Consider the following 115343-nt stretch of genomic DNA (forward strand, 5'->3'; position numbering starts at 1 on the left):
AGGCGATGAGCAAAGCCCATCTCGCGCAACAGATCGCCCCCCATAGGGCCCGGAAAGGTGAGGAACTCAATGCGTTCAGCAAGCGGCCGCAGACACTCCAGCGCGATCCGCGTACGTAGCGCCGCCCGGGGCTCGGAACCACGCGCCAGGGCCTCAGCAGCAACCCCATCGCTACCCTTGAGTGCCGCTGGGCCACCTAGACCGGCCAGTGGATTGATGATCAGGCCCAGATGAAAGCGCGACATGCCTACCTCGTTGAACTCGTTCTACAGCGGGGAATGGTTATTTATAAGATCGAAAATCGGCTGCTGGCACAGGGGCTGCTAGGCTACTTGAGCGCTTAGCTTTATTTGACGGTTTACCGTTGCTGTAACACCTGCCAAAAGCTGTCACTGAGCGTTCATTTATGCCACTTAGACTAGGCGCACCACCTGATGAGGAGACAAGCCATGAGCTTGCAAAACAGCACTTCTGACCGCCGCGTAGTCCCGCTGAAACCGCAGCAACCAGTCGGCGGGGCGATCATCGACGCCCAAGGGCGAGAAATCCCAATCACCGAACATATGATTCAACGCGCATGCAGCGAACTGGATAAAGCATGGGTGTCAGCCCCTAAGCGGGCCTGAGCACTACCGCTAGTTTGAACCCGAGCGCTCGCTCGGGTTTTTCATTTTGACCACCGCAACAGCTTGCCGGGATTATGCCAGCGTAGCCCCGAGCGCCCTTACCAGCTGCACCAACTCTGGTGCCTCACCACTCAAACGGACCCGCAAGCCATCGACTTCCCTGCGCGCTGGATAGTGCTTGCGCAAGGCATCGAAGCTGGCACGGCGAGCCGCTGCAGAACCCACCAAGCTGCGGCGAAAATCGGCATCGTCACGACGCGGGTCATACACCGCGCGGCACAACAGGGCCAACGCCCAGTGTGGATCAGTCGCGGCATCCAGCCCCAACTCAGTCAACCAGGGCTGCGGCAGCAACTCGTCCAACTCTACGCTGGGCGCCAGGCCCAAGTGTGCGCAAAAAGCCTGGTAGATCTGTGCGGTACCCCGCAGCTTGCCATCCAGGCTATAGCCGGCGATGTGTGGGGTGGCGATCAGGCACAGTTCCGCCAGATCCGCATCCACTTCCGGCTCACCTTCCCAGACGTCCAGCACCGCTTCCAGATCCATTCGCTCGGCGAGCAACTGACGCAGCGCCGCGTTATCCACCACCGCACCACGGCTGGCATTGATCAGCCAGGCACCGGGTTTGAGTCGTGCCAGGCGTTCGGCATTGAGTAGGTGGTGCGTCGGCTGTGCAGATGTACGGGTGAGCGGCGTGTGCAGACTCAGCACATCGCACTCGGCGAGGATTTCATCGAGGCTGACGTAGCCGCCGCCTTCCGCGGCCTGGCGCGGCGGGTCGCAAACCAATACGCGCCAACCCAAAGCACGCAGCACGTCGACCAAGCGCCCGCCAACCTGCCCGGCACCCACCACACCGTAAGTCCGTGTGGCCAACTCGACGCCCCGCACTTCGGCCAGGCTCAGCAGACTGCCGAGTACGTAATCGACCACCCCGCGGGCATTACAGCCGGGTGCGCTGGCCCAGCCAATGCCGGCTTCAGCGAAGTAATTGAGGTCGAGATGGTCGGTGCCGATGGTACAGGTGCCGACAAAGCGCGCCCGACTGCCATGCAGCAGCGTGCGATTGACCTCGGTCACCGAACGCACCAGCAATACATCGGCATCCGCCACTGCCGCACTATTAAAGGCGCGACCTGGCAAACGCTGGATCTCGCCGAATCCGGCAAAGAACTCATCGAGCAAGGGAATATTTTCGTCGGCAAGAATTCGCATGGCAGGCTCCGCAAATCAGGCTGCCATTCTAGGACAGCCCGGTACAGCTCGTCGCCCTTGGCATGTAGCGCTCTCGCAGGAATTGCACCGCACTTTCCTGACCGATGCGTCAAGGCGTAGACTCTGCAGTCCCCTGCAAGTCCTGCTCTATGGCGCGTCTAGCGCTTGCCTCAACACACAGAACTTGTTCAAGGTCGTCGCGAGCGCAGGTCAGGCAAGGCGATAACAGGCGAGGACGCGGAGTTTACGAATTGTAAATGAACAGTCCGAGCCTGTTTTCAACACCGCATGACCAAGCGCAGCAGACATTGAACAATGTTCTCAGGCAGGACGAGTGCCCGGCCACCACTGCCGATACAGTGCGCACTTGATATATGAATGGAATGCCCCGTGACTGTTAGCGAATCACGCTTCACCCGCACTCGCCGCGAACTGCGCGCCCTGCTCACCCTCGCTCTACCGATCATGATTGCCCAGCTGTCCCACTCCGCCATGGGTTTTGTCGATGCAGTGATGGCTGGCCGCGTCAGCCCGCGTGACCTGGCTGCAGTGGCGTTAGGTAACTCGATCTGGGTGCCAGTGTTCCTGCTGATGACCGGCATTCTCTTGGCGACCACGCCCAAGGTTGCGCAACGCTTTGGCGCCGGCCAGGAAACCGAGATTGGACCGTTGGTACGCCAAGCCTTGTGGCTGGCGCTGGCCGTGGGCTTGAGCGCGGCCGTCATACTCTGGTGCGCCGAGCCGGTGTTGCACGTGATGGGCGTGGATCCGGAACTGATCGGCCCGAGCATGACTTACCTGTATGGCATCGGCAGCGGCATCCCGGCTGTCGCGCTCTACCATGTGCTGCGCTGCTTCAGTGACGGCCTCGGTCGCACCCGCCCGAGCATGGTGCTCGGCATCTGCGGGTTGCTACTGAATATTCCGCTGAACTACGTGTTCATCTACGGCCACCTGGGCGTGCCGGCGATGGGCGGCCCCGGGTGTGGCTGGGCCACCGCGCTGGTGATGTGGTTCATGTTTTTCGGCATGCTCGGCTGGGTGCATTGGGCGCCGGCGTACAAAGCCAGCCAGCTGTTCAGCCGTTTCGAGTGGCCGCGCTGGCAGGTGATCCAACGCTTGCTCAGCATCGGCGTACCCATCGGCATCGCCGTGTTTGCCGAGTCGAGCATTTTCGCGGTGATCGCTCTGCTGATCGGTGGCCTGGGTTCCCACGTCGTCGCCGGCCATCAAATTGCCCTGAACTTCAGCTCACTGGTGTTCATGATTCCCTATGCGCTGGGTATGGCGGTCACCGTGCGCGTCGGCCAAGCCCTCGGCCGTGGCGAGCCGCGCGAGGCGCGCTTTGTCGCGGGAGTGGGAATCGGCACCGCGCTGGCCTATGCGTGCTTCTCGGCCAGCCTGATGCTGTGGCTGCGCGCCAGCATCGCGCAGATCTATACCCCGGATGCAACGGTAATCGGCGTGGCCTCGACGCTGATCATCTTCTCCGCGCTGTTCCAGTTCTCCGACGCCATTCAGGTGACCGCCGCCGGCGCCCTGCGCGGCTATCAAGACACCCGCGCGACCATGATCATGACCCTGTTCGCCTATTGGGGCATCGGCCTGCCGGTAGGTTATGCACTGGGGCTGTCGCATTGGTTCGGCGAGCCTAGCGGGCCGCGCGGTCTGTGGCAGGGATTGATTGTCGGCCTGACGTGCGCCGCGGCGATGCTGACGATTCGCCTGGCCCGCAGTTCGCGCCGGCGTATCCGCATCAATACCGCGGTTTACTCATCGACATGAGCCGGCACCGCGGCTAGCGCGTCCCAATAGCCAGGGGAAAGGAACTCGCGCCCAGCCAGCAGGTGCTGCAGATAAGCGCGAGTTGGCCACAGGCCTTCTTCGCGCAGCGCCGGGTTGGCGATATAGACCCAGGCAGGCTGCACGCCTTGCGCCGTGATGATCGGCATCCGCTCACGACTGTAGAAGATCGGCGTGCCCTCGAACGGGTCCATCTTGTAGATCTCGTTTTCGTCGGCCAGGCGATAGAGCACGCCTTCCACCACACCATCTCGTTGATGACGGATATTCGCGTAGGCGCGGCCTGGACGGTCATGGGCGCGCTTGTTGAAGCACAAGGCATAACCTGGCAAACGCCCGGCCAACACTTCGGTGAAGTTGAGCCCGCGGGTCTGCATACGCGCAGGGTTCATGTTCGAGCCGTAGGCGAAGTAGAAAGGCATTTACGAACTCTTTTTGCGAATCCAATACAGATAAGTCCCCGCCTCTTCCTGCTGCCCGAGCAACTCATGGCCAAGGAACATGCAGAACTTGGGGATATCGCGACGCGTCGAGGGATCGGTCGCAATCACCTTGAGCAATCCACCGGCTGGCAGGTCACGCACCTTGTTGTGCAGCAGCATTACCGGCTCAGGGCAGTACAGTCCCGTGGCGTCCAGAATGGCGTCAGCCAGCGTGGTATCGAGTTCAGACATTGAGGCACTCCAAAAACTGGTGACCATTGTCGCGCAAAGCTGACCCCAAGGTCACCTTCACCCGTCAGATTCAGGCCGTGTGAAAACGTAGCGAACGAAGGTTCGACAAGGCGCAACGCAGCGAAGCGGAGTAACAGCCGCAGGTTGGCCCGAAGGGCGAGCGCCAGCGAGTCAAAACTGGCGAGCAAGCGCACGACTGCAGGGATGCAGGAGGTAGAGCGAAGCAGGATGCCCGAGCCGAGTTTACGTGTTGTAAATGAGCATTTTTAGCCTGTTTTTAACGCCGTATAACCGAGCGCGGTAGTCTTCGCACGGCCTGGATTGGCCGAATCCGGCTGACACAACCTTGGATGGGCAGCTACTAACCCCGCGTTGCTGCAAGCTGCAGCCCTATTTGCCATAAGAATAAGACCATGCGCCTGTGTTCGCTCCTGCTTACCACCCTGCTACTGAGTGGCTGCGCCGCTCGCGATCAATTGCCGGATTTCGCCGCCACGGCCGATCAGGATTTACCGGCCACGCACTTTGAAGCGGTGATCCTCGGTCGCGACGGCACCAAGCTCTCTGCCACGGTCTTCCAGCCCGCCCTGAAAGCCGGCGCCAGCGCGCCCGTGATCGTGCATACCCACGGCTGGGGCGGCTGGCGCGTGACCGGGCCGGAGAGTTTCTACGGCACGCAGATGATGTCCGGGCGCGCGGCACTGAAAGCCTGGCAAGCCGGCTTCTGGGTGATCAGCTACGACCAGCGTGGTTGGGGTGGCAGCGACGGCAATATCGAGATGATGGACCCGCGCTACGAGGTGCAGGACGCCCTCGCCGTTATCGACTGGGCGGCGCAACACCTGCCGCGCCTGCGCATGGACGGGCCGAACGATCCGCGGGTCGGCATGCTGGGCGAAAGCTACGGCGGCGCCGTGCAGTTGCTGGCTTCAGCCGAGGACCCGCGCATCGACGCCCTGGTGCCCATCGCCACCTGGTACGACCTCGCCGAGGCTCTGGCACCGGGCGGTCACATGAAGGTCGGCTGGACCGGCGTACTGCTCGGCCTCGGCGTAACCACCGGTTATGACCTCGGTAAGTTCGCCCAGACGCCCTACCTGAAAAGCGCAGGCGGCGAGATGACCGCGTCAGTGCAAGACGAACTCAAAGCCCATAGCCTGACCAGCTACTGCGCCCGCGGCCAGCGCCCCCACGCCGATACGCTGTTGATCCAGGGCATGCGCGACACCTTGTTCCCGCTCAACCAGGGACTGGCGATTCGCGACTGTCTGCAACAAGGCGATGGCGACATACGCCTGCTCGGCATGCAGGGCGGGCACATCTTGCCGCCGCCCATGCAGAGCTGGAGCGGCCTGCCGCCCTTCAACAACGAGCCGGTGCTGCACTGCGGTGACCGCGCGATCAACCTGTATCGAGCGATTGTCGCCTGGTATCAAGACAAACTAGACGGCCGCACAGGTGTGGCCGCCAGCGTGCCGCAACTCTGCCTGAGCCTGAACCTCGATCAGGGCCTGGCCCTGCAACAGATGCCGAGCGTTCATCCACGACTGAAATTGCCGGCAACCCAGATTCGCCCGTTGAGCAGCGGCTGGCTGGAGCCGGCCAGGTTTATCCCTCTGCAAACGGCACAAGAGGTCGGCGCCCTGGTCGGCGTACCGCGTATTTATCTGGATAAGGGTGCGCAAGCAGCAACCCTGTTCGCCTCGGTAGTGGTGCAGCGCGCCGATGGCAGCAGCGAAGTACTGAATGAACAAGTCACCCCGCTGACCGGGCGGGCCGAAACTGATTTGGCGGCCGTCAGCAGCGTGCTGCAGCCCGGGGACGTGCTGGGTCTGAGGGTTAGCGGTTTCAGTGACCAATACCTGTTCAACAGTTCCTGGCAGCCATCATCGGTAACCCTGCGAGGGGAAATCGAGCTACCCACGCTACAGCCCTTGCAGCCGCGCGTGGCTAACAGCCTATTGCCGTAATCGCCACCCCGCTCCTACATGAGAGATTGGGGTTGCACTACTTGCCCAAGCGCCGCAGATGACAGGTCACTTCTTCACGGTCGTGATAGAGCTGCTTGCAGCCAATAGCGACCTTGATGCCGCGCTCGACGAAGCCGTCCTCGATGCGTTCGAGCAGTCGTCGCACTTCGGCGTAACGCTGCTTCATCGGTAGCTTGAGGTTGACCACCGCCTCGCGGCACAGCCCTTCACCGATCCAGGTTTCCAGCAGCGCGGCATTGCGTGCAGGCTTCTCGACGATGTCACAGACCATCCAGTCCACCGGCTTGCGCGGTTTGAACAGGAAACCATCGGCCTTGAGGTGCTCGACCAAGCCGGAATCCATCAGGCTTTGCGCCATCGGTCCGTTGTCCACTGCGGTCACCTTCATGTGCCGGTTGACCAACTGCCAGGTCCAACCACCAGGCGCCGCACCCAGGTCGACCGAGGTCATGGCCGGGGCCAGGCGCTCGTCCCACTCATCCCGCGGGATGAACTGGTGCCAAGCCTCTTCCAGCTTGAGGGTCGAACGGCTCGGCGCTTCACGCGGGAACTTCAAACGCGGGATGCCCATCGGCCAAAGGGCGGAGTTGTTCGCCTCGGCCAGGCCGAAAAACACTTCACGGCCGCTTTTGAAGGTCAGCAGCAGGCGCGGTTTATTCACATCCTCGACCAGCTTGCCGGCCTTGCTCAGCGCCTTACGCAGCGGTGCCTCGAACTTCTTGCAGAAATTCGACAGCTCTTTGCCGTCGTTGGTATCCAACACTTCCAGCCACAGGCTACCGCAAGTCGGAAAACCCTCCAGATGCTTGAGCAGCACGCTGATCCGGTCGGTTTCCGGCAGGTCGATAAACACCCCACGCGCCCACTGCCGTGGAAAGATCAGCTGGGCAAAACGCTGCCCACGCATCAGCCGCTCGGCGCCATCGGCCTCGGTGCAGATGAATTCGGCGCAGGCGCTGTTCGGTTTGGCCTTGGCATAACCCGCCACTTCCAGGCGCGCGGCGTGTTCGGCGATCTCGGCACACACCTCATTTTCAAAACCGGGGCGGCAGTGCAACAACAAAGTGTTCATTAGGGATTCTCCTCAAGCGGCGCATGATAGCGGAGTTGGGAACCCAGGCGCCGCCCGGCAGTCCAGTTAGCAGGCCGTTGAAAAAGTAGCGAGCGACGGCTAGGCAAGGCGACATCAGCCGAGAAAGCGCAGTTTACGAGCGGTAAATGAGCATTTTATTCGCTTCGCTCACCCCTTCGGGGCCGCGCTGAAGCGCGTTCAACGCTTCGCTTTTGTGAGGCTGATTTCAACGCATAGCCTAGCGCAGTAGTTTTTCAACGGCCTGTTAGATGGCGAGACCGCCCAAGCGGAGCTAGTTTGAACACTCTGCCTCGTTCAGCCAGGCCCGTCCGTGTGGGCCGCAAGGAGATGCGCAATGCCGTCCCTGAATAGCTTGAATTGCCTCCGCAGCCTCGAAGTCGGCGGCCTCACCTACCACTACTACAGCCTGCCGGAAGCCGCGAAGGCGCTCGGCAATATCGACAAACTGCCGATGTCGCTGAAAGTCCTGCTGGAAAACCTGCTGCGTTGGGAGGACAACAAAACCGTCACCGGCGAGGACTTCAAGGCCCTGGCAGCCTGGCTGAATACTCGCAGCTCGGAGCGCGAAATCCAGTACCGGCCTGCCCGCGTCTTGATGCAGGACTTCACCGGTGTGCCGGCCGTCGTCGACCTGGCCGCCATGCGTACCGCCATGGCCAAGGCGGGTGGCGATCCGCAGAAGATCAACCCACTCTCCCCCGTCGACCTGGTCATCGACCACTCGGTGATGGTCGACAAATTCGCCAGCGCCTCGGCCTTCGAGCAGAACGTCGAGATCGAGATGCAGCGCAACGGCGAGCGCTACGCCTTCCTGCGCTGGGGCCAGCATGCCTTCGACAACTTCAGTGTGGTGCCGCCGGGCACCGGCATTTGCCACCAGGTCAACCTGGAATACCTCGGCCGCACGGTCTGGACCAAGGAAGAGGACGGCAAAACCTATGCGTTCCCCGACACCCTGGTCGGCACCGACTCGCACACCACCATGATCAACGGCCTCGGTATTCTCGGCTGGGGCGTTGGCGGTATCGAAGCGGAAGCCGCGATGCTCGGCCAGCCGGTGTCGATGCTGATTCCCGAGGTGATCGGCTTCAAGCTCACCGGCAAGCTCAAGGAAGGCATCACCGCCACCGACCTGGTGCTCACCGTCACCCAGATGCTGCGCAAGAAGGGGGTGGTCGGCAAATTCGTCGAATTCTATGGCGACGGCCTGGCCGACTTGCCACTGGCCGACCGCGCCACCATCGCCAACATGGCGCCGGAGTACGGCGCCACCTGCGGCTTCTTCCCGGTGGACGAGATCACCCTCGACTATCTGCGCCTGTCCGGCCGCCCGGAAAGCACCGTGGCCCTGGTCGAGGCCTATAGCAAGGCCCAGGGCCTGTGGCGCGAAAAGGGTCACGAGCCGCTATTCACCGATACCCTGGAGCTGGACCTGGGCAGCGTCGAGGCCAGCCTGGCCGGGCCGAAACGCCCGCAGGATCGCGTCTCGCTGCCAAATGTCAGCAAAGCCTTCGATGAGTTCATCGGCCTGCACTTCCAACCCAACAGCAAGGAAGAAGACCGCCTGGAAAGCGAGGGCGGCGGTGGTGCTGCGGTAGGCAGCGCGGCCATGGTCGGCGAGGTCGACTACCACCACGAAGGCCAGACCCACCGACTGAAGAATGGCGCGGTGGTGATTGCCGCCATCACCTCCTGCACCAACACCTCCAACCCCAGCGTGATGATGGCCGCCGGCCTGCTGGCGAAAAAAGCCATAGAGAAAGGCCTGCAACGCAAACCTTGGGTGAAAAGTTCACTGGCGCCGGGCTCCAAGGTGGTCACCGATTACTACAACGCCGCCGGGTTGACCCAGTACCTGGATGCCCTTGGCTTCGATCTGGTCGGCTATGGCTGCACCACCTGCATCGGCAACTCCGGGCCGCTGCTCGAGCCGATCGAAAAAGCCATCCAGCAATCCGACCTGACCGTCGCCTCAGTGCTGTCCGGCAACCGTAACTTCGAAGGCCGCGTGCACCCACTGGTGAAAACCAACTGGCTGGCCTCGCCGCCGCTGGTGGTGGCCTATGCCCTCGCCGGTACGGTGCGGATCAACCTCAGCGAGGATTCGCTCGGTCAAGGCAAGGACGGCAAACCGGTGTATCTACGCGATATCTGGCCCAGTCAGCAGGAAATCGCCGAAGCCATCCTGAACGTCGACACGCGTATGTTCCACAAGGAATACGCCGAGGTCTTCGCTGGTGACGAGAAGTGGCAGGCGATCCAGGTCTCAGCAGCGGATACCTACGCCTGGCAGGACGACTCCACTTATATCCAGCACCCACCGTTCTTCGAGGATATCGCCGACGCGCCACCGCACATCGGCGACATCCACCAGGCGCGTATTCTCGCCCTGCTCGGCGACTCGGTGACCACCGACCACATATCGCCGGCCGGCAATATCAAGGCGGACAGCCCAGCCGGTCACTACCTCCGTGAGCACGGCGTAGAGCCGCGGGACTTCAACTCCTATGGTTCACGGCGCGGCAACCATGAAGTGATGATGCGCGGCACCTTTGCCAATATCCGTATCCGCAATGAAATGCTCGGCGGCGAGGAAGGTGGCAATACCCTGCACATACCGAGCGGCGAGAAGCTGGCGATCTACGACGCCTCCATGCTTTACCAGGAGCAAGGCACCCCGCTGGTGGTGGTCGCCGGCAAGGAGTACGGCACCGGTTCATCCCGCGACTGGGCAGCCAAGGGCACCAATCTACTCGGGGTGAAGGCGGTGATCGCCGAAAGCTTCGAGCGTATCCATCGCTCCAACCTGGTGGGCATGGGCGTGTTGCCGTTGCAGTTCAAGGCGGGGCAGGATCGCAAAACCCTGCAACTGACCGGCAGGGAAAAACTCGGCATCTACGGTCTGGATGGCGTAGAGCTGCACCCGCTGATGAACCTCATGGTGGAAGTTAGCCGTGAGGATGGCACGCGCGAAAGCTTCGAAGTGCTGTGCCGCATAGACACCCTCAACGAGGTCGAGTACTTCAAGGCCGGCGGCATTCTGCATTACGTGCTGCGCCAGTTGCTGGCCAGCTGAGGCTGCGAGGTTTGTTTATTGGGTTCCGCCTGCGCGGGGATGACGCAAGGTGCCTATCGGCAAGCTGGTTCCGCGGGCGCGGGGATGACGGGGAGTGCCATATATCAGCCTCCTCGTCATTCCCGCACACGCGGGAATCCAATCAACCCGACTACCCTTTCACCTTGTCCGTCCTTCCGTAGACATCCTCGAGCCGCTCGATGTCGTCTTCGCCGAGGTAGCTGCCGGACTGCACCTCGATGATCTCCAGCGGGATCTTTCCGGGATTTGCCAGCCGGTGCACCGAGGCGATGGGGATGTAGGTGGACTGGTTCTCCGTGAGCAGGAAGCTCTTGTCGTCGCAGGTCACCCTGGCTGTACCGGAGACCACGATCCAGTGCTCGGCACGGTGGTGGTGCATCTGCAGGGACAGCTGCGCACCCGGCTTCACGGTGATGTGCTTAACCTGGTGCCGGGTGCCCGCGTCCACCGAGTCGTAGCCACCCCAGGGGCGGTACACCACGCAATGGCTCCGGGTTTCCTGACGGCCTTCGGCGTCCAGGGCGTTCACCAGTTTCTTCACATCCTGCACGCTGTCCTTGTGGGCGATCATCACCGCGTCCTTGGTTTCCACCACGACCACATCCTCCATGCCGAGCAGGGCCACCAGCTTGGAGTTGCCGTGGACGTAGCAGCTGTGGCTGTTCTCCACCACCACATCGCCCTTGAGCACATTGCCGTTGCCATCCTTCGCGTGGACTTCCCAGAGCGACGACCAACTGCCGACGTCGCTCCAGCCGGCCGCGAGCGGCACCACGCAGGCTCGCGAGGTCTTCTCCATCACCGCGTAGTCAATGGAGTTATCCGGGCAGCACTCGAAGGTGCCGGCATCGATTTGCACTACCTCGCGCTCGACCTTGCTGCGTTCCAGGGCCAGCACGCAAGTATCATAAATATCCGACTCGTAGCTGCGCAGCTCATCGAGATAGCGACTGGCGCGGAACAGAAACATGCCGCTGTTCCAGTAGTAGCCGCCGGAGCGGACGAACTCACTGGCGCGGACGATGTCCGGCTTCTCGACGAACTGCTCGACCCGATAGGCTCCTGGAATCAGCGCGCTATCGCTATCACTGCCCGCCGTCTTGATATAGCCGAAGCCGGTTTCCGGGCGTTCGGCGGGAATGCCGAACAGCACCATTTCGCCCTCTTCCGCTGCCGCCCGAGCAATCTCCAGCGCCTGGCGCAGGGCCGCTTCATCGGTGATGACATGGTCCGCCGGCAGCACCAGCAGCAGTTCGTCGCGGCCTTCGGCCAGCACCTTCAGCGCAGCGATCGCCACCGCCGGTGCCGTATTGCGGCCAAATGGCTCCATCAGTATGCACTGTGCGCTCACACCAATGACGCCGAGCTGTTCGTTGACGATGAAACGGTGTTCCTGATTGCAGACGATGAGCGGACGCTCAACCCCCTCGAACCCCAGACGCTGCACAGTCTGTTGAAACAGCGTGCGCACCCCGGCCAAGGCCAGGAACTGCTTGGGATAGAGCTTGCGGGACAACGGCCAGAGCCGGGACCCGCTACCACCAGAAAGAATTACCGGGATCATGAGAGGCGTCTCCATTTAAGTTTCAATTCAAATTGACACTCCTCCCCGCTAGGACTGCAGTCCTGACAACTGGAGAGCATGCAAACATCAAGGCAGTTGAGCGTTGAACAGCTGAGTGACATCGCCACCCAGCCGGTACGTACTCAGGGGCTCCAAGGATTGGCGCCAGGCATTGGTCTGAGTCGAACAGCGGTACAGCACGCAGTAAGGTTCCAACCAGGAGAAGCGGCTGTTTTCCTGCAAGTCCTCCAACTCTTGCGGGTAGCCGGTCTTGTCTTTGAACAGATGCGGGTCGTGCAGGCCTTGCTCGACCCGTTCCGCAAGTCGCTGCAAAGCACCGTTGTTGTCAGTACGCAGATCCAGGCCATTGGCCTGGGCGAATACCGCGATCATCATCAGCGGCCCCATGCTGTAGTTGTGATAGGCCAGCGCACGGGTTTGCCGGGACAGTTCCAGGGGTAGGTAACCCTCGGCATCGACCTGCGCCATGCCGTGGCGGTACTGCTCGACGGACCAGTCGAACAGGTCGCGCCGATCCAGCACCACCGCGCTCGCCATCACCGCCCAGGCAGCCCAGTACTGGTGGTTGTTACGTCGCTCCATGGGCTGCGCGTTCCAGTCGCGCACCACCTGGTCGGCCAGCTTGCCGAACCATTTCTCGATGTTCCGGCTCTGCTCGCCATGACCGGCGAGCGGCTCAGAACGGGAGAATTTCAGGCGCAGGTACGCTGACGAGATACTGCCCAGGGCCCACTTACGTACAGACTTGCCGGTGTGGTTGTACTTCTTGCTGAGCAGCGCATCGTCGTCAGCCCACTCCTCCAGCCACTCAAGAGCACACTCGGCATACTCTGGATCACCGTCCTCCAGGTACTTGCCAACCCACTTGTTGACACCGTTCTCCAGATTCCGCACATCCTCCGTCAGCTTGCGGTACTTGGCCGCAGCGGTCTTGTTGAGTTTGTCCCGCGCAGAATCGGAACCTTCATATTTGCTGGGAAAAAACAGCTCGCCGGTATAAGGCTCAGGTGTGCTTGGGCAGTCGCGCGCAGCCCCTTTGGCAACCGGCGCGGCCAGGTAGAATCCCCCTGGCGGCACCAAATCATGACTGGCGACCCGCCCTTGCTCATGATCATTCGAGCAGCCCTGCCCCAGCAGCATTGCCAAGGCCAGAGCGCTTGCGTAAAGAGCCTGCAAAATTCCGCCCAAGCATTTCATCGGAGTTCCTCAATTAGCCGCTACAGGCCGTTTGACCCAGACAGGAGACAGCTTGTCGGCAGTACCGGTGACATACAGACAGACTATCTCCCCGCGTTCGAGTACCAGGGGGTCGAGGTCGCTGATCTTGCGATCACCAGCAAACAGCGCCAGACGCACCTTGACCGGGTTGATCTCACGCTCGCCACGGGAATTGGCAGACACCGGCTTGATCACCTCGGTCTTGCCATCTGCGGTTTTCAGGGTCAGCGAGCTGTCGGAAAGGTTCTGCAGACGCAACATGGCTTTTTGCCGGTTCCTGAACACTGGCTCGTCCACCAGGCTCAGCGCGCCGCCCGGCAGCTGCACCATGGTGTAGTACTTATTGACTTTGAGCTGCACCGGCAGGCTTTGCCCGCCTGACTTTGCCGTATAGCTGCCAGCCGGCAGAAACTTGAAATCACTGCTGGCCCGGGGGGCGATAGCTCTGAGCTGAACGCTGCCCAGACTGAGATCGAAAGTAGCGCTGCCGGCGTTATAGCCGCGAATGAAGGTCGAACCGTCCGGCGCCACCGGGCCGTAGAGAGCCGCCTCGTCGGCCTGCGCCTGAGTCAACCCCAGACCGCCCAGCAGGGCAGCCGCAGTAAGCAGGCGAGCGGCCTTGGAAATTAAAGACATAGGTATTCTCCTTAACAGTGATGGGGGCCGGCGAACTAGTCGCGGACCACCGGGGTAAAGGGCTGCCTGACTGCCAGGTGTTCGCTGTCGGTGACTGCGGACGTCAGGCGCTGCAACCAGACTGGGTCGAAGCCCGAAAGATCGTTTGGCTGCATCAGATAGCGCTCGGGAAACTCCCAGATGAGCAGTTTCAGCGTTGCGGTTTCCGCCTCGCCGCGCTGCAGCAGCTTAAGCATTGGCAACAGCGGGCCATGGCCGCCCTCGGCGTAGTTGACGAGTTCACTGCGCAGGGCCTGTTTAAGCGCGCCGGCGAAGTTCCACTTCGGGTTGGCGCTGTAGCTGGTACCCACCAGCGCCACCTCGGGCAGAGCCTCGCCGAACAGCGCAGCATCACCTTCGAGCGCCTCGCCGACCGGCCGGGTGCTGCGCTGGACGAGGGTTTCTGCCGGCGGCTGCAAGCTCAAGAAGTACGGGTCCATGGGCAGGAAGCTGAGCAGATCGCCCTTGTACAACTCACGGCCCTGCTCCTCGGTGACGAATGCCGCGACACCCGGCTGCCACTGCCCAGTGGCCTCAAGGTAATGTGCCAGGCTATTGGCCACGGTTTCGGCACCGAAAGGAGTCCAGTGGGTATCGGTACGCAGGAAAACGCTGCCATGCGCCTTGGCCCGCAACAACGCGCCGAACAGGTTCGGGCCAAGCACCTTGCGCGCCTGCATGCGAGCGAAGGCCTTGCCGTACAACTGCTGCTGGGCGGCCACCGGCTGCACATCGCCGACATGCTCCTGATACAGCCGTGCCTTGGCCGGTAGTAGCGCCAGCACCAGCGTCACGCCCCGACGGTTGAGCTCGGCGTGCACCGCCTCGATCAGTTGCCAGTTCTTCTGCAGCACATCGCCCTGTGGTGCCGGCTTGAATTCTTCATCGGTGAAAAGCCAGTCCTGCCGGCCGACCACTACTCCCGGCCGGCCCTCGCCGAACAGCAGGAAATCCATGGTTGCCCAGATATTGGTGCCGAGCTTCTTCAGCACGAACTGATCGTCGTAGTGTTTCTCGAAGGCATGCGCCAACTTGCCGTTGAGAATCGGCGTGTCGGCCGCGGTGGAGAAGCTGAGGATGTCGCGGATCGACCATAGACTGAGTCCCAGCAGCAGACCGAGAAACACACAGATGTAGGTGAGTTTGAGAGAGCGCTTCATGGCCCATACCCTCAGAACTGGAAATAGAGGAAGGGAGAGAAACTCTGCGCGGAGAGTTTCAGGATCGAGGCGGCAAACAGCAGCAACACCCCGGCATGCCAGGCCAGCCACTGCAGCTGCAGGCGCAGGGATGACACCGCAACCGCCGCCTGGGCAGCGCCGGGCTGCAGATTGGCCGGGTCGACTGCAACCTCGGCTCTGGCCTTGGGTGCACCGGTCAGCGGCTGGGCATAAAACTGGCGGATGCCGAACCAGGCCATGACCAGATAGGCCAGCACCAGCGTGGCGATCTGCAGGCTGGTCAGCTGCGCACTGTTCAGCGCGGACAGGTGCCAGTCAGAGAAGCTGAACATGGCGGCGTACATGCTCCAGGCGACGTCGAGGCTCTCGGCGCGGAAGATCACCCAGCCCAGCACCACCAGGAGGAAGGTGCAGGCCCAGCGCAGCGGCCGGATGCGCTTCGGCGCGGCGTCCACGTCCAGGGCACGCTCGATGGCCAGCCAGATGCCGTGCCAGGCGCCCCAGATCAGGTAGGTGAAATTGGCGCCATGCCACAGCCCGCCGAGCAGCATGGTCAAGAACAGGTTGCGATAGGTGGCGAAGGTGCCGCCGCGATTGCCGCCGAGGCTGATGTACAGGTAGTCGCGTAGCCAGGTCGAGAGGCTGATGTGCCAGCGGCGCCAGAACTCGGTGATCGACTGACTGATATAGGGCTGCTTGAAGTTCTCCATGAAGCGGAAGCCCATCATCAGGCCGAGGCCGATGGCCATGTCGCTGTAGCCGGAGAAGTCGAAGTACAGCTGCGCGGTGTAGGCCAGGGTGCCGAGCCAGGCATCGCCGGTGGTCGGGTCGGACAGCGCGAAACAGTGATCGGCGATCGGTGCCAGCGAGTCGGCGATGAACACTTTCTTGATGAAGCCCTGCATGAAGCGCGTGCAGCCCTCGACGAACTTGTCCAGCGTGTGGGTTCGGTGGTTGAACTGGCCCACCAGGTCGCGAAAGCGCAGCACCGGGCCGGCGATCAGGTGCGGAAAGATCGCCACGAAGGCGGCGAAGTCGATCAGGTTGTGGGTCGCCGGGGTATCGCCCCGGTACACATCGATGATGTAGCTGATCGACTCGAAGATGTAGAACGAGATACCGATCGGCAACAGGATATGGGTGAGCACGAACGGCTGCATGCCGAACGAGGTGATGATGGCGTTGAGGCTTTCCACGCCGAAGTTGGCGTACTTGAAATACCCCAGCACAGCAAGATCCACGCCTACGCCGAAAATCAGCCAGCGCTGCGCGGGCTTGTTTCTCACCCCGGCAGCGCCGATGCGCAGGCCGATCCAATAGTTGAACAGGGAGGCCGCGACGAACAAGACAAGAAAGTCGATCCGCCACCAGGCGAAGAAGACATAGCTGGCAACCAGCAGCAGCAGGTTGCGATAGCGATTTCCGCTCAGGTAGTACAAGCCGAGAAACACCGGCAGGAACAGGAACAAAAATACATTCGACGAAAAAACCATGTTCTCAAGCTCCTCTGAATAACGAACCTGACAAAGATGTCTTTGCTCGTCGGCTAATCGGCTTGCGCCTGCAACTCAGCCTTGGCCCCATGCGCTCGAGGGCAAATCTTCGCTTCGACTTCCAGACCTGCCGGCATGTCAGCTGGCATTTCGATTTCCAGTGAAAGCAGGGTCCGCCCTGACCATTCCGCGTCTTCACGCAAGTTAAAGACAAAGCGGCCATCCGACTCGACTTCCGGTGCGCGGGTAATATTCAAGTCGTCCACCGAACCACTCATGTACCAGAACAAGCTGTGCAGATTCTTGATCGTGGGGTCGCTGAACTGGATATCCACGAGATAATCTTCGCCGCGTATTGGCTTGTCGCCGGTGTTCACCAGAACCTCATTCATGCCTGGGCGCAAAGCGACCTTCTGGCTCAGCGATGCGGGTGATGCCCGACAACCATCAGCCAACATCGGCATGATTTGACGGTAGAAGAGCGGCATAGCCATGTCGTAATAGCTGGAGACTTCCCAGATCAGGATCTTCGGCGGATTTTTCTGGAAGTCCTGGCTGCCGAGGTACTGCAGCATGGCGCTGTGGAAACCGCCGCCATCGACCGAGCGGTTGTCGACATCGACCTTGGCGTGCTGCTTGAGAAAGCCGGCGAAGTTGTACTCCGGCGAGCTGAAGCTGGTACCGGCCAGTACCACCTCCGGCGCCTCGGCATCGCTGAAGAGGTCGGCGCTCTCAGCCTTCGGCTCGGTTACAAATCGACTGAAATATTCATTCGCATAGCTATTGCCACAGACCTTGCCGAACGCCTGATTGAGCGAACCGTTTTTGAGGTCCGATTTATCTTTCTTACTGATGAACTCCTTGCTCGGTATGGTTTTGAATACATCTGACTTGCGTAACTCCTCAGCCAGCACCTGGGCAGCCAACTCAGCGCCGTAGGATGTCCAGTGGGGATCGCGCTTGAAATATAGCGCCTGCTTGGCATCGGCCTTCTGACTAAGCAGAAGCGACATATCTGGCGCTCGAATACCGAGGCTTCGCAGGCGCTGAATAGTCTGCAGATAGTTCTTTTTCGACAGCTCGGTATCGAATGCCTGTTGGCTCTCCCTGCTAAGCATTTCGGCATTCATCAAGCCACGGGGCGGGAGGTAGGCCATGACCAATTCGACCCCTTTCTTCTTCAGGGCATCGCGCAGTTTTTCCAGACGCGAATAGCCCTCGGCCGTAGTGCCCATTTGCGTCATCAAATCGTTCTTGGTGCGGAACAACCAGTCTCCCCGCCCCTGCACCAGCTTGCTGAACTCGCGCAGATCGCCGCTGTAGGTACTATCGAGCATGGTTTGCGGACAAACCTCGCAACACCGCTCGATCTGGTACTGAGGCCCCTCGGCGGCTCCGCACAACGGGCTGGCAAGCAGTCCCAGTGCGGTGTAAAGAGCCAGCCAGGCAGGACAGGGTTTGACCACTAAACTCCGTTGCATAGCTTGTTCCTCACTCCTGAAGTTGCGCCAACTTGTCGAGCGGAAGAACCAGCACGGCCTTCTTCTGTCGCACCAGCAGGTCGATGATCTGGTTCTTGCCATCCGCCAGGGCGCCGAACATGCCGATACCGGTCGGCTTGGTCGGCATCAGCATCTCTAGCCGGTAAAGCTTCACGCTTTGCGGCGTGACCACCGAGATTGCCCCGGACCCGTTGCCAATCAGCCGCCCGCCGACCACGGTCAGGGACAGATTCATGTCGAAGGGGTCGAGCTGCAGATCGCGGTCTGTACCGTTGAGATCCTTGACGTGGCCATAGATGCCCAGCAGGCCATTGGCCGCAGCGAGGTTTTCGTACAGCCCGACATTGGAGCTGTTGCGCACGCGAATGCCATGGCGGCCGTTGTTGAATGCTTTGTTAGCCCACAGCAGGTTGTTGCCGCTCTCGTAGATGGTGATGCCATCGGACTTGTTGCGGTAAACCTCGTTGTTGGCGAGCACGTTATTCACGCTGCTGCGGTCGACCACAATCCCTGAGAGGTGGTTCTCGTAGGAGCGGTTGTTGAAGATCCAGCTGTCGTTGACCTCACGGGAAACGATGATCCCGTGCTTCTGCACCGTGCCGTAGGCGGTGTTCTCGGCAATGATCAGACGTCGCGAGCGGTCGTGCGGGTCGATTCCGTAGACCAGGTTGTTGCGGTAGGTGTTGCCCCTGAGCACCACATCGTAGGCTTCGTAGCAGTAGAAGCCGTACCACATGTCGTCGAACATCGTGTTGAGCAGCCAGCCGCTGGGAGGACTGCGCTGCATGATCGGGTGCATCGCCGGACTGTACTGCGAGATGGACACGCCGTAGGACTTGCTGGCGGTGTAGCCGAGGCTGGATACCACACTGTTGACGATATAGGTCTCGGTACCGCCCCAAGAGTTGAGGAAGGGCCGGAACCTGCCCTTCTTCTTGAACCAGTCCTGCTGGTTTTCCGCCTCCCGCCAGGCGGTGAGACGGGTGTCGGTGATGAACAGCTTGCCATCGTTGATCAGGAAGACACCGCGCTCGCTGGAGAGGCGAAAGTCCTTGGTCTCCTTGCCAATATGCAGGGTCGCCCCTTGACTGACCACAATCGGCAAACGCGCCAGATACACACCGGGCTCGGTCTCGCGGAAATACTTCTCCGGCAGGCTGCGCGTCAGGTCCGCCGGGGTGACGTAACCGCCCTCGATGAAAACCACCTGCGGCATTTCCCCCTGACGTTTCAGCCACTCGCGCAGACGCTCATCCCCACCGGTGAACTCGATCAACGGGTTCTGTTGCAGCATGCGTTTGACCACCACGCTGCCAACCGGCTTGCGCACGAGCTTGGCGTAGACCGCCTCCGGAGTGTAAGGCGAAAGATCCGGCAGTTTCGGGGCAGGCAGCAGTAGCGAATCTGCCGGGATACTGCTCACCTGGTAGGCCTGTCGCTTGGCTTCTGCAAACTCAGACGGAGCAGCAGTCTCACCCGCCTGCCCTGCCGTGGCCCAGAACAGCCCGGCTACCAGCGCCAGGCTAGTGCCACTCCTTTGCCAGAACGCTCTGTGTAAATCCATTCCGTCTACCTCGATGGTCGGATCGGTACGCTGTTCACACCAACTCAGTAGCGCCAGACAAAATCAATAATGGCGCGATGCATGTGCGAATCGGTGCCGCTGGCGAAGGCGTCGCCGGGCAAGAACAGCCCGCCACGCAAGCGCACCAGCGCCGAAGAAGCATTCAGCCAACCGAGCTCAGCCGGCATCTGCCCTTCATTGAAATAACGGGTCAGCACCAGGTCGAACTCCTGCCCCAGATCCTTGTCGCCCGGCTCAAGCGCGGCCTGCAGGCCACTGGCACTGTCCTGTTGGTCATCCACCCGCCAGAAGCGGTGGTAGATCAGGCTGGCGTCGTAGTCCTTGTTTAGCCTCCAACCGGCAAACAGGCTGACCGCCTGCAGGTTGTTCAGCTCGCCGCGGTAAGCCTCACCGAAGCGGTTGATGCCCGAGTTGGTGCCGGTGAAATTGGAACGGTTGCTCTGCAGATCCGTTTGGACGAACTGCTCGGAGTCGTCCTCGTCCGCGCCACCGCTGGTACGCGCATAGGTGGTACCGATCCGCCAGCTCTCATCGATGTTCCAGCGCAGGCCGAGGTCGAGCGCCCAGGCATCGACATCCTGGCTCCGCTCGCCATCTGCCCGGCGCTCCCCGGCCACAGTGCGGGTGCGCAGGGTATCGGTATCGCCAGTCAGCCAGGTGGCGCTGGCCCAGTAGCTCAGTGGCAGCGTGCTGCGGTAGTTGTAGAAATCACCATTCAGCTCCACGCCAACCCACGTCAGCTTGCCGGTAAAGGTCTTGCTCAACTGGTCAACCTCGCTGCCGACCTCCGGCAGATCGCCTCGATCATCGCTGTGATGCAGCTTCAGGCCAGCCCAGTGTCCGGGCCGCCATTGGCTGGAGATGTCAGCCAGCAGGTGCAGGCGATCCTCATCCTGGGGCGCCAGCTCGTCGAGATCGGTGCGGTAGTCGCTGAAGCGTTCGGCGATACCAATGTGGGCATTCAGCAAGGTGGTATCGAAGTTCCAGCGCAGGGCTTCGATATTGCTGTCCCACCACAAGCCGTCGACGCTGCGGATCTTCTGCCGGCCGAGCCGGAGGGACTCGCCCGGATAGGCAGTCAGACCGCCGTAATCGACCCAGAACTCGCGCAGGGCGAGGAAGTGATCATCCCGCTCGCGGGCATCATTCGGGTCGAAGGTGTCAGACTCGCTGGTGTCAGACTCGATCACGTCGGTGGCGATAAAGGCCTCTCCGAGAGCAAAGGCACTCCAGTCCCCCTGCTGCTTGTAGACCCAGGGCCGCACACTGAAACCGGCGCCATTGAAATCACCGCCATCACGGATACCCAGATCGAGATCATCGATTGACTGAGCGGTGATCTTGAGGTTGGCGCCGTATGACAACCCGGGCTGCGGCTGCGCCGCCAAAACGGCTGGGCTGCCCAGCAGGCCGGCTGTGCACACCAGCATGGCAACTGAACGGTTATTCGACGTCATAGCATTCCCTGCGCTTGATTCGTTTGGTTCCTGAGTGTGGCCTGCGCGCCGCCGCGGGCCTTGATCTCCCGGGCGAGCAGGCTTTCCACCTGTTGGTAGTCCTGCGGCTGCAGCCTGGGAGCCAGGCGCTCCATCAGCAGTTGACCCTGTGGCAACCCCTGATTCTTCGCCAACAGGGCAAAGGTGTAGGCGTAGACCGGGTTGATGCGGATGCCCTTGCCTTCGCCGAACAGCTGGGCCAGCGCCACATCCGCACTCGGGTTGCCGCCGCGGGCGGCAATCAGCAGATGCTCCAGCGCCTTGTCCGGATCGATATCGCCAAGCTGGCCTTCGCGGTACAGCTTGCCAAGGAGCAAATGCGCCCTCGGCTGACCTACCACCGCCAGCAGCAGGTACTTCTCCGCCGCCGGGGGATCGGCCGGCAGTACCTGCCCCTTCAGGTATTGCTGCCCCAGCATCAGCGCGGCCCGTGAAGAGCCGGCATCGATGCCCTGCTGCAGGTAGCCGGTCAGCTCCTCGCCGCCCCCCTGTTCGGGGTAGCGCAGGAGCAGCTCGGCGAGACTGCACCAGGCGTCCGCATAGACCGGGGTGATCCGCGTATAGAGCGCCTTGGCGGCCTCCGCATCGGGCTCGCCGAAACTGCTGTCGGCCAGCACCTTGGCCACCGCCTGCAGACTCTCGGGCGGCAACCGGCCGGACTGATAACTCGCCTCCAGCCTTTCCAGCAGTCGTTGCTGCTTGGTCTTGTCGCCGCGCCCTTGATAGATTCCGGCCAGCTCGACATAGCACTCGCTGACCTCGGCCAGCCGGCTCTCGCAGGTCCGTTCGATCTCGCTGATATGCTGGCTATAGTCGCCGCGCGCACGGTACAGCAGTATCTTGCCGAGCTGCGCTTCGCCAATGCCCTGCTCCTGCCACTGCGCCAGTTGCCGGTCCAGCTCGCCGCCATTGACCTTCTGCGGATCCTTCAGCTGCACCTGCACCAGCGGCAGCAACGCACTGTTGTCGCCCTCGCGCAGGCCCTGACGCAACAGCTGCTCGGCCTCGATGCGCTCGGCAGGGCTGGGCAGCGGCTTGCTCGCCAGCCACTTGCCCAGTCGCACCGGCGCCTCCGCAGAGCGGCCGATGGCCCGGCGGTAAAGGTCCTCACCCTGCTCCTGCTGCTCCACGGAAGCACCGCGTACCAGCAGATCGGCCAAACCGATCTGGGCATCGACATAACCTTGTTCGGCCAGGGCACGATAGTTCTGCTCAGCCGTGACGAGGTCCCCGCTGGATTTGGCCTGCTTGGCCAGCTGCAGGTCAGGCAGCGTCATGCACCCTGACAGCAGGCTGAGGCTGACCGAGCCCAACAGCCCGCAAGCAAAGCCGGACCTGCTCATTTGCCGGCCGCCACGGAGTGGCTGGCCCAGATACCGCTCAGCGGACGAATCCGCACGTCGACCGGACGCTTGGCCAAGTCACTGCTGAGCGGCTCTTCCGGCTGGATCAGCACACGGATGTCCGAAGCCAGGCCGCCATCCTGCAGCGACATGCTGCTGATCTTGCCGCTGCGCGGAGTCGCCTCGCCGCCAACCAGGAAGCTCACCTCGGTGCCCGGCTGCAGCTCGCCGAACGCACGATAAGGGAAACGTGCTTCGACCATCGCCACGCTGTCCATCGGCGCTAGCAGGAACACCGGCGCCCCCTTGCTGGCCACCTGGCCGTCGCCCACCAGTTGACTCACCACCCGGCAGTTACAAGGACTGGTCAGGGTGCCCTGGAAAGTCTTGCTGAACAGGCGTTCCAGGTTATCCGGGGTCATCTCCGCTTCCGGCAGCACGCCCTTCAGCGCATCCAGCATGCTCGAGGAGAAGGTGGCCAGCGGTGCGCCCTTGCTCACTGTGCTGCCCACTGCGACCAGGCTATGCACCGCACCTTCACGCGGCATCGACACCTGCTGGCTGGGCACGCTGACCTGGGCCGAGTCGGCATGGGTGACAAAATAGATGTCATACAGCTGGAACAGCACATAGCCGCAGGCGCTTACCCCGATCAGGAAAATCGCCAGGCTGACACCTAGCGCACGCAGACGGCTCAGCAGGCTACCTCCGCTATCGCCCTTGTTGTTGCGGGCCTTGGTGAAATTCTCGCGCTGCAGGGTGTTGATCAGATCACCGACGTTGACCAGCTCGCCGCTGAGGAAGGAGCTGATCAGGTAGCGCAGCGCCGAAATCTCGCGCGGCCGCAGGTTGTGGAATTCGCAGCCGGCGCGCTGGCCGTCGATGATCGAGCGCACCTGAAACTCGATATCCATGGCAAAGCCAATGCCGTCGACCTCGAACATCAACTTGCCGCGATAGTGCTTGCCCTCGGTCACCAGCTCGTTGTTCGGCTCGAAACTGAAGCCACCGACGGAGAGGTCGAGCAGTTGCGCTTCCAGCTCCTGCCCCTGTCGGCTGAAGTATTTGATCTTCGCCGGCAGCTTCAGGCGCGCGTACTGGCGCTGGGCTTCCGACTCGTGCACGACATTGCTATTGCTGGCTGGACTCATCACTGCGCTCATAATTTTTCCCTTCTAAATTAATAAGTTAAACCCAGCTTCAAGTGGCCATCGGCCGTTCCTTGCCGATCACACCACGTACATCAGCACAGCAACGAAGATGCTGCCCGCCGAGAACGTCATGGCTCGTGATGACCAGGTGTTAAACCAGCGCTGGAAGCTGGCCAGGTCGCGATTGAGTTTGGTTTTCTGACGGGTCCAGGACTGCTGGTCGAGGCGGAAAAATACGTAGACCTTCACCAGCGCACCGACGATCTGGTTGTAATAAAGGATCAGCGGATATGCAGGCCCCACCTGATGCCCGGAGGCCAGCAGCAGCAGAGTCAGGATCAGCCGGGTCACGCCGATCCATAGCAGGTAGATCATCAGGTAAGCGAAGCCGTACTTGATGCTGGCGATGATCGCCACCGACGGTCCGAGCAGGCTGGTCCACATCGATACGCGCTGGTCGCACAACACCAGGCTGGTGAACCAGCCCAGGCGCCGCGGCCCCAGCCCCAGGGCACGGGAGTTCTGCCGCAGATTGTTGCCGTACCAGCGGAACATCAGCTTGCGGCTGGCCTTGAGGAAGCTCTTTTCCGGCGGGTGCTCGACCGTGTTGATCGCCGCATCGGGCACGTAGAAGGTGTCGTAACCCAGGCGCATCAGGCTGTACCAGCTGGACTTGTCATCGCCGGTGAGGAACTTGAAACGGCCCAGGCGCCAGTGGTCCAGGTGATCGCTCTCGACATCGGCGATGAAGCCTGGATCCGTCACCACCCGGGCGCGGAACACCGACATCCGCCCGGTCATGGTCAGCACGCGTCTGGACAGCGCCATCGAGCACATGTTGATGTGCCGCTGGGCGAAACGCAGCTTGTGCCACTCGCTCATGACGTAGCTGCCGCGCACCTCGCAGAACTCGTTGGTGGTCAGCCCGCCGACCTTGGGGAACAGCTTGAAGTACGGCACCGTCTTGCGCACCACACCCGGTGCCAGCGCGGTATCGCCATCGATCACGGCGACCACCGCTTCGTCATCCGGTAGGTGCCGGGAGATCGCCCGGAAGCCATGTGCCAGGCCATCGCGCTTACCGGTGCCAGCGATCCGCACGAAGTCCAGCTTGACCCGCTCCGGCGGATTCATCCGCGCCCAGAGGTTCTTGATCAGCAGCTCGTCGGACAACTCGACGATCGAGCAGACCACTGTGGTGGGGTAGCCGCAGGCGCTCGCCTCCTCGATCACCGAGCGGTAGACCATGGCGGTGGTCAGGGCATCGATGCGGAAGCTGGTGACTAGCAGGAAGACCTGCGAGGGGTCGGCGGCGGCCCCCAGCTTGCGGGCCTGTCGCCGGTAATAGGGGTAGCGCAGATAGAGGAAGAACAGGCCGCGTAGGTAATGGATGGCGCCCATGGAATAGCGCCAGATGCCGACTGCACCGAGCAGCAGGAGGAAATCCTTCGACTCGGGATCGAACACGCTGCGCGGCAGGAGCACGGCGAGGGCCAGCAATGCCGTGATATAGAGCAGCCACCCCGTGGCCTTGCGCAGACCCTGTCTCAAGCCATCCATTTCATGCCCCATCCCGTTATGCAGGAACCCGCGTCTGCGGGAGCGTTTTTGTTGCTCTGGTAACGCCCGGCGGATCAGCTAAACCCCCCGGACGCGGCAGCCTGAGTCCGGCTACCAGCAGATTCCTTCCCGCTCGCCGTCGCTGGCCTGCGTCATGAAGCCCACCAGATCGATGACCCTTTTCCCGGCCGGCACCTGTTTCACCAGCTCGGCGAACAGCGCATCGTTATTGCCCAGCACTATGATGTCCGCGCCCTCCACCACCTCCTGCAAGTCGGAGCGCAGCAGGGAGGACACATGGGGGATTTTCGACTCTATGTAGTCCTTGTTGGCGCCGTGGACCCGCGCGTACTCGACATTGCGATCGAAGATATGCAGGTCATAACCCTTGCCGATCAGCATCTCCGCCAACTCCACCAGCGGGCTTTCGCGCAGATCATCGGTGCCGGCCTTGAAGCTCAGACCAAGCAGACCGACCCTGCGCTTGCCATAGCTGGTGATGATGTCGAAGGCTTTCTGCACCTGTACTGCATTGCTGCGCATGATTGCCTCCAGCAAGGGATGCTCGACATCGAGCTGGCTGGCGCGGTAGTTCAGCGCCCGCACATCCTTGGGCAGGCAGGAGCCGCCGAAGGCGAAGCCCGGGCGCATGTAGTACTTGGAAAGATTGAGCTTGTGGTCCTGGCAGATCACGTCCATCACCTCGCGACCATCGACGCCCACCGCCTTGGCGATGTTGCCGATCTCGTTGGCGAAGCTGACCTTGGTGGCATGCCAGACGTTGCAGGTGTACTTGATCATCTCGGCGACTTCGATGCTCTTGCGAATGATCGGAGCATCGAGTTCGCAGTAGATGGCCTCCAGCAGATCGCCGGAGGCCTTGTCCAGCTCGCCGATCACGGTCATCGCCGGGAAGTCGTAATCCTTGATTGCCGTGCTTTCACGGAGGAACTCCGGGTTCACAGCGACACCGAAATCGACTCCCGCTTTCATTCCCGAATGTTTTTCCAACATCGGAATGACCACATTTTTCACCGTGCCCGGCAGCACCGTGCTGCGCACGACTACGGTGTGACGCCCGGCTTTCTCTGGCAGCACGCTGCCGATCTGCTCGCACACTTGCGCAATATAGGAAACGTCCAGATCACCGTTCTTCTTGCTCGGTGTAGGTGTCGCGATTAAAGACACATCCGTGGCCATCACGGCTTCACGCACATCGAGGGTGCCACGCAGATTCCCACTGTTGACGCCCTTCTGCAGAAGAGCTTCCAGCCCTGGTTCGACAATCGGCGACTTGCCGTTATTGATCATCTCTATCTTGAGCGGTGTGACATCCACCCCGACGATCTGGTGACCGCGAGCGGACAGACAACCTGCACAAACGGCACCGACATACCCAAGCCCAAAAATACTGATTCGCATCAGACGCACTCCTTGCAATGCAATGACCACCTGCACGCGCCCCTATCCCGAACAAGGCTGGCAAGTACAGAGTGATCTTTAGGTAGTATCAGACTAAAGTCTTATTTCCAGATTGCCAGTGCTGCAAAGATCAAATCGCAATAATGTCTACGGTCTTTCAAGTGAGAAGCGCTAGTGTCCCGAGCGCCCTCATTGGAAAGCAGCCTGTAAGCCCCGTGGTCACTGGAATCATACCTTTAGGGAAACTCTGAAAAAGACTTTCCGATTTTTTGATCAATCGAGAAAAGTGACTGAAAAAGTCGGGGCTAATTCAGACCTTCCTTAGCCGCCCAGATAAAAGCAGGCTCAAACGTTCTACGGCAGGAGTCGCAACGGTCTTTACCATCAGTGATCCTGGCAAGTGAAACGCAACCAGCAAAATTTTTCGGCAGTAAAGTCAATCAATAAAAACAGGCAATAAGTTCTACAACGACCATTATTTTTCGCTTCTTAATGAAAAACTAAACAGCACGATCAATGCACTGAACGCCGACCCTCAGCAGGCCACAAGTTAGGGTAGAACTGTTTTGACAACATCATAAGAACGTATAGAAATAAAATAAGAGACGAGAATTCCGTATAGATACTGTCAATTATTTAGCGCTATATTTGTGACGCAACAAAACAGAGAACACAGTATCTGCCAAACGGCTATCCAGAAGATTAATCGGGCTCCTCCATCGAAACCCACATATATATGGGTAATTCCAAACGGCACTTAGAGTCGCGCATCGCGCCGGGTCTGTTACGCGCATTTGTTACACTAAAATGAAAATCGCGAATATTTTTCAGCCAGTTTGTTCAGGCGAACCTCTTCTCTCCCGTAATTAGTCTAATCTCAGTAATTGCTCTGCCTTAGGAGGACTGAAAACTTCCTGAGACCAAGTTATGACGAGACTTGCTCTAAGTAAGGCTGTATCCGCTCATTTTCGGTTCTTATGGAAAGCGATTTTTCCGATTGCTGTTGAGGCTTCTTCTCTCTGAGTAAGCGTTCATCTAACCGCGGCTGCTAAGCCGCAGAACACTACTCGGAGAAATCTATGATCAACGGCACCCCCGGCAATGACGTGCTGATTGGTACCTCCGCCAACGATCTGATCCTCGGCGGCAGCGGTAACGACACGCTCAAGGGCGAAGCGGGCAACGATGTACTGGTCGGCGGCGTGGGCAAAGACATCCTGACGGGCGGAGCGGGCCAGGATGTGTTCCGTTTCGACGACATACTCGACAGCTACCGGAAGGCCAACACTAGCAGCAGCGATCGCATCATCGATTTCGACGCCAGTTCGGACAAGATCGACTTGTCCGCTCTTGGCTTCACCGGCCTTGGCGATGGTACTAACGGAACCCTTTACATCTCCCTCAACAGCACCGGCACGCGCACCTACGTGAAGTCCCGCGAGGCCGATGTCAACGGCAACCGCTTCGAACTGGCGCTTGAGGGTAATTACACCAGCATACTCACTGAATCCCATTTCATCTTCAGGGCGAACGTGGCTCCCATCGTGACGAGCCCGCTGCTGGATCAACGGGTGGATGAGAACGCCGTATTCTCCTACCTCATTCCGGCCAGCAGTTTTGCCGACGAGGATGGCGACAGCCTGAGCTTTTCCGCCCAGCTAGCCGGCGGCAGTGCACTGCCAACATGGCTGAGCTTCGATGCCGCTACTCGCACCTTCAGCGGGACGCCCGACTATAGCCATGCGGGGAACTATGAGGTCACGGTCACGGCCAGCGACGGTCGGGGTGGAGAGGTCAGCGACAGCTTCGCGCTGAGAGTCAGCGATGTCCTTACCGGCACCTCGGGTAACGACACCCTGGTGGGGACACCGGGCGATGAGGTCCTGCTTGGTGGCGCCGGCAACGACAGCCTCAGCGCCGGCGCCGGCAACGACCACTTGGAAGGCGGTGCCGGTCGCGACACGCTTACGGGAGGGGCGGGAATCGATGTGTTCCGCTTCACCGATCAGCTCGATAGCTACCGCAATTACGCCAGCGGCGGTCTCAACCTCGGCGATAGCATCAGCGACTTCGAGATCGGCGTCGACAAGATTGACCTGAGCGGCCTCGGCTATACAGGTTTTGGCAATGGCCGCGACGGCACACTCTCCCTCGTCCTTAACGATGCGGGTACCAAAACCTATGTGAAAGATTACGAGACCGATGCCAACGGCAACCGCTTCGAGTTCGCCCTTGACGGTAATTTCTTGGGCACGCTGAGTGAGTCGGACTTCATCTTCGGCAACTCCGGTGGCGGCGGCAATAACATCTTCTTCATACCGACGCTGGGTCAGTCGAATGCACGGGGCTTGAGGGTGTTCGGGGGCGACGATGCCTCCGGCGTTTCGGAGCTGGTCGACGATCTTGAGCAGTACACCGGTTATAGCGTGCGCAGCCTGTTTCTCGACAGTTCCGGCAACTCTATCGATGTGGCCGTCGGTGGCAGCACGGTCACCGGAAAGTCCACGGACTCCGAGACGGAATTACTCAAGAACTGGTGGCACACCGATACCGATCAGCCGGGGGCTGCGCTGCTGAGGGCGGTGGACATTCTCGAAGATCAGTTGGCCAGCCTGCGCGCAACCGGCACGGTGACCTTCGCTATGGTCTGGGGACAAGGGGAAGACAATGCCGAGGAGATCGCCTTAGCGGCGGACAAGCAGGCGGCAGCGCAGCTATATAAGGAATCCACGCTCAAGGTATTCGATTACTTGAAAGCCCATCTGGATGCCGAGGCCACCATCTACATGATGCAAACCGGCCGCTATCAAACAGATGCCGCGGTGCTTCGGGGTTATACCCAGCCTAAAATCGATTCGATAGTCGAGGGCATCGAGTATGTCCAGCAAATGCAGGCGGAAATCGCCAGTGAGCGTAGCGACGTCAAGCTGGCGGTCACTTATACCGATCTACCAATGAGAGCCGAAGCCGACCCGGTGAAATACGCGGACGACGTTTGGCACCTCAGCGATGAGTCCCGGGAAATAGTCGGCCAACGCCTAGCTGATTACATCGCTGACGATTTGGGATTCCATGGCGAACCTGCCGACAACACCACGACAGTCGAGTCGGCCGTCAACTGGACCCTGGCCGCTAACCTGGAAAGCCTCATTCTGAGCGGCAGCGCGGCAATTAATGGCACAGGAAACGATCTCAACAACACAATTTTTGGCAATGCTGCCGCCAATACCCTAAGGGGTGGGGCCGGCAACGACATGCTCGCGGGTGGGGATGGCGAAGATGAGTTGATCGGCGGAGCCGGTCTCGACACGCTGTACGGCGGCGCCGCTGCCGATCGGTTCGACTTCGATGCTTTGAGTGAAATGAGTCTCGCCGCGTTGCGCGATGTAATTGGCGATTTCAATGCCGCCGAGGGCGACAAGATCGACCTGTCGAGGCTGGACGCCATTCTGGCCACCAGTGACGTCGATGCCTTCACCTTCATCGGTTCAGCGGATTTCAGCAATACCAATGCGGCAGGCCAACTCCGTTTTGCCGATGGCGTGTTGGCCGGGAGTGTCAATGAGGATGCAGCTGCTGAATTCGAGATCCAGTTGGTTGGCGTGACAGCGCTGAACCAAGGCGATTTTATTACTTAAGGAAGGTCTGAATTAGTCCTGAGTCTGCTGGCGTCCTGACCACCAAGGTCAAAAAAATGGAAGTTCAGCTATCAATCAGGCGATTTTGATCTCACCATTCCGGAGTTTAGCCCCGGCCGGAGCGGTTGCGGGGTGGTTTCCCCGCATTACAGGTGCACCCGGAACAGGTATTCGACCTTGGCGCGTACCTGCGGCCTTGGTGTATTCGATCTTGCGCCTCATGCGACCGATCAGGCTTTTCTTGCCGTGCATCTTTACGTGCTGGGCCGGCCGGCAACCGACCAGATCACTTTGCGGCCCTGATGGTTGCCCCTCTTGGTCTGGTGCATTTGCGGGTCGCGCTTGCCGTCCTGGTTCTTCGTCGAACTCGGCGCGTGGAAGATGGTGGCACCAACGATGGTGCCCTGACGCAGCATCAGGCCACGGTCACCCAGATAACCGTTGATCACCGAGAGAATCCCGGCGGCCAGATCATGTTTCTCCAGCAGGCGGCGGAAGTTGAGGATGGTGGTTTCATCCGGGATACGGTCGAGTTCCAGGCCGGCAAAATGCCGGAGGATCGCGGTCTCGTACAGCGCTTCCTCCATCGCCGGATCGCTGTAGCCGAACCAGTTCTGCAGCAAGTGCACGCGCAGCATGGCAACCAGCGGGTACGCCGGACGACCACCTTCTCCCTTCGGGTAATGCGGCTCGATCAGAGCGATCAGGCCTTTCTACGGCACCACCTGATCCATTTCGATCAGGAAGCGCTCGCGGCTGGTTTGTTTGCGCTTGCCGGCGTACTCGGCATCGGCGAAGGGCATCTGCTTCATCGGGTAGCTCAAATGATGGGACGAGCGTTTTTCACCAGATTCGGGAAGTCTTCTTAAGGGCTTCCCTAGGGGGGGCAATCGCCCCGGCCAAACCGGCTGTTTGCTGACGCCAAGCATTTGATCCACAGCTGAAGCGGTTAAACTGCCGACCTTTGCATCGGCACCGGCGAAAGCGCTCAACTTTGCCGCTTGGCGGCCGATTACCCAGCACAGACCTTACGGATAAGCCCCATGCGCAATAATCAGCCCATCACCCAGCGTGAACGTACTTTCCCCGCCCAGCAGCGGCTGATCTCCACCACTGACCTCAAGGGTCAGATCATTTACGCCAACGATGCTTTCGTTGAAGTCAGCGGTTTTCCCCGTGCCGAACTGGTCGGCGCAGCGCATAACCTGGTGCGTCACCCGGATGTTCCACCAGCAGTGTTCGCCCATATGTGGAGCACCCTGAAAAAGGGTCGACCGTGGATGGGCATAGTCAAAAACCGCTGCAAGAGCGGCGACCATTACTGGGTCAACGCCTACGTCACCCCGGTGCTGGAAAATAGCCAGGTCGTAGGTTTTGAATCGGTACGGGTGAAACCGACGGCCGAGCAAGTACGTCGCGCCGAGGCACTGTATCAACGCATCAACGCGGGCAAATCGGCCATTCCAAGCAGCGACCGCTGGCTACCGATTCTGCAGAACTGGCTGCCGTTCATTCTGGTCAGCCTGGTCGGCTTCGTGATCGGTGCCTGGCTCGACTCCAGCTGGGGCTTCCTGCTCGCCGCCGGACTCTCGGTACCGCTGGGCCTGGCTGGCCTCAATTGGCAGCAACGTGGCCTTCGGCGCCTGCTCCATTTGGCTGAACAAAGCACTTCCGACCCGTTAATTGCACAGATGTACACCGACAGCCGCGGCCCGCAAGGGCGCCTGGAAATGTCGATCTTGAGCCAAGAGGCACGGTTGAAAACCTGCCTGACTCGCCTGCAGGACACCGCCGAACATCTGACTCAACAAGCCAAACAGGCCGATAGTCTGGCCCAGAACAGCTCCGCCGGGCTGGAACGCCAGCGCGTGGAAACCGAGCAAGTGGCCACGGCTGTAAATGAGATGGCGGCAACTACGCTGGAGGTGGCGAGCAATGTCGCCCGCACCGCCATCGCTACGCAGGAAGCCAATCGCCTGACCGGCCAGGGTCGCAGCATCGCCACGGAAACCCGCGAAGCGATTCAGCGCCTATCCATCTCGGTCGGTGAAACCGGCGAAACCGTGACGCGCCTAGCCCAAGACAGCAACGAAATTGGCGGCGTAGTCGATGTGATCAAAGGCATCGCCGACCAGACTAATCTCTTGGCCCTGAACGCGGCGATCGAGGCCGCGCGTGCCGGTGAGATGGGCCGTGGCTTTGCCGTGGTGGCAGATGAGGTGCGTTCCCTGGCGCAACGCACCGCGGAATCCACCGGGCAGATTCATCAACTGATTGCCAAGCTGCAAAGGACCGCCGAGGAAGCCGTGCTGACCATGGAGATTGGTCGTCGCCAGGCCGACGAGGGCGTTGAGCGGGTGCAGCAAGCCGACCAAGCCTTGGCTGGAATCAGCGATGCCGTGGCCAATATCGCCGACATGGCCGACCAGATCGCCGCCGCGGCTGAAGAGCAGAGCGCAGTGGCCGATGAGATCAACCGCAATATCACCACCATCGCTCAACTGGCCGACCAAACCGCCGGCGAGGCCCAAAGCACGGCCCTGCTCAGCAAAGAACTGACGGCCACCGCGCAAAGCCAGTCAGCGTTGGTCGAGCGGTTCAACCGCTAACGCAACAAAAACGCCGCTACAGCATCAGCCGCACTGTCCACATGCTGTTCATGAGTAAAACCTGAAGCCTTCAACGGCTTCAGGTCATGATCGGCCGCCGCCAGCCAGAACAACTCGATCATCACTGACAATTGGTATCCCGCCACGGTCCGGCGATCCCCCATGGCGTCGCGCTCGCCCTGCACTATCAGGGTTGGCGTCTGCAGATCGGCCAGATGTGCGACTCGCGGCTTGTCGGCCTTGCCGATCGCGTGGAATGGATAACCGAGACAAATCAGTGCATCTGCTCCCAACTCATCGGCCAACAAGCTGGCCATACGCCCGCCCATCGACTTACCGCCGATAGCCAGTGGCCCTGCGACCTGTTGGCGCACCTGCGCATAAACCGCCCGCCATTGCTCCAGCAATTGCGCCTGTGGATTCGGTGGTCGTTTGCGCCCATCTGCACGGCGCGCGGCCATATAGACGAACTCGAAGCGCAGCACCGTAATGCCCCGCACGGCAAGGCGTGTAGCCATGCCATCCATGAACTCGCTGTCCATCGGCGCCCCGGCGCCATGGGCCAGGATCAGACACGCCCTCGACGCCCCTTCGGGGCGATCCCATAGCCATTCGCCAGCCCCTGCGTCAGGAGACGGTGGTTGATCCAAATCAATATTGCCTAGTGGAGCTTTCGCCATTCTTCCCTCGCATTTGAATGCACAAAACCTAAAACAGCGGATGGAAGGCCATAGCAATGACCCTAGGAACCAGTACCGCCTACCACTATAAGGTGGTCCGCCAATTCGCCATCATGACGGTCGTGTGGGGAATCGTCGGAATGGGGCTCGGCGTATTTATCGCCGCACAATTAGTTTGGCCGGAGCTTAACTTCAACCTGCCCTGGACCAGTTTCGGGCGACTGCGACCCTTGCATACCAACGCGGTGATTTTCGCGTTCGGCGGTTGTGCATTGTTCGCCACGTCCTATTACACAGTGCAGCGTACCTGCCAGACCCAACTGTTCTCACCCAAGTTGGCTGCCTTCACCTTCTGGGGCTGGCAACTGGTGATCGTTCTGGCGGCGATAAGCCTACCTCTGGGATTCACCAGCTCGAAGGAATACGCAGAGCTTGAATGGCCGATCGACCTGCTCATCACCGTGGTGTGGGTCGCCTATGCGCTGGTGTTCTTCGGCACGCTGATGAAGCGTAAAACCAAGCACATCTATGTCGGCAATTGGTTCTTCGGCGCGTTCATCATCACCGTGGCCCTACTGCACATTGTCAATAACCTTGAGGTTCCGGTCAGCCTGACCAAGTCCTATTCGCTGTACTCAGGCGCGACCGACGCAATGATCCAGTGGTGGTACGGCCACAACGCCGTGGGCTTCTTCCTCACCGCCGGCTTCCTGGGGATGATGTATTACTTCGTGCCCAAGCAGGCCGAACGCCCGGTGTATTCCTATCGCCTGTCGATCGTGCACTTCTGGGCGCTGATCACCCTGTACATCTGGGCCGGCCCGCATCACCTGCACTACACCGCGCTGCCGGATTGGGCGCAATCGCTGGGCATGGTGATGTCGCTGGTGCTCCTGGCGCCGAGTTGGGGCGGCATGATCAACGGCATGATGACCCTCTCGGGCGCCTGGCATAAGCTGCGCAGCGACCCGATTCTGCGCTTCCTGGTGGTCTCCCTGGCGTTCTACGGCATGTCGACCTTCGAAGGCCCGATGATGGCCATAAAGACCGTCAACGCCCTCTCCCACTACACCGACTGGACCATCGGCCACGTGCATGCTGGCGCCCTCGGCTGGGTGGCGATGATCTCCATCGGCGCGCTGTACCACATGATTCCGAAAATCTTCGGCCGCGAGCACATGTACAGCATCGGTCTGATCAACGCGCACTTCTGGCTCGCCACCATCGGTACCGTGTTGTACATCGCCTCGATGTGGGTCAGCGGTATCGTCCAGGGCCTGATGTGGCGCGCGATCAATGATGACGGCACGCTCACCTACTCCTTCGTCGAAGCATTGCAAGCCAGCCATCCGGGCTTTGTCGTACGCCTGATCGGCGGGGCAATCTTCTTCAGCGGCATGCTGCTGATGGCCTACAACACCTGGCGCACAGTGCGCTCCGCGCAACCGGCACAAATCGCTGTCGCCGCGCAAATGGCCTGAGGAGATCATTGATGAGCAAGCATGAAGTACTCGAAAAGAACATCGGCCTACTGATGATCTGCATGGTGCTGGCAGTCAGCATCGGCGGCCTGACGCAGATCGTCCCGTTGTTCTTCCAGGATGTCACCACCAAGCCAGTGGAAGGCATGAAACCCTACACCGCGCTGCAACTCGAAGGCCGCGACATTTATATCCGTGAAGGCTGCGTCGGCTGTCACTCGCAGATGATCCGTCCGTTCCGTGCCGAGACCGAGCGCTATGGCCATTACTCCGTAGCCGGCGAAAGCGTCTGGGATCACCCCTTTCTATGGGGCTCCAAGCGCACCGGCCCGGATCTGGCCCGTGTCGGCGGCCGTTACTCTGACGACTGGCAGCGCGCGCACCTGTACAACCCGCGCAACGTGGTGCCGGAGTCGAAAATGCCGGCCTACCCCTGGCTGGTACAGAACCGACTGGACGGCAAGGACACCGCAAACAAGTTGAAAGTCATGCGAGTGATGGGCGTCCCTTATACCGCTGAAGACATCGCAGGCGCAGGTGACGCGGTCAAGGGCAAGACCGAGATGGATGCGCTGGTGGCCTACCTACAAGTACTCGGCACCGCCATCAAGAACAAACGCTAAGCACCTTTGGCTATTGCCTTGAACAGATTTGACTCGAGGAGTCGCACTGCATGACCACTTTCTGGAGCTGGTACATCACGCTGTTGAGCCTGGGCAGCTTGGCAGCACTACTGTGGCTGGTCTTTGCCACACGCCGGGGAGAATCCGCCGGTGGCGCCGATAAAACTATGGGGCACTCCTTCGATGGCATCGAGGAATACGACAATCCGCTGCCAAAATGGTGGTTCATGCTGTTTGTCGGCACCATCGTCTTCGCCGCCGGCTACCTCCTGCTGTACCCAGGCCTGGGCAACTGGAAAGGCGTTCTGCCGGGTTACCAGGACGGATGGACGCAGACTAAACAGTGGCAACGCGAAGTCGACAATGCCGACAAGCTGTACGGCCCCATCTTCGCCAAGCTTGCCGCCACACCGATCGAGACGCTCGCACGCGACGAACAGGCGCTGAAAATCGGCGGCCGGTTGTTTGCAACCTACTGCTCGGTCTGCCATGGCTCGGATGCCAAAGGCGCCCTCGGCTTCCCCAACCTGACCGACAGCAATTGGCGTTGGGGCGGCGAGCCGGAAACCATCAAAACCAGCATCCTGCACGGTCGTATCGCTGCCATGCCAGCCTGGGGTTCGATCATCGGTGAAAGCGGTGTGAAGAATGTCGCCGCCTATGTGCATACATCCCTGGCTGGTTTGAGTCTGCCGGCTGACAGCGATGCCGATCTCGAAGCTGGCGCGCAGACCTACAGCAGCACTTGCCAGGCCTGCCATGGCGCCGAAGGCAAAGGCATGCAGCCCATGGGGGCACCGGATCTCACCCATTCGGCTGGTTGGATCTATGGCTCCAGCCTGGTGCAGTTGCAGCAGACCATCCGCCACGGTCGCAATGGCCAGATGCCTGCCCAAGAGCAGTACTTGGGTAATGACAAAGTCCATGTACTCGCCGCTTATGTACTCAGTCTCTCGCAGCAACAACCCGCAAGCCTGGCGACGAAGTAATTCCGCACCAGGGGGCGCAAGGACGTGCCCAGCGGATCAGAAAAAGGACTTCGCTCGGTGTTTCACCGAGCGAAAGTCAGAGCGACAGCAGCATCCCCTTCTTCATCTCCGCCCCACCCCACCCGCTGCGACTCAGTGTCGCACCCCGCCGACCAGCAACCTTCACAGTTGTTTGACATGAACTAATCTTCGCGCACTAGCCACCAGCCATAACTGCAAGGCAGCACCCTTCTTTGGGCTGCATTCGTTATCGCGCCAAGCATCTGAGAATCGCCCTCATTTAGGGACTGAAATAAGTTGTTTCAGATGCCTGAAAGCCCGATAGCAGCTGCTTCTGACGTTGCAATGGCTACCTTGATTCTCCATACTTGCCGCCGATTTTTACCCCTAAAAAACACCCTAAACCGTGGAACCTTAGAATGAGCACAGCAATCAGTCCGACTGCTTATAACTATAAGGTGGTCCGCCAGTTCGCCATCATGACGGTGGTCTGGGGGATCCTTGGAATGGGCATGGGCGTTTTCATTGCCACGCAATTGGTCTTTCCGGAGTTGAACTTCGGGTTGCCATGGACGAGCTTTGGACGCCTGCGCCCCCTACACACCAACCTGGTGATCTTCGCCTTCGGCGGCTGTGCTCTGTTCGCTACGTCTTATTACGTGGTGCAACGTACCTGTCAGGCCCGACTGATCTCTGACAGCCTCGCCTCCTTCACCTTCTGGGGCTGGCAAGCCGTTATCGTGATGGCCGGCATCACCTTGCCGCTGGGCTACACCACCACCAAGGAATACGCCGAGCTGGAGTGGCCGATCGCCATTCTGCTGGCCATCGTCTGGGTGACCTACGGCGTGGTGTTCTTCGGCACCATCGTCAAGCGCAAAACCAAGCACATCTATGTCGGCAACTGGTTCTACGGTGCCTTCATCGTGGTGACGGCGATGCTGCACATCGTCAACCACATGTCGATCCCGGTATCGCTCTTCAAGTCCTACTCGCTGTACTCCGGCGCGACCGACGCGATGATCCAGTGGTGGTACGGCCACAACGCCGTAGGCTTCTTCCTGACCACCGGTTTCCTCGGCATGATGTATTACTTCGTACCGAAGCAGGCCGAGCGGCCGATCTACTCCTATCGCCTGTCGATCGTGCACTTCTGGGCGCTGATCACCCTGTACATCTGGGCCGGCCCGCACCACCTGCACTACACCGCACTGCCGGATTGGGCGCAGTCCCTCGGCATGGCGATGTCGATCATCCTCCTGGCTCCGAGCTGGGGCGGCATGATCAACGGCATGATGACCCTCTCGGGCGCCTGGCATAAGCTGCGCACCGACCCAATCCTGCGCTTCCTGGTGGTCTCCCTGGCGTTCTACGGCATGTCGACCTTCGAAGGCCCGATGATGGCCATCAAGACCGTCAACGCCCTCTCCCACTACACCGACTGGACCATCGGCCACGTGCACGCTGGTGCCCTCGGCTGGGTGGCAATGATCTCCATCGGCGCGCTGTACCACATGATTCCGAAGCTCTGGGGTCGCCCACAAATGCACAGCATTGGTCTGATCAACGCGCATTTCTGGCTCGCCACCATCGGTACCGTGCTGTACATCGCCTCCATGTGGGTCAACGGCATTACCCAAGGCCTGATGTGGCGTGCGATCAACGAAGACGGCACCCTCACCTATTCCTTCGTTGAAGCCCTGCAAGCCAGCCACCCAGGTTTCGTCGTGCGTGCCATCGGTGGTGCGTTCTTCGCCTCCGGCATGCTGCTGATGGCCTACAACACCTTCCGCACCGTGCGCGCCTCCAAACCAGCTGAAGTCGAAGCCGCCGCTCAGATCGCTGTAGGAGCTCATTGATGAATCACGAAGTAGTCGAGAAGAATATCGGCCTACTGGCCTTCTTCATGGTTATTGCCGTCAGCATTGGCGGCCTGACCCAGATCGTTCCGCTGTTCTTCCAGGACGTCACCAACAAGCCGGTGGAAGGCATGAAGCCGCGCACCGCCCTGGAACTGGAAGGTCGTGACATTTACATCGCCAACGGCTGTGTCGGCTGCCACTCGCAGATGATTCGCCCGTTCCGCGCCGAAACCGAACGTTATGGCCACTACTCCGTAGCTGGCGAAAGCGTCTGGGATCACCCGTTCCTGTGGGGCTCCAAGCGTACCGGTCCGGATCTGGCCCGTGTTGGCGGCCGCTACTCCGATGAGTGGCAGCGTGCGCACCTGTACAACCCACGCAACGTGGTGCCTGAGTCGATCATGCCGGCCTACCCCTTCCTGGTAGAGAACAAGCTGGACGGCAAAGACACCGCCAAGAAGATGGAAGTGCTGCGCTCCATGGGCGTGCCTTACACCGACGAAGACATTGCCGGCGCCCGCGATGCGGTTAAAGGCAAGACCGAAATGGACGCCGTGGTGGCCTACCTGCAAGGCCTGGGCACCATCATCAAAAGCAAACGGTGACTGTGATGGACATCGGGATGATTCGTGGTCTTGGCACCGTCGTAGTGATGGTGGCCTTTATCGGTCTGGCGCTTTGGGTGTTTAGCGGAAGACGCAAAAAGGACTTTGACGAGGCCACTATGCTGCCTTTCGCAGATGATCCCGAAGCCATTAAGCACGTCGAGCAAGAGCAAGCTTCTAGGAGTAATAAAGAATGACCCTCTTCTGGAGTCTGTACGTCACAGTACTCACCCTGGGCACCATCGCCACGCTGACCTGGATCCTGTTATCCACGCGTAAAGGCCAGCGCAAAGAAGCCACCGACCAGACTGTCGGCCACGCCTTCGACGGCATCGAGGAGTACGACAACCCACTGCCGAAATGGTGGTTCATGTTGTTCGTCGCCACCATCATCTTCGCCCTCGGCTACCTGGCGCTCTACCCTGGCCTGGGTAACTGGAAAGGCCTGCTGCCGGGTTATGGCTACCTGAACAACGAGACCAAGCAAGAGTTCTCGAATGGTCAGGCTGGCTGGACCGGTGTGCATGAGTGGGAAAAGGAGATGGCCAAGGCTGACGCGAAGTTCGCGCCGATCTTCACCAAATTCGCCGCCATGCCGATCGAAGAAGTCGCCAAAGACCCGCAAGCCCTGAAGATGGGTGGCCGCCTGTTCGCCTCCAACTGCTCGGTTTGCCACGGCTCCGACGCCAAAGGCGCCTATGGTTTCCCCAACCTGACCGACGCCGACTGGCGCTGGGGTGGCGAGGCGGCAACCATCAAGACCACCATCATGGGCGGTCGCCACGGCATGATGCCGCCGCAGGGCCCAGCGATCGGCGAGCAGGGCGTTCGCGATGTCGCCGCCTTCGTCAGCACCCAGCTGCATGGCCGCAAGTTGCCGGAAGATGCCAAGGCCGACCCCGCCGCCGGCCAGAAGATCTTCGCCACCACCTGCTTCGCCTGCCATGGCCCAGACGGTAAAGGCACCCCAGCTATGGGTGCGCCGGACCTGACTCACCCGGCTGCGTTCATCTACGGCTCGAGCTTCGCTCAGCTGCAGCAGACCATCCGCTACGGTCGCCAAGGCGTGATGCCGGCCCAGGAGCAACTCCAGGGCAACGACAAGGTTCACCTGTTGGCGGCTTACGTCTACAGCTTGTCCCATGGCGACAAGGCCGCTGCCGGTACGGCCGAGTAAGTTCGGTTTTCAGAGTCATGCCCGCCCTGGCGGGCTGGCTCTGAAGCAGCTCCAGGATAGCGCCCCGCTACCTCCACGTGACTTCAAGTCGCAGCGTTAACGCCGCACTCCCAGCGTATAATTCAGAGCACGCAAGTCGCTTTGACCTCTGTCGGCATGTACTGGCCGAGGCTCTCTTCCACAGCCGTGGTATGCACTGATGAGCAAGCAGATCCCCGTTCGAGACATTACCCCCCAGGCCAAGCCGGCGGATAACAGTGTCGACCTCTACGCTTCACGCGAAAAGATCTACACCCGCGCCTTCACCGGTTTCTTCCGCAATCTGCGCAGGTTCGGTGGCGCTGCCCTGCTGCTGCTGTACTTCGGCACCGTCTGGCTCAACTGGGCGGGTCATCAGGCGGTCTGGTGGAACCTGCCGGAGCGCAAGTTCTACATCTTCGGCGCTACCTTCTGGCCGCAGGACTTTATCCTGCTCTCTGGGCTATTGATCATCAGCGCCTTTGGCCTGTTCTTCATTACCGTGTTCGCCGGCCGCGTCTGGTGCGGCTATACCTGCCCGCAGAGCGTCTGGACGTGGATTTTCATGTGGTGTGAAAAGGTCACCGAAGGCGACCGTAATCAGCGCATCAAGCTCGACAAAGCGCCCATGAGCGCCAACAAATTCCTGCGCAAGCTGGCCAAACACAGCCTCTGGCTGATGATCGGCTTCGTCACCGGGCTGACCTTCGTCGGCTACTTCTCGCCCATTCGCGAGCTGACCCTCGACTTCTTTATCGGCCAGGCCGATGGCTGGTCGTACTTCTGGGCCGGCTTCTTCACCCTCGCCACCTACGGCAACGCCGGCTACTTGCGCGAGCAGGTGTGCATCTACATGTGCCCCTATGCGCGCTTCCAGAGCGTGATGTTCGACAAGGACACCCTGATCGTCTCCTACGACCCGTGCAAAGGCGAACACCGCGGTCCGCGCAAGAAAGGCATCGACTACAAGGCCGAAGGCCTCGGCGACTGCATCGACTGCACCATGTGCGTGCAGGTCTGCCCGACCGGCATCGACATCCGCGACGGCCTGCAGATCGAGTGTATCGGCTGCGCCGCCTGCATCGACGCCTGCGACTCGATCATGGACAAGATGGACTACCCGCGCGGGCTGATCAGCTACACCACCGAGCACAACCTCGCTGGCCAGAAGACTCACCTGGTACGGCCACGCCTGATCGGCTACGCCATCGCCCTGCTCGCCATGATCGGCCTGCTCGCCACGGCCTTCGTCATGCGTCCGCTGGTTGGTTTCGACGTCAGCAAGGATCGCGTGCTCTACCGCGAAAATGCGGAAGGCCGGATCGAGAACGTCTACAGCCTGAAAATCATGAACAAGGATCAGCGTGAGCACACCTACCTGCTCAGTGCCAAGGGTCTGGACGACTTGCAACTGGCAGGCCAGCGCGAGCTCAAGGTCGCCGCCGGCGAGATCATGACCCTGCCGGTAGAACTGTCCATCGCGCCAGAGAAGTTGCCGTCGAGCGCCAACGAGGTGATCTTCACCCTCGATGATGCCGACGAGCCCGACACGCACGTTGAAGCCAAGAGCCGCTTCATCGGCCCGCACATTCGTTAAGAGAGCGACAAGATGCCTGCTACACCTGCTAGTCCTTGGTACAAACACATCTGGCCCTGGATCATCATCGGCATGCTGGCTACCTCGGTGTTCCTCACCATCAATATGGTGATGATTGCTGCGGACACCGAAGACACGCTGGTCACCGACAATTATTACGAAGCTGGTAAAGGCATCAGCCGCTCGCTGGATCGCGAACGCCTGGCCAATGATCTGAAACTACAGGCCAAAGCCCACCTCGACGAATTGACCGGCGAAGTCAGCCTGCGCCTGTCCGGCAACAGCCGCCCGGACAAGCTCGAACTCAACCTGATCTCCCCGACCCAAGCGGGAAAAGACCGGCACATCGCACTGACGCGCAGCACCACGGAAGAAGACCGCTACATCGGCCAGCTACCTGAAGCCATCAGCGGTCGCCGCTTCATCGAGCTGCTCGGCCAGCAAGGCGGGCAGACTTGGCGCCTGTTCGAGGAAGAAGTTGTCAGCCCCGGCGGTGAAATGCTACTCGGTGATGAGCCCATCCCGGGAGCAGAAGACCCGCGCCCATGAGCCAGTCGGTAACATTCCGCCCGCTCAAGCTCGAGCGCTGAAGGCTTCTCCATGAGCGCGCCCTTGCCCTGCTTCCACTGTGGCTTGCCAGTTCCCGCCGGCAGCCGCTTTTGCGCGGTCGTGCTCCGCGAACCTCGAGAGTTCTGCTGTCCCGGCTGCCAGGCGGTGGCCGAAGCGATAGTCACCGGCGGCCTGGAAAGTTATTACAGCCACCGCAGCGAAACCTCAGCCAATCCACAAGCTCTGCCCCAGCAACTCAGCGATGAACTGGCGCTTTACGACCGTGCCGATGTGCAACAGCCGTTCGTGCGTCACGACGGTGAGGTGGCCGAAGCCACGTTGTTGATGGAAGGTATCAGTTGCGCCGCCTGTGGCTGGCTGATCGAGCATCATCTGCGCCATTTGCCCGGGGTTGCCGAAGCCCGCCTGAACCTATCCAATCACCGATTGCAGGTGCGCTGGGTGGACAGTCAACTCCCCCTCAGCCAGCTGCTCAGCGAACTGCGCACCATTGGCTATGCCGCCCACCCTTACCAGGCGGATCGCGCGGCCGAGCAATTGGCTGCGGAAAATCGTCTCGCCCTGCGCCAACTGGGGGTCGCCGGGCTGCTGTGGTTCCAGGCGATGATGGCAACCATGGCCACTTGGCCGGAGTTCAATATCGACCTGAGCCCGGAACTGCACCAGATTCTGCGCTGGGTGGCGATGTTTCTGACCACCCCAATCGTGTTCTACAGCTGCGCACCGTTCTTTCGCGGCGCTCTGCGCGATTTGCGCACCCGTCATCTGACCATGGACGTTTCGGTCTCGCTGGCGATTGGCGGCGCCTATCTCGCCGGGATCTGGACGGCGATCAGCGGCCAGGGTGAACTGTATTTCGATGCGGTTGGCATGTTCGCCTTGTTCCTCCTCTCCGGCCGCTACCTGGAGCGCCGCGCCCGTGAGCGCACCGCCGCAGCGACCGCGCAGTTGGTCAACCTGCTACCGACCTCTTGTTTACGCCTGGATGCCCAGGGCCAGAGTGAACGCATCCTGCTCAGCGAGTTGCAACTCGGCGATCGTGTGTTGGTGCAACCCGGCTCGGTACTGCCGGCCGATGGACGCATCCTGCAAGGTCAATCGAACGTCGATGAATCGCTGCTGACTGGCGAATACCTGCCGCAACCGCGCCTTGAAGGCGATGCGGTCACCGCCGGCACGCTCAACGTCGAAGGCCCGCTGACCGTCGAAGTCCAGGCGCTGGGGCACGACACCCGCCTCTCGGCCATCGTTCGTCTGCTCGAACGCGCGCAAGCCGATAAGCCACGTCTTGCCGAGCTGGCCGACCGCGCCGCGCAATGGTTCTTGCTCGCCACCCTGCTGCTCGCCATCGTTATCGGCCTGCTCTGGTGGCAACTGGATCCGGCCCGCGCGTTCTGGATCGTGCTAGCCATGCTGGTCGCCACCTGCCCATGCGCGCTGTCCCTGGCGACGCCCACGGCACTCACGGCAGCCACCGGCACCTTACACAAGCTCGGGTTGCTGCTGACCCGCGGGCATGTCCTGGAAGGACTGAACCAGATCGATACGGTCATTTTCGACAAAACCGGCACCCTGACCGAAGGTCGCTTGACGCTACGGGATATCCGCCCGCTGGCCGCCGAGAACGCCGATAGCTGCCTGGCCCTGGCCGCGGCACTGGAAAATCGCTCGGAACACCCCATCGCACGGGCTTTTGGTCGAGCCCCTCAAGCCGCAGAAGAAGTCACCAGTAACCCTGGCCTCGGCCTCGAAGGGCTGGTTGCAGGTCGTCGCCTGCGCATCGGCCAACCGCTTTTCGTCTGCGCACTGAGTGGCTGCCCAGTGCCAGGCATGCCTGAGGAGCCCGGCCAATGGCTGCTGCTCGGCGACAGCCATGGCCCACTGGCCTGGTTCATCCTGGATGATCGCCTGCGGGCCGACGCGCCTGCTCTGCTCGCCGCCTGTAAGGCCCGCGGTTGGCAGACTTTGCTGCTGTCCGGCGACAGTTCACCGATGGTCGCCAGCGTCGCCGCCGAGTTGGGTATCGACCAAGCCCGTGGTGGCTTGCGACCCGATGACAAGCTGGCACTCCTCCAGCAGTTGCACCAGCAAGGACGCAAAGTGCTGATGCTCGGTGACGGGGTCAACGATGTGCCGGTGCTGGCCGCCGCCGATATCAGCGTGGCCATGGGTTCGGCCACCGATCTGGCGAAAACCAGTGCCGACGCGGTACTACTGTCCAATCGCCTGGAGGCGCTGGTCCAGGCCTTCGGTCTGGCCCGGCGCACCCGCCGCGTAATCATCGAGAACCTTCTCTGGGCGGGGCTGTACAATGGCCTGATGTTGCCGTTCGCCGCCCTCGGCTGGATCACTCCCGCCTGGGCCGCTGTCGGCATGTCGCTCAGTTCGCTGACTGTGGTGCTCAATGCCTTGCGCCTGACTCGTCTGCCAGAGATAAAGGCTGCGCCCAACAGTGGCCACGCGACTACCCCCCGCCACGCTCCTGCCTAAGCAGAACGTGGAGTTTCCCGCTCGCCTGGAGGCTGTATGCCCGCGCTTTACGTGATGATTCCAGTAGCCCTACTGATCGTCGCCATCGCCATCTATATCTTCTTTTGGGCGGTCGACAGCGGTCAGTACGACGACCTGGATGGCCCGGCCCACAGCATCCTGTTCGATGACGAAGACCCGCAGCATCAGGCCGGCATCGACGAAGCCAGCAGCAACACAACCTCAGTCAACAAGCCCACGGACCGAGAGCCGCCGCGTGTTTGAACTCGCCCCGCTGCTGGTTTCCGCCCTGATTCTCGGCCTGCTCGGCGGCGGCCATTGCCTGGGAATGTGTGGCGGGTTGATGGGTGCACTGACCATGGCCATACCAACCGAGCAACGCAGCCGGCGCTTCCATCTATTGCTCGCCTACAATCTCGGCCGAATTCTCAGCTATGCCAGCGCCGGCCTGTTGATCGGCCTCGCCGGCTGGGCCATCGCCAGCAGCCCGGCGGCGCTGGCGCTGCGCGTGGTGGCGGCCTTGCTGCTGATCGCCATGGGGCTCTATCTGGCCGGCTGGTGGAGCGGCCTGACCCGCATCGAAGCCCTTGGCCGCGGACTCTGGCGTTATATCCAACCGTTCGCCAGCCGCTTGATGCCGGTTTCCAGCCTGCCCCGCGCACTGCTGCTCGGCGCCCTCTGGGGCTGGCTGCCCTGTGGCTTGGTCTACAGCACCCTGCTGTGGGCCGCCAGCCAAGGCGACGCGCTCGACAGTGCGTTACTGATGCTGACGTTCGGTCTTGGCACCTGGCCGGTACTGCTAGCCACCGGCATGGCCGCCGAGCGGCTGACTGCGGTGCTACGCAAACGCAGGGTGCGCATGGCCGGCGGCCTGTTGGTGATCCTCTTTGGGCTGTGGACGCTACCCGGCCCACATCAGGCCTGGTTGATGGGGCATGGCTCCAGCCACGGCAGCGCGCAAGCCGGGCAGCACAAGCACTGAGCCACTTGATACAGGTCAAGATGGCCTTTTCGCCCGCTCTTTAGACTCCCCGGCACAGCCTTAAAACCGGGGATCGCTCGCATGCTCGATACCATCAGTTGGAACACCGACCTGATCCACCGCTACGACCAGACCGGTCCGCGCTACACCTCCTACCCTACGGCCCTGCAGTTTCATTCTGGCGTCGGCCCGTTCGAGCTATTTAACGCCCTGAACGACAGTCGTCGAACCCTGCGCCCGTTATCGCTGTACCTGCACATCCCGTTCTGCGCCAACATTTGCTACTACTGCGCCTGCAACAAAGTCATCACCAAGGATCGCAGCCGTAGCGAGCTTTATCTGGATCGGCTAACCCATGAGATCGCCATCCTTGGCCCTCATCTGGATCGCCGCCAGCGCATCGAACAACTGCATTTGGGCGGTGGCACCCCCACTTTTCTGAATCACGACCAATTACGCCGCCTGATGGCCGCGCTGCGCCAGAATTTCAGCCTGCTGGACGACGATTCCGGCGATTACGGTATCGAGCTCGACCCGCGCGAGGCCGACTGGTCAAGCATGGGTCTTCTGCGCGAGCTTGGTTTTAACCGCGTCAGTGTGGGCGTACAGGACTTTGATCCTGCAGTGCAACGCGCCATCAACCGCCTGCAAAGCCTGGAGCAAACCCGCACCATCATCGAAGCCGCGCGCACCTTGCAGTTCCGCTCAGTGAATATCGACCTGATCTATGGCCTACCCAAACAGACCCCGGCGAGCTTCGACCGTACCGTCGCAGAGGTGATCTCTCTGCAGCCAGATCGGCTCTCGGTGTTCAACTACGCCCACCTGCCGCAGCGCTTTCTACCGCAACGGCGCATCAACAACAGCGAACTACCGACAGCCGCTGACAAGCTGGCGATGCTGCAACAAACCATCGAGCAACTGACCGGCGCCGGTTACCGCTATATCGGCATGGATCATTTCGCCCTGGCTGACGATGAGCTGACCTGCGCCCAGGAAGATGGCCGCCTGCAGCGCAATTTCCAGGGCTATACCACGCATGGCCATTGCGACCTGCTGGGGCTTGGGGTTTCGGCGATCAGTCAGATTGGCGAGTTGTACAGCCAGAACAGCAGCGACCTGACGCAGTACCAGAACAACCTGGAAATAGGCCAGTTGGCCACCCAGCGTGGCCTGCATTGCAGCACGGATGATCGGATCCGCCGCACCGTGATACAGCACCTGATCTGCCAGTTCAAACTGGAGTTCGCCGTGATCGAAAGCCAGTTCAACCTCGACTTTCGCGCTTACTTCAGCGCGGTCTGGCCGCAACTCCAGCAAATGGCCACAGACGGCTTGCTCGATCTAACCGACAGCGCCATCCACATCCGCCCCACCGGTCGCCTGCTAGTACGCTCGGTGTGCATGCTGTTCGACCACTACCTGGCAGAGCAGAACAGCCAGCACTTCTCGCGGGTGATTTGATCGCACTCAGACACTGGCCAACGACAGCTGCGCCGTTTCCAGATCGACACTTTGCCCCGGCTCTTTTGCAGGTTTAAGCTGCACTCTCCCAGCAGACGCTCAGTCAGCCTTGAAGAACGCTACCCGCAACCTGTGCGTGCTCCTTGCATATCGATAGATTTTCTCGGTTATAGGCAGGGGAAACTTGAGCAAATGGTCGGGCACCAGCCAATCTAGCTGTTACCCTTACAGATCATGTGTGCTTTCGCATAAGGATTTTTCTCGATGGCCGAGAACATCAGGGCTCGCAGCCTGCCCCAAGTACATTGCAAGGATTGCAGCCTGGCCGGCCTGTGCCTGCCGTTGTCCATGGACCTGGAAGATATGGATGCTTTGGATGACATCGTTAAACGCAGCCGCCCACTGAACAAAGGCGACTTCCTGTTCCGCCAGGGCGATGCCTTCAACTCGGTCTTCGCCATACGCTCAGGCGCCCTGCGCACCTTCAGCGTCTCGGATGCAGGCGATGAGCAAATCACCGGTTTCCACTTACCCAGCGAGCTGGTCGGCATGGCCGGCATGGACAGCGAGGTTTACCCCATGTCCGCGCAAGCGCTGGAAACCACCTCGGTATGTGAAATTCCCTTCGAGAAACTCGACGAGCTGTCCGTACAGCTGCCGCAGCTGCGCCGCCAGTTGATGCGGGTCATGAGCCGGGAAATCCGCGACGATCAACAGATGATGCTACTGCTCTCGAAAAAGACCGCTGACGAGCGCATCGCAACCTTCCTAGTCAACCTCTCCGCCCGTTTCCGCGCACGTGGCTTCTCGGCCAATCAGTTCCGTTTAGCCATGTCACGCAGCGAAATCGGTAACTACCTGGGTTTGGCGGTGGAGACCGTGTCACGGGTTTTCAGCCGCTTCCAGCAGAACGGCCTGATCGCCGCCGAAGGCAAGGAAATCCACATCCTCGACCCAATCGAGCTGTGTGCTCTGGCCGGCGGCAACTAACAGGCCCTGCTGCCGGACCGGCAAGCCTGATAACGCTAGGCTTGCTAGAATTTCCGCACGCCCGCTAGCCGTAGGACTCTGCGACGATGATCTTCGACGAATTCAGTATCAAATCCCTGATCCGCCCCGTGCCTGACTTTCCCAAACCCGGAGTGATCTTCCGTGACATCACGCCGTTGTTCCAGTCCCCTCGTGCTCTACGAATGGTCGCGGACAGCTTTATCCAGCGTTATGTCGAGACCGAGTTCACCCATGTCGGTGCCATGGACGCACGTGGCTTTCTGATCGGTTCGATCATCGCCTACGCCCTGAACAAGCCGCTGATTCTGTTTCGCAAGCAAGGCAAGCTACCGGCCGACGTGCTGGCCGAGGGCTACCAGACTGAGTACGGCGAAGCTTTCCTCGAAGTGCATGCCGACAGCCTGTGTGAAGGCGACTCGATATTGATGTTCGACGACCTGATTGCCACCGGCGGCACCCTATTGGCCGCAGCCAGCCTGGTTCGCCGCATGGGTGCGAGTATCTTCGAGGCTGCCGCGATCATTGACCTGCCGGAGCTCGGTGGCTCGCAACGATTGCAAGACATTGGCATCCCAACTTTCTGCCTGACGACCTTTGCGCTCAGCGATCGCTGATCCACATCCCTACAGTTGTTACCTTCCCGCGACCTGACCGGAGCAATCCCGTCAGGCCGCTGCACTTTGGATGGGTGGCCTTGCCCACGGCTTCGCCTAATCATTGACAGTGATCAATGACACAATCATCAGTGTCATCGCGAGCCGTACAACAACAAGGGTCGCCAGCGCGTCGACCCGAGAGCCGAGGAGCCCGCCCATGACTGCCAGAACCCACCTGCCCAGCGCCAGTTTTCCCGTGCGCCGGATGGATTTCAGCTTCGCCCAGACCGAAAAATACTGGTGGAGTGGTGACCCGTTCATGAGCCATTTCATGAACAACCTGTCTTCACTGTTTCCCTACGGCGAGATGTTCTTCGTCAACAGCGTGCGCGCGGTGCGCGAGAAAATTACCGAGCCGCAGCTGAAGAAAGACATCAGCGCCTTCATCGGCCAGGAAGCCATGCACTCCAAGGAGCACGCGACCTACAACGAGTACGCTGCCAAGCACGACATCGACCTGGAGCGCCTAGAGCTGCGGATCAAGGTTCTGCTGGAGTGGGTGACCAAGATCACTACCAAGAAGCAGCGTCTGGCCGCCACCTGCGCGCTGGAACACTTCACCGCCACCATGGCCCAGCAACTGCTGCTGCGTGAAGACCTGACCACACAGATCGACGACCCGAAGATGTACCAGCTGTGGATGTGGCATGCCATCGAGGAAAATGAGCACAAGGCTGTGTGTTATGACGCCTACCAGGCGATAGGCGGCGGCTATTTCACCCGTGTCGCCATGATGGCCATCTCCACCGTGATCTTCTTCGGCGTGATCGGCTGGTTCCAGCTGCACCTGCTGCGTAAGGATCGCCAGCTGTTCAACTGGGCTAGCTGGAGGAATGGCCTGCGCGCCCTGTTCAGTCCGCGCGATGGCTTCCTCACCAAGCTGATCCTGCCTTACCTGGACTACTACCGCCCAGGCTTCCACCCCTTCGACCACGACACCAAGGCGCTGGAAAAACGCTGGAAAGAACGCCTCGGCTTTAGCGGTTAAACATCATAGAGCCAAGCGCATGGTTGAATTTCAACCATGCGCTTGGCCGCTCAAATTCAATACGCCCAGGCTTTGCAGCAAGGTCGCGCCTGCGAACATCATCAATATCTGCGCCTGCGCCTGGGCACAGATGGCCGCACGCATCTCCGGTTGCTCTATGTAGTCCAATGATTGCTGGAATAGCTGGCGGCTGATCAGCGAGGAAACCTGGCGAATCGCTGGCTTATCCAGGCTCGGCAGCAACTGCAACTCGCTGATGTCATCCGCCATATCATCGGCAAAATCATCCATCACCCGACGCAATGCCTCACGCAGCACTGGCGAAGCGCCGTGCAACTCGCGCATGCCGATGATAAAGGCTTGCGGATTCTCGGCGACGAAGGCGAAAAACAGTTCGACCGTCTCGCAGCAGACGCGCCGCCCACGGCCCAGGTCGATACCCAGCGGCAGAGCGTTGGCCGCCGCTTCGCGAACCGAGTCAGCGGCCCGCTGCGCTGCCTGCCGGCGTAAATCGCGTAGCGGCTGGCGGATCTGCGCGGCCATTTCGCCAATCATCGCCAAGCCAAGGTCATCGACTGTTTTGAAGTGCCTATAAAAGGTATTCGGATTCAACCCCGCTTCGCGCGCCAGCTCGCGCAGGCCTAAATTACTTAGGCTGCGTGACTCGGCAGCCAGGCGCAGCGCGGCATCCATCAACAGGCGCTTGCCCTGCGCCTCGACTACTTTAGGTGGGCTCACCTTTACCGTTACTTTCATTGTGCTCAGCTCACCCTACGGAAATTGGCCCTACGGAAGATGGGCTTGACCCTTCGGTATACGGGTGTATACATACACTCCATGTAGACAAGTGTATACACCGAAAACAATCATAACAGGAGCTTGGTCATGAGCGCACAACCTGCCGTCCCACCTATCACTGCCAGACACACCAAGATCGCCATCATTGGCACCGGCTTCTCAGGCCTGGGTATGGCGATTCGACTGAAGCAACAAGGCGAAAATGACTTCCTGCTGTTCGAGAAGGAAGGCGGCGTCGGCGGCACTTGGCGCGTCAACAACTACCCTGGCTGTGGCTGCGATGTGCAATCGCACTTGTATTCATTTTCCTTCGAGCAGAATCCCGAGTGGACTCGCATGTTCGCCCGCCAGCCAGAGATCAAAAGCTATCTGGAAGGCTGCTGGGCAAAATACCGACTGCAGAACAACACCCTGCTGCAGACCGAAGTGGCGGGCATGCGCTGGGATGACGAGTTGGAGCTGTGGAACATCCATGATGCTGCCGGCAACCACTACACCGCCCAGTTTGTCGTGTCCGGTATGGGCGCCCTGTCGACCCCTTCGATCCCTCAGTTGAATGGCCTGGAGAGTTTTACCGGCAAGCTGTTCCACTCGCAGCAGTGGGATCACGACTATGACCTCAAAGGCAAACGCGTTGCGGTGATCGGCACTGGCGCTTCGGCTATCCAGTTCGTCCCGCAGATTCAGAAACAGGTCGGCCAGCTTGACCTCTACCAACGCACCGCGCCGTGGATCATGCCGAAACCAGACCGCGCCATTCGCGAGGCCGAGCGTGAACGCTTCAAGCATTTCCCGCTGGCGCAGAAGCTCTGGCGCGGCTTGATCTACACGATCCTGGAAAGCCGGGTGATTGGCTTCACGCTGCTGCCGAAAATCATGAAACTGGCGCAATGGGCCGGTAAGGCGTTTATCAACAAGCAGATCAAGGATCCCGTGCTGCGCGCCAAAGTCACTCCGGACTACACCATGGGCTGCAAGCGCGTGCTGATCTCCAACGACTACTTCCCGGCCCTGACGCGGCCGAATGTCGATGTAATCACCGACGGCATCCAGGAAATCCGCGCCAACAGCATCCTCACCGCCGACGGCCAGGAGCGGCAGATCGACGCGATCATCTTCGGCACCGGCTTTACCCCGAGCGACCCTATGCCGCGCGGAGTGATCTTCGGCCGTAACGGTGTCGACCTGATCGACACCTGGCCAGAAGGCCCGGAAGCCTACAAGGGCACCATGACGGTGGGCTTCCCCAACCTGTTCTTCCTGATGGGGCCGAACACCGGGCTGGGGCACAACTCGATGGTTTATATGATCGAGTCGCAGATTCAGTACGTGCTCGGCGCCCTCAACCTACTGAGCGAACGCAAGCTGCAGAGCCTGGAAGTCAAACGCGAGGTTCAAGACAGCTTCAACGCCAAGATTCAAGGCAAGCTTGGCAATACCGTGTGGAACGCCGGCGGCTGCAAGAGTTGGTATCTGCACCCGGTCAGCGGGCGCAACTGCACCGTCTGGCCCGGCTTCACCTGGCGTTTCCGCCTGCTCACGCGCAATTTCGACCCGGCGGCCTATCATTTCAACCGCGTCCAACCCGCTCACCCGGCCCAAGGCTTCATGCCGGCCGCAGCCCGTCAGATTGAAGAGGTGACTGCATGAAATCCTTCGAGAATAAAGTAGCCGCCATCACTGGCGCCGGCTCAGGTATCGGCCGAGCTCTGGCCTATGGTCTGGCGCGCCAGGGCTGTCATCTGGCGCTTGCCGACGTAAACAGCGAAGGCCTGGCAGAAACCGCGGAGCAAGCACGCAAGTTGGGCGTGCAGGTGACGGAGAGCACGGTCAACGTGGCCGACCGGGAAGCCGTACACGCCTGGGCCGACCAAGTGGTGCTGGATCATGGCCGGGTCAACCTGATCGTCAACAACGCCGGCGTGGCCCAGGGCGGCACCGTAGAAGGCAACGATTACGCTGACTACGAATGGATCATGAACATCAACTTCTGGGGCGTGGTGCACGGCACCAAGGCTTTCCTGCCGCACCTGAAGGCATCGGGCGAAGGCCATATCGTCAACGTCTCCAGCGTGTTCGGGCTGTTTTCCCAGCCAGGCATGAGCGCCTACAACGCCACCAAGTTCGCCGTGCGCGGCTTCACCGAGTCACTCCGTCAGGAACTGGACATGGCCGGCCACGGCGTGTCGGCCAGCTGCGTGCACCCAGGCGGGATCAAGACCAACATCGCCAAGACCGCACGGATGAACGACAGCCTGAGCAAGGTCACCGGGCAAGGCGCCGACCAGGCGCGCCAGCAGTTCAACGACCAGCTGCTGCGCACCACCCCGGACCAGGCCGCCCAAGTAATCATGCGCGGCGTGCTGCGCAACAACCGGCGCATCCTGATCGGCGCCGACGCCTGGGCACTGGATGCCATGCAACGCCTGATGCCGACCCTCTACCAGCGTCTGGTAGTTGGCTCCATGCGCCTGGCGGCACGCTTTGCGCCCAAGCCGAAACGCTCAGCCGCGAGTCAGGAAATGCCGGAGTAACCGCCGGAATCCCCAAAAGCCGCAACCTTGTAGGAGCGGGCCATGCCCGCGATGCTTCTGAGTTGCCGCCATTCGCGAGGCGGCAGCCGTTCCCTACGGCTTGCCGCATTCCCCACATCCATGTGGGTCACAAGCTCGCTCCTACGAATAGGCGATCGACCTGTTGATTGGATTCCTGCCTTCTTGTTGGATTGCCGCCTTCGCGGGAATGACCAGCTCGCTTGAAACCCCGCCCCCATTCATTCGGAAAACCGAACACGCCCTATCCGCCTATTCGGAAGACCGGACACAACTCCTTTCACTCGCGCGCAAACAATAAAAATATTCCTTTAAATTCAAAGCCTTAAAAAATTAAATAAAACCCAAAAAGACTGGCATACATCCTGCTCCTAGGCATGGGAGGAATGCGCAGCGGCATCTGAAGCAGTTCAGCGGCCCTGTCGTAATCCCAAAACAACAACAAGCCGAGGAAAAGACTCATGCGCATCGTTCCCCACCTTTTGGGCGCAGCCATCGCTGCCGCTCTGCTGTCCAGCCCAACCCTAGCCAGTGAACTCACCGGCACGCTGAAGAAGATCAAGGACTCCGGCACCATCACCCTCGGTCACCGCGATGCTTCCATCCCCTTCTCCTACCTGGGTAACGATCCCCGTCAGCCGGTTGGCTACTCCCATGACCTGCAACTGAAAGTCGTCGAGGCGATCAAGCAAGAGCTCGGCCTGCCAGAACTGAAAGTGCGCTACAACCTGGTCACCTCGCAGACCCGCATTCCGCTGGTGCAGAACGGCACCGTCGACCTGGAGTGCGGCTCCACCACCAACAACCTCGAACGTCAGCAGCAGGTCGACTTCTCGGTCGGCATCTTCGAAGTTGGCACCCGCTTGCTGACCAAGAAGACTTCCGGCGTCAACGACTTCGCCGACCTCAAGGGCAAGAACGTGGTGACCACCGCCGGCACCACCTCCGAGCGCCTGATCAAGACGATGAACGCCGAGAAGCAGATGGGCATGAACATCATCTCGGCCAAGGACCATGGCGAATCCTTCCTGATGCTCGAATCGGGCCGCGCCGTGGCCTTCATGATGGACGACGCCCTGCTCTACGGCGAAATGGCCAAGGCCAAGAAGCCGGACGAGTGGGTCGTGGTCGGCGAGCCGCAATCCTTCGAGATTTACGGCTGCATGCTGCGCAAGGGCGACCAAGGCTTCAAGCAGGTGGTCGACAATGCCATCAGCGCGACCTTCAAGTCCGGCGAAGTCAACGACATCTACAACAAGTGGTTCCTCCAGCCGGTTCCACCGAAGAGCCTGAACCTCAATTTCCCCATGAGCGTTGAGCTGAAGAAGCTGATCGCCAACCCCACCGACAAGTCTGCAGAACAGATCTGAGAACCTGCTCGATATCTATCTGAGCGTCGCTCGGCTAGATCCTGAACAGGCTCTAACGGTGATGCGCCCTCTCTCCCACAAGGAGAGAAGGCGCGGGGAATAGGGAGAGGCACTCGACCGCTCCCGCTCTCCAACTGAATGGATAAGGGGCCGTCCGCCACCCGCGGATGCGGGCACGCTCACGTGTTGCCTGCCCCGGACTCCACCTCTGGTTCTAGACCAGTCAGCCACACAGACCACTAGCGTTCGACCCGAGGGGAAACCCGCATGAATTACAACTGGGACTGGGGCGTGTTCTTCAAGTCCACCGGCATCGGCAGCGAAATCTACCTGGACTGGTTCGTCACCGGCCTGGGCTGGACCATCGCCGTCGCCTTGGTGGGCTGGATCATCGCCCTGCTGCTGGGCTCGCTGCTCGGCGTAATGCGCACCGTGCCGAACCGCTGGGTCTCCGGCATCGCCACCACGTACGTGGAAATATTCCGCAATGTGCCGCTGCTGGTGCAGCTGTTTCTCTGGTACTTCCTGGTACCGGACCTGCTGCCCGAACCGTTGGAGATGTGGTTCAAGCAAGACCTTAACCCAGCGACTTCAGCCTACCTGAGCGTGGTGGTATGCCTCGGCCTGTTCACCGCCGCACGGGTATGCGAACAGGTCCGCACTGGCATCCAGGCGCTGCCCAAAGGCCAGGCCTCCGCAGCCCGCGCCATGGGCTTCAAGCTGCCGCAGATCTACGGCTATGTGCTGTTGCCGCAGGCCTTCCGCATCATCATTCCGCCGCTTACCTCCGAGTTTCTCAATATCTTCAAGAACTCCTCGGTGGCGTCCTTGATCGGCTTGATGGAGCTGCTGGCTCAAACCAAACAGACCGCCGAGTTCTCCGCCAACCTGTTTGAAGCCTTCACTCTGGCCACGCTCATCTACTTCACGCTGAACATGGGCCTGATGCTGTTCATGCGCGTGATCGAGAAGAAAGTCGCCGTGCCGGGCTTGATCTCCGTGGGAGGTAAATGATGGATTTCAGCGCGATAGTCCCCGCCCTGCCGGGCCTGTGGGAAGGCATGTTGATGACCCTGCAGCTGATGGTGCTCGGCGTGATCGGCGGCGTGGTGCTTGGCACCCTGCTGGCGCTGCTGCGGTTATCGCCCAGCAAGCTGCTGTCCAATCTGGCCGGTGCCTACGTCAACTACTTCCGCTCGATCCCGCTGCTGCTGGTGATCACCTGGTTCTACTTCGCGGTGCCCTTCGTGCTGCGCTGGATTACTGGCGAGGACACCCCGATCGGGGCGTTCAGCTCCTGCCTGGTGGCCTTCATGATGTTCGAGGCGGCGTACTTCTGCGAGATCGTCCGCGCCGGCATCCAGGCCATTCCCAAAGGCCAGATGGGCGCCGCCCAGGCACTAGGGATGAACTACGGACAGATGATGCGCCTGATCATCCTGCCCCAGGCCTTCCGCAAGATGACCCCGCTGTTGCTGCAGCAGAGCATCATCCTGTTCCAAGACACCTCCCTGGTTTACACCGTCGGCCTGATGGACTTCCTCAACGCCTCGCGCTCGCGCGGCGACATCGTGGGCCAACCCCACGAATTCCTCATCTTCGCCGGTCTGGTGTATTTCACGATCAGCTTCGCCGCCTCGCTGCTGGTAAAGCATCTGCACAGAAGGTTAGCCGTATGATTTCAATCAATAGCGTCAACAAGTGGTACGGGGACTTCCAGGTGCTGACCGGCTGCACCACACACGTCAAGAAAGGCGAAGTGGTGGTGGTCTGCGGCCCGTCTGGCTCCGGCAAGTCCACCCTGATCAAGTGCGTCAACGCACTGGAACCCTTCCAGAAAGGCGACATCCTGGTCGACGGCACGTCCATCGCCAACCCGAAGACCGATCTGCCTGAGTTGCGCTCGCGCGTCGGCATGGTGTTTCAGCACTTCGAGCTGTTCCCGCACCTGTCGATCACCGAGAACCTGACCATCGCGCAGATCAAGGTGCTCGGCCGCAGCAAGGCCGAAGCCACCGAAAAAGGCCTCAAACTGCTCGACCGCGTCGGCCTGCTGGCCCACGCCCACAAACACCCCGGCCAACTCTCCGGCGGTCAGCAGCAGCGCGTGGCCATCGCCCGCGCGCTGGCCATGGACCCGGTGGTGATGCTGTTCGACGAACCCACCTCGGCCCTCGACCCCGAGATGGTCAACGAGGTGCTCGACGTCATGGTGCAACTCGCCAACGAGGGCATGACCATGATGTGCGTGACCCACGAGATGGGCTTCGCACGCAAGGTGGCCGACCGCGTCATCTTCATGGATCAAGGGCAGATCGTCGAAGACTGCGACAAGGAAGAGTTCTTCGGCGACGTCAGCGCACGCTCAGAACGCGCCCAACAATTCCTTGCAAAGATCCTCCAGCACTAAAGGTCCTCCAACACTGATGTCGCGATCCGCCCTTCCGGAAATGAGGGGCGGGTATTGCTGCAAATTCTCTAGTCAATAAAAACAACCCACCAGAAGAGAAGCACGCATGAAAGACGTTCTGCATTCATTCACCCCAGGCGTACTGGCCCTGATGCTCTTACTCCCGCAAGGGCTGCAGGCCAAAGAGAGCGAGCCGCAGCAAAAGCTCGCCAATGTGGTGATCCTCGCCACCGGCGGCACCATTGCCGGTGCTGGTGCCAGCGCCGCCAACAGCGCCACCTACCAGGCAGCGAAAGTGCCGGTCGAACAGCTTATCGCCGGCGTGCCCGAGCTGAAGAACCTCGCCAACGTGCGCGGCGAACAAGTGTTCCAGATCGCCTCGGAAAGCATCACCAACGACAACCTGCTGCAACTGGGCAAGCACGTCGCCAAGTTGGCCGAGAGCGACGACGTCGATGGCATCGTCATCACCCACGGCACCGACACACTGGAAGAGACCGCCTACTTCCTCAACGTGGTGGAGCACACCGACAAGCCCATCGTGGTAGTCGGCTCGATGCGCCCAGGTACCGCCATGTCCGCCGACGGCATGCTCAATCTGTACAACGCCGTGGCCGTGGCCAGCAACAAGGAATCCCGCGGCAAGGGAGTGTTGGTGACCATGAATGATGAGATCCACTCCGGACGCGACGTCAGTAAGTCGGTGAACATCAAGACCGAAGCCTTCAAGAGCCCCTGGGGCCCGTTGGGCATGGTGGTGGAAGGCAAAAGCTACTGGTTCCGCCTGCCAGCCAAGCGCCATACGATCAACTCCGAGTTCGACATTCAGAAGATCGCAAGCCTGCCACGAGTAGACATCGCCTACGGCTACGGCAACGTCGACGACACCACCTACAAAGCCTTCGCCCAGGCTGGCGCCAAGGCCATCATCCACGCCGGCACCGGCAACGGCTCGGTAGCCTCGCGCGTTGCCCCGACCCTGCAAGGGTTGCGCAAGGACGGTTTGCAGATTATCCGTTCCTCCCACGTCAATCAGGGCGGTTTCGTCCTGCGTAACGCCGAACAGCCTGACGACAAGAACGATTGGGTGGTCGCCCATGATCTAAACCCGCAGAAAGCCCGCATCCTCGCCTCGGTCGCCCTGACCAAGACTGCGGACAGCAAAGAACTGCAACGGATTTTCTGGGAATACTGACAGCGCGCGGCGGCGGGCCTGGCTCGCCGCCATCCTAGGCTCTGTACGAAAAGTCAGCCGAGCGAAGGTCAGGCAAGGCAAAAAGTGGCGAGGACGCGGAGTTTACGGGCTGTAAATGAGCATGACTCGCTTCGCTCGCCCTACGGGCCGTCCTTCGGACGTTCTCCCTAACGGTCGGCCGAGCCACTTTTTAACGCAGCATCACCGAGAGCAAGCACTTTTCGTACAGAGCCTGATGCAAACACAATTGAGCGGATAACGCCGATGCCCCGTATAGTCGATACCGCCAAGCAGACCCGGCCGAAGTTCCAGTCAAGATCGCTCAGCGTCTACATGGAGAGCGACAGCGGGCTGGCCGCCCGGCCATGATTGTGATGCAATCGCCTTCCACCACCCCTCGCGCGCTGGCGCCCTCGCTGACCGTGAAGCCTCGTCTGATCCGCCGCCTGCTCCTGCCCTTACCGATCATCCTGCTGATGCTCGCCTGCGGGTATATCGCCTATTACACCAGCGTACAGATCGGTATCCGCGCCCTGGCCGAGAGCGGCGAACGCCAACTCGAGCTACACGCTCGCGCGGTCGAAAGCGAGATCAGTACCCACACCTATCTGCCCAGCCTGCTCGAGCTGGAGTCCAGCGTCAGCCGCCTGCTACTGAACCCCACCGACTACCGCCGCGATCAGGTCAACGATTACCTTGAGGGCCTGAATCGCCGTAGCGGTAGCCGCGCGGTCTACGTACTCGACCGCAAAGGCCGGGTGCTGGCCACCAGTAACTGGCGCGACGCCGACAGTTTCCAAGGCGAGGACCTGGCTTTTCGCGCCTACTTCCAGGACGCCATAAAGGGCAAACCAGGGCGCTTCTACGGCATCGGCAGTACCACCGGCGAGCCCGGTTACTACCTGGCTCACGGCTTGCGTCACCAGGGCAAAATCATCGGCGTGGCGGTGGTGAAGATCCGCCTCGACCCCCTGGAGAAACGCTGGGAACGGGCGCGTCTGGAAGCCTTCGTTAGCGACGAGAACGGCATCATCATCCTCTCCAGTGACCCAACCCGCCGACTTAAGGCCGTGCACCCCCTCAGCGCCGAGACCAGGGCGAAACTGGCCGACAGCCTGCAATACCACTGGACCACGCTCAAGGAACTGCAACCCCTGACGCGCCAACGCTTCGCCGCCGATGCCGAACTGCTGACCCTACCCGCCAGCGGCGAAAACGCTGGCGAAGAGCAGCCGATCAGTTACCTGGCGCAAACCCGTCGTCTCAACGATCCACCCTGGGACTTCACCCTGCTTTCGCCGGTACAAGATGTACGCCGTGAAGCCGCCAGCCACGGCATGCTGGCGGCGGTGGCCTGCGCCCTGCTGGCCTTCCTGCTGATCGCCTGGAACGAACGGCGCAAAGTGATCGCCACCCGCCTTGCCGCCCGTGAGGCCCTGCTGCAGGCGAACAACGAACTGGAACGCAAGATCGCCGAGCGTACCGCCGACCTGCGCTCCAGCAACGAACGCCTGAAGGCGCAGATCCGCGAACGCCAGCAGGCCGAAGTCACCCTGCGCAAGACCCAGGACGACTTGGTGCAGGCCGGCAAACTGGCGGTGATCGGGCAAATGTCCACCAGCATCGCTCACGAGCTCAACCAACCGCTGGCCGCCCTGCGCACCCTTTCCGGCAACACCGTGCGTTTCCTGCAACGTGGAGCCCTGGACACCGCCAGCAGCAACCTCGCCACCATCAACGAACTGGTCGACCGCATGGGTCGCATCACCGGCAGCCTGCGCGCCTTCGCCCGGCGCTCCGACGACAGTGGCGATGCCCGCCTCGGCAAGGCAGTGGACGCGGCGCTGTTTCTCCTGCACCCACGCCTGGAGCGCACGCCACTGCGGATTCACCGGGCCTACAGCGACGCTCGCCTGGCCATCGACCAGACGCGCCTGGAACAGATTCTGGTCAACCTGATCGTCAATGCCATCGACGCCATGCACGGCCAGAGCGACCGCCAGCTCTGGCTCGACGGCCACGCACAAGACGGCCACTATCGGCTCCAGATCCGCGACAACGGCCCCGGCATTCCCCCCTCGGTGCGCGTGCATCTGTTCGAGCCGTTCTTCACCACCAAACCGGGCGAACAAGGTCTGGGCCTGGGTCTGACTCTGTCGGCCAGCCTCGCCGCCGCTGCCGGCGGCAACCTCAGCGTGCAACACCTGGAAAACGGCGGTACCGCCTTCGAGCTGAACCTGCCCCTGCTCCACCAATCTCCTGCCGAGCCCAGCCGTGATGAATGACAACTTGACCGTCCTGATCGTCGAAGACGACCCGCATGTTCTGCTCGGCTGCCAGCAGGCCCTGAGCTTGGAGGACATTCCCTGCGAGGGCGTCGGCAGCGCCGAGGAAGCCCTGCAGCGGGTCGGCGAGAACTTCGCCGGCATCGTCATCAGCGATATTCGCCTACCCGGCATCGACGGCCTGGAACTGCTCGCCCGCCTCAAGGCCCTTGATCGCAGCCTGCCGGTGGTACTGATCACCGGCCACGGCGACATCTCCATGGCCGTCGGCGCCATGCGTGACGGCGCCTACGACTTCATGGAAAAACCCTTCTCCCCCGAGCGCCTGGTGGATGTGACCCGCCGCGCCCTGGAGCAACGCGGGCTGGCCCGAGAGGTCTCGGCGCTGCGCCGCCAGTTGGCCGGACACCAGGCCCTGGGGGAACGCCTGCTTGGCCGCTCACCGGCCATGCAGCAATTGCGCGAGCTGATCGCCAACATCGCCGACACCTCGGCCAACGTGTTGATCGAGGGCGAAACCGGCACCGGCAAGGAACTGGTCGCCCGCTGCCTGCACGATTTCAGCCGGCGCAAGGATCACCAATTCGTCGCCCTGAACTGCGGCGGCCTGCCGGAAAACCTGTTCGAGAGCGAAATTTTCGGCCACGAGGCGCATGCCTTCACTGGTGCCAGCAAACGCCGCATCGGCAAGATCGAGCACGCCAACGGCGGCAGCCTGTTCCTCGACGAAATCGAGAGCATGCCGATCAACCTGCAGATCAAACTACTAAGGGTACTGCAGGAGCACAGCCTGGAGCGCCTCGGCTCGAACCAGAGCGTGGCCGTGGACTGCCGGGTGATCGCCGCAACCAAGGCCGATCTCGATGAACTGGGCAAGACCGGGCAATTTCGCAGCGACCTGTACTACCGCCTCAACGTGGTCACCCTGGAGTTGCCGCCGCTACGCGAACGCCGAGAGGACATCCCGCTGCTGTTCGAGCACTTCCTCCAGCAATCCTCGCTGCGCTTCGACCGCGCCGCGCCGGAACTGGATCGGCAAACCCTGTCGAGCCTGATGGCCCACGACTGGCCGGGCAACGTGCGCGAATTGCGCAACGTCGCGGAACGCTTTGCCCTGGGCCTGCCGGTGTTCAAGAAAAGCGGACTGGCGGCGGAAAGCAGCGGTCCGTCCTTCTCCGAGGCGGTGGACGCCTTCGAAAGGAGCTTGCTCAGTGACGCCCTGGAACGCCACAGCGGTAACCTCAGCCAAGCCAGCCAGGCCCTGGGCATGGCCAAGACCACACTGTTCGACAAGGTGAAGAAACACGGGCTGCAATAAATGAAAGCGGCCTTCTTCGGGTGAAGAAGACCTGAAACTCACAGACCCATCTGCTTACTGATGATCTCGTTCATCACTTCCCGCGTGCCGCCGCCAATCGAGAGAATCCGGTTATCCCGGTACAGCCGCTCCACCAGGCTTTCGCGCATATAACCCATGCCCCCGGCGATCTGTACCGCGTCGTAGACGATGCGGTCGGCGATATCGGTGGCGAAGTTCTTGGCCATGGAGATTTCCTTGATCACCGATTTACCCGCCGCCATTTTCGCCGCCTGGCGGTAGGTAAACTCGCGGGAAACCTCCAACTGCGTCGCCATCTCCGCCAGCCGGTGTTTGAGCACCTGAAATTTGCCGATCGGTTTTCCGAACGCCTCGCGCTCCCGCGCCCAGGTGAGCGATTCCTCAAGGGCCAGTTCGGCGGTCATATTGGCCATGATCGCCAACGACAGCCGCTCGGCCTGGAAGTTGGCCATGATCCCGGCAAAGCCCAAGTTTTCCACGCCAATCAGGTTTTCCACCGGCACCTTGCAATCATCGAAGAACAGCTCGGCGGTGTCCGACGCCCACCAGCCCATCTTCTTCAGCTTGCGGCCGACGCTGAAGCCCGGCGTGCCCTTCTCGATCAGCAACAAGCTGACGCCGCCAAACCCCTCGCCGCCGGTGCGCACTGCCACCGTGTAGTAGTCGGCGCGCACACCGCTGGTGATAAAGGTTTTGCTGCCGGTCACCCGATAAAAGTCACCATCGCGCACCGCGCGGGTTTTCAGGTTAGCCACATCCGAGCCACCAGACGGCTCAGTCACCGCCAGCGCCATGATCTTCTCGCCAGAAAGCACCTGTGGCACAACGCGCTCACGAATTGCCGGCTTGGCCCACTTCACTATCGGTGGCAGGCCGATATCCAAGGAGCCAAGCCCAGCCACCAAGCCTCCGGAGCCGGAACGCATCAGCTCTTCACTGGCCGCAACCTTGGCGAACAGATCGCCCTCATGGCTGCCACCAAACTGTTCCGGATAACCTATCCCGAGAATCCCGGCGGCGCCGGCCTTCAGGTACAGCTCACGGGGGAATTCCTCGGCCTCCTCCCAGTCGGCGATATACGGCAGGATTTCCCGCTCGACGAAACGCCGCACGGAGTCGCGCACCAGTTGATGGGATTCGTCGAAGTATTCCTGATAAGCGGGCATGGCCAAGCTCCGGATAGGGGTTTCCCGACCATACCGAGCGCTTGCTTGGTTTTCAAGATGAAGCATTGGCCAACGCACAGGGCGATAGCGCCTACCCATCGGAGGCAAGTGGCCTGTACGGCTAGTTGGTTAACTCAAGTTCGGATGCCTGGAGTCCTGAGACAAGGCGCAGTGACGAGTCATAGCTGGGCTATGGCGGGGAGCGGCAACGCAGTATCGGGGCTTCAGGCGCCGAAATTGACTAATGGAACTAGCCACACAGGCCACTAGGCACGCTGTAGGGTCGGGCTAACGGTGAGCGGCTGACCGGGCAGGCGCTCTATGCCCGCCTGCGCAAATCAGAGGTTGATCGGTCTACGCCCGGCCAGGGCATGCGCCAAGGTGCCGCCATCGACCAGTTCCAACTCGCCACCCAGCGGCATGCCGTGGGCGATGCGTGAGGTGATCAGGCCTTTGTTGGCCAGCAACTGAGCGATGTAATGGGCTGTCGCTTCACCTTCAACCGTTGGGTTGGTGGCGAGGATCACTTCGCTGAATGCGGCCTGTTCGATACGCGCCAGCAGGTCAGGAACGCCAATGGCCTCCGGACCGAGGCCATCCAACGGGGACAGGTGCCCCTTGAGCACGAAGTAGCGCCCGCGATAGCCGGTCTGCTCGACCGCATACACATCCATCGGCCCCTCCACGACGCAGAGCAAACTGTCATCGCGGCGCGGGTCAAGGCACAACTGGCAGACATCATCTTCACTGAGCGTGCGGCATTGCTTGCAATGGCCAACGCCCTCCATCGCCTGCGTCAGCGCCTGCGCAAGTCGCAGAGCACCACTGCGATCCCGTTCGAGCATCTGCAGGGCCATGCGTTGCGCAGTCTTCTGCCCCACTCCCGGCAGAATGCGCAGGGAGTCGATCAGTTGGCGAATCAGCGGGCTGAAGCTCATGCCGGGAACATCCAAGGGAAGGAAAGACTATTTCGAAAACACCGAACCTGTAGGAGCGAGCTTGCTCGCGAAGCTTTGAAGCCGCGCGACACTATTCGCCAGCAAGCTGGCTCCTACACGACGCAACAATCCTGTGCGCCGACTGGGCGGCACGCAGCCAATCAGAATGGCATTTTGAAGCCTGGGGGCAGTTGCATTCCGGAAGTCATGCCAGACATTTTGTCTTGGCTGTTCTGCTCGATTTTGCGCACGGCATCATTCACCGCAGCAGCGATCAGGTCTTCGAGGACTTCTTTGTCTTCCTGCATCAGGCTGTCATCCAGGCTGATGCGTTTGACGTCATGCCGACCGGTCATCACTACGCTCACCAAACCAGCACCGGATTGACCGGTCACTTCGGCGTTCGCCAGCTCTTCCTGCATCTTCTGCATTTTTTCTTGCATCTGCTGCGCCTGCTTCATCAGGCCGGCCATGCCACCTTTCATCATGGGAATCACCTCAAAAAGTTGCCTTGAAAATTACTGCGCGGCGCATCTGCTGCGTTGCGCGGTGCTCACTTCCTCGCCGTACTGCTCGTACTGTCTCGTCGTTGCGCGCCGGGCGCCTTGCATATGCGCCTGCTCGCTACATTTTCAAGACAGTTTTTCACGCAGTCCCGGGCTCAACGGGTTCAATCGTACCGTCGCGAATCACCGCGGCGAACTGCTGAATCATTTGCTGCACCAGCGGATCGCCATGGATCGACGCCTCCGCCGAGCGCTGGCGATCTGCGCGCTTACGCGAGGCAGCCTGCGCCGGGGTTTCCTGCTCGGGCTTACGCAGCTCGATTTCCAGCGTTAGCGGACGCTCATGGTACTGATTCAACGCATCGTTCAAACGGCGATGCTGGGTCGTATTGAACAGCGCGCTTTGTGCAGGGTCCAGGTGCAGGCGCCAGGTATCACCTTCGATGGCGACCAGCGTGCAGTTGGCGGCAATGCTACCGGTCAAGCCGGTTATGCCCAGACGCGGAAACAGGTCCAGCCATTCAGCCGCCAGGCCAGTGGCCGGCTGCGCCGCAGGTTGCGGTTCCGCTTCGATGGCTGGCGCTGCAGCACCGACCGACTCCAGAGCATCGAGGTAGGCATCCGCCTCGCCATCGACCTCGTAATAATCCTCATCCGGGAGCGGCGGCTCATCGTCGCGCTCAAGGTCATTGCCGCTCTCAAGGTCATTGTCATTCGACATGGCGAAAAACTCAGCCACCCCTGGAGTGGGAGCTATGCCAGATGCCGCTGGCTCGACTGCCAGCTCGGTCTCGACCACCAGCGAAGGAGCGCTAATGCTCGGCTCATTCCAAGGCAGGTCAACTACCTCCGCCACCGGCGGTGCCGGCGCTACGGGTGCGGGCACCGGAGTGACGAGTTGTGCGGCAATGGCGGCCGGCTCGACTGGCGGCGCAGCAACTATAGACTCGACCGGATTAGATTCGACCGGTGCGGCAGGTGCAACAGCAAGTGACTCGACAATAGGCGCCGCAACTGCAACAGGCTCGAGTACAGGCGCAGGTGCAACAACGGGCGCTGCCGGTGGAACCGGAGCTGGGGCGAGCGCAGCGGGAGTGACAGCCATAGCCGGTGCCGCAATAGCAGCCCCGGCCACTGGGTTGGGTCTGGGATCAGCAGTGGCCTGGCTAATCCCTAGCGGCTTTAGCGCCACCCTCGGCGCGTCATCCGTATCCGCCGGGCGGAAGGCCAGCATCCGCAGTAGCACCATCTCGAAGCCACTACGCGGATCCGGTGCCAGCGGCAAGTCTCGACGACCGATCAGGCCCATCTGGTAATAAAACTGCACATCTTCGGACGGCAATGCCTGCGCCAATGCCAGTACGCGATCACGGTCTCCCTGGCCATTATCGACCGCCTCTGGCAGCGCCTGGGCGATGGCTACGCGGTGCAACACATTGAGAATTTCCGCCAGCACGCCGTTCCAGTCCGGGCCTTGCTCGGCCAGGTGGCGCACCGCTTCGATCACGCCACGTGCATCGCCTTCAAGCAGTGCCTGCAACACACCGTAGACCTGGCCGTGATCGAGCGTACCGAGCATGGCGCGCACATCCGCAGCCAGTACCTTGCCCTCGCCAAAGGCGATGGCCTGGTCGGTGAGGCTCATGGCGTCGCGCATCGAACCGTCAGCCGCGCGGCCCAGCAGCCAGAGCGCATCCTCCTCGAAGGGTACGTTCTCGACGCCAAGCACATGGGTCAGATGCTCAACCACCCGCTCCGGCGGCATGTTCTTCAGGGAAAACTGCAGGCAACGCGAGAGGATGGTGGCCGGCAGTTTCTGCGGGTCAGTCGTCGCCAGCAGGAACTTGACGTGCGGCGGCGGCTCCTCAAGGGTTTTCAGCAGGGCGTTAAAACTGTGGGTCGAGAGCATGTGTACTTCGTCGATGAGGTACACCTTGAAACGCCCACGGCTCGGCGCGTACTGCACGTTTTCGAGCAGCTCGCGGGTATCTTCGACCTTGGTACGGCTGGCGGCATCGACTTCGATTAGGTCGACAAAGCGCCCCTCGTCGATCTCTTTACAAACCGAGCAAACACCACAGGGTGTGGAGCTGATACCGGTTTCGCAATTCAAGCACTTGGCGATAATCCGCGCGATAGTGGTCTTGCCCACCCCGCGGGTGCCGGTGAACAGATAGGCATGGTGCAGGCGCTGACTATCGAGGGCATTGATCAGAGCCCTCAGCACATGAGTCTGGCCGACCATTTCGCGGAACGAGCGCGGACGCCATTTACGTGCAAGAACCTGATAACTCATCGAAAACCGTCGCAGCTGGGGAGCAAGAAGTCGGCTAATCCTAGCGGAGCATGGGGCAAATTGCACCCGATGCGCGGCCCTCTCTGAGCAAGCCGAGCAGTACTCGGCCTTGCGAGCAACAGTCCGAGCCGTGTTACAGGACCTCTAAGCGCGAGCTGCAGCCTCTGCCCACTGGCGGCAACCAAAGCAGGCCCTCCAGACTGACGTGGAAACGCCTGTGCGTGAGCTGCACATATGAAATAGAGACGGAAGAGATTGAATAGATAGCGGCGTGCTGATGCTGAATGGCCACTTGAAACTGGAGGCAACCCCACCAGCCACACCCCGGCACACAATGTCACCGCTGCGGCTGCTCCCTTCCAGGCCTGACCGGGTGGCATGCAAGCATGCTCGCTGATCGTTGCGGAGCGTCTAGACCGGGCGTTATGGCGTTATAAGGTTGCTGCTCTCTACTGTGTTCCTCGTCAACACAGGCAGTCAGAAAATCGGGGTGTAGCCAGCACTGTCACACTTTGCTGTAACACTTTGGTGTCACACCCATGGCCTACATGATCAAGCGCGGAGCGCTCTACTACCTGAATCTCAAGCTACCCAAACACCTCTTCCCGAGGTGTCACACTTTACGTTTGAGCCTGAACATTAGGCAGCGCCAAAGCGCCCTATTCCTTGCCGCGTCATTGGCTCAGCGAGTGCACAACCACCTGCTTGAACACCCCATGGCAGAACTTCAGACGCTTCGTGCCTTGTGCTCAGAATGGCGAGACTCCAGCCCTACGCCAACGATCCAACCTGCTGCACGGAAAGCGCCAACCAGTTCACCAAAGCGGAATAGCGATGGCCCTACGCTAGCCACTCTGTCCAAGCTCTATATAGAAGAAGGGAAGCGTGGCGGTACATGGCGGACTGTCAGCACATTCGAGGTTGAACGTGCCTTACGCGATCTATTCGAATTGATGGGTGATATGCCTGCGTCAGCCTTCGACGTAGAGCAAGCACGCACCCTCAGCCTCTCAGCTCGCCACCGCCTGTCACCGTCGCACCTGCCCACGTACACGCAGCGTATGCTGAAGGTGTCCCGTAAGCGGACAGTAAGCCATCGCAGCCCTTCCCCTTGGGCATCACAAATTGCGGTGGCTTTCTTATTTCCAGTGCGGCTCGGGTAAGCGTGGGAGAACGTCCCAGGAAGGACTACGCCTCGATATTCCCTGCCAGCCTCGGTTAGCCGGTTAGAAGTATCGAAATCAAGATTGCAACTATAGCTAGCGTCGTAGACACTTTAAATTGAAACTGGCCTTCAAGCTCAGTCAGGCTTGACTCATAGTTCTTGATAGCCCCCACAAACATAGAACGGGCTTGTGAAAGAATCTGAATTTGAGCACTTTTCATAGATAGTTCATTAATGGTGCCCTGCGGGCTAAGGTGCTTGGTGTATTGTTCATCCAGCTTTAAAAGTATTTGAAAATGATTGCGCACCTTTTCTTTATGCTCATTAATCACTGAGCGGCTAAAGATTTCTCTAAGCCCAGATGATGCAGCAGCTAAAGCCTCGTTATCCTGCAAGACAATTGAGGCGCTAGCTGTGTAATTTTTTATTAGGTCTTCCATGCAGGAGAACTCCTCTTGAATTTCATTGAAGCATAGCTTATCCGCAGCCCTTGAGGTAAGGATCGGCTAAGCTCCAATAGAGTCAGCATGAGCATTGAAGGGGAATGAAATGAAACTGAGCGGATGGCAACGGTTGTGGGTGGTGTTCTCCTTTGTTCTCGGCGTTATACCTGTATCGTTGGTGATGGCGTTTTGGCCGAACGAAGAAAGCATTTACTACCATTGGAGGTTTGAAGCGCTTGATAAAACCAAGCAGTTAATCTGGGATAAAGAAGGTCGCTCCGTAACCTACGATGACCTAATGCCTATGGATGAAACAAATTTTGAGGCGGTCAATGCTCTGAGGCATTACAGGCTAAAAGCCATCTCAAGGGATGCTGAATTTCAGAAGGCGTACATTGAGCGCGTTAGGGAAGTGAATGCGAAGTACGAGAAAGAGCTTGACCAGCTTCCGTTTGAGCAATTCTTAACGGTAGTTCGCGGTTTTCTTGGGTGGGTTGCGGTATGCCTTGGGTTTTACGCTTTAGGTTGGGCCATCGCTTGGGTAATACGCGGATTCAGAAAACCGCAAGCGTAAACAATAGGCCCGGCCTAGTAGTTTAAATAATCTTCTAGACTGGCGGCCCATCCTTTATCACGAGCCTTCTGAATCGTCACAGTGGCATTTTCAACTGCCTGTATCAATTCATCCTTTGTACAACTCTTATCAATCTGTACCTCTTCCTTTTCAAAGTTGGTGACGAATTTCTGAGCTTCGGCGATAAGCTTTGCACATGAATCGTCAGGCTTCAGCTTCGGCCTCCATTCATTCTCAAGCTCCAAAGCACACATGCTTGTCCTTAATTCAAGATCAAATGTGTGATTGCACCCTGAGCCGTATGTTACTCCCGCATGAAGTAGAACAGGAAGCAGAGTCAATGATGATAGTTTCATACCGATTGATTCCTGCTTGATCGTATTTATGAGTTTAGCTCAATCAGGTAGTAAGAAAAGCCCCTGCGATGCCGGGGCTTTTTCTTTTCAAGTCGGGAACATCGGTGATGTAGTTCAATTCTTCATTTTTAGGGAAGTTCGGAGGGCTTTCAATTCTTCCGGAGTAGTCCGTTTGAAAAGCCGGACGTGCTTCCCCTCTATTATCTTACGGGTGCCGATCCAGTTTCCGCCAAACCACAAGACAAACAAGTGCTCATCATTAAACCCTCTAAACCCCGCCGTGTCCCTTGGCGTAGGATAAGTGAACCAACCTGTTGTTAGCGCCATTTCACTTTCTGTCTGCCACGACTGGCTAAGTTTCGCCGTCTCTCCCAGCACCGTTCTTATAGATCTTTCGTCGTTGATTGTGTATTCCGCAATATTGCACATCGATTGACCTTGGCAAACTTTCACCTCCTTAATTTTCGATGAGTCTGGAATGTCTATCGTCTCTGACCCGCAACCAGCGATAAAAAGGAAAGTGGCGAATGCGATTACTCTCAAAGTGACCCCCAGCGGTGCATGACATTCCCAGTGGTATAGCCCAAATCCCGAACAACAGCATTAACAGGGAACGAAGCGCATAGCGGCCGTGCTTCCAGAATGTCCCGCTGAGCATTATTTCTGGCTGAGATTTCCCCGTTTAAAACATGGGGTCAAAAAAATTTGGGGCGGGGGGCATTGAGTTCTGGTGACAAACGATCTTCACATCGTGGCGTTGTCGTTCGTCGCTAGGGGAGGATTTGCTCTGGTAGCCTGTGCTCCATGTCAGCGCCTTGGGGAGTGAGCTTCTGTGAAAAAATTGATTAAGCGTGCATTGCTGGCTGCGGGTGGCGCTGCTCTGCTCGCCATCCTCAAAAAAACTATCGACTACTACTTCGACCCGAGTCTGCTTGAAGGCGTGTTTGCTAGCATCGTATTGCCCATCAAAACCTATGTTTCGTGGTGGGCTTCTTTCTGGCCCTTACCTCGATGGCTAGTGGTGTTCTTCTCACTGGCAATGCTGTCCGCCGTTGGGCTGCTACTTCATACGCTCAGGAAGCAGAAGCAATCGTTGCAGCTGGCTAGCGATCGAATCTCTGAATTAGAAAACCCTTCAAGACCTCAGTTGCCTCGCCTTAGCGCTGACCAGAGGCGTGTGCTGACTACCATTTCGTCCTTAATCGAGAAAAGAAAGTTTCCAACCTTTAAGGATTTGAGGGATGAAACTGGTTTTAGCCACCTTGTGACCGAAGGCGCCATCGATGTTCTTATGGAAAAAGGGCTAATACATTGGCGAGGAGGTGATTTTAGCGAATATCGCGCCTCTTTAACTCCTGCTGGTCGGCGCTACCTATTGAGTCCAGAAATCAGCTCCGAGTATTTGAGCCAAGGCGCCGAGCCCACTCCCCACTGATGGGCGTCGTTGTGGTGTAGGCGATAGCCAAGAATAGATAGCCAGAGGGGAAGCGGAGGGGGGTTGAGTAGTATAATTAAACAGTACAACCCAGAAACAAAAAGCCCAGTAACCAATTGAATTACAGGGCTTTTTTAATAATGGCGGGGAGATAGGGATTCGAACCCTAGGTGCCATCGCTAACACAACGGATTTCGAATCCGTCCAGCTCGACTAATCAGTCGCCAACAGATTTTAAAAATAGAGACAGGTAAAAACGAAATTGGAGAAACAGACTTGAGCGAGCTACGATGACCAGCACGGTGCACCACTTAGGTGTACCTAAACGCTGTCACACTCTGCATTTTTTGACTGATAAATCCTATTAAAATCAAGGATTTATAGATTGGAGGCAACCCCACCAGCCACACCCCAGCACACAATGTCACCGCTGCGGCTGCTCCCTTCCAGGCCTGACCGGGTTCACGGCTGATCGTTGCGGGGGGACCGATGGGGTCACCATAACGAAACCCGCCTAGCGGCGAGCCGCGCCATTGTACCGGCTTGTCGACAACTTACAACTGTCCTCGCGCGATTAAAAAAGTATTCGCGACAAGCACTTGGATTCCTTATACGCAAAAGTGCCCAACCAACGGCGCCAGCCCAGGCCGCCTCGTTGGCCGCATTCCACGCCAGCAAGTGAGTCTGCTCGGTGATCCCTTTCTAATCCGCGAATACTCGAAGCCTCGGGCTTGCCATGCCGGCAGTCGACATATACGCTAATCCGCATATACAGCTGAGAACCCAGCCATGCTGACGCCCGTTCGCCTGTTCAAAGCCCTCTCCGATGAAACGCGTTTGCGTTGCCTGGCACTGATTGGCTCTGGCGAGCGCTGCGTGTGCGAGCTTACCAGCGCGCTGGATCTGGCTCAGCCAAAAATCTCCCGGCATCTAGCCCAGTTGCGTAGCAGCGGGGTCTTACTAGATCGACGCCAGGGACAATGGGTGTACTACCAAATCAACCCTGCCCTGCCCGACTGGGCCAGCGTCATCTTGCGCGAAACCCTTGCCGCCTGCGCCCATGAGCCGCGCTTTGTCGAAGACGCCACCCCGAGCGAGCCTCAGGGGGATGCAGCTTGCTGCGCCTGAGGCTTTTCGCCGCCCCTAAATATCCGGCTATCCGCATAGGCGAATAAGGAGACCACTATGAAACGTCTGCATATCCACATCGGCGTCGCCGACCTCGATCAGGCCGTCGCCTTCTACTCCGGGCTGTTCGCCAGCGAGCCTAGCGTGCGGCACGACGACTATGCCAAATGGATGCTGGAAGATCCGCGAGTCAATTTCGCCATTTCCACCCGCTCGGGCCAGGTAGGTCTCGACCATTTGGGCATTCAGGCGGAAGACGCCGAAGAATTGGCCGAGCTGGAAAACCGCGCCAAGGCTGCCGGTACGCCGGTCGCCGCGGAGAGCGGCGCCTGTTGCTACATGGAGTCGGACAAATACTGGACGGTCGACCCGGCAGGCATCGCCTGGGAGCAGTTCCATTCGTTGAATGCCATCCCGACCTTCAACCGCATCGAAGCCAAGGCCAAAGACAGCGCCTGCTGCGCACCCAAGGTGGAAAAGCCGCGTGTCGTCATCAAGAACCGCGAACTGAGCTGCAAGCCGGGCTCCGGCTGTTGCTGAGCCATCAACGAAACCCCATCGCTAGCAGAGCTCGCTCCAATACCAGCTTCTGTAGGAACGAGCTCTGCTCGCGATAAACGCCCCCAAGGACACCCAATGCATAACGTACTGATCCTCTGCACCGGCAATTCCTGCCGCTCGATCATCGGCGAAGCGTTGCTCAATCACCTCGGTACCGGGCGGTTCCGCGCCTGGAGCGCCGGCAGCCAGCGGACCGGCCAGGTAAACCCAGGTGCCCTGGCGATACTCCAAGAGCACGGCGTAGCCACGGCGGGTTATTACAGCAAGAGTTGGGATAGCCTCAGCGACACCCCCTTCGATCTGGTGATCACCGTGTGCGACAACGCTGCCGGCGAGGCCTGCCCGCTGTTTAGCGGCAAGGCGCTGAAAGCCCATTGGGGGATTGCCGACCCGGCGCATGTCGACGGCAGCGCCGAGGAAATCCACGCGGCCTTCGCCAAAGCCTATGAGCAACTGCACCGACGCATCGACAAGCTGCTCGCGCTGCCCCTCGAGAGCTTGGACGAGAACGCCCTGCGCACCGCGCTCAACCTGATCGGCAGCGAAACTCCATGAACGCCGCAGCGATGAGCATCTTCGAGCGTTACCTGAGCCTGTGGGTTGGCCTCTGCATCATCGTCGGCATCGCTTGCGGCCAGGCCATGCCTGCGCTGTTCCAAGTCGTCGGCGCAATGGAGATCGCCAAGGTCAATCTGCCGGTCGGCCTGTTGATCTGGGTGATGATCATTCCGATGCTGCTGCGGATCGACTTCACCGCCCTCCACCAAGTGCGCGAGCATGTGCGCGGGATCGGCGTCACGCTATTCGTCAACTGGCTGGTCAAACCCTTCTCCATGGCCCTGCTCGGCTGGTTATTCCTGCGTGAACTGTTCGCCCCCTGGCTGCCGGCCGAGCAGCTCGAGAGCTACGTCGCCGGGCTGATCCTGCTGGCCGCCGCGCCTTGCACGGCGATGGTCTTCGTCTGGAGCCGGCTGACTAATGGCGATCCGTACTTCACCTTGTCGCAGGTAGCGCTCAACGACCTGATCATGGTGTTCGCCTTCGCCCCGCTGGTTGCGCTGCTGCTCGGCGTATCGAGCATCACCGTGCCCTGGGACACCTTATTGACTTCGGTGCTGCTCTATATCGTCATTCCGGTACTGATCGCCCAGTTGCTGCGCAAGGCTTTGCTGGCCCACGGGCAAGCCACCTTCGACGCGGTTCTGGCAAAGATCCAGCCTTGGTCGATTGGCGCGCTGCTGCTGACTCTCGTGCTGCTGTTCGCCTTCCAGGGCAATGCCATCCTCCAGCAACCAGTGGTCATTGCCCTGCTCGCAGTGCCGATCCTGATTCAGGTGTTCTTCAACTCGGCGCTGGCTTACTGGCTCAACCGCAAGCTAGGCGAAAAGCACACCGTAGCCTGCCCGTCGGCCTTGATCGGTGCCTCCAACTTCTTCGAGCTGGCCGTCGCTGCGGCCATCAGCCTGTTCGGTTTCGAGTCTGGTGCAGCGCTGGCCACAGTAGTTGGCGTGCTGATCGAAGTACCGGTGATGCTACTGGTGGTACGCGTGGCGAACGCCAGCAAGGGCTGGTACGAGCGCGCTTGAAGCGCTAGCGCAAGAGTGGTTGCCGCCAAAGCCTGGCAGTCCCAAACACCCGCCAAGCCGCTAAACCGGCGAGCGCTGAAGTGCTGAAGTGCGACAAGCTTGCAGTACCGATAGTGCTCGCCAGCGGAACCAAGGCTGACAGCCAGGGTCACCTAGGTTTCGTGCTTGGCGTCTGGAACCTTGCAGCACACGCCAGCAATTAAGCCCGTGCCCCAGAGCCCGAACGTAAGCAATGGCCAAGCTGTGCCCCGCAAGCGGCAAACACTTTTGTGCTAGCGTGCGCCCTTCCCAGGCTCAGCAACGGTGGCCGGCTCAGCGCCAGACACCGGCCAGGAACCCGAACATTCATGCAACGGAGCAAGACCATGGCAATGACTAAAGACCAACTGATCACCGATATCGCCGAAGCCACCGACGCACCGAAAGCGACCGTGCGCGCCGTGCTGGAACAGTTGAGCGAGATCGTTAGCGATGCACTGGAGAACTATGACGAAATCACTTTGCCAGGCATTGGCAAGTTGAAGGTGACTGATCGCCCGGCGCGCACCGGCCGCAACCCACAAACGGGCAAGGCGATTGAAATCGCCGCGAAGAAAGTCGTGAAGTATGTGCCGGCTAAAGCACTGACTGACGCGATCAACTGAGCCACACCAGATAGTAGGGTGGAATCCCCGAAAGGGCTTCCACCGCCACGAACCGATTGATCGGCATGATTCGGTCTTGAATGAACGCCTCGCCTTGTGCGGAGCGCTCGTTTCTGCGGGATGGTGGATTGCGCCGCTGCGCGGCTAATCCACCCTACGCCACTAGATAGTAGGGTGGAATCCCCGCAGGGGCTTCCACCGCCACGAACCGATTGATCGGCATGATTCGGTCTTGAATGAACGCCTCGCCTTGTGCGGAGCGCTCGTTTCTGCGGGATGGTGGATTACGCCGCTGCGCGGCTAATCCACCCTACGCCACCAGATAGTAGGGTGGAATCCCCGCAGGGGCTTCCATCGCCACGAACCGATTGATCGGCATGATTCGGTCTTGAATGAACGCCTCGCCTTGTGCGGAGCGCTCGTTTCTGCGGGATGGTGGATTACGCCGCTGCGCGGCTAATCCACCCTACGCCATTCACTCCTCAGCCCGCGCGTTGCTTTTCAGCCGAGTGCAGGCTGTCAGGGAACCGCTACCGCGGTCACCTCAACGCCCGGCACGGACGCAACGGATTCGACCACAGGCTGACTCCCCCCCAACTGCCGGATCTGCCGGATCTGCTGGACCCTGCTCAGGTTTTCCCAAGCCGTGGCGTAATGCGCTGGCGACTGCTCGATCGCGCTGCGAAAGAACTGCTCGGCCACGTCCAGTTTGCCTTCCACCAGGCATACGTAACCGACATCATTGCTGGCTTCGGCACGCGTCTCGATCTGCTCGAAGGCGGAGACGGCCTCCTCATATCGCCCCATACGTGCCAGCAGCAACCCATAGTTACGCCAGAGCGGCTGGTAGGAGGCGTCGTAGCTCATACCACGCTGGTACATGCGTTCGGCTTCAGGCCACTGCCCGGCCATGTAATAGGAATATCCCAGGCTGTTGTGCACCAACGCGGAATGCGGCTCGATAAGCATGGCCAACCGATAATAGGCCTCGGCCTGCGGGAAGTCGTTGCGCAGATCCGCGAGCACCCCGAGCCCGTTGTAGACCTTGAGCGGCGACTGGCTGTCAACCTTGAGCTCTGCCACGCCAGGCAGGCTGTCGCCCTTGCCGTTACCCAGGCGCTTCTGGTCCACAGCAACTGCCTTGAACAGCAGTTCCTGCGCACGCTCGTGATCGCGCTTGGCCAGGTTCAGCAAGCCCATCTCCGTCAGGGCATCGAGATTGTCCGGATCATTCGTCAGCACATCGATGAATGCCATCTCGGCGAGCTGGGTATTGCCCCGTTCGCGGTGGATACGGCCAACCCAGACCAGAGCTGAATAGCGCTTCGGGTCCAGTTCGATGGCCCGCAGATACTGGAACAGGGCCTGATCCAGATTGCCTGCCTGGTAAGCCATCGCGGCCATCTGCATGCCCTGATCGGGCGAGTTGATCTGCTTCTGTACCTGATAGAGCACCGAATTGTCGCCGGTGTAGATCGAGCGGCTCCCGCTCGCCTGCTCCGGCCCCATGGTCTGACATCCTGACAGCACGGCCATCATGGCCAACAGCAGACTGTTCCTGTTCATGTCATAGCTTCCCGAAAACTTTAAACACCCCAATGATTGCAGGACCGATGGCCACCAGGAAAAAGCTCGGCCACAGACAGAAGATTAGTGGGAATACCAGCTTGGTGCCGATTTTTGCTGCCTGCTCTTCGGCGGCCTGCGTACGGCGGTCGCGAAACTCTTCGGCATAGATACGCAGGGTGGCGCCGACGCTGGTGCCGAAGCGGATGCTCTGCGCCAGCAAGCTGACCAGCCCGCGAATGTCCTCCAAGCCAGTTCGCTCGGCCAGGTGTTTGAGTGCTTCGGCACTGGGGATGCCGGCGCGGATTTCCGCATTGACCAGGGCCAGTTCCACCGCCAACTCCGGCTGGCTGACCGCCATCTCTTCGGCCACCCGCTCGATAGCCTGGGGCAAGGCCAGGCCCGACTCCACGCAGACCACCATCAGGTCCAAGGCATCGGGGAAGGCAACGAGCAGCCGAGTCATCCGGGCCTGCTTGCGCTTGTCGACATAGATTGCCGGCGCCAGCCAGCCCACACCGAATGCCGCAACCACCAGCGCAATGCCCATGATCAGGGACAATTTCGGGATAAGCGGCAAAGCCAGCAGCGTGAGGCCCACCAGTATTAGCGGCGACAGCAGGCGAACTGCCCAGTACATCTGCACCGCCGCGGGCGAGCGATAACCCGCGTGCGTCAGCAGAGTTCTGGTGGTCGAGGCCTGTCCCTGTTCACCGGAGGTAAAACGCTGGCCCACCTGCTCCAGCATCAGTTGCAGGTTGCTTGGCGCCTCCTGCCCGTGGCTCCCCCCGCCATGACCGCGTTTAATCAGCGTAAGGCGGCGCTGCACCGGATCTTGCAATCCCAACACCAGCAACGCCAGGGTAACCACAGCGAGCACCGCGCTCAGGCCGATGGCAGCGACGAACAACAGGCGCGCCAGCTCCTCGTTGCCCACCGCACGATTGAGCAGACTTAGCAGATAGTCCATGGCACCCTCCTCCCCTATGGCTTTTAGCTCTTAAGGAAACGTTGAAAAGTGATCTTCGTCGTTCCCGCGAAAGCGGAAACCCAGGCACTGCTGAACCCTGGATCCCCGCATGCGCTGGGATGACGACTATTTCAGACCTTCCTTAAACCTGGATACGGATGATTTTACGGATCCAGAAAATCCCGATCAGCATGGCAACAAAAGCCCCCATGACCAGCTTCTGCCCCAAGGGTTCCTTGATCAGCATGGGCAAATAGGTTGGGCTCGAGAGCACAATCGCCGCAGCCAACACAAAGGGCACAGCCACCAGTATCCAGCCCGACATGCGCCCCTCAGCCGAGAGGGTCTTGACCTTGCGCTGGAAGCGGAAGCGTCCACGAATCAGGCTGCTCAACCGCTCCAGCACCTCGGTCAGGTTGCCACCGGTCTCGCGGTGGATCAGCACCGAGGTCACCAGCATCATCACCGTCATGCTCGGCATGCGCTCCAACAGACCGAGCATGGCCCGGCGCACATCATTGCCGTAGTTGATATCAGCGAAGGTCAGACCGAACTCATGGGCCACCGGCCCCTTATGCTCCTCGGCCACCAGCTGCAGGGTCTCGTTGAACGGGTGCCCGGCACGCAGAGCACGGCACATGGCATCCAGAGCATCCGGCAGGCCCTCCTCGAACTGGGCGAAGCGCTTACCGCGGTCGCTGGAGATCTTCAGCACCGGCAACCAGAACACGGCCAAGGCCACTGGGATCGCCACCCACCAGAGTTGCGTGAACAACCAAAGCAGAATACCCGCGGCCACTGCCAAAACCAGCCCGAGCAGCAGCACCCGATAGGCGCGGTAGTCATGCCCGGCCTGCTCGATCATCTGCGCCAGGGCCTCCATAGCCGGGAACTGCTCCAGGCGGGCCTCCAGCGGCGACAAACGCTTGAGGTACTTTTGCCGCAACACTGTCTGCATATTCGGCAGGTTGCTGGCCCGCTCCAGTAGGTGCAGGCGGCTGCGAATACGCTTGCGCACCTTGCCTGCCTCACCGAACACCGGCACCACCAGCCCCTGACTGAGGAGGAAGATGGCGGTGAACACCATGCCGAGGAATGCCAGGATGAATTCACTGGGGATCTGATTCATGACTGGCCCTCCATCCATTCCGGCCGAAATAAGTTGAGCGGCAGCTCGATACCGCGTTTGGCCATCACGTCGCGGAAGGCCGGCACCATGCCCGTCGGGCGGAAGTCACCGAGCACTTCGCCATGCTCGCCCATGCCGCGGCGGACGAAAGCGAAGATCTCGGTCATGGTGATGATCTCGCCCTCCATGCCGTTGATTTCCTGCACGCTGACCAGCCGCCGCTTGCCATCCTCCTGACGTTCCAGCTGGACTACTACATCGATGGCCGAGGCGATCTGCTGGCGCAGGGCCTTGATCGGAAAGGTCGCCCCGGTCATCGACACCATGTTCTCGACCCGCCCCAGGGCATCCCGTGGGGTATTGGCGTGAATGGTGGTCAGCGAGCCATCGTGGCCGGTGTTCATCGCCGTCAGCATGTCCAGTGCCTCGGCGCCGCGCACCTCGCCGATAACGATGCGGTCCGGGCGCATACGCAGGCTGTTGCGCACCAGCTCGCGTTGGCTCACCTCGCCACGGCCCTCGATGTTCGATGGGCGGGTTTCCAGGCGCACCACATGGGGCTGCTGCAGCTGTAACTCGGCCGAATCCTCGATGGTGACGATGCGCTCGTTATGCGGAATGAAACTGGACAGCACATTGAGCATGGTGGTCTTGCCGCTGCCGGTGCCGCCGGAGATCAACACATTCAGCCGCCCGCGGACGATAGCCTTGAGCACCAAGGCGATGGCCGGAGTCAGGGTGCCCATCTGCACCAGGCTTTCGGTATTGAGCAGGTCCACCGCGAAACGGCGGATCGACATGCTCGGTCCGTCGATGGCCAGGGGCGGAATGATCGCATTGACCCGCGAGCCGTCCTTCAATCTGGCATCCACCAGCGGCGAGGACTCGTCGATGCGCCGCCCCAGGCTGGAAACGATGCGGTCGATGATGTTCAGCAGATGCTGATCGTCGCGAAAGCGCACATCGGTGCGCTGCAACTTGCCATGACGCTCGACATACACCGAAGCATGGCCATTGACCAGGATGTCCGAAACGCTGTGATCGGCCAGCAGTGGCTCCAGCGGCCCCAGACCGAGCACCTCGTCAGTGATCTGCTTGATGATCAGCTGACGGCTGCTGGCACTCACCGGCGCCGAATGCTCGTCCAGCAGGCGCTGGCTGATCTCGCGGATCTGCCGCCCCGCCTCTACCGGCTCCAGGGAGTCCAGCAGTGACAGATCCATGACCTTGAGCAACTGCTGGTAGATCTTCTCTCGCCACTCGATCTCCATCGGGGTGAGCTGGGTTCTGGTCTCGTAGAGTGCATCCGGCACACTGGCCTCCCAGGCCATGGGCGCGCTGGTGGAGTCTTCGCTCTTGATTTGTGCTTCCTGCTGGGCTGCCGGAACATTCTTGCCGGGCTGCTGACGCAGGCGATTGCGAAATTCGCTGAGCATGGTCTATCCCCTGAACAGTCGGCCAAAGGTACGTTTCAGCAAGCTCTGCTCGGCAGCCTCGGTGCCGAGCAACTCCTGACTCAGCTCGCGCATGGCGAGGGTCACAGGGGCCCGCGGCGCATGGAGCGCCAGTGGCACCCCGGTGTTCTGGCTTTCACAGACCACCGCATAGTCATTGGGTAGTTTCTGCAGATCCGCGCAGCGCAGCGACTCGGCAATATCCTTGAGGCTGACCGGCGAAGCCTTGTTGTAGCGGTTGACCACTACATGCAGGCGATTGCCCTGCACCCCCAGGTCGTCACGCATGATGCGCGTCAGGCGGGTGGCGTCTTTCAGATGGCTGAGACTCTGCTGCACCAGGATGTAGACCCGGTCGGCCTGCTCCAGGGTGACGCCGGTGAGGTGGTCGATCTGCCGCGGCAAATCCACCACCACCCAGTCATAGGTGCTGCGTGCCAAGCGCAGCAGAGTTTCCAACTGCTCCAGACGCACATCCTGCGACAGGCACAGCTCCCCGGTGCGTCCGCCGAGCACATGCAGGGTCGGGCTGAAATGGCTGCAAAAGCCGCGCAAGGCGACGCTGTCCAGCGCCTCGACCTGCTGCAAAACCTCCACATGGCTGTGCGCTGGTAGCACATCCAGGCAGTGGGCCACGCTGCCGAACTGCAGATCCAGGTCCAACAGCAGAGTTCTGCCGCCACGGGCACTGAGTTGATGGGCCAGATTACAGGCCAGCATGGTAGCGCCCGAACCGCCCTTGGCATTCATCACCGCGATGAGTTTGCCACCAGTCGTCTGCCCCGCCTGGGCCTCCATAAGCATACGGCCGAGTGCCACCAGCAACTCCTCTGCTGCCACCGGCTCCGGCAGAAAGTCACGGGCTCCGGCCTGCATCGCCAGGCGCATGCCCTCGCGCTCGTCCAGTGGCCCACAGACCAGCAGTGGTGGGCGCTCCTGCACCGGGTGCTGCAACAGCGCCGCCAGCTCCTCGCGCCACAAGTGGCTGACGCGCAGCAACAGAAAATCAGGCATCTGCTCCAGCCCATACAACGGATCGGTATGGCCGTTGCTCACCAGCCGCGTGATCACCTGCAAGCCGGGCAGGCGTTGGCTTAACGTTTTCAGATGGTTCAAGGCTGCGGCGTCGCGGCTGCTGATCAACAGGCGCAAGCCCTGCTTATTGGTAGAGGTGGTAATGGGAACTTCCCTAGTGCTCAACATGGCGTAATATCCCCCGCCTCGGCATGACGGCCGAGGCTTTCTCGAGGCATGGTTGACCTGAATGCTGGCAGGGCGAACACCCCACCGAACCCAGGTATAAGCAGGTTGAAGCTGAAGTTCGTTATCCGCAATTGAACATAGCGGATGGCGCGAAACCCGTTGACGCCGGTGAGATCGTTGGGACTGGCCACCGTAGCGCCGTTCACGTCCAGATAAGTCAGGCTCAGATCGGCCGTTCCCAGGTTATTGATCAGGCTACTGGCGCCACTGTCGGTGGCCGCATTGAAGATCGCCCGGCGCAGAATGATCGGGTCGCTGATGTCACACACCGCAGCCAGACGAGCGCCGCGACGCACGGTTTCATTCAGCGCATTGACGGTGAAATACAGCCGACCCATTTCCAGCACGCCGAACAGCAGGACAAACAGCAGGAGGCCGATGATGGCGAACTCGACCACGTATACCCCCTGCATGCGTTTTCTGTTCATCACAACGCCCTCATGACCACGGTGGATCTCAGCGCAATGCCGAGCGGGATGGGAGCGCCGAAAAAGCCTGGAATGGTGCCGCCGATCACCGGGCGAAAGGTGTAGGTGATGCTCACCTGTACATGGTTAGTACCTACTACCTCAGTGACCGAGACATCAGCGGCGGTCAGCCCCGGCACCACCGGGGGGTAGCCATTCGGGTTGGCAGGCGCGCCGTAGAGGGCGACGCTCTTGGTCTTGGACATCAGATCGGCGCTCAGGTCGACCTTACCAAGGGTAGCGTTCCAGGCCTGGCCGGCGACGAAACGCCCGGCGTCGCGGCTGGCCTGCAGCAGGCTGTTGTACTGGAACAGCAGGCGGCCGAACTCGCCAATGGCCAGCAGCAGCAAAAGCAACAGCGGCAAGGCGATAGCGAACTCCACCATCGCCACTCCACGCTGGGCCTGGGGCCGCTTGAACGCACGACGTCCCATGAGGCCTCCTACGAGTCGGTGCTCGGCGTCGAGACGCCATTGATATAGGTCTTGTACAGCTGAATGATCTGCGGGCCCGTGTCATCCGCCGGGGTGGGGCCGGCGACGTTGTCCCCTTCGCAGTCCTTAACGAACTGGCCGAAGATATGCGACTCATTACCCTTCTGTTCCGCCGGCTGCAGGACAAAGAAGCAGCCAAAACCTAGAACTGGCACCTGAGCCTGACCGCCATCCGTACCCGAACACTGGCCGATTACGATCTTCAGGATGCGCCGCTCGGCGGCGCCGACGCAGTTGGCTCCCGGGAGAACACAAGTGCCGTAAGGGCCTTCAGGATCATCCCAGTCGTTGTAATCGAACACACCTTTGACGGTGCCGGTTGACGGGTCGGTATAAGTAATGTTGCCTTGAGCATCGGTTTGCAGCGGCGCGCCACCGGTGTTGTCGCGACCAGTTCCGCCGAACACGAAGGTCTCACCATCGGCGAGTAGCCCTATCGCAGGATCGTTACCGGCCTTGCTGTAATCAGTTTCCCAATCAGGGGGGTAGGTGCTGGAATTAAGGCCCCCCCCGTACTCACCAAAGCGCGTATTCAAGCCTTGAATTGCAGGGCCGACCGTGTTGCCGGGCTTGGTTTGGACTGTGTCCCCCGCGCATATCGTGCCCCCCCGGCCATTAGGTCACGAACGGTGTTCCCACCCGCACCAAAATCGAGCAACTGAAAATTGCCGGGGCCAATACCTGAGCTATTGTTTTCAGCCGTCTTCAATACCTCCAACGCACCGAATTGATAGCCAAAGAAGCTGTTGGGTTGGGGTACGCCGCAGACCATCAACGGGGCTAGATCGCAGGGGCTGGTCGGGCTCGGCCCGGCGGTGGCGATAGCCGCCACGGCCTTAGCGCCCAGGTTGCCATTAGCAAACGACTGGGCGAAGTTCCAGAAAAAACCGGTCAAGCCATAGCTCGGCACCGACACCCGCACATAGCGAGCATCCACAGGTCCGGGGAAGGAGAAGGGGCCGTAGACACTGTTAGCCAGCTCCACCACCGCGAAACCGGCGACATTACCGCCGATGGCCGCCGCCAGCTCTTTATTGCCGATGGCATTGGCATTGCGTATCAGGGTATCCCGTGCGGCGTCCCGCGTCAGGCTGGCCGCACCGGTTGCACCCAGTACCTGGCTCAACGTCTTGGCCCCGCTCAGCGCCGCCGCATCCACGGCATTTTGCAGACGGGTCTTGTTCACCAGCATATGGCCGCCGTCCAGGGCCAGCGCCGCCATGAGCAGGATCGATGCCATGGCGATCACGATCAGCACTATCACCGCCCCCCGCTGGCGTTTCGGCAGCGCGGTGAACGGCCGTTGGATACGGGGGTTCATCATCAAGCCCTCAGTTGCCGATATTGATCTGGATCGGCTGGCCGACCTGGGCCGCGTCGCCGGTCACCCCGCGGTAGCCGTCCAGTACCTTTTCCGTCAGCGGGCCATCGGTGCCGGTGGGCGAAACTTCCGTACCCGGGTTGGCGGCCCGCTCCTTGTCGGCGATTTGTTGGTAGCTGGTCTGGTAGACGCTGTAACCCAGCGTGCCGACCCGTCCTTCCTCGTAAGTCATGCAGCCGGAAAGCGCGGACAGCAGCAGACAAAGGGGAATCATGGTTTTCATGGTTGTTGCCTCCACCTTGTTGCGACTAGTTGAGATCATGGCCAAAACTGCCACCGCTGACCCCGAGACTGACGGGGACCGGACGCCCTGGCTCACGCCCCTTGGTCTTGCCGAGCAGGTAGAAGTCCAGGTCGCTCGGCTCGACGAATTTCTCGGTGGGCAGCCGCACCGTCTTCGCATCCACCGGCTTGGCCAGGTGCGGCGTCACCAGGATCACCAGTTCGGTTTCGCCATTGATGAACGACTGGCTGCGGAACAGGTGCCCCAGCACAGGGATATCACCCAGCCCCGGGAAGCGGCTGACGAAATCGCGGGTGTTCTCGCTGATCAAACCGGCGATGGCGATGGTCTGGCCATTGCCCAGTTCGACGGTGGACTCTGCGCTGCGCTTGGTCAGCGAGGGAATGACCTGGGCTACCCCATTACCCAGAATGCTGTCCAGGCCGGTATCCAGCACCAGCGAGTTGGCATTGGAAAGCTCGCTCACCGAGACATTCAGGTTGAGGTTGATGCGCCCGGAATCAAGCACCACCGGAAGGAACTTCACCCCGACACCGAACTCCTTGAACTCGATGGTGATGCCATCATCCTCGGTGATAGGCACCGGGAACTCGCCACCGGAAATGAACTCTGCTTGCTGCCCGGTAAGGGTGGTCAGGGTCGGTTCCGCCAATACCTTGGCCGAGCCATTGTCCTTGGACGCCTCCAGCACCACGTTAAAGAGGAATTCGTCCGAGAGAAACTGGGCAAAAATGCCCTTGCCACCGCCGATCAGGCTGGTCGGATCCAGGATGATCTGCCCGGCGTTATCGGGATCGGGAACAAATCCAATCGGGATCCCACCTGGCCCAACTCCATTATTGAAGCCCCCCGTGGACCAGCGGCTGGAAGAGCCGAAGTCCAGGGCGTTGAAGCGCACGTTGAGATTCTTGACCAGGCTGCGCTGCATCTCCGCCACCTTGACTTCCAGCATCACTTGCTGGCTGCTGCCGACGGTGAGCAGGTTGATCACATCCAGCGTCTGGGTCGGCGCCGCCACGGCGGCTTCGCCCTCACCCTGCACTACGCTCGAGGTTTGCGCGGTGTAGGTCTTGGCCAGCTTGACCGCGGTATCCATGGCCGCTGCACTGGTGACATGACCGCGCAGCACCAGGGCGCCCTGGGCGCTGAACACCTCGATCTTCTCGTTGGGCAGCAACTGGTGCAACTTACCCTTTAGGCTGCCAAGGTCATGCACCACCTCGAGATCGATGCTGTCGATCAGGCGGTTGCGGTTGTCCCACAGCAGCACGTTGGTGCTGCCCAGCGAGCGCCCTAGCAGGTACAACTGGGTCGGGCTGGTGATCAGAATATCGGCGACCTCCGGGTTGCCCACCGATACCTTCTTCACCGGCGCGCGGGTAGTGAGCACCTGCGACTTGTAGATCGGCACCTGGATGCTGCTTGTATTCGCCGCCGGCATCGCACTCACCGCCGGCATTGGCTCGGCAGCCTGCACCGTGGCCAGCAACAGCAGCCATGCGCCCAGGGTGTGCAGCGCGTATGTCCCGAGTCTCTGGATGGTATCCATGTACTACTCCTTGCTTGTTATGCCGCTTGCCTGCTTACCGCCCGTAGGGTGCATTCGCCCACCAGGGCAATGCACCGTTCTACCCCAAACCCGCCGATGCTCAGCGGGATCGCCCCCGGCGCAATGCCTACGGCGATTGCGCCCTACAACTTATAGCTGCGCTTTCGCCACATTGACTTCGGTACCGCGAATCACGGTGATACTGCCACCGCCACCGCCACCGCTACGGCGCACCACCGGTTTGGGTGCGGCCGGAGCCACTGCCGGCTGTTGCGCCAATGGCAGCGGCGGCTTCTTCTGGTTGTCCAGCGGGTTGCGCAGGGCCAGTTGCAGCTTCCCTTCGGTCATCGCCTTGACCAGGATTTCCGCCTGTTTCGGGGCCATCTCCAGGGTCACCGCGCGCACCACCACCGGCTGGGTCTTGTCGGTGCTGGCGGTCTGGTCCACCGCCAGCACGCGCAGATCCTCTAGAATGGTTTCAGCCTCGGCATTGCTGTTGTTGCCAACCTTCTTTGTCGCCAGCACATCGACCCGATTGCCCGGCAGCAGGAAACCACCGACGCCGACCACATCATCGACCCGCACCGTGATCGCGCGCTTATCCCGCTCGATCAGCGAGGCAAGGGTGCTGCCACCGAGGTGCTCGGCCAGGCGCGCGCCGCGGACGATGTCGCCACGCAACATGGAGAAGGTGGCGATCTTGCCCACCACCTTATCGCTGGCATCGAAGGCATCGTCCGGCACCGTGTCCTTGGGCATGCGCACCACAGTGACCTGCTGGGCCTCGACCATCTGCCCGAAAGGAATCTCCACCGTGGCGACCACCACGTTCTGCAGGTTGTCGTCCGGGCTGGCATTCAGCCGTGCGCTCAGCCAGGTATTGGCCATCCAGGCGGCGCCCAGCCCCAGGATCAGGGAAAGGGCAACCAGGGTGAGAGTACGAGAGCTCATGTCTGTATCTCCTTATCCAAGAAAGTCGAGCTGGATGAAGTAATTGCGCCAGGCCCACTCCAGCTCGCTGGGGGACAGCGGCCCGGAACCATCCAGGTAACGCTGGCGGTCCAGCGCCATGCCGAGCAGGTCACGCGGATGGCAGGGCACCAGCGGCATGCCCTCGGCCTCATATAGTCCTTGCAGCACGTAGCGCAGCAGCAGCGGGTCATAGGTTATGCCCAGGCGCTCGGTTTCCTGGCGCCAGATGCGCTCGTACTCTTCCGGCTTGAGGTAGTTGAAGTGCAGCTTGTAGCCAATCCGCCGGAGGAAGGCCTCATCGGCCAGCTCCAGCGGGTTGAGGTTGGTGGAGAACACCAGGATCAGGTCGAACGGCAGCTCGCAGTGCCGCCCGCCGCCGAGGTTGAGGAAGTCGCGCTTTTCCTCCATCGGCACGATCCAGCGATTCAGCAGCTCGGCCGGCGCCATGCGCTGGCGGCCCATGTCGTCGATGATGAACAGGCCGTTGCTGGCCTTGAGCTGCAAGGGGGCCTGGTACTGGCGGGTGAAGGGGTCGTAGCGGATATCCAGCTGTTCCATGCTCAGCTCGCCGCCGGTGATGACGATCGGCCGTTTACAGCACAGCAGCCGACGGTCGATCCCTTCGTTGAGCAGCAGGCTGTTCTGCTGTTCGCCATCATCCAGGCGTTGATGCACCTGGGGGTCGTAGATCTCGATCACCGCTTCGTTGATCGCGATGGCATAGGGCACCCAGATGGCCTCGGCGAACAGGCGGATCAGGCGGCTACTGATATAGGTCTTGCCGGTGCCCGCCGGCCCGTAAATCATGATGGCGCGCCCGGAGTTCATGGCCACACCCAGTTGATCGAGCATGGCCTCCGCGAGCACCACCCCGCCGAAGGCGGAATGCATGTCTTTCGCGGTGATGCGGCCATGGTGGATGGTCTGCACCTTCAGCAGGGAGCGGTAGGCGCTCACCGGATAGGGCGCCGCGCCGATATAGCCGCTGCGCGACAGGGCATCGCGGGCGGCGCTGCGGCCACGATCGGTCAGCCCATAACGCAGCGCCTGGCCACCGGCCTGGCCGAGCACCTCGACGCGGCCATCCTTGCGCAGAAAGGCGAGGATCTCTTCCAGTACCGCGCCGGTCAGCGCCAGACGCTCCACCAGTCGCGGCATGTCCAGTACGCCGGCATCGTGCAGGTGTTTGCACACCAGATCACCGAGAAAATTGTCCGCCAGGCCGGTCTCGCGGATGGTACGCGGCTGCGGAGCCAGCCGCTGCACCGCTTCCCGCTCGCTGGGGTAGGCACCGCTGTCGCTGATGGCATACATGATTGGGCTCCCGAGCTACTGGCCGAAGAGTGGCCAGAAGATGCTGGTCAAAGTGCCGAGCAGGATCGCGACCGAATAGGGGAAAGGCTTGCCCGCCACCTCATCCGCTGCCGGCGCAAAATAGGCCCGTGCCCTCAGCATCAGCCAGTAGCGCCCTAAGGTCTGCTGTACCTGGCCGCGCACGAGCACGATCAAGAACCCGCACAGACCACCTGCAATCAGACTGAAAAACGCCCCCCACAAAGCATAATGGGGAGTTAGAAAACTGCCGACCATGGCCATCAACTTGACGTCGCCGGCGGCCATACCACCCAGGGCATAGAGGGGTAGAAACACGGCGAAGCCGATCAGCATGCCCAGCAATCCATTACCTAGACCGCTGACTCCTGCGGAGTAAGCCTGACCGGCCAAGCCCAAACCAAGCCCCACCAGGATCAGCAGGTTGGGAATGCGGTGGTGACGCAGATCGCTCACCACCACAATGCCCAGCAGCCCTAGCAGCACAATAACTTTAAACATCTGCTCCATAGACATCGCTGCAAATCCCACCGGAAATTATCGTGCTAGCAAGGGGTGCCCGTAACAGCACAACCCAGACTGGTAATGGCGGTGTTCACGTTTGTCCCAAGAGTCACGAACGCGACGACAGCCCCTAGCGTTATCAAACCACCGGCCACGGCATACTCCACGATGGTCAGGCCCTCTTCATCCTTCATAAACTTCATCACCGAACTCTTGATCGCTTGCAGATTCATTTTGCTCACCTCACTCGAGTGTTGTTCTTCCAGGCAGTGCTTCGTGCACCGCCTGGTTGAACCCTAGCCAGGGGGCAACAGAGGGGTTAGGAGTTTTTTGCCGATTGCTTGGACTTTTTTGCACACCCAGGCCGCCGGCATGCATGCGCGCCAAACAAGGTTGCGAGCCAATAAATGAGCGGAGGAAGGACGTGATGGCGCCACGTAAAACTTGGTCACCAGCAAAAAATAAGAATTATTGATAACTAAGACATGGTCCCAGTGACCACGGGGCTTACAGACTGTTTTCCAATGCGGGCGCTCGGGAGACTAGTGCTTCTTACTTGAGAGACCGAAGACGTTATTGCGATTTGATCTTTGCAGCACTGGTAATCTGCCAATAAGACTTTAGTCTGATACTAGACATCAGGACATCAGGACATCAGGACATCAGGACATCAGGCGGAGAGCTAAGCACATGAAGTCTAACTCGTCCCCAAAGCCCTTACTTCTGTGGTTCGATCTGACCCATGATCGATCCACAGAAGAACTCATCGCACAGTTCAATGACTCCTGCGCCTGCAAACTGGCGAAAGAGCCCATGCTTTCCGGCAGGGAGCAGGGCCAGCCGGCAGACATGATCTGCATGCATTTTGATCGCCCCGACGTGCTGGGCCTCAACCTGTTGCTGGAGCTCAAACGCAGCGCGCCCTCCGTCCCTATCACCATGTTCACCGTGCAGCACTCGGAAGAGCTAGCCGTCTGGGCCATGCGCTCCCGAGTCTGGGAATACATGGTGCTGCCCTTCTCGAGCGCTGAGAAGAGCCGCTATCTGCACGCCCTGGAGCAGCTCTGCGAACTGCGCCGTAACGCTAATGGTCACAGCAGGAAGCCGCTGGTCGAGCACCACCCGGCCCTGCCGGACAGTATCCGGCTGACCGCAGAACACCAGAGGCACCGAGCTCTCAACAAGGTGCTGCCATATATCGACCAGCATTTCCGGGACAACATCGACCAGAAGGAGCTGGCGCAGCGCTGCGGCATGACAGCATTCCGCTTCAGCCGCCTGTTCAAGGAGGTGAACGGCCTTGGCTTCATGGACTACATCCTGAACAAGCGCATGGACTTCGCCAAGGAGCTGCTCGAAAACAGCCAGATGCCCATCACCAGCATCGGCTATGAGGCCGGGTTCAAGGACCCTTCCTATTTTGCCCGCGCCTTCAAGCAGTTCGCCGGCTGCACGCCAAGCGAATACCGCCAGGCGCGCCGCTCCGGAGTGCCCGTAGCAGCAGAGCCGGGATTAGATGATGCATTACTAGAGGTGGTCGACAGCCTGATACTGGAAGTCGGGGCCTGACGAACCTGATGCCACGCATGGTGAATTCGCTTACCTATATTGGTATGTAGGCTGGTGTAGAGCGAAGCGATAAAACGGCAGGAAAGCCGTTTTGCACAGCTTTAGCTGCCCGCAGGGCGAGGGGCATGGATGCACCTCATGAAACCCAGCAGGCGGACATTCCCAGCGGCGTAATCCACCACCCCGCACAAGGAGAGGCGTTTATTCAAGACCGAATCATGCAGGCAATCGATTCGCGGTGCCGGCGGAAGCCCCTTCGGGGATTCCACCCTACGATCCGTCATACCGCAATGAAGCTCCTAGCCCAGACTGCCCAGCACAGCCAGAAATTCCGCCTCATCCAGCACCTTCACCCCCAGCTCACTGGCCTTGGCCAACTTCGACCCCGCCCCTGGCCCAGCCACCACGCAATGCGTCTTGGCCGAAACCGAGCCAGACACCTTCGCGCCCAACGCCTCCAGCTTCTCCTTGGCCACATCCCGACTCATCACTTCCAGCGTTCCGGTCAGCACCCAGGTCTGACCTGCCAGCGGTAAGCCCTCGGCGGCCTTCTTCGCACTTTCCCAGTGCATGCCAAACTCACGCAGCTGCGCTTCGATGGCACGCGCACGCTCGGCATTGGCTGGGTTATCGAAAAACTCACGCAGCGACTTGGCAGCCTTCTCGTTCAGCCGCTCGACCTGACGCAGATCCAGCCAGTCGGCATTGATAATGGCGTCCAGTGAGCCAAATTTGGCGGCGAGTTTTTCCGCGCCGGTGGCCGCGATAAACGGGATATTCAGTTTATCGATAAAGCCCGCCAGGCTGGCGCAAGCGGCGAACTCCGGATGCAGGTCACCCTCCTCCTGCAACTCCAGACCGCGCTCCAGCAATTGTGCGATCACCGAGCGGTTGTGCTCGTCCTCGAAGAAACTGTGGATCTCATGGGCGACCTCCGCGCCGACATCCGGCAGATACGTCAGCACTTCCGGCAGCGCCTGCTGGATACGCTGGAGCGAGGCCAGCGCACGGGCCAATACCTTGGCCGTCTCTTCGCCAACATCGGGAATCCCGAGCGCGTAGATAAACCGCGCCAGGGCCGGCCTCTTGCTCTCGGCAATCGCCGCCAGCAAGTTCTTGCTGGACAGTTCGGCGAAGCCTTCCAGGTCGACGATCTGCTCGAAGCGCAGAGTGAAGAGGTCGGCTGGCGACTGCACCAGCCCCTCGTCCACCAACTGCTCGATACTCTTCTCGCCAAGCCCTTCGATATCCATGGCGCGCCGGGAGACGAAGTGAATGATCGCCTGCTTGAGTTGCGCGCCACAGGCCAGACGACCGACGCAGAGATACGCCGCGCCTTCACTAACGGTTTCGCGGCCTTTGCTGCGTTTGATCAGTTGGGTGCGCTCGACGGCCGAGCCACAGATCGGGCACTCGCTCGGAACCTTTACTGTTCTTGCTGCGAGTTCATCCGCAGACCAGTCGGGTCGCCGCTCCAGTACAACCTGCACCACTTGCGGAATCACATCGCCAGCGCGGCGGATGATTACCGTGTCGCCAATCATCAGCCCCAGCCGCTCGACCTCATCCATGTTGTGCAAGGTGGCATTGGAGACCATGACACCGGCGACTTTCACCGGTTTTAGTCGCGCCACCGGTGTGACGGCGCCAGTACGACCGACCTGGAACTCCACCGCCAGCAACTCGGTCAGCTCTTCGCTGGCCGGGAATTTGTGGGCAATCGCCCAGCGCGGCTCACGGGCACGGAAACCCAGCTCGCGCTGCCAGGTCAGATTATTCACCTTGAATACCACGCCATCGATTTCATAGGGCAGCGCGTCGCGCTTCTCGCCGATGGCACGGTAGTAATCCAGGCACTCTTCGGCGCCCCGGGCCAGCTTCAACTCACGACTGATCGGCATACCCCAATCCTTGAGGGCAGCGAGGATGCCAATATGGGTGTCTGGCAGCTCGCCCTGCACTTGGCCGATGCCATAGCAGCAGAACTCCAGCGGGCGGCTGGCGGTAATCTTCGGGTCCAGCTGGCGCAGGCTGCCAGCCGCTGCATTACGCGGGTTGGCGAAGGTCTTGCCTCCGCTTTCCAGAGCGCGGGCGTTCAGCGCATCGAAACCGGCGCGGGACATGAACACCTCGCCACGCACTTCCAGCACGCCAGGCCAGCCGCTGCCTTGCAGCCTGAGCGGGATATTGCGCACGGTGCGCACGTTGACGCTGATGTCCTCACCGGTCGTACCGTCGCCACGCGTGGCGCCACGCACTAGCTGGCCATCGCGGTACAACAGGCTGACCGCCAAGCCATCGAGCTTGGGCTCGCAGCTGTACTCCACGATCGCCCCGCCGCCGAACAGATCGCCCGCGGGCAACTCATCGGCCAAGCCTTCGCGCACACGGCGGTCAAAGTCACGCAAGTCGTCTTCGGCAAAGGCGTTACCGAGGCTGAGCATTGGTACTTCGTGCTTGACCTCGCCAAAGGCCGACAGCGCCAAGTTACCGACGCGCTGGGTCGGCGAATCGGCGGTCACCAGCTCTGGGTATTCGGCCTCCAGAGCCTTGAGCTCGTGGTACAGGCGATCGTACTCGGCATCCGGAATGCTTGGCGCGTCGAGGACGTGATAGCGGTAGTTGTGCGTATCCAGTTCAGCGCGCAGTTCGAGAATGCGGGTAGCGGCATGCTTTGTGGTTGTAGAGGCGTCGGTCATGGTGACTCTCTCGAAAACGAAAAGAGCAGCCTGGGCTGCTCTGCAATCAGTTCCCTCGCCCTTTAGGGAGAGGGGAGCGCTTTGTCAGCGTTTGTGGGTCAGCAGCTTGCGCTCGAACTCGACGATGCGCTGACGGTAATGCTCGATGGTCTGCGCAGTCATGACGCTGCGCTGGTCATCTTTCAGCTCGCCATTCAGCTCGTGCGCGAGTTTGCGAGCGGCTGCAACCATCACATCGAAAGCTTGCTTGGGATGACGCGGGCCCGGCAGGCCGAGGAAGAAACTCACCGCACGGGTGCTGAAGTGGTCGATATCGTCCAGATCAAACGTCCCCGGCTTAACCCCGTTAGCCATGGAGAACAGCACTTCGCCATTGCCGGCCATGCTTTCGTGGCGATGGAAAATATCCATCTCACCGAAACGCAGGCCACTTTCCAGAATGTTCTGCAGCAGCGCCGGGCCATTGAAGCCTTCGCCTTCGCGGGCGACGACGTTGATCACCAACACTTCCTCGACGGGCGGCAAGTCTTTGCTGTCTTCCTGGGCGCTGACTTTGCGCTTCTTCGGCTCAGCGTCATCGACCGGATTGAGCAGCGTCGGTACCGGTTCGTCGAGACCGAGATTGAGATCGCCCTGATGCGGTTCGACCGGCGTGCCCCGGCGGCGATTGAGCTCGCGCGCGCTCATGGCCGGCAGGTCTTCTTCCTCCAGCTTGGGCTCCTGATGACGCCCCAAAACCCGTGGCGGCCCGAGCAATTCCGGGGCGCCATCATCATCCGACAGGTTGGAGAAGTTCCGATCAAGCCTGAACTTCAACTTGCCCTTACCACCGCGCATACGCCGCCAGCCATCGAAAAGAATGCCAGCGATAACAATGATGCCGATGACGATCAGCCACTCCCGCAGACCGATATCCATGTAATTCCGTGACCCCTACTAAAAATAATAATGAAGAAGGGGCACCCGCCCCCAGATTCACAAATAAAAAACCAGTAACAACCGCGCATGGCGCCAACTCCATGTTCTGACAGGCGTTTTCCATGCGTAACGAAAAGTGGGCATTAAGCTAGCACGACGAAAGGCAACTTTACACCGCCAGACGCATCATGCTTCAACCAAAGCCAGTGCTTCCTCCACATCTACTGCGACAAGCCGCGAGCAGCCGGGTTCATGCATGGTCACCCCCATCAACTGATCGGCCATCTCCATGGCGATCTTGTTGTGGGTGATATAGATGAACTGCACCTTCTCCGACATCTCTTTCACCAACCGCGCATAACGACCGACGTTAGCGTCATCCAGCGGCGCATCGACTTCGTCGAGCATACAGAACGGCGCCGGATTGAGCTGGAAGATGGCGAAGACCAGCGCCAGCGCGGTCAACGCCTTCTCACCACCGGAGAGCAGGTGGATGGTGCTGTTCTTCTTGCCCGGCGGGCGCGCCATGATAGTCACCCCCGTATCGAGCAGATCTTCGCCGGTCAGTTCCAAATAGGCGTTGCCGCCGCCGAAGACCTTCGGGAACAGCGCCTGCAGGCCGCCGTTGATTTGCTCGAAGGTTTCCTTGAAGCGGTTACGGGTTTCCTTATCGATCTTGCGGATCACGTTTTCCAGGGTATCCAGCGCTTCAACCAAGTCAGCGTTCTGCGCATCCAGGTAACGTTTACGCTCACCCTGCTGCTGGTATTCGTCGATGGCGGCCAGGTTGATCGGGCCAAGGCGTTGAATCCGCGCGGCCAAGCGCTCCAACTCTTCTTCCCAGGCCCGTTCGCTAGCCTCGGTCGGCAAGGTGGAGAGCACGCCATGCAGGTCGTAATTGTCTTCCAGCAACTGATCCTGAATGGCCTTGCGGCGCACGGTCAGCGCTTGCCACTCCATGCGCTGCTGTTCGAGTTGGCCACGCAGCAGTTGCGACTGCTGCTCAGCCTGAGTCCGGCGCTTTTCGGCATCGCGGAGTTCACGGTCGGCATCTTCCAGAGCCAAACGGGCCAGCTTTAGCTCGTCTTCCACCCCCATGCGCTTGTCGAGCAGCTCTTCGAGCTTCATGCGCAGCTCTTCCAACGGCGCGGCCCCCTCATCCAGGTTGAGGTTGAGCTGTTCGCGCTTTTCACTCAAACGCTCGGCTTGCAACTCAAGCCGCTCGAGGGCCTGACGTGTCGAGTCATGCTGCGCCTTGAGCGAGCCAAGCCGCACGGCCAGCTGATGGGCATGGTCTTTGTGCTGACGGGCTTCCTGGCGCACCCGATCGAGACGTTCGCGCAACTGATCGCGTTGCGCCAGCAGCAGTTCGCGCTGCTCGGTGTCGATGGCCATGGCGTCCAGTGCATCCTGCAGTTGCAGGCGCGATTCGCCCAACTGCTCGTGTTCGATGGCGCGCTGTTCGCCTAGCTCGCTGAGTTCTTCGTCGAGACGGCGACGACGCAGGGTCAACTGCTCGACCTTGGCCTGCCCGGCGGATAGCCGCGCCTTCAACTCGCCCTGCCGGCGAGCTTCCTCCTGTAGGCGGCGACGGTGCTGCTCGCGCGCCTCTTCCTGCTGCTGCTGGGACTCACGCAGCGTCAGCAACCGCTCGTCGAGACTGGCCAAGCCGGCTTCACGTTCCTCGCACTCCAGACCCAGGCGCTCCAGCTCCTGAGCACGGGCCAGCACGCCGCTTTCCGTTTCACTGGCGCGACGTACACGGAGGAAATGCCGGCCAACCCAGTAACCGTCACGGCTGATCAGGCTTTCGCCATCGGCCAACTGACTGCGCCGGGCCAACGCGTCATCGAGGGACTCAACCGGTTTGACCTTGGCCAGCCAGGGCGCCATATCGACGCTGGCCTCAACCTTGTCCAGCAGACTGCCAGCAACCCGCGCGCCACCTTTGGCTGGGCTGACCAGACGCAGATCGCCTTGAACGAAACCCGCCAGATCCAGGCTGGCCAGATCCTGACCCGGAGAGTCGTCTAACAGCACGGCGTGCAGATCGGCGCCGAGCACGGCTTCCACCGCCAACTCCCAGCCCGGCTCGACCCGCAGGCCTTCAGCCAGGCGCGGACGCTCGCTCAATCGGTGCTCGCGCAGCCACTCGGCGGCGCCTTTGCCGGGATCGAGGGCGGCTTGTTGCAATGCTTCCAGCGAGGCCAACCGGCCATTCAGTCGTTGCAACTCGCCTTGTGCCTGCTGCTGCGCCTGACCGGTTTGCTGCAATTCACCACGTAGCTGCTGCAGGCGCTCTGCCTGTTGTTGTTCGGACGCGTGCAGCTCTTCCAGGGTCAGTTCGCTGGTGGCGACTTGTTCACTCAACTCGAGGATTGCCGCGTCTTCCGGGTCTGCCGACAGCTGCACGCGTTCGTCACCCAGACGCCGCTGGCGCTCGGCTAGACGTTCAAGGCTCTGCTCCAGCTGCTGGATGCGCGACTGCTGCACTTCGGCCTGGCGGCGCGGTTCGGCGGAACGCTGGTTGAACCCATCCCACTGCTCCTGCCAGCTGTGCATGGCAGTTTCAGACTCTTCAAGCGCTGCGGCTGCCTCTTCGGCGGCTGCGCTGGTCATTTCCTGATCGGGCGCGAGCAGCGCCAGCTCCTCACCGAGTGTGGCCAGCAGCGTACGGTCGTGGCCGAGGTGGGATTCGGTTTCCAGGCGCGAACGTTCCGCCTCGTTCAGGTCATCCTGCAACTGGCGCAGACGTTGCTGGCCGTGCTGGATACTCTGCTCGACGCGGGCAATATCACCACCGACGGAATAGAAGCGCCCTTGCACCAGATTGAAACGCTCGGACAGCTCATGATGGCCGTCGCGGAAGCGTTCGATGCTGGCATCGGCATTGCGCTGCTCGGCGACCAACGCTTCGAAGCTGATTTCCTGGTTGCCGATCACCGCTTCGCGCTGACCGACCTGCTCGTTCAGCGCCTGCCATTTCAGCGCCGACAGCTGCGCCTTGAGCTGGCGCTCCTCGGCTTTGTATTCCTGGTACTTCTCCGCCGACTGGGCCTGGCGGTGCAGGCGATCGAGTTGGCGCTCCAGCTCTTCGCGCAAGTCGGTCAGGCGCGCGAGGTTTTCGTGGGTGCGGCGGATGCGGTTTTCCGTCTCGCGGCGGCGCTCCTTGTACTTGGAGATGCCGGCGGCTTCCTCGATGAAATTCCGTAGATCCTCGGGCTTGGCCTCGATCAGCTTGGAGATCATGCCCTGCTCGATGATCGAGTAGCTGCGCGGGCCCAGGCCGGTGCCGAGGAAGATGTCGGTAATGTCGCGGCGCCGGCATTTGGTGCCGTTGAGGAAATAGGTGTTCTGGCTGTCACGGGTGACGCGGCGGCGGATGGAAATTTCCGCGTAGCCGGCATATTCGCCGACCAAGGTGCCATCGGAGTTATCGAAGATCAGCTCGATGGAGGCTTGGGTCACCGGCTTGCGGGTGTTCGAGCCGTTGAAGATGACGTCGGTCATCGACTCGCCACGGAGGTTCTTCGCCGAACTCTCGCCCATCACCCAGCGCACGGCGTCGATGATGTTGGATTTGCCGCAACCGTTCGGCCCGACCACCGCAGCCATATTGCTCGGAAAGCTGACCGTGGTCGGATCGACGAAAGACTTGAAGCCCGCCAGCTTGATGCACTTTAGCCGCATAGATCGCCTTCCCTAGCCTGAGCCTCGAGCACTTAGCGTTCAGCCAGCGCGGCGAGAACCATCTGGCAATTGTGCTTGCCGTACGCACTCAGCACTTCGCGGATCTCCAGCGGATCACGGGCAATCACCGCCTGTAGCAAGGCGGCGAAGGCATTGAGGAACTGGCTCATCTCGGTTTTGCGTCGTTCCAACGCCAAGTGATACGTGCGGCTGATGGCCGGCAACAGATTCTCCAGCGTCTCCTGCAAATAGGGGTTATTGGCGAAGGGGAAGGCGGCGCGCATAACGTCGAAGCTATCTTCGACAAAGGTGTCGATGTCCTGACGCTGCGCACTGTCGACCAGACGCTGCTGAATCACCAAGAATGGCGCCAGGTCTTCCTGAATCCGCCAGCGCTCCGCCACGGCATAACCCAGCAGGATGTACAGCTCCATCACCAAGGCGTAGAGGCTCTGTACGTTGTGCGGAGTCAGCTCGGTCACTTGGGCGCCACGGCGCGGCAGGATGGCGATCAGATGGCGGCGCTCAAGTATCAGCAGCGCTTCACGCACGGAGCCGCGGCTGACATTGAGGGATTGGGTGACTTTCAGCTCTTGAATGCGCTCACGTTCTTTCAGCTCACCTCGGATGATGCGCTCCGCAAGGTGGTGAGCAATCTGCTCGGCGAGGCTGTCCGGTGCCTTGAACGTCATGGTTTTCCTTCGAAATCGTGGCTAACGCGCAGGCCGCGAAGTGTAACACAGGGTGTTACCCGGCCAAGGTGACGGTGGGCGGGCTTTCTCACCAAAAGGTGGGCTTGCAAGGGCTAGATTGAAAGATTGATTGTCCTACAATCCTACACGCCCTCCCCATCACAACAATAAATGGAGCCCACCATGTTCGAACGCCTGCCTTCCAGTTGGATGCTCGCCCTAAAGAAAGTCGGCTATTGGATCTGGCTGGTTCCAGTGCTCGGCATTCCTTTGAGTTACTACTGGTCGCAAGGCAGCGCCTATGCCAACGCCTGGGCATATCTGGTGGTCGGCGTCGTTTTCGGGGTGATCCCGTTGCTGGACGTTATCGTCGGTCGCGACCCGGCCAACCCGGATGAAATCGAAGACGTCCCACAGATGGACAAACAAGGCTATTACCGCCTACTGAGCCTGGCCACCGTGCCCTTTTTGCTCGGCATGCTGATCTGGGCGGGCTGGGCGTTCGTCAACTATGAAGCCTGGAGCTGGGTCGGCCAGTTGGGCTGGATTCTCTCGGTCGGCACGGTGATGGGGGCTATCGGCATTACCGTGGCGCATGAGTTCATCCACAAAGACTCACAGCTGGAACAGAACGCCGGCGGCCTGCTGCTCGCCGCAGTGTGCTATGCCGGCTTCAAGGTCGAGCATGTGCGGGGGCACCATGTCCACGTCTCCACCCCGGAAGACGCCTCATCCTCACGCTACGGACAAAGCTTGTATGCGTTTCTACCGCATGCCTATAAGCACAATTTCAGCAATGCCTGGGCCTTGGAAGCCGAGCGGCTAAAGCGTAGAAGCTTGCCAGCCCTGCATTGGCGCAATGAACTGATCTACTGGTATGTCATCAGCGCGTTATTTCTGCTGGGTTTCAGCCTGGCGTTTGGCTGGCTCGGCGTGCTGTTCTTCCTTGGCCAGTCGTTCGTCGCCCTGACCCTGCTGGAGATCATCAATTACGTCGAGCATTACGGGCTGCACCGGCGCAAACAGGACAACGGCCGCTATGAACGGACTAATCCAACGCACTCCTGGAACAGTAACTTCCTGCTGACCAACCTGTTCCTCTTCCACCTGCAACGGCATTCCGATCACCACGCCTATGCCAAACGCCGCTATCAGGTGTTGCGCCACTTCGATGACAGCCCGCAATTGCCCAATGGCTACGCTGGGATGATCGTTCTGGCGGTCTTTCCACCGCTCTGGCGGGCAGTTATGGATCCTCGTGTGCGAGCTTTTTATGCCGGCGAGGAACACCAATTGACCGACTCGCAACTCGCCTCCTGAAGTCACTGGCGGCGCGGTTATAACGCGCGCCGCGGGATCAGAGGTAGCCGCTATCGAAGGCGTTTCGATAGGCCTCGATAAAAACCCGTCAATCGCTATTGGCTAGCGGCCGACGAGACTGGCTCAGTTGCTGGAGATTGCGGCGGGAGGCGACATAACGAGAGAGTCTGCGGCGACACTTGGATGCGCCTCATAAAACCCAGCGATGCCACAGTTGTCACGCTGGGTTTCGCCAAAAAACGGCTCTACCCAGCCTACGCCCTAATTCTTCCTCGTCATTTCCGTGCAGCTTGTCCCCGCGCACACGGGGGAGCGCGACCTGAACAGCGCTTTAGCGCTGGCCCCCTGAGCCCATAATCCAGTGCTTATTACAGCCCTACACCTGTAGGAGCGAGTTTTACTCGCGATGCTTTTCTGCCCTACCCGATTGATCGTTTCCACATTCTGCGTGGAATGCCGCCAGACACGCTCCCGCGTCACTATCTCTTCGTCATGCCCACGCAAGTGGGAATCCTGCTTCTACGGCGCCCCCCACGCCATAGCTGAACAAAAGTTTACTGGCTGGCCCTCTGCGGCGACGCACCTAAGCTCAAGATATCAAGGTCGCAGGCATCTACCAGGCTGCGGCCGGTTCATAACTGAAAGGCATGACGATTGCCTGACTGCCAGGTCAAATATTTATTGACCCAAAAGTCAGAAAACTCTAAATTCACTCTCATACGAGCCCTCGTAAAAAACAATAAATTGCCTGGAGGTCGTCCTTGATCCAGTTTTTACTCAATCGTGAGCTGCGTACCGAGCAGCGTCTCGACCCGAATGTCACCGTGCTGAACTACTTGCGTGAGCACGTTGGCAAGCCCGGTACCAAAGAAGGCTGCGCCTCTGGCGATTGCGGTGCGTGCACCGTGGTGGTTGGCGAGCTGGAAGGCGACTCGATTCGCTACCGCACCCTGAATTCCTGCCTGACGTTTGTTTCTTCCCTGCACGGCAAACAGCTGATCACCGTTGAAGACCTCAAGCACGACGGCAAACTGCACAGCGTGCAGCAGGCCATGGTCGACTGCCACGGCTCACAGTGCGGCTTCTGCACCCCCGGCTTCGTCATGTCGCTGTTCGCCCTGCAAAAGAACAGTAGCGGCCACGACAAGGCCCAAGTGCATGAAGCACTGGCCGGCAACCTCTGCCGTTGCACCGGCTACCGACCAATCCTGGATGCTGCTGAACAGTCCTGTTGCCAAGCCAAACCCGACCAGTTCGATGCCCGCCAGGCCGAAACCATCGCCCAGTTGCGCGCCATCGCGCCGAAGGAAATCGCCGAGCTGAACAGTGGCGACAAACGCTGCCTGGTGCCGCTGACCGTCGCCGATCTGGCCGACCTCTATAGCTCGCATCCGGAAGCCCGCCTGCTCGCCGGCGGCACCGACCTGGCGCTGGAAGTCACCCAATTCCACAAAACCCTGCCGGTGATGATCTATGTCGGCAATGTCGCCGAAATGAAGCGTGTTGAACGCTTCGACGACCGTCTGGAGATCGGCGCGGCCACTGCGCTGACCGACTGTGTCGAGGCCCTCAGTGCGGAGTACCCGGACTTCGGCGAACTGCTGCACCGCTTCGCCTCCTTGCAGATCCGCAACCAAGGCACCCTCGGCGGCAACATCGGCAACGCCTCCCCCATCGGGGACACCCCGCCGCTGCTGATCGCCCTCGGCGCACAGATCGTCCTGCGCAAAGGCGAGAACACCCGCACCCTGGCGCTGGAAGACTACTTCCTCGACTACCGGGTGACGGCTCGCCAGGAAAGCGAATTCATCGAGAAGATCATCGTGCCGCGCGCCAGCGCCAGCCAGACCTTCCGTGCTTACAAAGTGTCCAAGCGCCTGGACGACGATATCTCCGCCGTCTGCGCAGCCTTCAATCTGCGTATCGAGGATGGCGTGGTCCGTGATGCCCGCGTCGCCTTCGGCGGCATGGCGGCCATCCCGAAACGTGCAGCGGCCTGTGAGCAAGCCCTGATCGGGGCCGCCTGGTATCCAGGAGCGATCGAGCGCGCCTGCGCGGCCTTGGCGGAGGACTTCACCCCACTGTCCGACTTCCGCGCCAGCAAGGAATACCGCCTGCTCACCGCCCAGAACCTGCTGCGCAAATACTTCCTCGAACTGCAAGCCCCTGAAGTCGAAACACGGGTGACCGCTTATGTCTAATCACATCGTTAAAAAGACCCAGGAAGAGCTGACCGCGCTGTTCCACCAGGACCTCACCACCGGCGTCGGCCGCAGCGTCAAACATGACAGTGCGGATAAACATGTGTCCGGTGAAGCGACCTATATCGACGACCGCCTGGAGTTTCCCAACCAGCTGCACGTCTATGCCCGCATGAGCGACCGCGCTCACGCACGCATCACCAAGATCGACACCGCGCCGTGCTACGCCATCGAAGGTGTGACTCTGGTCATCACCAGCAAGGACGTGCCCGGCCAACTGGATATTGGCGCAGTAGTGCCTGGCGACCCACTGCTGGCGGACGGCATCGTCGAATATGTCGGCCAGCCAATCATCGCCGTGGCGGCGAAGGATCTGGACACCGCGCGTAAGGCGGCGATGGCGGCGATCATCGAATTCGAAGAGCTCGAGCCGATCCTCGACGTCGAAGAGGCGCTGCGTAAAAAGCACTTCGTGCTCGACAGCCACCAGCACAAACGCGGCGACTCCGTCAACGCGCTGGCCAGCGCACCACATCGTCTGCAAGGCAAGCTGCATATCGGTGGCCAGGAACACTTCTACCTGGAAACCCAGATTTCCTCGGTGATGCCGACCGAAGACGGCGGCATGATCGTCTACTGCTCGACGCAAAACCCCACCGAAGTACAGAAGTTGGTCGCCGAAGTGCTCGGCGTGCCGATGAACAAAATCGTCATCGACATGCGCCGCATGGGCGGTGGCTTCGGCGGCAAGGAAACCCAGGCCGCCGGCCCAGCCTGCCTATGCGCGGTGATCGCGCACCTGACTGGACGGCCGACCAAGATGCGCCTGCCGCGCGTCGAAGACATGCAGATGACCGGCAAGCGCCATCCGTTCTTCGTCCAGTACGACGTCGGCTTCGATGACAGCGGCCGACTCCACGGTATCCAGATGGAGCTGGCGGGCAACTGCGGTTACTCGCCGGACCTGTCCGGTTCGATCGTCGACCGGGCGATGTTCCACTCGGACAACGCCTACTACCTCGGCGATGCCACCATCAACGGTCATCGCTGCAAGACCAACACCGCTTCCAACACCGCCTACCGCGGTTTCGGCGGCCCGCAAGGGATGGTCGCCATCGAAGAAGTGATGGACGCCATCGCCCGCTCCCTCGGCAAAGACCCGCTGGAGGTGCGCAAGGCCAACTACTACGGCAAGACCGAGCGCAACGTCACCCACTACTACCAGACCGTGGAAGACAACCTGCTCGAAGAGATGACCGCCGACCTCGAGGCCAGCAGCGAATATGCCAAACGCCGTGAGGAAATCCGCGCATTCAACGCCAAGAGCCCGGTGCTGAAGAAGGGGCTGGCGCTGACGCCGGTCAAGTTCGGCATCTCCTTCACCGCCACCTTCCTCAACCAGGCCGGCGCGCTGATCCACATCTACACCGACGGCAGCATCCACCTGAACCACGGCGGCACCGAAATGGGCCAAGGCCTGAACACCAAAGTGGCGCAAGTCGTCGCCGAAGTGTTCCAAGTCGATATCGAGCGGATTCAGATCACCGCGACCAACACCGACAAGGTGCCAAATACCTCGCCGACCGCCGCATCGAGCGGTGCCGACCTGAATGGCAAGGCTGCACAGAATGCCGCCGAAATCATCAAGAAACGCCTGATCGAGTTCGCCGCGAGGCACTACAAGGTCACCGAGGAAGACGTCGAGTTCCGTAATGGCCACGTGCGGGTGCGCGACCAGATTCTGACGTTCGAGGAGTTGATCCAGCAGGCCTATTTCGGCCAGGTTTCGCTCTCCAGCACCGGCTTCTATCGCACCCCGAAAATCTTCTACGACCGCAGCCAGGCGCGCGGCCGGCCGTTCTACTACTACGCCTACGGTGCCGCGTGCGCCGAAGTGCTGGTGGATACCCTGACCGGCGAATACAAGATGCTGCGCACCGACATCCTGCACGACGTCGGCGCCTCGCTGAACCCGGCCATCGATACCGGCCAGGTCGAAGGAGCCTTCGTCCAGGGCATGGGCTGGCTGACCATGGAAGAGCTGGTGTGGAACGCCAAAGGCAAGCTGATGACCAACGGCCCGGCCAGCTACAAGATTCCGGCGGTGGCTGATATGCCGCTGGACCTGCGCGTCAAGCTGGTGGAAAACCGCAAGAACCCGGAAGACACCGTGTTCCACTCCAAGGCTGTCGGTGAGCCGCCGTTCATGCTCGGCATCGCTGCCTGGTGTGCGATCAAGGATGCGGTCGCCAGCCTGGCCGACTATCGCGCCCAACCGGCAATCGATGCCCCGGCCACGCCGGAGCGCGTACTTTGGGGTGTGGAGCAGATGAAACGACTGCAGCAGCCGGCCAAATCCGCTGCCGCAGTCGAGGTCGAACCCGCCTGAGCCTGTAGGAGCCAGCATGCTGGCGAAGCACTTGCACAATGGCTATCGCCAGCAAGCTGGCTCCTACAAAAAAGATAACGGTGCACAACAATGACAACACACACCGAACATTCACTGGAAGCACCGGCGCAGCAAGCCCGCGAAGCACTGCCGCCGCTACTCCTGCTGGAGCCGCTGGGCACGCCGGCGCGTCCGCACAAGGACGATGACTGGCGCCTGTCGCGCTCCGCTCGCCCGCTACGTACCTGGAGGCTGAGCAAATGAGCAACTGGATCAGCGCCCTCGCCGACCTGCAGCAACAAGGGCAACCTTGCGTGCTGGTAACCATCATCGAAGAGCGCGGTTCGACACCGCGCAACGCAGGCTCGAAAATGGTGGTTACCGCTGAGCGGATCTTCGAGACCATCGGCGGCGGCCATCTGGAATACAAGGCGATGAAAATCGCCCGCGAGATGTTGGAAAGCCGCAGCCAGGACACCCGCCTGGAACGCTTCAGCCTCGGCGCCAGCCTCGGTCAATGCTGTGGCGGCGCCACCGTGCTGCTGTTCGAGCCGATGGGACAGCCGCAGGCGCAGATCGCCGTATTCGGTGCCGGGCATGTCGGCCGCGCCCTAGTGCCACTACTGGCCAGCTTGCCGTGCAAAGTGCGCTGGATCGATTCGCGCGAAAGTGAATTCCCCGAGCAACTGCCTGCCGGCGTAGAAAAAGTCATCAACGAAGAACCGGTCGATGAAGTAGAGAACATGCCTGCCGGCAGCTACTACATCGTCATGACCCACAACCATCAGCTCGATCTGGAGCTGACCGCAGAAATTCTCAAACGCAACGATTTCGCCTATTACGGCCTGATCGGCTCCCGAACCAAACGGGTCAAATTCGAACACCGCCTGCGTGAGCGTGGTTTCCAGCCTGAAGTCGTGCAACGCATGCGCTGCCCCATGGGCCTGCCCGAAGTGAAGGGCAAGCTGCCGATCGAGATCGCCGTGTCCATCGCTGGCGAGGTGATAGCGACCTACAACGCCGCTTTTGGCGAACAAAGAGCCGGCCAGAAAAGTAGCAGCAGCGAATCAATCGCCAAATTGCTCCCGGCTTCGCGCAGAAGCCAAGCTTGACCTCCCCTCTCCCACTTGTGGGAGAGGGGCCGGGGGAGAGGGGTGGCCCATCTACCCTCTCCCCAACCCTCTCCCGTAAACGGGAGAGGGAGACAGCTTCCCGTGCCTCAGCGGCTATCGAACAAAACCTGAATTAGAGATTCCCATGACTACAACGATCAAGGCCTATCGCGCAGCCATCTTGCACAGCATCGCCGACCCCGCCGAAGTGGGTATCGAGCAGTCTTACCAGTATTTCGAAGACGGTCTGTTGCTGGTCGAAAACGGCCAGATCTCCGCTGTCGGCCACGCCAAAGACTTGCTACCAGCCCTGGCCAGCAATGTCGAAGTGACCGAGTACCGCGACGCATTGATCACCCCGGGCTTTATCGACACGCACATCCACTACCCGCAGACCGGCATGATCGCCGCGTATGGCGAGCAACTGCTGGACTGGCTGAACACCTACACCTTCCCCACCGAAAAGCAGTTCGCCGACAAGGCGCATGCCGCCGATGTGGCGAACATTTTCCTCAAGGAACTGCTGCGTAACGGCACCACCACCGCGCTGGTATTCGGCAGCGTGCACAAGCAATCGGTTGACGCTTTCTTCGAGGCAAGCGAGGCACTGAACCTGCGGATGATCGCCGGTAAGGTGATGATGGATCGCAATGCGCCGGACTACCTGACCGACACTGCGCAATCCAGCTATGCCGACAGCAAAGAGCTGATCGAGCGCTGGCACGGCAAGGCCCGCCTACACTATGCCGTGACCCCACGCTTCGCACCGACCAGCACGCCCGAACAGCTGACCTACGCCGGCAAGCTGCTACAGGAATACCCGGGGCTGTACATGCACACCCACCTCTCGGAAAACCTCGACGAGATCGCCTGGGTGAAAGCGCTGTTCCCAGAGCAGAAAGGCTATCTGGACGTTTACGACCACTTCCAGCTACTCAGCGAGCGCTCGATGTTCGCCCACGGTGTGCATCTGTGTGATGAAGAGTGTCAGCGTCTGGCGCAAACCGGTTCGGCAATCGCTCACTGCCCGACCTCCAACCTGTTCCTCGGTAGCGGCCTGTTCAACCTCAAGCAAGCCGAGCAATTCAAGGTCAATGTCGGCCTGGGCACCGATGTCGGGGCTGGCACCAGCTTCTCCATGCTGCAAACCCTGAACGAAGCCTACAAAGTGCAGCAGTTGCAGCGCAACAAACTCAACCCGTTCAAATCGCTGTACCTGGCCACCCTCGGCGGCGCTCGGGCGCTACGGCTGGAAGACAAGATCGGCAGCTTCGCCAGCGGCAACGATGCGGACTTCATCGTGCTCGATTACCACGCCACACCGCTGCTGTCCTACCGTTTGCAACAGGCCAAGGATGTCGAAGAAAAACTCTTCGTGCTGATGACCATCGGCGATGACCGTGCGATTAAAGAAACCTTCGCTGCCGGCCGCTCGGTGCACCAACGCGGCTGAACAGCGGATATTGATGGTTCCCACGCTCCAGCGTGGGAACCGAGCCCTGGACGCTCCGCGTCCCGCTCTAGCAGACGCAGAGCGTCTGAGGCAGCATTCCCACGCAGAGCGTGGGAACGATCAACTTATCCCAAGCCCATAAAAAAGCCCCGCATCAGCGGGGCTTCTTGTTTACCGGTTTACTCAGACGCTACGAGAAGTGCTGCGCCCGGACTTCTTCTTGGTCTGCAGCAGGTGCGAGAACACCGCGTGCAGGTCGTCGGAAGCGCTGTCTTCGTCCAGGTTCAGTTTGCTGTCGATATGATCCATGTGGTGCATCATCAAGCTCACGGCCTTGGCGGTGTCCCGCGCCTCGATGGCGTCGATCAACTGATTGTGTTCATCGTATGAACAGTGCGAGCGGCTGCCGCTCTCGTACTGGGCGATGATCAACGAGGTCTGCGATACCAGGCTGCGCTGGAAGCTGATCAGCGGTGCGTTTTTCGCCGCCTCCGCCAACTTCAAGTGGAACTCGCCGGAGAGGCGGATACCGGCACCGCGATCGCCGCGGGAGAAGCTGGTTTGTTCGTCGGTGACCATCTGCCGTAACTCAGCCAACTGCTCAGCCGTCGCGTGCTCTACCGCTAGCTCGGTGATCGCGCGCTCGACCATCCGCCGGGCGTAGAAAATCTGCCGCGCTTCATCCACGCTCGGGCTCGCCACCACCGCACCGCGGTTGGGGCGCAGTAGCACCACACCTTCATGGGCCAGACGCGATAAGGCCCGGCGGATGATGGTGCGGCTGACGCCGAAGATCTCGCCCAAGGCCTCTTCGCTCAGTTTGGTGCCCGGCGCCAGGCGCTGCTCGAGGATGGCATCAAAGATATGCGCGTAAACGACATCGTCCTGAGTCCCGCTGCGGCTGCTTTTGCCGGTACGCGGTTGCTTCTTGAGGGGCTGCAATTGTTCGTTCATTCGGGCTCGCGTCAAAGAGGTCGGCGGTCATGCGAGACTCTACTGCCTTTCCCCGGGCTGCTGGCAAGCAGAAGTAATGGAAAGTCAGAGGGTAAAAGTACTGGCATATTGTACACAATCAAACCTGCCTGCACACTTTGCGCCCCGCCGCATTTGCCTGCGCACTGAGCCCTCGTCCTGTCCGTCAGTAGTCCTGGTCGGCGGCCTATTGCTCTGCCCAGCAGCGCAACCCTTAGAAAAAATCCCTCTGCGCATGGCTTTTTCCCGCTATCGCTTCGCGATTTATGCCGCTAAAACCCGCCACAAGCAGTCCGCCACGCCTCTTAAAGACTGCACACTAAAATCTTATCTATATGTTTTTAAAGGAATTTATACAAATAGCGAGGCTCGATTGTCGCGCACAATCCGTCTATCTATATACCCACAATTCAGCGGTGCGATTTACGCAACAGTGAAAACATTATTTGCTTTTTTTGTATACAAACGCATAATCGCGCTCGTGTGACTTCCTGACCAAAGAGTCAACAAACCCAACCAGCAAGCGCACCACACATGCCACCTGCCTCAGAGAGCCGCTGCAGCAAAACCATCGGCTCTCGGTGACCAAAATAAAAGAGATGAGGAGTACCCCGCTGTGGAAAGCACTAAACAAGAACAAATATATGCCGCGAACCCCGCTAGCCCTGGCCTGCTTGAACGTCTGTTCAAACTAAGCCTGCATCGCACCACAGTCAAAACCGAGCTAGCCGCCGGCCTGACTACCTTCATCACCATGGCCTACATCATTTTCGTCAACCCCAACATCATGGCCGATGCCGGCATCGATCACGGTGCGGCGTTCGTCGCCACCTGTATCGCTGCAGCGTTCGGTTGCTTCCTGATGGGCCTGTACGCCAACTGGCCGGTTGGCCTGGCACCGGGCATGGGCCTCAACGCGTTCTTCACCTACACCGTGGTCGGCACCATGGGTTACAGCTGGCAGATCGCCCTGGGCGCGGTGTTCCTCTCCGGCATCCTGTTCATGATCCTGACCTTCTCGAGGATTCGTGAATGGCTGCTCAATAGCATCCCCAGCAGCCTGCGCTTTGCGATGGGCGCAGGGGTCGGGCTGTTCCTCGGTCTGATCGGTCTGAAAACCGCCGGCATCGTGGTCGCCAGCCCAGCCACGCTGATCAAGCTGGGTGACCTGACCTCCGCCGGCCCACTGCTGGCAGCGATCTGCTTCCTGATGATCGCCGTGCTCGAATACCACCGCGTGTTCGGTGGCATCCTGATCAGCATCCTCACCGTCACACTGGCGGGCTGGGGTCTGGGTCTGGTCGAGTTCGGCGGGATCTTCTCCATGCCGCCGAGCATCGCGCCGACCTGGCTGGCGATGGATATTTCCGGCGCCCTCAACGTCGGCATGATCAGCGTTATTCTGGCCTTCCTCTTCGTGCATATGTTCGATACCGCCGGCACCCTGATGGGCGTGGCGCAACGTGCCAAGCTGGTCGATGACAACGGTCACATCGAGAACCTGAGCAAAGCGATGAAAGCCGACAGTACCTCCAGCGCGTTCGGCGCACTGGTCGGTTGCCCGCCAGTCACCAGCTATGTGGAAAGTGCCGCAGGCGTCGCTGCCGGTGGTCGTACTGGTCTGACCGCAGTCACTGTCGGCGTGCTGTTCATCGCCGCGATGTTCTTCGCCCCGCTGGCCGGGATGATTCCGGCCTACGCTACCGCTGGCGCGCTGATTTATGTGGCGATGCTGATGATGAGCGGCATGGCGCACATCGACTGGGAAGACCACACCAACACCATCCCGGCGATTATCACCGTGGTAATGATGCCGCTGACCTTCTCGGTCACCGATGGTCTGGCCCTGGGCTTTATCACCTTCGTGGCACTCAAGCTGTTTACTGGCAAGCACAAGGAAATTTCCGTCAGCCTGTATGCACTGGCTGCGATCTGCCTCGCCAAGTTCATCTTCCTGTAAGGTTCAACTCGGCGACAGCAAGCCTCAGCGCTCCGGCGCTGGGGCTTTTCTACATCTGGAGAAAAGTAACATCTGGAGAAAAGCAAAATGAGTCTGGAAACCTGGCTGCTGTTCAGCAGCGCCGCACTGATCGTGATCCTGATCCCCGGGCCATTGTCCTTGCTGATGGTCAGCAACAGCCTGAACTATGGGTTGCGCCGTTCCTTGCCGGCCTTTCTCGGCGGGGTCAGCGCCTCGATCTGCCTGCTCAGCGCCTCCGCCCTCGGGCTCGGCGCCTTGCTGCTCGCCTCGGAAAAACTCTTTAGCGTGTTGAAGATCGTCGGTGCGCTCTATCTGTTCTACCTCGCCTGGCAAAGCTGGGGCGAATCGCGCCAGGCCGCCAAACCGGCGAGCGCCGAAGAACAGCCAGTCAACCCAAGTTTTCGCAGCATGTTCTGGAAGGCCTTTGGTCTAGGCGCCAGCAACCCGAAGGACATCCTGTTTTTCGCCGCCTTCCTGCCGCAATTCATCAGCGCCGAATGCCCGCTGCTGACTCAACTGCTGGTGATGATCGCCACCTGGGCAGTGCTCGATCTGGCCAGCAAGCTGTTCTACGGTTTGAGCGCACGAGGCGCCGCGCGTTTTCTGCGCTCAGGCAAGGGGCAGGTGTGGTTCAACCGGATCAGCGCGGGACTGTTCGCCGGGGCGGGTACGGCTTCATTGCTGAGTCGTTAAGCCGCTTGGCGCAAGGGGGCGGCCTTGGTCGGGGGCCTTCGTTGGAGGGAATCGGCCCCCAATGAAAGCCCCGGTGACACGTGACTGATTAGCGGGTTTTCGCGCATGCCTGGGGCACACGTAGGCGCAGCCCGGCACGCGTGCCCTTCCCTAGCTGGCTCTCCAATTCCAAACTGCCCCCCATGCAATCCGCCAGTCGACGACAAAGGGCTAAGCCGAGGCCACTACCGCCGCGGCTGATGCGTTCCATATCCAGCGGCAGAGCGAACGGCTCAAACAGCATGGGCAGTTCGACGCTAGCGATGCCAATGCCACTGTCACTGACCACCAGTTGCACCTCCACCTGCGCCTTGCCACAGGGAGTCGCCTGCAGACTCACTTCGACGCCACCATGGTCGGTGAACTTCAGAGCATTGCTGAGCAAGTTGTTGAGTATTTGTAGGTAGCGGTGCGGGTCTAGCCAAACCTCAGCCGCCACTGCCACCGAGCAGGTCAGCGTCAAACCCTTCTTGCTGGCTTTCGCGGCGTAGCGCTCCACGCCTTGTTCGGTCAGGGCCCGCAGATCCGTCGGCTCGCTCTCAAGCATCAGCCTGCCCGACTCCAAGCTGACAAGGTCGCGAAGATCTCCTATCAATCGCAGCAGTGTGCCATTGGCTTCGCGGGCGATGTGCAAGGCTTCTTGTCCGCGCACGGATAAACCACTGTCCTCACCTGCCAGGTCCAGCATGCCGCCAACCACGTTCAACGGTGCACTGAACTCCCGACCAATGGCAGTGAGGAAAGCCCCCTTCGAGCGATTGGCCGCTACGGCCTGCTCCTTGGCCCCACTCAGCTCCAGCAACAGGTTCTCGCGCTCGGTAATATCCAGCCCACCGCAGATCATCCCCAGCAATTGCCCCTTACTGCCCCGATAAGGCATGCCCCAATGCTGCAAGACCCTGCGCTGCTCGTGACTCTGCAACTCCAGATCGATGGTGTAGGGTTCAGCCCGTTCGATCGCGCGCAGGTAGCGCGCCTTGAAGCCTTCGACATCCGCTGCCGGCAACCAGCCAAGATCCATAACACAACGACCTTGCATCTCGGCCAAACTCAACCCGATGAAGGCGCAAAACGCCTGATTGCAAAACAACAAACGACCATCCCCATCGCACACGTGCATTTGCACGGGCATGGATTGAATCATGCTGCGCAATAGCTGCAGCTCACCCTCCATCGCCTGGAACTGTTCGGGGTGAGGCTCCGGGGCACTCTCCTTACCTTCCAGCAAGCTATTGCGACGGGCAATCTCGGCCAGTTCGACCAGAGAACTGGCATGCAACTTCTGCATTAACCGCGCTTTGTAAGTGCTCACCGTCTTGAAGCTGATAGCCAACTGCTGGGCGATGCTCTGATTGGAAAAACCCTGAGCCAGGTACTGCAACACCGTAAGCTCACGTGCGGACAACTGATGGAGAACTTCGCTCCCGTCCTCCTCCGCGTGCGCGGGGTCATGCACCTCCAGCGCCTCACGCGGAAAATAGCTGCGCCCATGCAGTACGGCCCTTGCCGCACTGCGCAACTCCTGCAGATCATCGTGTTTACTGACAAACCCCTGGGCTCCCGCCTGCAGGCAGCGCCCAGCGAAATGACCGGTATCCTGCGAGCTGTAAACCAACACTTTGAGCGTCTTGTCGTGCATTTTCAGACGACGAATCACATCCAGCCCACCCAGTTTGGGAATGCTTAGCTCCAGAATCACCAGATCCGGTTGCGTATCCCGATGCAGCGCCAACGCATCCAGCCCGTTATCCGCCTCGGCCACCACCTCATGCCCCTCCGCTTCCAGCTTCAGGCGGATGGCCTTTCTGATAATCGGATAACCATCGACGATCATGATTCGGCTCAACTGCTCGCCCCCTCTGCTCTTGTCTGCTGCATCCATCCGTTTACGGCTGAAGACTAGCTTATCGGCCGCAGCCCGCTTCCGGACACGCCCTGTTCATCCCTAGAGCGCTGAACAAAGGTAATTCACGGACTACCGGGATGGCCTTTACCAAAACGGCGGCCACTTTGCCTTTTCACAACTGACCATCCGCCGCCACGCGCACATATTTCGCGTCGAAGCGCAGCTTCACGTTGTTGGCATTGCCCAACGTGGAACCATCGGCGAATTGCATGCCGACGACATCGGCATTGGCGGCACCTTCCCCCAGCAGGCCCTTGTCGAAGGAAAAGCGCCGAACCTTGTCCATGGTCTCGCGCAACGTGGCCGCACTGGCGAAGTCATAGGCGCTGGCCGGCGTATAAAACGGCTGGGGCTGCGCGAGTTAGGCATCGTAGCTAGCAAGGTCGGTAACCGCTGTGATTGGTCGAATAGGGCAGTATCCAACGTCGCTGCCGTACCGATTCCAGCTATCGCGAGCGGCAGAGTGGCCTGGGTTATCGGCAAACCTGTGAACGTCATTACGCGAAGCCATTTAAGAAGCCTTCGGCCAAGGGCGTGGGGCGAAGACAGCCTGCTTTGCTGGAACTTCATGTGCGACTTCTGCAAATGAGCGGCAAGGGTCGATTCCTGCCTTTCGCTACTGCCTGGACCCAAAGGGTTATTACCTTCCCCGCTTCACATAGCCCCGGATGGGGCTTTTTTATAGTGCGTCTCAGGACTAGCGTAGAGATAGCTGCTATTTGGGTTGTGACCTCTATATGAAAAGCTGGCTAACCCTCATCACCGGCTTGCCGACTGCAAACGCCACCGCTCGCATGCGCGCGTGGCGAGCACTTAAAGCCAGTGGCGTCGCCGTACTCCGCGATGACGTCTACCTGCTGCCGGACAGTGAAGCGTGCCGTTATTCCTAGTGCTCTTCACTCATAGCTTGTAGCCGATCTGCCGCAACAAATTCTTCCGCCATAGGATGTCGTCGTCACCTTCGATGCCATTGGCACAGAAGCCATCCACCACGCCCAAGACACCTCGCCCCTGTTCCGTCTCAGCGAGAATCACTTCAGTTGGATTGGCTGTTGCGCAGAAAATGCGGCATACCTCTGGAACCATTTTGACGGTGTTCAACACGTTCAGCGGATAGAAGCCGTCCCCGAGGAAAATGATGAAGCTATGGCCGGCGGCAATGGCTTTCGCATTCTTCTGGGCAAGTTCGATCATGGCGGTATCGGTGCCAGACCATCGCACCAGGCATTTGCCTGAGGCTTCACAAAAGGCCACGCCAAACTTGATACCTGGCACGGCAGCAACCAAGGCTTCGTGGATGTCCTCGACGGACTTGATGAAGTGCGTCTGACCAAAAATGAAGTTCGTAGCTTCCGGCTTATCGATTTTCACGGTGATGAGTTGCATCTCAAACTCCTCCTTTCCTGATGTTGTTTAACGGTGCGGAAATCATGAAGTGCTATCACAGGGTTCGAATCAGGCCATCAGATGCCTTCACCACACAACATAGTGGTTAAGCCAAGGGGCGGCGGAACACCGTCGCAGCGAACGAAGTGAGCAATTTGAATGCTATCAGGGCCGGTATGTGTTGCATGGCCAAGCATCTCAGAGCCAAGTACCCGGCCCTAGCGAGTCAGTGGCCGCTTGAGCTCCGTGCGCCAGGTGGCCGGGGTCAGGGTTCGAATCTGGGCCCGCGACGTAGCACTCCCAGGGGTCCCGGGCTTCGGGGTTATCCCTCGGCGGCGACCCAGACAAGAAACTCGGCCCAAGTCGCGCCACGGCCCTCGTAGGGACCGTGGTAGACAGTCCGTGCCACCGTTGCAGCGGGCAATTGCCCCGCCTTCACGGCGGTATGGTTGTAGTACGCCATCTTGATAGTTGGTGCCACTGCTTCAACGTAGGCAAACAGGCGAACCTGGTCGCAATGACGCCCCGCCCGTCCGCATACCTCCAACGTTAGGCGTTTCTGCGCACTCCCTAAAACAAACATTCGACCGTGTCGAAAACATAAAATAGGGGGGACAGACTACGTTTTTAACAAATTCGGGTATGTCCCCTATTACCCCTTCGGTAAGCCTGACAAGCTTCAGGGGGCATCGCGAGACTTGCCAACCAGCAGGCAAGCTGTTGCGTTTAAAATGTGGCGTAACGGATAACTGATGATTAGCTATGAATTCAGACGCCATCGCTACCTTGCAACACCATTTAATCTCCGAGTTAAGCACTGCACCGAGCGACGCTCGTCGCCTATTTCACGGTAGGGGGCGACGCTGGCTGGGGCTTGAGGACATCACCGTTGACTGGTTACAAGGCGTGCTGTTGGTCTCGCTATTCAGGGAGCCAAATGAACCCGACCTCGTCGCGCTAACGCAAATGCTGATGGCATTGACCCAATCACCCGAGTGGCTGCAAACCCAAGCGCATACACTCTTGCTGCAACACCGCTACCTCCAGGACAGCACAATGGAATGGCTGCTGGGGGATCCAGTTGATGAGTGGCTTATCACTGAGGATGGCCTGCGCTTTAAATTGGATTTGGGCAAAAAACAAAATACGGGTTTGTTTTTAGATATGCGCTATGGCCGCCGTTGGGTTCGCGCCCAGGCCAAGGGTAAGCGCGTGCTGAATCTATTTGCTTACACCTGCGGTTTCTCTGTTGCTGCCATTGCCGGTGGCGCTGAGCATGTGGTGAATCTGGACATGTCCAAAGCGGCCTTAAGCCGTGGGCGGGACAATCACCGGCTAAATCAGCATGATCTAAGTCGAGTGAGTTTTTTAGGACATGAGTTGTTTAAATCTTGGGGAAAAGTAAAAAAATACGGCCCCTATGACCTGATCATCATCGACCCACCCTCTTTCCAGAAGGGTAGTTTCGTACTGAGTCAGGATTATCAAAAAGTCCTGCGCCGTCTGCCTGATTTGCTTACCGCACAAGGTGACGTATTGGCTTGCACAAATGACCCTGCCATAGGCCCTGACTTTTTAATCGAAGGCGTAGCCAATGAGGCGCCGAGCCTGCGTTTTGAGCAGCGGCTAGAAAACCCGCCAGAGTTTGCCGACATCCACCCCGACGGCGGGTTGAAAGCGTTAGTGTTTACAAAAAAACGCCGCGTCTCCGCCAACGCTTAGCCCCACCATGAAGGGGGCAGACTTATACATGCACTCGAATGTCGCCTTTGGGTCCAGGCTGTGTGAAAACCCTCGGGATTGTCTAACCTTCTGGACGTCGAGATCGTAAGGGGGACGATCATGAAGCGATTCATTGAAGGCGAGGCTCGAACTCAAGTCACCTTGCTGCCGGAGTGTTTGGACGATTACGTGGCTGAAGAAAATCCGGTGCGTGTGGTCGATGTCTTCGTCGACGAACTCGACTTGGGTGCGCTCGGTTTTGAGGGTGTTGCCCCTGCCACGACCGGTCGCCCGGCCTATCATCCAGCGGTCTTGCTGAAGATCTATATCTACGGCTATCTCAATCGGATTCAGTCCAGTCGCCGGCTTGAACGTGAGG

95 protein-coding genes, 1 other RNA gene and 4 pseudogenes (2 of these 100 running past the window's edge) are annotated in these 115343 nt (G+C 60.2%); 51 read left to right on the forward strand and 49 right to left on the reverse strand.

Annotated elements, in window-relative coordinates; all coding sequences use genetic code 11:
- Window positions 1-245: the start of an ATP-NAD kinase family protein gene (locus D3879_RS16615; RefSeq protein WP_119955386.1), read on the reverse strand. It extends 877 nt beyond the left edge of the window; the window shows 245 of its 1122 coding nt (coding positions 1-245); it begins with the start codon at window positions 243-245; the stop codon falls past the left edge of the window.
- Between the two features lie 204 nt (window positions 246-449).
- Here D3879_RS16615 and D3879_RS26705 point away from each other — a divergent pair, with 204 nt between their 5' ends.
- Window positions 450-626, forward strand: a complete 177-nt coding sequence (locus D3879_RS26705; RefSeq protein WP_177412449.1) for a PA1571 family protein — start codon at window positions 450-452, stop codon at window positions 624-626.
- Between the two features lie 72 nt (window positions 627-698).
- On the opposite strand, the gene pdxB is transcribed toward D3879_RS26705, so the two are convergent.
- Window positions 699-1841, reverse strand: a complete 1143-nt coding sequence (gene pdxB / locus D3879_RS16620) for a 4-phosphoerythronate dehydrogenase PdxB (protein WP_119955387.1) — start codon at window positions 1839-1841, stop codon at window positions 699-701.
- Between the two features lie 378 nt (window positions 1842-2219).
- On the opposite strand from pdxB, the gene D3879_RS16625 reads away from it, so the two are divergent.
- Entirely contained in the window at window positions 2220-3626 is a 1407-nt protein-coding gene (locus D3879_RS16625; RefSeq protein ID WP_119955388.1) for an MATE family efflux transporter, read from the forward strand.
- Here the strand turns inward: D3879_RS16625 and D3879_RS16630 are convergent.
- Complete coding sequence (locus D3879_RS16630) at window positions 3611-4066, reverse strand: gamma-glutamylcyclotransferase family protein (protein WP_119955389.1); 456 nt, start codon at window positions 4064-4066, stop codon at window positions 3611-3613. The two genes, D3879_RS16625 and D3879_RS16630, sit on opposite strands and share 16 nt — an antisense overlap.
- Window positions 4067-4318 carry a sulfurtransferase TusA gene (gene tusA / locus D3879_RS16635; protein ID WP_119955390.1) on the reverse strand — a complete coding sequence of 84 codons (252 nt, stop codon included), beginning with the start codon at window positions 4316-4318 and terminating at the stop codon, window positions 4067-4069. It lies immediately after the preceding gene.
- A gap of 413 nt (window positions 4319-4731) precedes the next feature.
- Between tusA and D3879_RS16640 the strand changes: the two genes are divergently transcribed.
- On the forward strand, window positions 4732-6288 hold the full coding sequence (locus D3879_RS16640; RefSeq protein WP_119955391.1) for an alpha/beta hydrolase: 1557 nt from the start codon (window positions 4732-4734) through the stop codon (window positions 6286-6288).
- A 37-nt stretch (window positions 6289-6325) separates the two neighbouring features.
- On the opposite strand, the gene rlmM is transcribed toward D3879_RS16640, so the two are convergent.
- Window positions 6326-7381 (reverse strand): 23S rRNA (cytidine(2498)-2'-O)-methyltransferase RlmM, encoded by a 1056-nt coding sequence (rlmM, locus tag D3879_RS16645; protein WP_119955392.1) that lies wholly within the window; start codon window positions 7379-7381, stop codon window positions 6326-6328.
- A gap of 355 nt (window positions 7382-7736) precedes the next feature.
- Between rlmM and acnA the strand changes: the two genes are divergently transcribed.
- Window positions 7737-10478 carry an aconitate hydratase AcnA gene (acnA, locus tag D3879_RS16650; protein ID WP_119955393.1) on the forward strand — a complete coding sequence of 914 codons (2742 nt, stop codon included), beginning with the start codon at window positions 7737-7739 and terminating at the stop codon, window positions 10476-10478.
- 151 nt (window positions 10479-10629) lie between these two features.
- Here the strand turns inward: acnA and D3879_RS16655 are convergent, their stop codons facing one another.
- The 12 genes from D3879_RS16655 to D3879_RS16710 form a co-directional block, all read right to left on the reverse strand.
- A complete protein-coding gene (locus D3879_RS16655) occupies window positions 10630-12063 on the reverse strand; it encodes a mannose-1-phosphate guanylyltransferase/mannose-6-phosphate isomerase (protein ID WP_119955394.1) in 1434 nt (477 codons plus the stop codon).
- Window positions 12064-12150: 87 nt separating this feature from the next.
- The gene (locus D3879_RS16660; RefSeq protein ID WP_119955395.1) at window positions 12151-13281 is read right to left on the reverse strand and encodes a mannuronate-specific alginate lyase; all 1131 of its coding nucleotides are present in this window, start codon (window positions 13279-13281) and stop codon (window positions 12151-12153) included.
- Window positions 13282-13290: 9 nt separating this feature from the next.
- Entirely contained in the window at window positions 13291-13938 is a 648-nt protein-coding gene (locus tag D3879_RS16665) for an alginate O-acetyltransferase AlgF (RefSeq protein WP_119955396.1), read from the reverse strand.
- 35 nt (window positions 13939-13973) lie between these two features.
- Window positions 13974-15137 carry an alginate O-acetyltransferase gene (locus D3879_RS16670; RefSeq protein WP_119955397.1) on the reverse strand — a complete coding sequence of 388 codons (1164 nt, stop codon included), beginning with the start codon at window positions 15135-15137 and terminating at the stop codon, window positions 13974-13976.
- A gap of 11 nt (window positions 15138-15148) precedes the next feature.
- Window positions 15149-16651, reverse strand: coding sequence for an MBOAT family O-acyltransferase (locus D3879_RS16675; RefSeq protein ID WP_119955398.1), 1503 nt, complete (start codon window positions 16649-16651; stop codon window positions 15149-15151).
- Between the two features lie 53 nt (window positions 16652-16704).
- Window positions 16705-18132, reverse strand: a complete 1428-nt coding sequence (locus D3879_RS16680) for an alginate O-acetyltransferase (RefSeq protein WP_158592096.1) — start codon at window positions 18130-18132, stop codon at window positions 16705-16707.
- Window positions 18133-18142: 10 nt separating this feature from the next.
- On the reverse strand, window positions 18143-19717 hold the full coding sequence (gene algG / locus D3879_RS16685) for a mannuronan 5-epimerase AlgG (protein ID WP_119955400.1): 1575 nt from the start codon (window positions 19715-19717) through the stop codon (window positions 18143-18145).
- Between the two features lie 44 nt (window positions 19718-19761).
- Window positions 19762-21195 carry an alginate export family protein gene (locus D3879_RS16690; RefSeq protein WP_119955401.1) on the reverse strand — a complete coding sequence of 478 codons (1434 nt, stop codon included), beginning with the start codon at window positions 21193-21195 and terminating at the stop codon, window positions 19762-19764.
- Window positions 21192-22577, reverse strand: a complete 1386-nt coding sequence (locus tag D3879_RS16695; RefSeq protein WP_119955402.1) for a tetratricopeptide repeat protein — start codon at window positions 22575-22577, stop codon at window positions 21192-21194. Before D3879_RS16695 ends, D3879_RS16690 begins: the two co-directional genes overlap by 4 nt.
- Window positions 22574-23728, reverse strand: a complete 1155-nt coding sequence (locus tag D3879_RS16700) for an alginate biosynthesis protein Alg44 (RefSeq protein WP_119955403.1) — start codon at window positions 23726-23728, stop codon at window positions 22574-22576. The genes D3879_RS16695 and D3879_RS16700 overlap by 4 nt, the downstream gene beginning before the upstream one ends.
- Window positions 23729-23806: 78 nt before the next feature.
- Entirely contained in the window at window positions 23807-25288 is a 1482-nt protein-coding gene (locus D3879_RS16705) for a glycosyltransferase family 2 protein (protein WP_119956333.1), read from the reverse strand.
- A 111-nt stretch (window positions 25289-25399) separates the two neighbouring features.
- Complete coding sequence (locus D3879_RS16710) at window positions 25400-26710, reverse strand: nucleotide sugar dehydrogenase (protein ID WP_119955404.1); 1311 nt, start codon at window positions 26708-26710, stop codon at window positions 25400-25402.
- 1082 nt (window positions 26711-27792) lie between these two features.
- Here D3879_RS16710 and D3879_RS27530 point away from each other — a divergent pair.
- Window positions 27793-30348 (forward strand): putative Ig domain-containing protein, encoded by a 2556-nt coding sequence (locus D3879_RS27530; RefSeq protein WP_476644161.1) that lies wholly within the window; start codon window positions 27793-27795, stop codon window positions 30346-30348.
- A 155-nt stretch (window positions 30349-30503) separates the two neighbouring features.
- Here D3879_RS27530 and D3879_RS16720 read toward each other — a convergent pair.
- Window positions 30504-31160, reverse strand: a pseudogene (locus tag D3879_RS16720) (IS5 family transposase); the annotation flags it as partial.
- Between the two features lie 231 nt (window positions 31161-31391).
- Here D3879_RS16720 and D3879_RS16725 point away from each other — a divergent pair.
- Complete coding sequence (locus D3879_RS16725) at window positions 31392-32957, forward strand: methyl-accepting chemotaxis protein (RefSeq protein ID WP_119955406.1); 1566 nt, start codon at window positions 31392-31394, stop codon at window positions 32955-32957.
- Here D3879_RS16725 and D3879_RS16730 read toward each other — a convergent pair.
- Window positions 32954-33637: an alpha/beta family hydrolase gene (locus D3879_RS16730; protein ID WP_238474275.1), complete on the reverse strand. Its 684-nt coding sequence runs from the start codon at window positions 33635-33637 to the stop codon at window positions 32954-32956. The two genes, D3879_RS16725 and D3879_RS16730, sit on opposite strands and share 4 nt — an antisense overlap.
- Before the next feature lie 56 nt (window positions 33638-33693).
- Here D3879_RS16730 and ccoN (D3879_RS16735) point away from each other — a divergent pair, with 56 nt between their 5' ends.
- From ccoN (D3879_RS16735) to D3879_RS16810, 16 genes are all read left to right on the forward strand, one after another.
- Window positions 33694-35118 carry a cytochrome-c oxidase, cbb3-type subunit I gene (gene ccoN, locus D3879_RS16735; protein ID WP_119955407.1) on the forward strand — a complete coding sequence of 475 codons (1425 nt, stop codon included), beginning with the start codon at window positions 33694-33696 and terminating at the stop codon, window positions 35116-35118.
- Window positions 35119-35129: 11 nt separating this feature from the next.
- Window positions 35130-35741: a cytochrome-c oxidase, cbb3-type subunit II gene (gene ccoO / locus D3879_RS16740; RefSeq protein WP_119955408.1), complete on the forward strand. Its 612-nt coding sequence runs from the start codon at window positions 35130-35132 to the stop codon at window positions 35739-35741.
- 50 nt (window positions 35742-35791) lie between these two features.
- Window positions 35792-36730 (forward strand): cytochrome-c oxidase, cbb3-type subunit III, encoded by a 939-nt coding sequence (gene ccoP / locus D3879_RS16745; RefSeq protein ID WP_119955409.1) that lies wholly within the window; start codon window positions 35792-35794, stop codon window positions 36728-36730.
- 419 nt (window positions 36731-37149) lie between these two features.
- Entirely contained in the window at window positions 37150-38589 is a 1440-nt protein-coding gene (gene ccoN / locus D3879_RS16750) for a cytochrome-c oxidase, cbb3-type subunit I (protein WP_119955410.1), read from the forward strand.
- Window positions 38589-39197 (forward strand): cytochrome-c oxidase, cbb3-type subunit II, encoded by a 609-nt coding sequence (ccoO, locus tag D3879_RS16755; protein WP_119955411.1) that lies wholly within the window; start codon window positions 38589-38591, stop codon window positions 39195-39197. Before ccoN (D3879_RS16750) ends, ccoO (D3879_RS16755) begins: the two co-directional genes overlap by 1 nt.
- Before the next feature lie 5 nt (window positions 39198-39202).
- The gene (locus D3879_RS16760; protein WP_119956335.1) at window positions 39203-39394 is read left to right on the forward strand and encodes a cbb3-type cytochrome oxidase subunit 3; all 192 of its coding nucleotides are present in this window, start codon (window positions 39203-39205) and stop codon (window positions 39392-39394) included.
- Complete coding sequence (gene ccoP, locus D3879_RS16765) at window positions 39391-40374, forward strand: cytochrome-c oxidase, cbb3-type subunit III (protein WP_119955412.1); 984 nt, start codon at window positions 39391-39393, stop codon at window positions 40372-40374. The genes D3879_RS16760 and ccoP (D3879_RS16765) overlap by 4 nt, the downstream gene beginning before the upstream one ends.
- 199 nt (window positions 40375-40573) lie before the next feature.
- Window positions 40574-41989: a cytochrome c oxidase accessory protein CcoG gene (ccoG, locus tag D3879_RS16770; RefSeq protein ID WP_119955413.1), complete on the forward strand. Its 1416-nt coding sequence runs from the start codon at window positions 40574-40576 to the stop codon at window positions 41987-41989.
- Window positions 41990-42001: 12 nt separating this feature from the next.
- On the forward strand, window positions 42002-42538 hold the full coding sequence (locus D3879_RS16775) for a FixH family protein (RefSeq protein ID WP_119955414.1): 537 nt from the start codon (window positions 42002-42004) through the stop codon (window positions 42536-42538).
- A gap of 51 nt (window positions 42539-42589) precedes the next feature.
- A complete protein-coding gene (locus tag D3879_RS16780; RefSeq protein WP_119955415.1) occupies window positions 42590-45049 on the forward strand; it encodes a heavy metal translocating P-type ATPase in 2460 nt (819 codons plus the stop codon).
- Between the two features lie 36 nt (window positions 45050-45085).
- Complete coding sequence (gene ccoS, locus D3879_RS16785) at window positions 45086-45313, forward strand: cbb3-type cytochrome oxidase assembly protein CcoS (protein WP_119955416.1); 228 nt, start codon at window positions 45086-45088, stop codon at window positions 45311-45313.
- Window positions 45306-46031 carry a sulfite exporter TauE/SafE family protein gene (locus tag D3879_RS16790; protein WP_119955417.1) on the forward strand — a complete coding sequence of 242 codons (726 nt, stop codon included), beginning with the start codon at window positions 45306-45308 and terminating at the stop codon, window positions 46029-46031. The genes ccoS and D3879_RS16790 overlap by 8 nt, the downstream gene beginning before the upstream one ends.
- An 81-nt stretch (window positions 46032-46112) precedes the next feature.
- Window positions 46113-47495: an oxygen-independent coproporphyrinogen III oxidase gene (gene hemN, locus D3879_RS16795; protein ID WP_119955418.1), complete on the forward strand. Its 1383-nt coding sequence runs from the start codon at window positions 46113-46115 to the stop codon at window positions 47493-47495.
- 264 nt (window positions 47496-47759) lie between these two features.
- The gene (gene fnr / locus D3879_RS16800) at window positions 47760-48485 is read left to right on the forward strand and encodes a fumarate/nitrate reduction transcriptional regulator Fnr (protein ID WP_119955419.1); all 726 of its coding nucleotides are present in this window, start codon (window positions 47760-47762) and stop codon (window positions 48483-48485) included.
- 86 nt (window positions 48486-48571) lie between these two features.
- On the forward strand, window positions 48572-49120 hold the full coding sequence (locus tag D3879_RS16805) for an adenine phosphoribosyltransferase (RefSeq protein ID WP_119955420.1): 549 nt from the start codon (window positions 48572-48574) through the stop codon (window positions 49118-49120).
- Between the two features lie 199 nt (window positions 49121-49319).
- Entirely contained in the window at window positions 49320-50150 is an 831-nt protein-coding gene (locus D3879_RS16810) for a metal-dependent hydrolase (protein WP_119955421.1), read from the forward strand.
- Window positions 50151-50180: 30 nt separating this feature from the next.
- On the opposite strand, the gene D3879_RS16815 is transcribed toward D3879_RS16810, so the two are convergent.
- On the reverse strand, window positions 50181-50906 hold the full coding sequence (locus tag D3879_RS16815; protein ID WP_119955422.1) for a TetR family transcriptional regulator: 726 nt from the start codon (window positions 50904-50906) through the stop codon (window positions 50181-50183).
- 129 nt (window positions 50907-51035) lie between these two features.
- Here D3879_RS16815 and D3879_RS16820 point away from each other — a divergent pair, with 129 nt between their 5' ends.
- The 9 genes from D3879_RS16820 (at window position 51036) to aauR (ending at window position 62078) form a co-directional block, all read left to right on the forward strand.
- Entirely contained in the window at window positions 51036-52598 is a 1563-nt protein-coding gene (locus D3879_RS16820; RefSeq protein WP_119955423.1) for a flavin-containing monooxygenase, read from the forward strand.
- On the forward strand, window positions 52595-53482 hold the full coding sequence (locus D3879_RS16825) for an SDR family NAD(P)-dependent oxidoreductase (protein WP_119955424.1): 888 nt from the start codon (window positions 52595-52597) through the stop codon (window positions 53480-53482). The genes D3879_RS16820 and D3879_RS16825 overlap by 4 nt, the downstream gene beginning before the upstream one ends.
- A 479-nt stretch (window positions 53483-53961) precedes the next feature.
- Window positions 53962-54870 carry a glutamate/aspartate ABC transporter substrate-binding protein gene (locus D3879_RS16830; RefSeq protein WP_119955425.1) on the forward strand — a complete coding sequence of 303 codons (909 nt, stop codon included), beginning with the start codon at window positions 53962-53964 and terminating at the stop codon, window positions 54868-54870.
- A 267-nt stretch (window positions 54871-55137) separates the two neighbouring features.
- Window positions 55138-55884 (forward strand): amino acid ABC transporter permease, encoded by a 747-nt coding sequence (locus D3879_RS16835; RefSeq protein WP_119955426.1) that lies wholly within the window; start codon window positions 55138-55140, stop codon window positions 55882-55884.
- Complete coding sequence (locus D3879_RS16840; protein WP_177412450.1) at window positions 55881-56549, forward strand: amino acid ABC transporter permease; 669 nt, start codon at window positions 55881-55883, stop codon at window positions 56547-56549. The genes D3879_RS16835 and D3879_RS16840 overlap by 4 nt, the downstream gene beginning before the upstream one ends.
- Window positions 56546-57280 (forward strand): amino acid ABC transporter ATP-binding protein, encoded by a 735-nt coding sequence (locus D3879_RS16845; protein WP_119955428.1) that lies wholly within the window; start codon window positions 56546-56548, stop codon window positions 57278-57280. Before D3879_RS16840 ends, D3879_RS16845 begins: the two co-directional genes overlap by 4 nt.
- A gap of 106 nt (window positions 57281-57386) precedes the next feature.
- Window positions 57387-58475 carry an asparaginase gene (locus tag D3879_RS16850; protein ID WP_119955429.1) on the forward strand — a complete coding sequence of 363 codons (1089 nt, stop codon included), beginning with the start codon at window positions 57387-57389 and terminating at the stop codon, window positions 58473-58475.
- A gap of 374 nt (window positions 58476-58849) precedes the next feature.
- The gene (locus D3879_RS16855; protein WP_119956336.1) at window positions 58850-60760 is read left to right on the forward strand and encodes a sensor histidine kinase; all 1911 of its coding nucleotides are present in this window, start codon (window positions 58850-58852) and stop codon (window positions 60758-60760) included.
- Entirely contained in the window at window positions 60753-62078 is a 1326-nt protein-coding gene (gene aauR, locus D3879_RS16860) for a two-component response regulator AauR (protein WP_119955430.1), read from the forward strand. The genes D3879_RS16855 and aauR overlap by 8 nt, the downstream gene beginning before the upstream one ends.
- A gap of 38 nt (window positions 62079-62116) precedes the next feature.
- Here the strand turns inward: aauR and D3879_RS16865 are convergent, their stop codons facing one another.
- The 4 genes from D3879_RS16865 to dnaX all read right to left on the reverse strand — a co-directional run bounded on the left by D3879_RS16865 (window position 62117) and on the right by dnaX (window position 67005).
- Entirely contained in the window at window positions 62117-63265 is a 1149-nt protein-coding gene (locus D3879_RS16865) for an acyl-CoA dehydrogenase family protein (protein ID WP_119955431.1), read from the reverse strand.
- Window positions 63266-63603: 338 nt separating this feature from the next.
- Window positions 63604-64203, reverse strand: coding sequence for a recombination mediator RecR (gene recR, locus D3879_RS16870; RefSeq protein ID WP_119955432.1), 600 nt, complete (start codon window positions 64201-64203; stop codon window positions 63604-63606).
- Between the two features lie 161 nt (window positions 64204-64364).
- Entirely contained in the window at window positions 64365-64691 is a 327-nt protein-coding gene (locus D3879_RS16875; RefSeq protein ID WP_119955433.1) for a YbaB/EbfC family nucleoid-associated protein, read from the reverse strand.
- A 157-nt stretch (window positions 64692-64848) separates the two neighbouring features.
- Window positions 64849-67005: a DNA polymerase III subunit gamma/tau gene (gene dnaX / locus D3879_RS16880; RefSeq protein ID WP_119955434.1), complete on the reverse strand. Its 2157-nt coding sequence runs from the start codon at window positions 67003-67005 to the stop codon at window positions 64849-64851.
- Window positions 67006-67544: 539 nt separating this feature from the next.
- On the opposite strand from dnaX, the pseudogene D3879_RS27190 reads away from it, so the two are divergent.
- Window positions 67545-68009 (forward strand): annotated as a pseudogene (locus D3879_RS27190) (site-specific integrase); the annotation flags it as partial.
- 214 nt (window positions 68010-68223) lie between these two features.
- Here the strand turns inward: D3879_RS27190 and D3879_RS16890 are convergent.
- Window positions 68224-68610: a hypothetical protein gene (locus D3879_RS16890; protein WP_119955435.1), complete on the reverse strand. Its 387-nt coding sequence runs from the start codon at window positions 68608-68610 to the stop codon at window positions 68224-68226.
- Window positions 68611-68719: 109 nt separating this feature from the next.
- Here D3879_RS16890 and D3879_RS16895 point away from each other — a divergent pair, with 109 nt between their 5' ends.
- Complete coding sequence (locus tag D3879_RS16895) at window positions 68720-69187, forward strand: hypothetical protein (RefSeq protein WP_119955436.1); 468 nt, start codon at window positions 68720-68722, stop codon at window positions 69185-69187.
- A gap of 14 nt (window positions 69188-69201) precedes the next feature.
- Here the strand turns inward: D3879_RS16895 and D3879_RS16900 are convergent, their stop codons facing one another.
- The gene (locus tag D3879_RS16900) at window positions 69202-69543 is read right to left on the reverse strand and encodes a hypothetical protein (RefSeq protein ID WP_147411178.1); all 342 of its coding nucleotides are present in this window, start codon (window positions 69541-69543) and stop codon (window positions 69202-69204) included.
- A gap of 832 nt (window positions 69544-70375) precedes the next feature.
- On the opposite strand from D3879_RS16900, the gene D3879_RS16910 reads away from it, so the two are divergent.
- A complete protein-coding gene (locus tag D3879_RS16910) occupies window positions 70376-70978 on the forward strand; it encodes a helix-turn-helix domain-containing protein (RefSeq protein WP_119955439.1) in 603 nt (200 codons plus the stop codon).
- A 395-nt stretch (window positions 70979-71373) separates the two neighbouring features.
- Here D3879_RS16910 and ffs read toward each other — a convergent pair.
- Window positions 71374-71470, reverse strand: an RNA gene (gene ffs / locus D3879_RS16915) — signal recognition particle sRNA small type.
- A gap of 297 nt (window positions 71471-71767) precedes the next feature.
- Between ffs and D3879_RS16920 the strand changes: the two genes are divergently transcribed.
- From D3879_RS16920 to D3879_RS16940, 5 genes are all read left to right on the forward strand, one after another.
- On the forward strand, window positions 71768-72106 hold the full coding sequence (locus D3879_RS16920; RefSeq protein WP_119955440.1) for a metalloregulator ArsR/SmtB family transcription factor: 339 nt from the start codon (window positions 71768-71770) through the stop codon (window positions 72104-72106).
- A 57-nt stretch (window positions 72107-72163) separates the two neighbouring features.
- Window positions 72164-72646: a VOC family protein gene (locus tag D3879_RS16925; RefSeq protein ID WP_119955441.1), complete on the forward strand. Its 483-nt coding sequence runs from the start codon at window positions 72164-72166 to the stop codon at window positions 72644-72646.
- Window positions 72647-72742: 96 nt separating this feature from the next.
- Complete coding sequence (locus D3879_RS16930; RefSeq protein WP_119955442.1) at window positions 72743-73222, forward strand: arsenate reductase ArsC; 480 nt, start codon at window positions 72743-72745, stop codon at window positions 73220-73222.
- An 11-nt stretch (window positions 73223-73233) separates the two neighbouring features.
- Window positions 73234-74253, forward strand: a complete 1020-nt coding sequence (gene arsB / locus D3879_RS16935; protein ID WP_476644162.1) for an ACR3 family arsenite efflux transporter — start codon at window positions 73234-73236, stop codon at window positions 74251-74253.
- A 365-nt stretch (window positions 74254-74618) separates the two neighbouring features.
- Entirely contained in the window at window positions 74619-74897 is a 279-nt protein-coding gene (locus D3879_RS16940; RefSeq protein ID WP_119956337.1) for an HU family DNA-binding protein, read from the forward strand.
- A gap of 519 nt (window positions 74898-75416) precedes the next feature.
- Here D3879_RS16940 and D3879_RS16945 read toward each other — a convergent pair.
- The 14 genes and pseudogenes from D3879_RS16945 to D3879_RS17010 all read right to left on the reverse strand — a co-directional run bounded on the left by D3879_RS16945 (window position 75417) and on the right by D3879_RS17010 (window position 88455).
- On the reverse strand, window positions 75417-76463 hold the full coding sequence (locus D3879_RS16945) for a tetratricopeptide repeat protein (protein WP_119955444.1): 1047 nt from the start codon (window positions 76461-76463) through the stop codon (window positions 75417-75419).
- A 1-nt stretch (window position 76464) separates the two neighbouring features.
- Complete coding sequence (locus D3879_RS16950; RefSeq protein ID WP_119955445.1) at window positions 76465-77433, reverse strand: type II secretion system F family protein; 969 nt, start codon at window positions 77431-77433, stop codon at window positions 76465-76467.
- A 142-nt stretch (window positions 77434-77575) separates the two neighbouring features.
- Window positions 77576-78562, reverse strand: a complete 987-nt coding sequence (locus D3879_RS16955) for a type II secretion system F family protein (protein WP_119955446.1) — start codon at window positions 78560-78562, stop codon at window positions 77576-77578.
- Window positions 78559-79998 carry a TadA family conjugal transfer-associated ATPase gene (locus D3879_RS16960; RefSeq protein WP_119955447.1) on the reverse strand — a complete coding sequence of 480 codons (1440 nt, stop codon included), beginning with the start codon at window positions 79996-79998 and terminating at the stop codon, window positions 78559-78561. The genes D3879_RS16955 and D3879_RS16960 overlap by 4 nt, the downstream gene beginning before the upstream one ends.
- A 3-nt stretch (window positions 79999-80001) precedes the next feature.
- The gene (locus D3879_RS16965) at window positions 80002-81219 is read right to left on the reverse strand and encodes an AAA family ATPase (protein WP_119955448.1); all 1218 of its coding nucleotides are present in this window, start codon (window positions 81217-81219) and stop codon (window positions 80002-80004) included.
- Window positions 81213-81707, reverse strand: a complete 495-nt coding sequence (locus D3879_RS16970) for a TadE/TadG family type IV pilus assembly protein (RefSeq protein ID WP_119955449.1) — start codon at window positions 81705-81707, stop codon at window positions 81213-81215. Before D3879_RS16970 ends, D3879_RS16965 begins: the two co-directional genes overlap by 7 nt.
- Window positions 81707-82180, reverse strand: coding sequence for a TadE/TadG family type IV pilus assembly protein (locus tag D3879_RS16975; RefSeq protein WP_119955450.1), 474 nt, complete (start codon window positions 82178-82180; stop codon window positions 81707-81709). Before D3879_RS16975 ends, D3879_RS16970 begins: the two co-directional genes overlap by 1 nt.
- An 8-nt stretch (window positions 82181-82188) precedes the next feature.
- A pseudogene (locus D3879_RS16980) lies at window positions 82189-83564 on the reverse strand (TadE/TadG family type IV pilus assembly protein).
- Between the two features lie 7 nt (window positions 83565-83571).
- Window positions 83572-83844, reverse strand: coding sequence for a hypothetical protein (locus tag D3879_RS16985; RefSeq protein WP_119955451.1), 273 nt, complete (start codon window positions 83842-83844; stop codon window positions 83572-83574).
- A 25-nt stretch (window positions 83845-83869) separates the two neighbouring features.
- On the reverse strand, window positions 83870-85414 hold the full coding sequence (locus tag D3879_RS16990; RefSeq protein ID WP_119955452.1) for a type II and III secretion system protein family protein: 1545 nt from the start codon (window positions 85412-85414) through the stop codon (window positions 83870-83872).
- A 150-nt stretch (window positions 85415-85564) separates the two neighbouring features.
- Complete coding sequence (gene cpaB / locus D3879_RS16995) at window positions 85565-86365, reverse strand: Flp pilus assembly protein CpaB (protein ID WP_119955453.1); 801 nt, start codon at window positions 86363-86365, stop codon at window positions 85565-85567.
- Between the two features lie 12 nt (window positions 86366-86377).
- Entirely contained in the window at window positions 86378-87700 is a 1323-nt protein-coding gene (locus tag D3879_RS17000; protein ID WP_119955454.1) for an AAA family ATPase, read from the reverse strand.
- Between the two features lie 15 nt (window positions 87701-87715).
- Complete coding sequence (locus tag D3879_RS17005; protein ID WP_119955455.1) at window positions 87716-88234, reverse strand: A24 family peptidase; 519 nt, start codon at window positions 88232-88234, stop codon at window positions 87716-87718.
- 29 nt (window positions 88235-88263) lie between these two features.
- Window positions 88264-88455 (reverse strand): Flp family type IVb pilin, encoded by a 192-nt coding sequence (locus tag D3879_RS17010; protein ID WP_119955456.1) that lies wholly within the window; start codon window positions 88453-88455, stop codon window positions 88264-88266.
- 457 nt (window positions 88456-88912) lie between these two features.
- Here D3879_RS17010 and D3879_RS17015 point away from each other — a divergent pair, with 457 nt between their 5' ends.
- Window positions 88913-89791, forward strand: a complete 879-nt coding sequence (locus D3879_RS17015; protein WP_119955457.1) for a helix-turn-helix domain-containing protein — start codon at window positions 88913-88915, stop codon at window positions 89789-89791.
- Window positions 89792-90090: 299 nt separating this feature from the next.
- On the opposite strand, the gene ligA is transcribed toward D3879_RS17015, so the two are convergent.
- From ligA to D3879_RS17035, 4 genes are all read right to left on the reverse strand, one after another.
- Complete coding sequence (gene ligA, locus D3879_RS17020) at window positions 90091-92490, reverse strand: NAD-dependent DNA ligase LigA (RefSeq protein ID WP_119955458.1); 2400 nt, start codon at window positions 92488-92490, stop codon at window positions 90091-90093.
- Between the two features lie 84 nt (window positions 92491-92574).
- Window positions 92575-93408, reverse strand: coding sequence for a cell division protein ZipA (gene zipA, locus D3879_RS17025; protein ID WP_119955459.1), 834 nt, complete (start codon window positions 93406-93408; stop codon window positions 92575-92577).
- A 186-nt stretch (window positions 93409-93594) separates the two neighbouring features.
- Window positions 93595-97098 (reverse strand): chromosome segregation protein SMC, encoded by a 3504-nt coding sequence (smc, locus tag D3879_RS17030; protein ID WP_119955460.1) that lies wholly within the window; start codon window positions 97096-97098, stop codon window positions 93595-93597.
- A gap of 32 nt (window positions 97099-97130) precedes the next feature.
- A complete protein-coding gene (locus D3879_RS17035; RefSeq protein WP_119955461.1) occupies window positions 97131-97790 on the reverse strand; it encodes a GntR family transcriptional regulator in 660 nt (219 codons plus the stop codon).
- Window positions 97791-97973: 183 nt separating this feature from the next.
- Between D3879_RS17035 and D3879_RS17040 the strand changes: the two genes are divergently transcribed.
- The 6 genes from D3879_RS17040 (at window position 97974) to guaD (ending at window position 106265) form a co-directional block, all read left to right on the forward strand.
- A complete protein-coding gene (locus D3879_RS17040) occupies window positions 97974-99110 on the forward strand; it encodes an alkane 1-monooxygenase (protein ID WP_119955462.1) in 1137 nt (378 codons plus the stop codon).
- A 761-nt stretch (window positions 99111-99871) separates the two neighbouring features.
- On the forward strand, window positions 99872-101311 hold the full coding sequence (gene xdhA, locus D3879_RS17045; RefSeq protein WP_119955463.1) for a xanthine dehydrogenase small subunit: 1440 nt from the start codon (window positions 99872-99874) through the stop codon (window positions 101309-101311).
- Window positions 101304-103700, forward strand: a complete 2397-nt coding sequence (gene xdhB / locus D3879_RS17050) for a xanthine dehydrogenase molybdopterin binding subunit (RefSeq protein ID WP_119955464.1) — start codon at window positions 101304-101306, stop codon at window positions 103698-103700. The genes xdhA and xdhB overlap by 8 nt, the downstream gene beginning before the upstream one ends.
- A gap of 90 nt (window positions 103701-103790) precedes the next feature.
- The gene (locus D3879_RS26565) at window positions 103791-103964 is read left to right on the forward strand and encodes a hypothetical protein (RefSeq protein WP_158592097.1); all 174 of its coding nucleotides are present in this window, start codon (window positions 103791-103793) and stop codon (window positions 103962-103964) included.
- Window positions 103961-104812: a xanthine dehydrogenase accessory protein XdhC gene (gene xdhC, locus D3879_RS17055; RefSeq protein WP_119955465.1), complete on the forward strand. Its 852-nt coding sequence runs from the start codon at window positions 103961-103963 to the stop codon at window positions 104810-104812. Before D3879_RS26565 ends, xdhC begins: the two co-directional genes overlap by 4 nt.
- Window positions 104813-104957: 145 nt before the next feature.
- Window positions 104958-106265, forward strand: a complete 1308-nt coding sequence (guaD, locus tag D3879_RS17060) for a guanine deaminase (RefSeq protein WP_119955466.1) — start codon at window positions 104958-104960, stop codon at window positions 106263-106265.
- Between the two features lie 183 nt (window positions 106266-106448).
- Here the strand turns inward: guaD and D3879_RS17065 are convergent, their stop codons facing one another.
- The gene (locus D3879_RS17065; protein ID WP_119955467.1) at window positions 106449-107219 is read right to left on the reverse strand and encodes a GntR family transcriptional regulator; all 771 of its coding nucleotides are present in this window, start codon (window positions 107217-107219) and stop codon (window positions 106449-106451) included.
- Between the two features lie 634 nt (window positions 107220-107853).
- Here D3879_RS17065 and D3879_RS17070 point away from each other — a divergent pair.
- Window positions 107854-109197 carry an NCS2 family permease gene (locus tag D3879_RS17070; protein WP_119955468.1) on the forward strand — a complete coding sequence of 448 codons (1344 nt, stop codon included), beginning with the start codon at window positions 107854-107856 and terminating at the stop codon, window positions 109195-109197.
- Window positions 109198-109284: 87 nt separating this feature from the next.
- Window positions 109285-109911 (forward strand): LysE family translocator, encoded by a 627-nt coding sequence (locus D3879_RS17075; protein ID WP_119955469.1) that lies wholly within the window; start codon window positions 109285-109287, stop codon window positions 109909-109911.
- An 88-nt stretch (window positions 109912-109999) separates the two neighbouring features.
- Here the strand turns inward: D3879_RS17075 and D3879_RS17080 are convergent, their stop codons facing one another.
- Window positions 110000-111796 (reverse strand): ATP-binding protein, encoded by a 1797-nt coding sequence (locus D3879_RS17080; RefSeq protein WP_238474276.1) that lies wholly within the window; start codon window positions 111794-111796, stop codon window positions 110000-110002.
- A 172-nt stretch (window positions 111797-111968) separates the two neighbouring features.
- Entirely contained in the window at window positions 111969-112142 is a 174-nt protein-coding gene (locus tag D3879_RS26570; protein ID WP_158592098.1) for a hypothetical protein, read from the reverse strand.
- A 451-nt stretch (window positions 112143-112593) separates the two neighbouring features.
- On the opposite strand from D3879_RS26570, the pseudogene D3879_RS17085 reads away from it, so the two are divergent.
- A pseudogene (locus D3879_RS17085) lies at window positions 112594-112737 on the forward strand (chromate resistance protein ChrB domain-containing protein); the annotation flags it as partial.
- A 19-nt stretch (window positions 112738-112756) separates the two neighbouring features.
- Here D3879_RS17085 and D3879_RS17090 read toward each other — a convergent pair.
- Window positions 112757-113242: an adenosine-specific kinase gene (locus D3879_RS17090; RefSeq protein WP_119955471.1), complete on the reverse strand. Its 486-nt coding sequence runs from the start codon at window positions 113240-113242 to the stop codon at window positions 112757-112759.
- Between the two features lie 762 nt (window positions 113243-114004).
- On the opposite strand from D3879_RS17090, the gene D3879_RS17100 reads away from it, so the two are divergent.
- On the forward strand, window positions 114005-114964 hold the full coding sequence (locus D3879_RS17100) for a class I SAM-dependent methyltransferase (protein ID WP_119955473.1): 960 nt from the start codon (window positions 114005-114007) through the stop codon (window positions 114962-114964).
- A 120-nt stretch (window positions 114965-115084) separates the two neighbouring features.
- A protein-coding gene (locus D3879_RS17105) for an IS1182 family transposase (RefSeq protein ID WP_119955474.1) crosses the window boundary here: on the forward strand, window positions 115085-115343 show its 5' portion. The gene runs 1178 nt beyond the window's last position; the window shows 259 of its 1437 coding nt (coding positions 1-259); it begins with the start codon at window positions 115085-115087; the stop codon falls past the right edge of the window.

Source organism: Pseudomonas cavernicola (assembly GCF_003596405.1).
Classification (GTDB): domain Bacteria; phylum Pseudomonadota; class Gammaproteobacteria; order Pseudomonadales; family Pseudomonadaceae; genus Aquipseudomonas; species Aquipseudomonas cavernicola.

Coding starts and splice junctions, on each gene's coding strand:
- D3879_RS17035 (WP_119955461.1), bottom strand. CDS start 97,790: ATGACGTTCAAGGCACCGGACAGCCTCGCCGAGCAGATTGCTCACCAC.
- guaD (WP_119955466.1), top strand. CDS start 104,958: ATGACTACAACGATCAAGGCCTATCGCGCAGCCATCTTGCACAGCATC.
- fnr (WP_119955419.1), top strand. CDS start 47,760: ATGGCCGAGAACATCAGGGCTCGCAGCCTGCCCCAAGTACATTGCAAG.
- rlmM (WP_119955392.1), bottom strand. CDS start 7,381: ATGAACACTTTGTTGTTGCACTGCCGCCCCGGTTTTGAAAATGAGGTG.
- D3879_RS17010 (WP_119955456.1), bottom strand. CDS start 88,455: ATGAATCTGCAAGCGATCAAGAGTTCGGTGATGAAGTTTATGAAGGAT.
- D3879_RS16675 (WP_119955398.1), bottom strand. CDS start 16,651: ATGGTTTTTTCGTCGAATGTATTTTTGTTCCTGTTCCTGCCGGTGTTT.
- D3879_RS16760 (WP_119956335.1), top strand. CDS start 39,203: ATGGACATCGGGATGATTCGTGGTCTTGGCACCGTCGTAGTGATGGTG.
- D3879_RS16655 (WP_119955394.1), bottom strand. CDS start 12,063: ATGATCCCGGTAATTCTTTCTGGTGGTAGCGGGTCCCGGCTCTGGCCG.
- aauR (WP_119955430.1), top strand. CDS start 60,753: ATGAATGACAACTTGACCGTCCTGATCGTCGAAGACGACCCGCATGTT.
- D3879_RS16630 (WP_119955389.1), bottom strand. CDS start 4,066: ATGCCTTTCTACTTCGCCTACGGCTCGAACATGAACCCTGCGCGTATG.
- smc (WP_119955460.1), bottom strand. CDS start 97,098: ATGCGGCTAAAGTGCATCAAGCTGGCGGGCTTCAAGTCTTTCGTCGAT.
- D3879_RS16835 (WP_119955426.1), top strand. CDS start 55,138: ATGAATTACAACTGGGACTGGGGCGTGTTCTTCAAGTCCACCGGCATC.
- D3879_RS16660 (WP_119955395.1), bottom strand. CDS start 13,281: ATGAAATGCTTGGGCGGAATTTTGCAGGCTCTTTACGCAAGCGCTCTG.
- dnaX (WP_119955434.1), bottom strand. CDS start 67,005: ATGAGTTATCAGGTTCTTGCACGTAAATGGCGTCCGCGCTCGTTCCGC.
- D3879_RS16875 (WP_119955433.1), bottom strand. CDS start 64,691: ATGATGAAAGGTGGCATGGCCGGCCTGATGAAGCAGGCGCAGCAGATG.
- D3879_RS16810 (WP_119955421.1), top strand. CDS start 49,320: ATGACTGCCAGAACCCACCTGCCCAGCGCCAGTTTTCCCGTGCGCCGG.
- D3879_RS16965 (WP_119955448.1), bottom strand. CDS start 81,219: ATGTTGAGCACTAGGGAAGTTCCCATTACCACCTCTACCAATAAGCAG.
- D3879_RS16845 (WP_119955428.1), top strand. CDS start 56,546: ATGATTTCAATCAATAGCGTCAACAAGTGGTACGGGGACTTCCAGGTG.
- ccoG (WP_119955413.1), top strand. CDS start 40,574: ATGAGCAAGCAGATCCCCGTTCGAGACATTACCCCCCAGGCCAAGCCG.
- D3879_RS26705 (WP_177412449.1), top strand. CDS start 450: ATGAGCTTGCAAAACAGCACTTCTGACCGCCGCGTAGTCCCGCTGAAA.
- D3879_RS16920 (WP_119955440.1), top strand. CDS start 71,768: ATGCTGACGCCCGTTCGCCTGTTCAAAGCCCTCTCCGATGAAACGCGT.
- D3879_RS16710 (WP_119955404.1), bottom strand. CDS start 26,710: ATGCGAATCAGTATTTTTGGGCTTGGGTATGTCGGTGCCGTTTGTGCA.
- D3879_RS26565 (WP_158592097.1), top strand. CDS start 103,791: ATGACAACACACACCGAACATTCACTGGAAGCACCGGCGCAGCAAGCC.
- D3879_RS16895 (WP_119955436.1), top strand. CDS start 68,720: ATGAAACTGAGCGGATGGCAACGGTTGTGGGTGGTGTTCTCCTTTGTT.
- tusA (WP_119955390.1), bottom strand. CDS start 4,318: ATGTCTGAACTCGATACCACGCTGGCTGACGCCATTCTGGACGCCACG.
- ccoO (WP_119955411.1), top strand. CDS start 38,589: ATGAATCACGAAGTAGTCGAGAAGAATATCGGCCTACTGGCCTTCTTC.
- D3879_RS16985 (WP_119955451.1), bottom strand. CDS start 83,844: ATGAAAACCATGATTCCCCTTTGTCTGCTGCTGTCCGCGCTTTCCGGC.
- algG (WP_119955400.1), bottom strand. CDS start 19,717: ATGGATTTACACAGAGCGTTCTGGCAAAGGAGTGGCACTAGCCTGGCG.
- ccoS (WP_119955416.1), top strand. CDS start 45,086: ATGCCCGCGCTTTACGTGATGATTCCAGTAGCCCTACTGATCGTCGCC.
- ccoP (WP_119955409.1), top strand. CDS start 35,792: ATGACCACTTTCTGGAGCTGGTACATCACGCTGTTGAGCCTGGGCAGC.
- D3879_RS16700 (WP_119955403.1), bottom strand. CDS start 23,728: ATGAGTCCAGCCAGCAATAGCAATGTCGTGCACGAGTCGGAAGCCCAG.
- D3879_RS16945 (WP_119955444.1), bottom strand. CDS start 76,463: ATGAACAGGAACAGTCTGCTGTTGGCCATGATGGCCGTGCTGTCAGGA.
- pdxB (WP_119955387.1), bottom strand. CDS start 1,841: ATGCGAATTCTTGCCGACGAAAATATTCCCTTGCTCGATGAGTTCTTT.
- D3879_RS16725 (WP_119955406.1), top strand. CDS start 31,392: ATGCGCAATAATCAGCCCATCACCCAGCGTGAACGTACTTTCCCCGCC.
- D3879_RS16705 (WP_119956333.1), bottom strand. CDS start 25,288: ATGGATGGCTTGAGACAGGGTCTGCGCAAGGCCACGGGGTGGCTGCTC.
- D3879_RS16820 (WP_119955423.1), top strand. CDS start 51,036: ATGAGCGCACAACCTGCCGTCCCACCTATCACTGCCAGACACACCAAG.
- D3879_RS16950 (WP_119955445.1), bottom strand. CDS start 77,433: ATGGACTATCTGCTAAGTCTGCTCAATCGTGCGGTGGGCAACGAGGAG.
- D3879_RS16665 (WP_119955396.1), bottom strand. CDS start 13,938: ATGTCTTTAATTTCCAAGGCCGCTCGCCTGCTTACTGCGGCTGCCCTG.
- D3879_RS16960 (WP_119955447.1), bottom strand. CDS start 79,998: ATGCTCAGCGAATTTCGCAATCGCCTGCGTCAGCAGCCCGGCAAGAAT.
- D3879_RS17000 (WP_119955454.1), bottom strand. CDS start 87,700: ATGTATGCCATCAGCGACAGCGGTGCCTACCCCAGCGAGCGGGAAGCG.
- D3879_RS16865 (WP_119955431.1), bottom strand. CDS start 63,265: ATGCCCGCTTATCAGGAATACTTCGACGAATCCCATCAACTGGTGCGC.
- zipA (WP_119955459.1), bottom strand. CDS start 93,408: ATGGATATCGGTCTGCGGGAGTGGCTGATCGTCATCGGCATCATTGTT.
- D3879_RS16695 (WP_119955402.1), bottom strand. CDS start 22,577: ATGAGCAGGTCCGGCTTTGCTTGCGGGCTGTTGGGCTCGGTCAGCCTC.
- D3879_RS16855 (WP_119956336.1), top strand. CDS start 58,850: ATGCAATCGCCTTCCACCACCCCTCGCGCGCTGGCGCCCTCGCTGACC.
- D3879_RS16890 (WP_119955435.1), bottom strand. CDS start 68,610: ATGGAAGACCTAATAAAAAATTACACAGCTAGCGCCTCAATTGTCTTG.
- acnA (WP_119955393.1), top strand. CDS start 7,737: ATGCCGTCCCTGAATAGCTTGAATTGCCTCCGCAGCCTCGAAGTCGGC.
- D3879_RS16775 (WP_119955414.1), top strand. CDS start 42,002: ATGCCTGCTACACCTGCTAGTCCTTGGTACAAACACATCTGGCCCTGG.
- cpaB (WP_119955453.1), bottom strand. CDS start 86,365: ATGAGCTCTCGTACTCTCACCCTGGTTGCCCTTTCCCTGATCCTGGGG.
- ccoO (WP_119955408.1), top strand. CDS start 35,130: ATGAGCAAGCATGAAGTACTCGAAAAGAACATCGGCCTACTGATGATC.
- D3879_RS16825 (WP_119955424.1), top strand. CDS start 52,595: ATGAAATCCTTCGAGAATAAAGTAGCCGCCATCACTGGCGCCGGCTCA.
- D3879_RS16925 (WP_119955441.1), top strand. CDS start 72,164: ATGAAACGTCTGCATATCCACATCGGCGTCGCCGACCTCGATCAGGCC.
- ligA (WP_119955458.1), bottom strand. CDS start 92,490: ATGACCGACGCCTCTACAACCACAAAGCATGCCGCTACCCGCATTCTC.
- xdhC (WP_119955465.1), top strand. CDS start 103,961: ATGAGCAACTGGATCAGCGCCCTCGCCGACCTGCAGCAACAAGGGCAA.
- D3879_RS26570 (WP_158592098.1), bottom strand. CDS start 112,142: ATGGACAAGGTTCGGCGCTTTTCCTTCGACAAGGGCCTGCTGGGGGAA.
- D3879_RS17100 (WP_119955473.1), top strand. CDS start 114,005: ATGAATTCAGACGCCATCGCTACCTTGCAACACCATTTAATCTCCGAG.
- ccoN (WP_119955410.1), top strand. CDS start 37,150: ATGAGCACAGCAATCAGTCCGACTGCTTATAACTATAAGGTGGTCCGC.
- D3879_RS16990 (WP_119955452.1), bottom strand. CDS start 85,414: ATGGATACCATCCAGAGACTCGGGACATACGCGCTGCACACCCTGGGC.
- D3879_RS17015 (WP_119955457.1), top strand. CDS start 88,913: ATGAAGTCTAACTCGTCCCCAAAGCCCTTACTTCTGTGGTTCGATCTG.
- hemN (WP_119955418.1), top strand. CDS start 46,113: ATGCTCGATACCATCAGTTGGAACACCGACCTGATCCACCGCTACGAC.
- D3879_RS16670 (WP_119955397.1), bottom strand. CDS start 15,137: ATGAAGCGCTCTCTCAAACTCACCTACATCTGTGTGTTTCTCGGTCTG.
- ccoP (WP_119955412.1), top strand. CDS start 39,391: ATGACCCTCTTCTGGAGTCTGTACGTCACAGTACTCACCCTGGGCACC.
- D3879_RS17075 (WP_119955469.1), top strand. CDS start 109,285: ATGAGTCTGGAAACCTGGCTGCTGTTCAGCAGCGCCGCACTGATCGTG.
- D3879_RS16970 (WP_119955449.1), bottom strand. CDS start 81,707: ATGAACAGAAAACGCATGCAGGGGGTATACGTGGTCGAGTTCGCCATC.
- ccoN (WP_119955407.1), top strand. CDS start 33,694: ATGACCCTAGGAACCAGTACCGCCTACCACTATAAGGTGGTCCGCCAA.
- D3879_RS16815 (WP_119955422.1), bottom strand. CDS start 50,906: ATGAAAGTAACGGTAAAGGTGAGCCCACCTAAAGTAGTCGAGGCGCAG.
- D3879_RS16830 (WP_119955425.1), top strand. CDS start 53,962: ATGCGCATCGTTCCCCACCTTTTGGGCGCAGCCATCGCTGCCGCTCTG.
- D3879_RS16780 (WP_119955415.1), top strand. CDS start 42,590: ATGAGCGCGCCCTTGCCCTGCTTCCACTGTGGCTTGCCAGTTCCCGCC.
- D3879_RS16625 (WP_119955388.1), top strand. CDS start 2,220: ATGGAATGCCCCGTGACTGTTAGCGAATCACGCTTCACCCGCACTCGC.
- D3879_RS16955 (WP_119955446.1), bottom strand. CDS start 78,562: ATGAATCAGATCCCCAGTGAATTCATCCTGGCATTCCTCGGCATGGTG.
- recR (WP_119955432.1), bottom strand. CDS start 64,203: ATGAGCTTCAGCCCGCTGATTCGCCAACTGATCGACTCCCTGCGCATT.
- D3879_RS16940 (WP_119956337.1), top strand. CDS start 74,619: ATGGCAATGACTAAAGACCAACTGATCACCGATATCGCCGAAGCCACC.
- D3879_RS17090 (WP_119955471.1), bottom strand. CDS start 113,242: ATGCAACTCATCACCGTGAAAATCGATAAGCCGGAAGCTACGAACTTC.
- xdhB (WP_119955464.1), top strand. CDS start 101,304: ATGTCTAATCACATCGTTAAAAAGACCCAGGAAGAGCTGACCGCGCTG.
- D3879_RS16850 (WP_119955429.1), top strand. CDS start 57,387: ATGAAAGACGTTCTGCATTCATTCACCCCAGGCGTACTGGCCCTGATG.
- D3879_RS16690 (WP_119955401.1), bottom strand. CDS start 21,195: ATGACGTCGAATAACCGTTCAGTTGCCATGCTGGTGTGCACAGCCGGC.
- D3879_RS17005 (WP_119955455.1), bottom strand. CDS start 88,234: ATGTCTATGGAGCAGATGTTTAAAGTTATTGTGCTGCTAGGGCTGCTG.
- D3879_RS16975 (WP_119955450.1), bottom strand. CDS start 82,180: ATGGGACGTCGTGCGTTCAAGCGGCCCCAGGCCCAGCGTGGAGTGGCG.
- D3879_RS16900 (WP_147411178.1), bottom strand. CDS start 69,543: ATGAAACTATCATCATTGACTCTGCTTCCTGTTCTACTTCATGCGGGA.
- D3879_RS16730 (WP_238474275.1), bottom strand. CDS start 33,637: ATGGCGAAAGCTCCACTAGGCAATATTGATTTGGATCAACCACCGTCT.
- D3879_RS16805 (WP_119955420.1), top strand. CDS start 48,572: ATGATCTTCGACGAATTCAGTATCAAATCCCTGATCCGCCCCGTGCCT.
- D3879_RS16930 (WP_119955442.1), top strand. CDS start 72,743: ATGCATAACGTACTGATCCTCTGCACCGGCAATTCCTGCCGCTCGATC.
- D3879_RS16680 (WP_158592096.1), bottom strand. CDS start 18,132: ATGCAACGGAGTTTAGTGGTCAAACCCTGTCCTGCCTGGCTGGCTCTT.
- D3879_RS17040 (WP_119955462.1), top strand. CDS start 97,974: ATGTTCGAACGCCTGCCTTCCAGTTGGATGCTCGCCCTAAAGAAAGTC.
- arsB (WP_476644162.1), top strand. CDS start 73,234: ATGAGCATCTTCGAGCGTTACCTGAGCCTGTGGGTTGGCCTCTGCATC.
- D3879_RS16840 (WP_177412450.1), top strand. CDS start 55,881: ATGATGGATTTCAGCGCGATAGTCCCCGCCCTGCCGGGCCTGTGGGAA.
- D3879_RS16640 (WP_119955391.1), top strand. CDS start 4,732: ATGCGCCTGTGTTCGCTCCTGCTTACCACCCTGCTACTGAGTGGCTGC.
- D3879_RS17065 (WP_119955467.1), bottom strand. CDS start 107,219: ATGAACGAACAATTGCAGCCCCTCAAGAAGCAACCGCGTACCGGCAAA.